The organism is Paenibacillus dauci, from assembly GCF_000971985.1.
Taxonomy (GTDB): Bacteria; Bacillota; Bacilli; order Paenibacillales; family Paenibacillaceae; genus Saccharibacillus; species Saccharibacillus dauci.
Window position 1 is genome coordinate 57,672 of the sequence record NZ_LAQQ01000009.1, and the last position, 112,233, is coordinate 169,904.

Here is a 112,233-nt window from a genome sequence, read left to right on the forward strand (position 1 = left end):
TCCAGCTCCAGACTGCTGCTGCCTTTGATTATAAAGGACTCCAGCTGCGGATAAGCAGCCAGCAGTGGGCCCAGATTGGACTGATTGATCCAGGATACTTCACATTCTTCATTGCTCATATCCCCGATAAACAGTTTGCGCAGATTCGGAAAGCGGCTGCTCGATTCTATCAATACAGGCAGGAAGCTATCCGGCGACTCTTCATAGGCGGCTCCCCAATCACCGATTAACAGACTGGTAAGCGATTGGCTTTTTTCGTCGTCCTGTGCAAGTTCTTCAATCAGGGGAGCCAGAGTTGCTCCATCTTCGTAGGCATCAAAATCCAGACTCAATTTGATTTCCATTATGTATTCCTCCGTTTCATATACTGATAAGCGAGTAACGCGCTGATAACAACCATTTTACATGAGTAAGCAGTTATAAATCAAAGACTTCGAGCGGATTGGAGTTGATTTATTTTTGTTTACGATCAAACTGAACATTTCACTAACCTATCCTGTTTTTAATAGATTCGCTGTCTCTTTTAACCAGCTTACTCTACTACTATCTTCAGCTCGTATATTTTCAGGTTGCCATACCAAAAAAAGCTGTACAACCCTCGAGGGCTGTACAGCTTTTAAATTAGAAACTTACCTGAATCGAACAAGAATAACAAGAGTCTGGTATCTATCGATTAGGCTGCTTCCAGAATCAATCCATTATTGTTCCAACTGGGCAACCAGACTGCGCAGTGCAGCGCCTCGGTGGCTGATACTCTGCTTCTGCTCCATGGTCAGATCAGCCATGGTCTTCTCCTCCGAAGGAACATAGAACAGCGGATCATAGCCAAATCCCTTGCTGCCTGACGGCTCGGACGTAATCCATCCTTCGACGGTTCCTTCGGCAGTCAGTGTCTCGCAAGTCGCCGGATCATACAGTGCCAGGCTGCACACAAAACGTGCCGTACTAAGCAGCGACTGTTCCGTATCCTCGCCCAGCTGCAGCTGCTCCAGCGCATCTAGTAGCTTGGCATTATTATCCGCATCGGTTGCCTGTTCCCCGGCATAACGTGCCGAATATACACCTGGCGCTCCGTCGAGACGGTCTACACAGAGACCCGAGTCGTCTGCTAATACAGGCACACCCAGCGCATCAGCGACTGTTTTGGCTTTTTTGAACGCATTCTCGGCAAAAGTCGTACCATCTTCCACAATCTCCGGCAGATCCGGATAATCAAACATACTGCGCACTTCCAGTCCATATGGAGCCAGAGCGTGCGTAAATTCCAGTACTTTACCTTTATTTCGGGTCGCAACAATAACGGTATTGCCGCTCACCTTTTTCATACCTGTGCGCCTGCCTGTCCGCTCGTGATTTTGAGCGCGATCGGGCCGAGGATTTCTTTTTGCAGCTCAATCATCTGCTGAATGCCCTGTTCTCCAAGCTCCAGCATCTGGTCCAGCTCCTTGCGGGTAAATGGACGATCTTCGCCTGTTCCCTGAAGCTCTACAAATTCACCGGTACCGGTCATAACGACGTTCATATCGACTTTGGCTTTGGAATCTTCTTCATAGTTCAGATCCAGTACAGCGCGGTCGCCTACGATACCTACGCTGACTGAAGCCAGATAATCGGTAATCGGGAAACGTGCCAGCTTGTGCTGTACCGCCAGTTTGTCCATCGCCATCGCAAGTGCAACAAATGATCCGGTAATCGAAGTCGTACGTGTACCGCCATCCGCCTGGATCACGTCACAGTCTACCGTAATCGTACGCTCGCCGAGTGCCTGCAAATCTACGATCGAGCGCAGTGCGCGTCCGATCAGACGCTGGATTTCCATTGTGCGTCCGCCCAGTTTGCCTTTGGCGGCTTCACGCTGGTTACGTGTCTGTGTTGCGCGCGGGAGCATCGAGTACTCGGCGGTTACCCAGCCTCTGCCCTGTCCTTTCATGAAATGAGGAACACGTTCCTCGACCGAAGCCGTGCACAGTACTTTGGTATCGCCTACTTCGATGTACACGGAACCTTCCGCGTATTTATTGACATTGGGTGTTATTTTCAAAGGGCGCAATTCGTTCTGCTGCCGTCCGTTGATTCTCATGGTTGTCTGCCTCCTGCTTCTTATTTCGCATCCTTATTCTAACAAACCTCTCTCCTAAAAGCACCCTTAACCGTGAATTGACCGGAATCCACTATAAATAACCTCTCTCCGGTGCCTTCCAATTCCACTCTATTATCATCTGGTTAGCATAAGGTACACACAGGTTAATATATCCCATATATACGGCTGTACGCGATTTGGACAGAGATTCTGCCGACCTGCGAACAGCCAGCTACAGTTCTATAGAGAGAGGTGTATTCATATGGAAAACAACGAATCCGGCAAAATGCCTTATAGTCTGCATAGTCTGAATGTAGAGCAGGCGACCCGGGAATGGCTGACCAAGCGTGGAGTCAGTATACGCGAAATTGCGGAGCTGGTCCTTTTTCTCCAGCAGAGCTATTATCCGGATCTGACGATGGAGGAATGCGAGCAGAGCGTCAACAAAGTATTGATGAAGCGCGAAGTACAGAATGCACTGCTGACCGGCGTGCAGCTGGATATTCTCGCAGAAAAAGGGCAGCTGATCTCGCCGCTGCAGGAGATGATCGAGAATGATGAAGGATTGTACGGAGTCGATGAGATTCTGGCCTTTGCCATTGTAAATGTATACGGCAGTATCGGGTTCACCAACTATGGCTATATCGACAAACTGAAACCTGGCGTACTCGGACGACTGAACGACAAGAGTCTGGGACCGATCCATACCTTCTTTGACGATATTGTCGGTGCGATTGCAGCCGCAGCCAGCAGCCGGATTGCCCACGGACGGCAGATGGATAATGAGCAGCATGTCGTCGATACCGCCCAGATCGAACTGCCGGAAGATGACGAGGCAAGCGAGCATTAAAGATAACCAGGTAAAGATACACAACCTGGAAAAGCAGCTATCCCTAAGACCCTTTTCGCAGCTGAAGACTGGACTTTTGCCGTATCTTATCTCGTAAGGGTAGCAAAAATAAAGCGAAATTAGCTGCACAGAACAAACCAGCTTGAATCTCAGCAAAATACACCTGCTGCTATAACATCACTATAGCAGCAGGTGTATTTTGTGTTTTTTGATCGATTTATTCCTAATTATAAATAAGTTTTTGTCCTATACTATCGTGGCAACGGTGGTGGATCTTCCTCGTGCTTCGGTTCCTCTGTCACCCGGTGAGTGAGCTTGATATCCGGGCTGCGCCAGCGATAACGCTGCTCCTCACGTTCTTGGCGTTCCTTGCCTTCACTCGATATCCATTTGAGTACGAGCAGCCAGATGAGGCACACAGCCGTAAATACATAGATCAGACGCATTGGCAGAAGTCCTGCATAATTGCGGATCAGCATACCTGATAGCAGCAACAATTCCAGCACCGGAAACAGCAGTACCGAAAGAAAACGAGAAGGCAGCTGCTGTCCATGACGCTTGCGAACAATCAGCGTAGGAATGATATAGGCCAGAGTAATATACAGTGCAATCAGGGCAAATCCATTACTAAGTCGTCCACCATACGTGGTGAACGGGATAAAAGCCGCCGACCATCCCTGGCGTAGACCAATATTAAGCAGACTCATTACGCCCTGCACGACTGTTACGGCAAGACCTGTATAGACGAGTCCGGAGCGCCAGCGATGCCAGATTAAACGTTTGTTATCAGACAGCATCGACATACTGCCAAATATTCCGATCATTGCCGCAATCAGCAATGCTAAATAAGCGAATAAGCGTAATCCCTGTACAATCAGATCTATTGCCATGCTGTCTGCATTGTTCATGGTGTGTGCCCCTTTCGTAGCCTGGGCTATAATAGTGTGTTTATTGTAAAAGAGATAGCTTAAGATACGATGAAAAAGCAATTAATTCCAGTTAAATCCTGTCTGGGTGATAAAACGTTGTATGATATAATCGAACAAAAACAAAAGGAGCCCCTGCGCTTGATTACAAGAGAAACTCTCGAACGTCAACAAATTGGGATTTATCTGCTGCTGCTTGTACTCGGTATCCTGATTGGTACTTTTGCGCCTGCGGGCGGAGCGACACTGGACATACTCCTGTCTCCTTTGCTGGCGATATTGTTGTACAGCATGTTTGTACAGATCCCTTTTATACATATCAGAAAAAGCATGGGCAATGCAATATTCATGACTGCCCTGCTGCTTGTTAATTTTGTAATCGTACCGCTGGTTGTCTGGCTGCTGATCACGCTGTTTCCTCAGCCCACACCGGCTCTGATCGGGATCTGCCTTGTTCTGCTGACCCCCTGTATTGATTATGTGATCGTCTTTACCGGACTGGGACGCGGCAATGAACAGCTGATGCTGGCAGCGACACCACTGCTCCTTATTGTACAGCTGATTCTGCTGCCATTCTACCTTAGCCTTTTTATCGGTACATCGGCGGCGGGAATGATGCAGACTGGGCCTTTTATTTCTACATTTATTATGCTGATCCTGATTCCGCTACTACTGGCGATTGCTACCCAGCTATGGGCCAAACGAAAACAAGCAGGCAGTCAATGGCAGCAGCTGACCGCCTGGCTGCCGGTTCCGTTGATGGGACTGGTATTGTTCGTTATTACGGCTTCGCAGATTCACCGCGTGTACGAAGATATCCAGGTCGTCCTCGGTGTGCTGCCGATCTATGTAATATTCGCAATTGTCATGCCTGCAGCAGCAAGTCTGATTGCGCGGCTCTTCCGGCTGGATATCGGTGCAGGCCGGGCGCTGATCTTCAGCTCAAGCACACGCAATTCACTGGTTGTACTGCCGCTGGCTCTGGCACTGCCTCCGTCATGGGCACTTACTGCAGCAGCCGTGATCGTCACCCAGACGATGGTCGAACTGATAGCGGAGCTGATCTATATCCGGATTGTTCCTTCGCTGCTGCTGCGCTCACGGACTTCTGAGCAGTAGAGGCTCCCAGCGGGTAATGAAAAAGAGAATCCTGTCTAACCATCCCAGCATATCCTGATAGATCCCAATTCACCTTAACGATAGGAGTGGCCTGCATGTCGGACGAAGTTCACCGGATACACAAAGTTCCTTTTAGCAAAATCAGCGGTCTGCTGAATATCAGGCAAAAAATCGTAAATGTCTATCCCGACCACGTTAACAAGATGGTCATTGTCGAGACGGAAAAGCTGTCCCGCAAAGTCGACACCGTCGTTATAGAGGTCAAAAACAACTATCTCGATATCCGTAAAATGACCGCCGCCGAGTACAACCAGCGGCCCTATGAACCCCATGTGGCAGACAAACTCAAAGCACTGCTCGATGATGCCGAACGAGATGCCCTGCTGCACAGTCTCCAGCATACGATACGTCATACGGAGATTCAGCTGGATCACGAATCGTCTCCTCAGCTCCGGGAGCAAAGCGAGCAGTTTCTGAGCCATGCCCGGCGAGCGCTGTCCAAGCTGACCGATGGTGCCTGAGATACCCTGCAACAAATAATGATGACACGAGGTTGCTGATGAATAAATCAATTCGGCAGCTGCTGTATATGCTGCTGCTTGCATTTGCACTGATTTATACGATATATACACTGTACCTGAATCTGTTCCTCGATCCTGGAGCAGCCGATTTTCTGATTCACAAAACAGAGGAAAACCGTCCGCAGAACATACCGCTCTGGCTTAATATTATGTACATTCATGTTATTGCAGCCTGTCTCGCTATGGTAAGCGGCGCACTGAATTTCTCATCCTATTTGCTTCGTCGATACCGCCGCTGGCACCGAGTAAATGGTTATTTGTATATATTCGCTGTGCTGATTGTTGATCTGACGTCCGGGTATCTCGCTCCTTATGCGACAGGCAGCAAGATAACGAGTATTCCATTCAATCTGGTGAACATCGCATGGCTATGGATTACGATTACTGCGTTGGTGCAGATCAAGCGTGGCAATCTATTCCGGCATCGCCGCTGGATGGTGCGCAGTTATGTATTCTGCTTTACGAATATGTTTATTCACGGAATTAGTCTGATCGGCCAGCATCTATTGGGAATGGAATACAGACTGAGTTATATTTGCGGGGTATATGGAGCAATTGTGGTCAATATCGTCATAGCTGAATTCATAAATCGTACTCTTTTCCGCCATCCAGTAGCTATGACCAGGTTAACCACTGAACCAAACAAGTAACGGGATCGTTAATCGACAAAAAGGGCTCCCATAACGGAAGCCCTTTTTGTTGTATTTACTATTGTACAATCCGGTAATTCATATTCTGCCAATACATATAGAACGACCTTATCCGTTCCTGTACGGTACTACTCTATAAGCACACTGTTAATCATAGCGGTGATGATTCTCTGCTTACCCCTGATTTACTTTGCCGAAAACGTAATGATCCCGTTCTGTTCCTGACGCTGTGCACGTCCCAGACGTTCCAGCTCTACCAGATGGGCCAGTGTCTCCGACATAGCGAATCGCAGTTGATGCAGAGTCAGCTCATTATTAAACAGACTGCTGCATACTTCGTAACCGGTGCAGGACTTCTCGCGTATCCGCTCTTCCATCGCCTGCAGCCGTTCTTCATGATGCAGCAATAGCTTCTCTGTACGTTCACGGAAATGGGTGAATGGACGACGGTGTCCCGGATAAGCCAGCTCTACTTCATACTGTCCAAGCTCACGCAGTCCAATCAGATATGATTCCAGCGGCGACGGATCGCTACCGGGTACCAGACTGATATTGGGCGAGATCTGCGGCAGTACCGCATCGCCGCAAAATAGAAGACGCTGATCCGGCTGGTAAAAGGAAATATGACCTGCTGCATGGCCAGATGTCTCGATCGTCTCCCATAGGCGCCCGCCAATCTCCAACGGCTGTCCTGGCTCGATCAGACTCACTTCAGGCTGCGGCATCACCTGCGGCACAAAGCTGTCCAGATGGTCAGGCAGCCGGGAAGTGATCTCCTCCGGCATCCCGTGACTGGCAAACAGCTGTACCAGATCCTGTGCAGCCGTATTACCCGGCGCCCAGGAACGGTTGGCTTCTGCCAGTGCACGTGCAGAGATCCAGACCGGCATATCGCCCTTCTCCTGGAACCAACCGGACAAACCATAATGATCCGGATGATGATGGGTCAGTACAATGGAACGAATCGCGCTAATCGGAATATCCAGTGTCTGGAGTACCTGCTGCCAGGCCTGCTCATTTACTTCCGAGCGCGGACCCGGATCAATAATACTGTAGCCTGTACTGTCGCCGATCACATAGCTGTTGACCCAGCGCAGCGGATAGGACATGGCTATTTTCACCTGGATGATACCCTGTTCATCCCGGGTGATTTCAGGTAATTGCATAATAATGTAAGCCTCCATCCGGATAATATGCAGAAGATTCTGCTACAATATTTTCATCTTAGCATAGTTATACAGAGGGCACTAGAGAAGGCATACAGACCTGTTGATCGCTTTGCAGATGCCCGTTCTGCTGCGTTCGACTGGATAATCCCAATTTATATAGAGCAGGCATCCATGCTTATTTGGATGTAACCGGTACAACAAATGTAGCTTCATGCAGCTTGAGCTCCGAATCGTAATGAGAGACATACACAGTTACCGTATCCGACTTCTCACTGAATGCATAGGTCCATATCCCGTGTTGCAGACGATGATCTTGATTCCCCAGTGCACTGCCGGACGTCTCCATACTGGGGAGATGGACAGGATACGTGGCGTCTCCTGTCTGGCTATGCTGATTGCTCACTTCAAAGTTTGCTTTGGAAAATTCCAATCCGAGACCTGCTCCGTGCTGGCTATCGTCAAAGCCTGTATTCCTGTAGCTATAGTCCATCACCAGCACCTGATTCACCTGACGAACCTTGCTGTCATAATCGTTTTTGGCTGCACGGGCAGTTGTCGGATAGACTGCATTGACCGTAAATTCCCACTCACCATCCACTTTCCATATTTCTCCCGCTCGATAAATATGATTGGCTGCAGCGTTCGCTTGGGTCGAAGTTGGCGAAAAGACATTTGTCTTGGTCGGCATCATCACGAATAGACTAACTATCACTCCTGCGAGCAGTACCGACAGGGCAAATATAGTCCATTTTTTCTTTTTGAAATTCATTGTATTATAGTCCCTTCTTCCATTCTTCCATAAAGAAGTGCAAAAAAATTGTTTGGCAAAAGTACCGGCCCACCAATTCCTGTCTGCACTTTTACCATTCTAGTCTCTGTATTCAAGCAATTCGTTAAAAACTGGTTAAAGCAGCTATGTAAATATAAGCCCAGAACGCACGAAAACCCTTCTGTTTCACCTATGTATGCGACCATCAGGTGAATGTCAAAAGGGTTTTTCTCGTAATCGTACTACCATTGCTCAATAGCTTTCTTCCCAAGGATTGAACATTTCGTGCTTGAAGTAAGTGGTATCTGCTGCTTTTTCTTCCCAGTTCCACATTTTTTGGCTAGCTTTTTCGATTTCTTCATTTTTGATTTCGCGGATTTGATCCAGGATGGTGTAATCTTTGCCCATCTCTTTTTGATGTTCCCAGATAACGAACATGATGCTGTCGAGGCTGTCACCATAACCGACGATGTTTACTTTACCAGCGTGATCGTTCAGTCCTACATTGAAGAAATCATTAGTAACGATATATTTGTCATTTTCCATGTGGTAGATAGCAGCCCATTGTTCTACTTCATTTGTTCCTTTTGTTGTTTCAGTATTTTCTACGAAACGGAACCAACCTCCAGATACCGGTTTTGCTTTCTCCATAATTTTCACGTCAGTCAGTTGATTGTAATTCATAGGTTAATCCCCCTTAGTTTATGTTCATCATTAGTTTTGGTAATTGTTGGTATATCCGATCGTTCATGCGCCTTTGTGCTTGTTAATTAGTTTATCGGAAAATTCTGCATATTATTTATAGCATTTTCCTCACATTCGCGCTTTTCCGACAATTTATTTAATGTTTTGCGTTTTTGTTGGTGTCTTAAGTATGCCTCTGGTACCACTATTTGCACAATAGGAAATGGTTCTTAATACTTAATAGTAATTGGTCATGCATATCCTACTATTTTCCGGTACAGCCGGGATTGCGTAATTACTATATTTTTAACCAGAGAGAATTGAACAAATCCGAAAACACTGATTTAATCAAATTTAATACAAAATTACTAGAAATAAGATACTTTTTGAGTCTATACGTCAGGAACTATATCTATTATTCGCCACCATCCAGAATTTGGTTTACCTTAAATCCCAATTTGCCGGAAAAGGCTGCTGGATCGTCGATATAGTCCTATTCCTAACGTATATGCTCCACTTCCAAATCATGACGTAAAAAAGCTGTATATTTACTGATTGGATCAAGTCATTTTAGGCTGCAATTCCGACTATTTTATTGATTTTGTATCAATCTATGCCGCTTATAGCCGGTTCCGGGTCTATTTATAGAGGGGGATAGGAAGGTTGGGACCACCAGGCCGGTTCCGAATTGGAGGCGGAATCGTTTTTTGATTTGTAATCGCCTGCCCTGGGCACGTACAATGTAGGAAGAGATCTACAGGATTCGGATTTCAATACAGGGTTAAAATACCCTTACCCGAATAATCGATGACTTTTCGTAAAATTGACATTAGGAGAATAAGTACATGATCAAAACGCAGCGGATTAATCAAATTAAAGAATATGTATTCGAACATGACTCCGTATCATTGGAAGAACTGGTCGAGCATTTTGGGGTATCGATGAATACGATTCGCCGGGATGTAAGTGCCCTGGTGAAGACCGGCATTCTCAAAAAAGTATATGGCGGCGTATCGGTGAATCATTCCAAGCTGATTGTATTCGACGAACGCAAGGACCATAACCTGACCAAAAAGCAGGAAATCGGTCAGCTGGCTGCGCAGTTTGTGGAAGATGGCGACGTTATCTTCGTGGACTCCGGTACAACTACGCTGGAGCTATTACCTTATATCAAAGACAAACAACTGACGGTCGTTACGAATAATTTTGACTTCATTCATCAGGCGAGAACTTCGCCTAATCTGACCATTTTCTCAACCGGCGGAATGTTTGAACGGAAAACCGATTCTTTTGTAGGCTTTCAGAGTGTAGAACTGCTCAATAAATACAATATCAATAAAGCATTCATCGCTTCTACCGGTATCTCAATCGCCAACGGTGTCACCAACTCGTCTCCGCTGGAGACCGATATCAAAACTACCGTCGTTAACAAAAGTTCCAATGTGCTGCTCATGATTGATGACAGCAAGTTTGATAAATATGCACTAACTACCTACTGTGCGCTAAGCGATATCGATTATCTGATCACCAACAGCCAGCCTGGCGAGGAGTATCAGCATTATGCCGCCCAGCATCAGATTACGATTGTAACGCCATAATCTCTCACTTATCCCTGTCTTTTCTTCAATAAACGGGTACGTATAGAGACCATTAGTAGGAAGCGGTTACAGATACAAAGTATGCCCAATCCAAAAAGCCTTTCTACACGTTGCGGTACGATTACCGCAGGTCAGAAAGGCTTTTTGAATTGCTATTTAAATGGATATTCATATTTCCTACCCAAGCTCTGCTAGCCTAGCCTATAGAACTCACGGCAACTACTGGCACAAAATAAAAGCTACCTTGTTCAGCTTATCTATCTGCCTATTCTGCAATCTTCTCCTGCAGACGGCTGGCTTTGCCACTGGAGCCAAATTCGCGGATTTTGGCCTGGGCGGCTTCCCGAATGGCTTCACGGGCAGGAGTTAGGATTTTGCGCGGCTCGGTAGTATCCAGATCTTCGGCGAGTGTACGGCGAAGCTGCAGGGACCAGGCAGTAATACATTCCGTATTGATATTTACTTTGGCATGCCCCAGCTCTATCGCCCGGTGCAGCTGGTGAAGAGGGATTCCCGAAGCGCCGTGCAGCACCAGCGGGATGCCCACTGCCCGGGAAATCTCCTCCATCTCTTTGAATCCCAGCTTGGGTTCACCGACATATTTACCATGCACCGATCCAAGGGCAGCTGCCAGCGCATCAATACCGGTCTCTTCGACCAACTGTGTGCATTCCTGCAGGTCGGCATACTGGATACCACCGATCAGGCCGTCTTCCATGCCTCCGACTGTACCCACTTCCGCTTCGACCGATACGCCAGCTGAACGCGCATACTGGACAACCTGCCAGGTATCCCGGATATTGGTTGCGATTGGATCATGGGAGCCGTCATACATTACCGAGGAGAATCCGGCGTCGATCGCCTGGCGGCAGCTGTCTACTGTCTTGCCATGATCCAGATGGAGAGCAACCGGTACGGTGATTCCTTTGTCCTCGATCAGTACATTGACCATGGTCGCTACCATTCGATAGCCGCCCAGGAAATCGATCAGACGGTCCGACGCAGCGACGATAACAGGTGCATTCTCCGCCTGTGCAGCTTCCAGTATCGCATGTGCCCAGGATAATCCGTTTACGTTGAACTGACCGACGGCGCACTGCTCCTGTCTGGCCTGCTGCAGCATTTCCTTCATTGATACCAGAGCCATATGATTACCTCCATTCTGCTGTGCCCGGATCAGGCCAGTCTCAATCCTTCCTTCATCTTCTTCAGCATCAGTGCACTGGATTCTTCCGGACGATCACTATAGGCAAATACGGCATTGGTTGCGATACCGTCAAATTTCATTTCGCGAAGCTTGCGGAACAGGGTATCAAAGTCTACATCGCCTTCCCCGATATTCAGATGCTGATGCACGGTTACCTGGGCATCCGGCGGATTGATAATATAGCGTAGCCCGTAAGCGGCTTTGTGGTTAAAGGTATCCGCGAACAATACATGATCCACCAGATCGCCGGCTTCATCAAGCATCTTGGCAATATCACCTACACCGTCATCATAGAAGAACGTATGGGCAACCGAATATACCAGTTTGATCCATGGCTGATCCAGCGCACGGATCATATCGATCGCACCGGTGTTGGTCTCGATAAAGTCATACGGGTGGGCTTGCAGATTCAGACGCACCCCTTCCTTTTCAAAAACAGGAATCAGCTCATCCATCGACTTGACGAATTTCTCCTCCGAAGCCAGCGCTTCGTATTTGGAACCGCTAAATTCGCTGTTCATCAGATCCACGTCCAGCTCGACAGCTACTTCAATCGCTCGCTTCCAGTTGCGTACAGCTGCCTGGCGACGTTCTTCATCGGGTCCTGCCCAGTGATAAAGCGGCAGCAGCGAGGACAGCTTGACACCGGCTTCACTCATCCATTTTTTGACCTGCTTGATCTTTTGCTTGTCTACCCGCGGATATTTGTAAAATGGACAAAAGTCCTCACGCGGCGACAGCTCGATATATTCGTAGCCCATATCCGCTACTTTGAAGATCATTTCCTCCAGTGATAAGGAATCCCGAAAATGCGTAGGATCGTAAGCCAGCTTCATGATAGTTCCTCCCTGTTCTGCAATTAGTATTGTTTGGATTTCTCCAGCATCTTCTGCTTGTGCTCATAGGCCTGACGGATACTGTCTTTGTCGGAGACTTCGGCTACTCCGACATGCCACCAGCTGTCATAACCATCGGTCATGGTTTTCGGGAGTACTTTCATCTCGATCAGTGTAGAGACATTTTGTTGTTTGGCATCTGCCAGAGCAGCCTGAAGTTCTTCGACCGTGTTGGCACGGTACGTCTTGGCCCCGTAACCTTCGGCGACTTTGGCATAATCGATATTCATAATCTGCTGGTCCGCATTCCGAAATTCACAATAGTAACTGCCACTGCCATGATCCATCTGCAGATTGTTGATACAGCCAAAGCCGGAATTGTCGAACAGCAGGATATTGATTTTGTGCTGATACTGGATCGCCGTGATCAGCTCGGAGTGCAGCATGAGGAAGCTGCCGTCACCGACGATGGAATATACTTCACGATCCGGATTGGCTAGTTTGATCCCGAGTGCACCGGACACCTCGTAACCCATACAGGAATACCCGTATTCCAGATGGTACGTATTTGGTACGGTCGGATTCCAGGCACGCTGCAGATCACCTGGCAGTGAGCCTGCCGAGGACAGGATAATACTGTCGGGAGCAATCGCATCATTGATGGCAATCAGCGCAGTAGTCTGTGTCAGTTCGGTACCGAGCGCATCCGCATATTCATTCAGGATATCCTGGGAGAAGTGATTCTTCACTTCCGGCGTGAATCCCGAGCGCTGGAACTTCACTTTGCCCAGACGGTCACGTTCTGCATCCCACTGCTGCTTGAGTTCGGCAATTGCCGGAGCAAAATCGCTCTTGTAACCATCCAGCCGCTCAAGCAGTCTAGCCAGTGTCGTCTTCGCATCTGCAACTACCTGCACTGCGTCCAGCTTGTATGCCTGCAGCCGGCTGACATTAATATTCAGGAAGCGGGTATTGTCAAAGTCAAAAGCCGTCTTGGATGACGTCGCAAAGTCGGTATACCGCGTACCGATCCCGATTACCAGATCTGCCTGTCTGGCTGCTGTATTGGCTGCCAGTGTACCGGTGATGCCCATGCCGCCCAGATTGTTTTTAAATGTATACTCGACTGCCGATTTGCCGGCCTGGGTCTCAACCAGCGGAATATCATACTTTTCGGAAAAGGCGATCAGCTCTTCTCTCGCTTCCGCATACTTGACTCCTCCACCGACCAGGATCAGCGGTTTGCGGCTGCTGCGGATAATCTCTTCGGCTGCCTGCAGTTCACGCTCGCTCGGTTCGAGACGGTCGATATAATGCACCCTCTTCTGGAAAAAAGACTCTTCATAATCAAAAGCTTCCGATTCTGTATCCTGGCAGATGCAGATCGTAACCGGACCGCTGCGCGCCGGATCGGTCAATACTTCAAAACCGCGGAGCAGACTGCTCATCAGCTGCTCCGGACGAGTAACACGATCCCAGTAACGGGATACCGGCTTGAGCGCATCATTGGTCGTTACAGCAGCGCTGTATTCCTGCTCTACCTGCTGGAGTACAGGGTCCGGCTGACGTGTGGCAAATGTATCTGCCGGCAGCAGCAGCACCGGAATATTGTTGGCCAGTGCTGTACCTGCTGCTGTCACCAGATTGGCTGATCCCGGACCCGATGATGTAGAGACGGCGTAGATTTTCTGGCGCAACTTTTCCTTGCTGTAAGCAAGGGCAGCATGAGCCATCCCCTGCTCATTTTTGCCCTGGAATACTTTGAGGTGACCCGGGTCCTGCTCGAGTGCCTGACCGATGCCAAGCACGTTGCCGTGTCCAAATACAGTGAAGATTCCTTCCACAAATGGAGTTTCCCGTCCATCGATATGAATATACTGCTGATTCAGAAATTTAATCAGCGCTTGTGCAGTCGTTAATCTGATCTTGTTTCCCATATGTGCCTCCACCTTTGATTGAAGTGTGCCTGCTGTGTCAGGACTGGATGAGCGGCTGGCGCTCAATCAGCGCCTCGATTTCCTCTGCGGTAGGCATCGCCTCCGAAGAACTGTGCTTGCTGACCACAATCGATGCGGAAGCGCTACCATATTTGAGCGACGTCTCGATGTCTTTGCCGCGAATCAGCGCGTAGAGCAGTGCCGAAGCATAGGAATCTCCCGCGCCGAATGTTTTGAGAACCTGGGTCTTGTAGGCATGTGCACGGAACGTCTGACCATCACGTGTGTAGGCATACGAACCTTCTACTCCATGCTTGATGACGACCAGCTCTGCACTATGTGCAAATAGATGACGCGTTGTATATTCATTGGAGCCCTGCAGTGTGTTCTCCATCATATCGTACTCATCCCGGGTACCGATGACAATATCGCATTGCTCGGCAACCATTGAATAATAGACCGCCGTCTCTTCACGGGAAGCCCATGTATACGGACGATAATCCAGTTCGAAAGCGATCCGGACATTGTTTTTCTTGGCCAGCTGGATGGCTCGCAGGGCTGCTTCACGGGAAGGGCTCTGGGCAAAGGCTGTACCAGAGATTAGTAATAGACCAGTCTGACGGATATAGTCTTCATCCACTTCCTCCGGACGCAGGTACAGATCGGCGACCTGATCACGGTACATCAGAATGCTGCATTCCTCGGGACTTTTGATTTCGGTAAAGGCAAGCCCGGTCTTATGACCCTCAGTGTCTACAATAAACCGTGAGGTATCTACACCTGCTTTGCCCATATAGGAACGAATAAAACGTCCATGCTGGTCATCGGCAATTTTACCGATAAATCCGGTTTTCAACCCTAGCTTGGCTCCGCCGATAGCAATATTCGCAGGCGAGCCGCCTACATATTTGGAGAAGGTCATCGTCTCTTCCATCGGACGATTATATTCTACTGCGTTCAGGTCGATACAGGCCCGACCCAACGTGATCAGTTCGAATGTCTTGGTATTATCGAATGCAATCTTCATATCGTCACCGCTCTTTCTTCCATAGGTTAAGGGTTCGGGACAGCTGAGTGGCTCAGGTGGAATTCCAGACTATTCGCGCTCCAGAGTCCACTCATGATCCGGATCATTATAAAATTTCCATATGCGCGTTGGACCGGCCATCACATTCAGATAGTAGGACGTATAACCGTCGGGTACTCCGACCGGATGGTATCCTTTGGGAACAAGTACCACATCGCCATGCTCCACAGCCATTGTTTCGTCAAGAAGACGATCATCTGTATATACACGCTGGAAAACAAAGCCCTGCTGCGGATCCAGTTCATGATAATATGTTTCTTCCAGAAACGATTCTTCCGGCAGATTATCCTGATCATGCTTGTGCGGCGGATAACTGGAGAAGTTCCCGGCTTCGGTATAGACTTCCACGACCAACAGGCTGCTGGCAGCAGGATGGTTATCCGGCAGGATATTATGCACCATACGGCGGTTCTGATACTTGCCGCGATGTTCCACACCTACCTCGTTCGCCGGGATCAGTACAGTAGGAAGCGGCTTGAGGGCAGACGCGTAGCAGAGAGCCACCCGCGCCTGACTGACGCCTTCTATACGGAAAGTATGTCCGCCGGAGACAAATACACTGTCTGTCGGCTTCTTCTCAAATACGCTATCACGTGTGCCGATTCCGGTAAATGAATGTTCGCCCTCGGTAATGGTAATACGGCCGGTGACAGCAACAATACAGCATTCCAGATCAGTCAGTTCTTCTTCATGGACAGCACCGGGAGCAAGGTCAATCATGCGGAAGCCTACATACTCCAGTGGTGATTCGGCAATGTTCAGGTCATGGACAACAGTTACTCCGTTGTCCTGAGATTGGGACTGCGGTTTGCGCAGCAGATGACTGGTCAAAGCGGATTCCTCCTCTATTCAAATGTAGGTTCCGCATAACGGGCGGTAACTACCTTTTTGCGAGTATAAAAATCGACACTGTCTTTGCCGTTGGCATGAAGCGTTCCATAGAAGGAAGACTTCCAGCCGGAGAATGGGAAGAATGCCATCGGTGCCGGAACACCCAGGTTAATTCCCAGCATACCTGCATCGATGTTTTCACGGAAGTAGCGAATCGCATTCGCATTGCTGGTGAACAGACAGGCTCCATTGGCAAATTCCGACTGATTGGCAATCTCAACCGCTTCCTTGAGATTTTTCACACGGATCACGGACAGCACTGGAGCGAAGATTTCTTCTTTCCAGATCGTCATGTCTGTCGTTACGCCTTCAAAGATCGTCGGGCCGATAAAGTATCCATCTCCCTCCATCCGCTCACGTCCATCGGTCAGCAGGGTGGCACCTTCTTCCAGGCCTTTCTCGATATAACGGATCGTACGTTCCTTGTTCTCTTCACGAATAACCGGGCCGAGGAATACACCATCATCCAGACCATTACCGATTTTCACGCTCAGTGACTTCTCTTTGAGACGGGCGATAAATTCATCAGCGATGCCTTCCTCTACTGTAACAACCGCACAAGCCATGCAGCGTTCACCGGCAGAACCGAATGCCGCGGAGACTACATTCGTAATCGTATCATCGAGGTTCGCATCATTCAGTACAATCGTATGATTTTTGGCACCGGTTAGTGCCTGTACACGTTTGAGGTTCTCGCTGCCTTTTTTGTATACATACTCGCCCACCGGCTTGGAACCGACAAAGGAAATCGCTTTGATCTCCGGATGCTCCAGAATGCCGTTGACCACATCATGTGCACCATAGACGATATTGAACACGCCGTCCGGCAAGCCCGCTTCCGTAAATAGTTCTGCCAGCTTCTCGGTCAGCAGCGGTGTACGCTCGGAAGGTTTTAAAATAAATGTATTGCCCAGCGAGATGGCCATCGGGAACATCCAGCATGGAACCATCATCGGGAAGTTGAATGGAGCGATACCACCTACCACACCGATTGGATAGCGATAGTTGGTCGCTTCCACATCTGTTGCGATCGAAGCGAGGGAGTCGCCCATCATCAGGGAAGGCGATCCTGCAGCAAATTCTACATTTTCGATGCCGCGCTGCACTTCGCCCAATGCTTCTGTCAGATTCTTGCCGTTCTCGATCGTGATCAGATGTGCCAGATCCTGCTTGTTTTGCTGCAGCAGCTGCTGGTAGTTGAACAAAATGCGTGCACGACGCGGTACGGCAATCTGTTTCCATTTATGAAAAGCAGCCAGCGCAATCTCGGCAGCATATTCTACGTCTTCACGTGTAGAGATCGGTACCTGACAAATCAGTTCGCCGGTAGCTGGATTGTAAACGTCTTCATAATTGGTCGTTTTGCTTTCCAACCATTTGCCACCGATATAGTTTTTCAACTTTCTTGCGGTAGATGTCAACGTGCTCATTGGATTGCTCCTCTCGATATCACATTTATTTTAAAACCTGCCAAACACAATCACAACTTGGTTATATATTGGTTATATTTTTATCATATATAATATAAATATAACCGTCAACCCTTATTAGCACACAAACATGATCATTTACTCAAAACAGGTAAAAAGGCATGGTTATCTGCTGCCTTCTTTCTATAAAAGACCCGATGCAACTTATATAAATCAAGATAGACAAACATCATAAAAACGCTGCTATTAAAGCATTTAAATCCTTTATTCCAAGATATAAACAAATCTTGTATGCACTCTTATTCTCCAATGAACACTTGCTAAAAGAAAAATATACAAATCAAATTATATGTAAATAGATGCTCTTTTTATCTCATTTCATTATTATATCTGTATACAATTTTAATTAACTATTGATAAACTTTTGGTTATAAACTATATTGGGAGTATAACAGATAACAGGAGAATGCCTATGAAAGCCAGACGACTTCAAGATATCGAAGAATACATTCATTCACGTAAAAATGTAACCCTGGATGAATTGTGCCTCAAATTCGACGTATCCAAGAATACGATCCGGCGTGATATCAACCAGATTATGCAGCGCGGCTCGATTGAGAAAGTGTATGGAGGTGTAAGCGCTATCACTGAGCTGGTTCCTTTTGAGAACCGGAATATCAAGCATCAGCCCGAGAAGCATAGTATTGGCCGATTGGCCGCAGACTGTATCGAGGATAATGACCTGATTTTTATTGATTCCGGAACGACGACGCGCAATATTATCGATTATCTGGCACCAGGACGTCCACTCACTATTTTGACCAACAGTCTGGATGTGATCAATGGAGTAGCAGATATGGAATATATCAATCTGCTCGTGATCGGAAATACGTATAAACGCAGTACCCGTTCTTTTGTCGGGATGGATGATATCCGGTCGCTGGAGAAATATAACGTTAACAAAGCCTTTATGGCGGCTACGGGAGTCAGTATTGTCCATGGCCTCACCAACTCGGACCTGCTGGAATACGAGATCAAAAAAGTAATCGCCCAAAAAGCGCAAAATCTGATTCTACTAGCGGATCTCAGCAAGTTTGGCCGTTCTACCCTGCTCACTTATGCACCGCTCGAAAGTGTGCACACCATCATCTCTTCGGAGCCTTTGCCCGAGGAATACCAGCAATTCTGTATGACGCATCAGATTCGCTCGCGTCATCCATAGTAACTATATATGAAGGAGGAACAAATTATGCCATTATTACGATTTGATCTATTTCAGGGACGCAGTCCAGAGCAGCTCAAGCTGCTGCTTGATACTGCTCATGAAGCCATGGTGGAAGCTTTTGACGTTCCCGCTTCGGACCGCTACCAGATTGTGCACCAGCATCCCACCGGAGAGATGGTTATCGAGGATACCGGTCTTGGTTATCCCCGCACCTCGGCTATGGTCGTGATCAGCGTAACGAGCAAGCAGCGTACTACCGAGCAAAAGCAGCGTCTGTATGAGCTGCTGGCCCAGCGGCTGCAGGAACAATGCAGTCTGGCTCCTACCGATCTGATGGTCTCTATTGTTGAGAACGGCAATGCGGACTGGAGCTTTGGCATGGGAGAGGCACAATTTATTACCGGCTCCCTCTAAGACAGATGAATGTTATATAAAGGTAGCTCTACCAGAAAGCGATCCGGCATATCTATTGCTGGATCGCCTTCTTTGCCTGCAGAGGGCTGCAATTGTACACAAAGTGGCATGAACATGCACGTCAAAATCCCCCCTGCTCACCGTAACCGGTATACAAGGAGGATTTGCAAATAATGAATGCTTTTCATCTGTGCTGCATTCTGACTACGATGTGGACGTTCTATTTCTATACCTGTTCCAGCGTATAATGGCGAGCAAGCACCTGCAGGGTTGTTTCTTTGGCGATACGGATCGCTTCTTCCGCATCCAATTCATAATATTCCGGACGGAACAGCTCGACAGAAGCCACATCCGAATATCCCTTCTGCTTGATTGTCGACAGAATATAGTCCAGATCAATAGCGCCCTGACCTGGCCATACCCGATCCTCATCCGTCAGGAAGCCGATCGGATAGTCTTCCGTATCATCCATATGCAGAATAAAGATCTTGCTGGCATCTGCACGTTCCAGGTCTTCACGCTTGGAACCCATCGCATGGAAATGGAAACAGTCCAGCACCAGTCCTACATTGGCACGGTCTACCGCTTCCACAATATCGTAGGCCTGGCCGAATGTATTCACTGTACACTGTGGATGACCTACAAATTCCACTGCCACCCCAATGCCGTAAGGCGCTGCCAGATCGGATAGCTCACGCAGTACACTGACACAGCTCTGATGGATATCAGACTTCAGAATTTTCTGTTCGGCAACCAGTGGTACAGCCACAATATATTCAATGCCCAACTTGGAACCCATCTCCAGCATTCCGCGGAACTCCTTGATGATCTCCTGGTATTCTTCCTCGCTCCGATTGTTAAAAAACACCAGCGCATTAAAGGCAAGCGGCTTGATATGATGCGTCTGGAAATACTGAACCAGGTCATCCAGCGAATGATTTTCCAGATATTCAGGCAGCTTGTCCATGGTACGAATCTCGATATAGTCGTATCCATGCTTTTCACAGTATTCCAGATCCTTGACCAGATTAGAATTGTTGAGGGTTGTCGCTTGATTAAAACACAGTTTCATGGGTTTTCTCTCCTGTCTTTATGCATAATGGATGTATTCCGGCTTATCCTTTGTCGCAAAATACTAATGGACAGCCGGAACCATCAACTTCAAGGAATACATGTAATTACGTATGCATTGCCTGGAATTACCTACTCCTAGACACGATGCAGTGCAGAATCTCCATACAGCTCCGGCTTCTCTCCGAACTCTACCGATTCCTTTTGACCGGAATCCTGCGCTTTGACACAGGCATCCGCTGTGACCGCTGCCACATATCCATCCCAGGCTGTAGGTCCTTGTGGTTCGCCGCCGTTACTGACCGCGTCGATAAAGTCCTGCAGCTCACGGTCATAGGCATCAATGAACCGCTCTTTCCAGTCCATGAGCAGATGATTACCAAGCTTGGCGTCTTTACGGAACGTAATGCTTGGCACTTCCGGCAGTTTGATTACACCTTCTTCTCCCACTACCTCACATTGAATATCGTAACCATATTTGCAGTTAACGAAAATCTCGGCTTTGATCAGTACACCGCCCTTGGTCTCCATAGTGACGATCTGTGGATCGCGCAGATGACTGGAAGCCAGACGGGTCTTTTTGGGGAAACTCACCTGTACAGACTCGTAATCATCATTGATCAGCCAGTGCAGCACATCGATCTCATGGATCAATGTATCCGTGATCGCCATATCGGTGGTATAGCCATCATTAACTTCCGGATTGCGATGGGCACAGTGAATCATCAGCGGCTCTCCGATAAAGCGCTCGTCTATTGCACGCTTCAGCTGCTGGTAACCGGCATCATAACGCCGCATAAAGCCTACTTGAACAAGACGCTTGCCATGTTTGACTTCCGCTTCTACAATTTCGCGGCAGCCGGCTGCTGTTGTAGCCAGCGGCTTTTCACAGAATACATACTTGCCCGCCTGAATGCCGGCCATAACACTCTGCTGATGGGCAGGTCCCCAGCTGGTTACGAGAATCGCATCCACATCCGGCGCCTGAACGAGCGATTGATCATCAGGATAGATTTTGGCATCCAGATTAAAATTCTCTACCACTGCCCGGGCTGCTTCCATATTCACATCGGTTACGGCTACAATCTTGCCGCCCGAGAGTCCGTTCGTAATGCGACGAATATGTTCGCGTCCGATTGCCCCTGTACCAATTACACCGATATTCAACGTCATAATAATATCCTCCTGTAGCTGTATAGTATGTGTATGATGGCTAATACTTTATTCCACCGGCGCAGCTTTGGCTGCATAAGTCTGATCATTTTCAAGGTTTTTTTTACCATGGGAGCGGAATTTCTGTTCCAGTTCTTCGAGGGACAGACCTTTGGTCTCCGGCAGTACAAGTTTGACAAAGGTAATCGCCAGCAGGCCCAGAGCTGCGAAAATATAGAAAGTCGCGGATAATCCGATACCACCAAGCAGAACCGGGAACAGCAGTCCTACCAGGAAATTGATGATCCACAGGCAAAATACAGTCATGCCCATACCAAATCCACGCAAACGCAGCGGGAAAATCTCGGACAGCATCAGCCAGGTGACCGGTGAGATCGCTCCCTGCTGGAAAGCCAGAAACGTAACGGTTAACGCGAGGACAACATAAGGCAGACTTGGCGAGCCCGCCAGCCATGCAGTGGCAACCGCAATCAGCAGCAGACAGGTCGTCGTACCGATCAGTCCGGTGAGCAGCATCGGACGCCGGCCCACACGGCCAAGCAGCCAGATCCCTACGAAGGTAGCCAGCACGGAAATCACCCCATTGGCGATATTACCGATCAGCGCCGCTTTGGTCTCAAAGCCGGCATCTTTTAGAATTTCCGTACCATAGTACATGATCGAATTGACACCGGTAATCTGTTGGACAATCGCGATTCCGATCCCGATCCACATAATTCGGCGAACCCATGGAATCGCCAGATCCTTGAATCCGGCTTTTTGCAATTCTTTCTCCTGCTTGAGATTGTTCTGAATCTGCGCGAGCTCGGAAGCGGCATCCTGTTCGCTGCGAATTCTTTTCAATACACCCAGAGCTTCATCATCTTTTTGTTTGGAGACGAGCCAGCGCGGACTTTCCGGTACACGCAACATACCGAAGAACAGCAGAATGGCCGGCAGTGCTGCAACAATCAGCATATATCTCCATACATGGGAGCTATCGCCCATCATCGTGCCGAGAATAGCATTAATGACAAAAGCCAACAGCTGTCCGCTAACAATCATCAATTCATTGCGCGTGACAATCCCGCCGCGCCGATCGGCCGGAGACATTTCCGCCAGAAAGGAAGGTACCGTGACTGAAGCGCCTCCGACTGCGATTCCGAGCAGAAAGCGGGCAGCTACCATAATGGCTACGTTCGGTGCGAGTGTACATCCTACCGTAGCGATAAAAAAGAGAATAGACAGAAACAGAATGTTTTTGCGGCGGCCATTACGATCGGACATCCGTCCACCAAAAATGGCTCCAAATGCAGCGCCCAGCAGCAGCGAGCTGGCAACCAAACCTTGTGTAAACGTATTCAAATTTAGCTGGTCAGCTGCAGACATATAAGGCAGTGCCCCGTTGATCACACCGGTATCATAACCAAAAAGCAGACCACCCAGTGTAGAGATAATAATAATTTTACCGAGGAACGCTTTTTGAGTCGCTTCATTTTGCATATTGTTCGCCTCTCTTTCCATTCCATTCCCGGGTGAGCAGCATCTCATCAATATATCGGCGTGCGATCAATGCGTATTCCAGAGGATGCGCTACAGCCGGGTCCTGCTCGGCTTCGATTACAATCCACCCACGGTATTCCTGTTCCAGCAACAGATCATATACATCTACAAAATTAATGCAGCCATCTCCAGGTACGGTGAACATTCCGCTCAAAAAAGATTGCATAAATGATTTGCCCGCAGAACGGCAGTCATCCAGTACCAGACGGCGTGCATCCTTGAAGTGCACATGCCGGATGCGCGAAATATGCCGCTGAAGCAGTGTCATATAATCACCGTCCGAGACAAAGATATGTCCCGTATCATACAGCAGATGAACATACGCCGGATTCGTCCCTGCCATGAGCCGGTCGATCTCTGCCAGCGTCTGCACGCCCGTACCCATATGATGATGATAAACAAGCTTCAGTCCGTAGTTGTCGGCAGCTTTGCCAAGCTGATCCAGTCCCTCGCATAGTGTGTCCCACTCGCTGTCTGTAAAATACGGCTTCTCGGCAAATACGTTTTTGTCGAGTCCCTGTACACTGTAGGATTGCTCGGATACGACGATCACGTCTGCTCCTACTGCCTGCAGATAACGGCACTGTGTATGAAAATTTTCCAGTACGTTCTCCAATCCGTCACGGATCAAAAAGCTGCTGAACCACTGCCCGGCAATGCTGAGCTTGCGCAGCTGCAGTTCCTTATTCAGTATGTCCTCAGAAGGGAAAAAACCGCCAACTTCAGTTCCTTCAAAACCGGCTACCACAATATCACTCAGCAAATGTTGTAATGTATTCCCAGCGCCAATCTCCGGAATATCATCATTACGCCAACCTATCGGGGCTATTCCCCAGCGGATGTTCTGTTCGCTCATAACCGTCCTCCTCTTTCGGCAACATACTGATAATAAATTGATTAACTTTTGATCACTATCTGATTACATATTAATATTAAAAGCGCTTTCAGTCAATTGTTTTATTAACGTTTTCTAATTTTCCGCCTTTTGTATTGGTCTCTATGCTTTTTTACCTAAGTTAATAAAGAAAAACCCATTTTAATGAGTAATTTATGGTTAACTCTGTATGTATCTCTATTCTTTCTTCTATATTAAGTAAGTAATCAGCACAACAAAAAAGCTGTGTTCCGCACATTTGGCACGGAACACAGCTTCTTGTTTATAATCTATTCGTTTTACTTTATATGATGTTTTTAGCCGAATGCGTGTCCGGTTACTATAATGTAGGCCAGCAGGAACACATTCAGTACCACAATCAGTCCGGTCGCCAGCCAGGCGATACTTTTGACGATTGCACCATTGGCAAAGGTACCCATCTTCTGACGGTCACTGGTGAATTTGACCAGTGGTATAACAGCAAACGGCAGCTGCAGGCTTAGTACGACCTGACTCCACAGCAGCAAATCTCCGGTACCGCTGGAGCCGTATAACCAGGTTACGACAAATGCAGGGATTACAGCCAGCAGACGTGTAATGATCCGGCGCAGTACCGGGGAGATACGCAGCTGTACGAATCCTTCCATAACGATCTGACCAGCCAGTGTACCGGTAATGGTCGAGTTCTGACCGGAAGCCAGCAGTGCGACAGCGAACAGGGTGCTCGCTATACCTACACCCAGTGTCGGACTGAGCAGCTCATAGGCGCCTTCAATCTCCGATACCTGCAGACCATGTCCATAGAATGCAGCGGCTCCCAGAATCAGGATCGCCGAGTTGATAATAAAAGCAATCGTCAGCGAGAATGCCGAATCCAGACGGGCAAAGCGAACAGCCTCGCGTCGACCTGCTTCATCCCGCTTGTACTGGCGGGACTGAATAATCGAAGAATGCAGATACAGATTATGCGGCATAACCGTTGCACCGAGAATCCCCAGTGCTACGAACAGCATTCCCGAATTGGTGACTACCTCCAGCTTTGGCACATATCCACCGAAGATTGCTGCCACATCCGGACGTGCCGCAATCATTTCAAAAATAAATACAACGAAGATTGTGGCGATCAGTACGATAACGATCGATTCGATAATGCGGAATCCCTTTTTCTGTAGCAGCAAAAGCAGCAGAACATCCAGTGTTGTAATCACGATGCCCCACAGCAGCGGAATGCCAAACAGCAGATTCAGTGCGATCGCCGAACCAATGACCTCAGCCAGATCGGTTGCGATAATGGCTAGCTCTGTCAGAATCCATAGAAACACCGCTGTCTTTTTGCCGGTCGCATCACGTGTTGCCTGCGCCAGGTCCTTGCCCGTGACGATCCCCAGCTTGGCAGCCAGTGTCTGGAGCAGCATTGCGATCAGACTTGATAACAGTACGACCGACAGCAGGGTATATCCGAACCTTGATCCTCCGGCGATCGAGGTCGCCCAGTTCCCCGGGTCCATGTATCCCACTGCTACCAGGGCGCCAGGTCCTGCAAATGCAAAAAACTTGCGCCAGAAACCGGCATTCTGCGGGATGCTGACTGTATTGTTCACTTCTTCCAGACTGATAGAAGAGCTGCTGCGCAGCCAGCTCTTTTTGGCTTCAGGCTGTTTTATTTCAGTATCGGTATTCTCCATATTCTCTCTCCCTCACTTCTCTTACGCCCTCTTTGGCTTGATTTCTGAATAGATTCAGCAAGTTCTCTATGTTGGTCTTGCCAGATGTACGGTTGCAATTTATACATATGCTTCTGAACATATTTTGCACTCGTGCAACTTATTTGTCAATAGCTAACCTTTATGGATGAGAGCAATTTAAAATTAAAATAATACCCCGTTGTTCCTCGTTACAAACTCCACTCTTACCTTTAACCAATTCAGTGTTTATTGGTTCACTTTTTCTGTAGAACTGCTGAGGGGCTCTATATTACTGCCTTGTCATCTGTTCCCGACCGGACACTTCAACTTGGAAAAACGTATAGTTTTTAGACATATTGTTAATAAGTCTAGACTTTATACAATAAAAGTCTTCCAAATTCCTAAAATAGGACTTCCTGTTTGCCGATGAAAAGAGAAGGGGAGCTTGTCTGGTTACTCTTTTAAGGTAAGACTGCTATCCAAGTCATATCGTATATAAGGTTTATTCAGATGATATATGGCACCTACAATAGAAAAAGGGGAATACACACAATGAAGAAATTAGTAACAGGAGTACTTACCGCAGCCTTACTATTTACCGGCAGTTCTGTCTATGCAGCAAGTTCCAACGTATACGAGCTTACCGAAGCGACTTATCCGATCATGGTCAATGGCAAAGAATATAACGATAGCTCCCTGCCTGCCCTAAGCTATAAAGGAAGTACATATATACCGCTTGCCAATATTGCTTCTCTCACCGGAGTAAAATACAAATGGAACAGTTCACTCAAGCAGGTCGAAATTGGTAATTCAGGCAATTCTGCTGCTATCACCGATCCGGATGCGCAGGTACTGAATCAGATTCTCTCCAGATACAACGGTCCCTATTCCTTTGAATACAGTACCGAAGATATTCCGCCTGCAAGTCCTCCGACCACTTACAATGACTGGATCAACCAGAAGTCAGCCAAAGAGTCTGCGCTGGAAAGTGTCCTGCAAGATGTCAACGATCAATATTATCTGGCTTATGAACTAACAGAAGTTACCTATCCTGTACTTGTTAACGGTCAGCCTTATAATGATGCCAAGCATCCTATTCTGAACTTCCAGAACAGCACTTACATTCCTTTGGCCAAAATCGGCGAACTGACCGGTGTGGACTATAAATGGAACAGTACTCTCAAACAAGTCGAAATCCATACTGCCAAATAATACAAACGTCTTTTCACCAGCACCTCATAATAGGTCTATGCAATCCGCAATAAAGCTATAGGCAGCCCAAACAGGACGCTTTTCTCCGCTATTCAAATGCTGGGAAAAGCGTTCTTTGGCCTGTCTATGATTCCAGATAAACTTGCAGTTTTATTGCCGCCTCCAAAAGTAGTACAATAGGAGGCATAACGCGTTTCATTCCATTCCATTATTATGGATGTTCACAAACACGATACCCACATTCGAGGAGGACGATTCATCTATGAGTTATGCTACATATTTCCAGGAAAATCGCGAACAGCATCTGGCTGAACTAAAAGAGTGGTTATCTATTCCAAGTATCTCCGCCCTGTCCGAGCACAAACCGGATATGCTGCGTGCTGCCGAATGGCTGGCTGCTACCTTGACCCGTGCCGGTCTGGAGAATGTTAAAGTCAATGAAACCGCCGGTCATCCGATCGTAACTGCAGATCATCTGCATGCACCGGGCAAGCCGACTGTTCTCGTATATGGACACTATGATGTTCAACCGGTTGATCCGCTGAACCTGTGGGAGACGCCTCCATTTGAACCAACGATTCGCGGAGACAAGTTGTTCGCCCGCGGCGCTACCGATGACAAAGGCCAGGTATTCCTGCATATCAAAGCCGTAGAAGCGATCCTCAAACAGGAAGGTTCTCTGCCGGTTAATATCAAATTCTGTATCGAAGGTGAAGAGGAAATCTCCAGTGCCAATCTGCCGGGCTTCCTGGAAGCCAACAGCGAAGCACTGGCAGCTGATGCCGTTCTGATCTCCGATACTTCCCTGCTCGAGCGCGGCAAGCCGGCGATCAGTACAGGTCTGCGCGGACTGTGCTCGCTGGAAATCACGATTAATACAGCCAACACCGATCTGCATTCCGGTTCCTTTGGCGGCGGTGTTCCCAATGCGCTGCATGCGATGGTGGAACTGCTCGCTACGCTGCATGACCGTGACGGCAAAGTGCTCGTAGACGGATTCTACGACGATGTACTGCCATTATCCGAGGAGATGCGCGCCGAGTTCGTGAAGCAGGACTTCAACGAGCAGCAGCTGCAGAGTGATCTGGGCCTGGAAGCGCTGCATGGCGAAGAAGGTTACTCCTTTGTCGAGCGTGTAGGTGCGCGTCCAACATTGGAGCTGAACGGCGTATACGGTGGCTTCCAGGGTGAAGGCACCAAGACGGTTATTCCCAAAGAAGCCCATGCCAAAATCACCTGTCGCCTGGTCGCTGACCAGAATCCGCAGGATGTACTGGACAAAATTATTACTCACCTGGAAGCTGTGAAGCCAAATGGTGCCAAACTGACGATTACACCAGGCGAGAAAGCACGTGCCTTCAATATCGATCCATCCGGCGAACTGCTGCAAAAAGCGGCTGACGCGTATGCTGCTGTATACGGTACACGTGCCCTGTTCACCAAAGATGGCGGTTCGATCCCGATCGTGGAAGAATTCTCCCGCGTGATCGCGCCAACTGTTGTGCTGATGGGCTTCGGTCTGCCGGATGAGAATCTGCATGCACCGAACGAACATTTCAATCTGGAGAACTTTGATAAAGGCATGCTGACAATTGTCGAGTTCCTGAATCAGGTATAATTCCAACCGGATTGCAGATCTTCTCCCAGCGGTCGGTTACTACCGACCCTGGGCCTTCAACTCGATCGGATAAGAAAACACCTCATAAATACCATTAAAATGCACTTCTTAAAATAGACATTGGAACCCGCTGGGGTAAACTAATGAACTTTAGGAGGTGTATTTTTTTATGATACAAAGCCTATCTGGTTCCCCTGAGGGAAAATAGAAAGCCGTTAAATGTAATTACCGCTGACTCACTGGAGAACTCCAATTATAAATAATTAAGATTCCATTGCTAGCCGAACTTGATTGTTTATAACAGTCCTGTATTATAGGATGAACATTGCTTCGCAAGGAAAGGAGTATGGTCTATGTCTGAAAATGCAGTATCTTCTGACTCTATGTACATTGGAACATCATTTTTAACTTACTTTCCCTTTATTCAGTGGATTGTCTATTTCATTATGCTTGTAGTAGGCTTTATTTTTCTATTGAAGATCAGTCTTCGGTTAATTAAATATCTTGATTTGTTAATTGAAGAAAAGAAAGCTAAGAAAAACGATTCTGCTATATAAAAGATCGATCAGTTGGACATGTTGAATTTAAAAAAGAAGGAGTGTACAGAATTCAATCCTTCTGTATACTCCTTCTTAATTTAATATTCTACTTAATTCTTATTATAAGCCAGATTCAAACCATTTATTGTAGCCTGACCATTAACTAATTTAGTCTAATTACCAGGTAAGACAATTTGATTGGTTTTACAAGTGATATTTTTCTCTGAAAAGTTGAAATCATTTCTGTACCAGCAGGTCACAACCCGAATTCAGGCATTGGCTTCGCTGGATACCTGTTCAGCAACCTTCGGACTGCCTTCTGTACGCCACTGTTCCAACGCGCTACGAAGACGTTCCATAGCTTCTTCCAGTAGACGACGGGAGCAGGCCACATTCAGACGCATATACCCTTCACCGGCTGTCCCAAAGGCGCGTCCGTCATTAAGCGCAATCCGTGCCTTGTGCAGCAGGAAGGATACCAGATCCGCCTGTTCCATGCCCAGCTTGCGGAAATCTATCCACATCAGGTAGGTCGCTTCTGGCATATTCACCGACACTTCCGGCAGATGCTCAGTGATGTACTGCTGTACATATTCCATATTGGCACGCATATACTGCATACACTGTTCCAGCCATTCGTGGCCTTCCGTATAAGCAGCCTCTGTCGCTGCCGCACCGAACTGGCTAATATGTCCCACGCCAAAGTTGTTGATCTTCAGCGCAAACGCATCACGCAGCTCCGGATTCGGAATAATCACATTGGATGTATTCAATCCGGCAATATTAAACGTCTTGCTCGGTGCGGTACAGATAATACTGCGGTTCTTCGCCTGCTCGGAAAGCATCGCATATGGAATATGCTGGTTCGGTTCAAAGACAAGATCGCCATGGATTTCATCCGATACTACAATCACATTGTATTTCTCGCACAGCGCATCCACACGCTCCAGCTCTTCCCGGCTCCATACCCGGCCGATCGGATTATGCGGACTGCAGAGGATCAGCAGTTTTACTTGGTCACTGCTCAGTGCCTGTTCCAGCTGCTCCAGATCCATTACATACTCACCGTTCTCCTGCAGCTGGAGCGGATTCTCGACAACTTCGCGTCCATGACCAGTCACTACGCTGTAAAACGGAGGATATACCGGGGTCTGGATAACCACTTGATCGCCATGCTCGGTAAAAGTCTGCACCGCAAAATTCAGTGCAGTCACTACTCCCGGCGTAAATACGACCCAATCCTTTTCAATCTCCCAGCCGTGTCTGTTTTTCATCCACTCCTGAAGAGCACGGTAATAATTTTCCGATTGGAAAGAGTAACCGACTACGCCGTGTTCTGCACTTTTCTTGAGTGCATTCTGTACCGATTCCGGTGCGGCAAAGTCCATATCCGCTACCCACAGCGGCAGTACATCCTCTGTACCGAATAACTTCTGCAGCTGGTCCCATTTGGCCGAGTTGGTATTGATCCGCTCCGGGGGATGATCAAAACGTTGTGTATAGTCCATCTGTTAACCTCCGTTTCGGCGCGTATGCTGTCTGATGCCTCGCATAGTCACGCTCCATATTTAGCAGGATGCCATCCAGGCACACCCTTTATCCCAAAATGAAATCAAGATTAGCCTTATCATAACATGTTTGCAAGTAAGGGAAAACATGGACTGACGTCACGCAGACACTGTAAAATAGAACCAAATATTGTATCTGCATATATGAACGGATTGCCGATCCTACCCAAAGGAGGCTACCATGTTAAAACGTTTTGTATGGAAAGAAAATGATATCTATTCGATCCAGCTCACCGGAGAACAGTATATTCTGGCACAATTGCTGACCAAACCCTATGCTGCCTTTTTTAATATTCAGAGTGCCTCAGCAGATTTCAGTGATGCTGCTGTAGATATCCGGCAGGCTGCTCCACTGGGTGTCTGCATGGTATTAAAGGACTTTTTCAAAAAATGTGCTATACACAAAATGCCCGCTTCCGTGGGATATAGACAGGAAATCGCTATTCCGGAGCTATTTATAAGCCCGGACAGAGAGCAGTGGTTCCAGCGCTCCGAGGTTAACGAAGCAGAGCGAATATATAATCTGGTCCGTATTGATCCGGTAGCTGGTGATCAGGGGATTATAGGCAATGAGATTGTCATATATGATATTGTCAGGCATCATCCTGAGCTCGTACATACCTATGAGATGGTTGGATATAATACCGGCTATGAACTGATTCGTCGTTTGCTGCTTTCGGTAGAGCATAACCGCTGGATAGACCCTGCCAGAGAAAAATTGCTGGTTGGCCAAGATCTTTATCCTTTGCAGACGCTGGACGAATTATGGCATATCGGCGTCCCCCGCTATGTATAGCTCACCGAAGATAACCGGCTGGAAAAGACAGGCAGATGTGAAGATCATCCATTGCACTATCGAAAAATAATGCCAAAACCATGAAAATAATGATCCGCGATTCTATCACAAAAACCAGACTGCCGTTGATGACAGTCTGGTTTTTATTTCTGTGTGTTGTTTGTGCTTCGTGTTGCCGATCATTATTCACAAATGCTTCTGTCTGTTCGGTCAGATCCGATCTACCTTTTAAATCAAATCCAGAATCTCGTCTACACGTTCCAGACGGTAATCGGCATCCTGGGAATGCAGTCCTGCATCACCGACAGCAGCCACGTTCATGCCGCCGGCAATCGCTGCCTGTACACCAGCTTCCGCATCTTCTACGACAAGGCATTCTTCCGGCGGTACACCAAGACGTTCGGCTGCCAGCAGGAATACTTCCGGATCGGGCTTGCTGCGGGTAATATCATTACCGTCTGCTACTGCATCAAATGCATCGGCCAATCCGATCTGCTTGAGGATCGTAGGTGTATTTTTGCTGGAGGAACCAATCGCGATTTTGACACCGCGTTTTTTCAGTTCATCGATTGTATGTTTGGCTCCCGGCAGCAGATCATCCGGTTTTACTTCAGACAGGGATTCCCTGTAGTATGTGTTTTTACGTTCGGCCAGTGCGATTTTCTCTTCCGGAGTGTAGGTACGCTCTGCCTTTTCCAGAATAATCTCCAGGCTCTCCATCCGGCTCACACCGCGCAGACGGTTGTTGATCGTCTCATTGAACTTGATACCTTCTTCGTCGCTCATCTTTTTCCAAGCCTGATAATGGTACTGATCGGTAGATACGATAACTCCATCCAAATCGAATATTACAGCTTTGATCGTCATAATTGCTTCCTCCTCTGATTCGCTTTCTGTTCGTCAGCTTGCTGGATCATTATGAATGATGAAATCCTACTGATATATGGAATATAAACAGATTCGATGAAAAGCAAGCTGGTTCCTGTTATTAAATATGCAGTATGTATGAAGCAAAAATGCCAAATCCCGCAGTAAACAGGCAAATCCGGCAGGAATAAGAACCTGCCGGATTTTTTGCGGAAATATTCAATGGATGATATACAGGTCTATCTGCAGCAGCATATCTGACTGCTTCATCGTACCTTGCTGCGCACTTACTGTCTGGAGACTGACACATACCCAAAGTCCGGCAGTAGACTGCCCAGTTGGTCCTTGAGCTGCTCGGGAGCACCTCCATTTGTTTTTGCATATTTGATCTGTACATTACTGCCGCCAGCAAGCGCTTGTCTGAGATTCGCGTAGTATGGATCGTTAAGATTGATCCGCAGTATATGACGCTGCGACAGATCACTGCCGGCAGGCTGGACAAAACCACGTAGTGGATAATCGGTACCATCTACTCGTACCGTCACCCCTGCGAGCATGCCTGGCTGATCACTAAAAGCATAATTTTGGGCAAATGTCAGCCGAAGCTGTGCACTAGCAGCCGTGTAAATGACTGATGGGGCACCGGGTTTTGGCATCTCGATAATCGTGGTACGGAGCCGATCCGGCGGATACAGATCGCCAACCCAATCATGAATATTGTCTGTATTGAACCAGAAGACAGGCTTCTCTCCCGATGCCGGAAGCGGCTGGGCAAAATCCATCACAAAATGGAAGCCCGTCTGCAGACGATTAGTTGTATCGACTGAATTGAAATATTCGGTCGGCACGTAGACCGGATGATAATCGGTACCATTGATACGGACATTCAGCCGATTCTTGAATTCATCGATGTCCATCTCGGTGTTGCTGTGGAATCCCCAACCAGGCAGTATATTGATGCTCAGCTTGGTACGGTCCGAACTGAGTACGGCATCTGCCACATCATAATTACCTACAAATCCTACCGGTTCATCCTGGAACATATCTACCGGATGATAGTATTTATCGGTGGTGAGCCGATCTCCATGATAGCTTAACTGCAGCCCGGAGAGGTCGACAGGCGTAATATCCTTGACCTGGAGGATAATCGCATAACGATCCCGATAGATGCCCCATCGACTCTCAATCCGCGTTGGCGGCGCCACGCTTACCTTGGTAATCTGCCCACGACTGAGCTGGTAATCGCTACTCAGTGGCAGCTGATCGGCTGCCCACTCTTCCGGGTATACGTAGAGGGGACGATCATAATAGACGTAGATCGTATCGAGTGCACGGTTAATATAGATATTTTCGAGTTCTGCCGATTGATATACGGCACGATCCCGATAGATCTGGTTGTACTGCACCATCGTAACCGCCGGAGAGACGTACTGCCTGGATTTGTCCACAATCACAAAACCGACGCGTGCATAATGAAAACCGGTGCTGTCAATATCGATACCTGTATTGATATCCTGTACCTTGCCTACCTGTGCAGCTGTAATATTCTGATACGGCCAGGCCACGGCATTGGCAGACGCTCTGTACGTATTGCCTCCATGCCCTTCCATAACCGCCTGAACCGTTAATACCGCTCTATCTTCGTCGTACATGATAACCGGTGTACCTTTGGAGACGACCATATAGACTTCTCCCGGTTGGCTCAATGCATAACGGGCATGAATCTGTCCATTTTTTACATACATCTCCGGGTACCCTTTTTGAAAATAAGGATCTGCTTGTCCAACGATCCCCACAGATGTTGACCCTTCTGCCTGAACAAGCAGCGCATAGCTCTTGGTGGCGACGACCTGATCGCTGAGAATGGCTGTCAGTGTAACTTCCTGGTCATCACGTGCTGCCCGGGAGACTACACCTGCGCTGGTCATAACAGCATCATTATCGCTTTTCCAGCTGATCGTTACGCCTGGATACTCCGGCAGTGAAGCGGGCAGCTTGAGCGACCCTCGCAGGGTACGCTTGTCGGCAGGGAAATACCGTGATTCAATCGCCGTGAAAATCTGCTCTGCTTTGCCGGAGCGGGCAATCTTCTCGGTTGGCGGGCTCAGTGCAGATCCACTGGCTGTCTGTTCATTCGTCTGAATATGGACACGAATGAACTTGCCGGCATCCTCTTCGACCGGACGATACTGGGAAGCTGTCGCTCCCTTGATTACAATATAGGCTCCAGCGGCAGAGTTACTGCGATACCACTGGTAACGTACAGCAGGAGCTTGACCGGATAGTGGACGGCCATAGCCAATTTCTCCGGCACTCAGCAGCGCACCCACTTCGGCAGGTCCCTTAATCGCGCCGATCTTCTCGACCGTTACTGTGCCTGCAGGACGGTACACCATGAATACGTTGACATCTGCATAACCTGGTCTTGCAAACAGCAGCTCAAATGGAGCAATTCGGCTGGCCGATGACAGATCCAGCTTGAATACAAATTGACCGGTTCCGCTACCTGTCACCGAATCGGTAACATACGAGATTGGATAGGGCTGACCATTCACCGTCAGCTTCACCCCGGAAGACGAATCCAGCGGACGGCCAGCACTATCGGTCAGGCTGATCGTGGTATATACAGAATAAGTAACCGACGTAACACTGCGGCGCAGCGCCTGCGAACTGGTCAGTACATACTCATAGCTGTTTTTCTGGATCAACGATCGGTCCCTTGCAGCTATACTGATCGCTTCATTGTTCGCCTGGGTCGCCGGATCGACAGGAAGCTGCGTACCGGTGCCGATATCTTCATATTTGGCTAGTCCGACATGAAATACCGAAGGGCTGACAGCCGGTGCCATATCGCTATTGTCTGCAGATGGGGAAGATAACGTTGCTTCCGGCGCAGCGAGCGAATAACCCGAATTGGAAATGAGCAGCAGGATGGCACAGAGCCATACCAACCATGTATACCGTTTACGCTTGTTCATCCGACACTCTCCTCTGGCATTTTGGATATGTAGTGGAATCTGGATGCAGATACTGCGGTCTTACTGGATATAACAAACCTGAACTCCCTCCTTTTACATTCATTTATAGCGGAAAGTAACAGATCAATCCGCCTGCTTCAGATACACACACTGCACTATGAACAGCGGACATACCTAAGCAAATTAATAATACCATAATGTTATTATTAATACTTTATTATCTTAATATGGTTAAATAAGTAATTAATATCAAAAAAGACGGGTGTTCTGTCGCATTTTACATAAAAAATATTGACGTTGCAGGGTTTCCACACTATGATATATACATTATTGAGAACGATTATCATTATTGAGGAGTGTTTGAATTTATGAAAGCACGTTACACCCTGCCTGCGGTTCTGCTGTTATCATCTGTACTGTTCGCAGCCTGCGGCAACAAGGAAGAAGCACAACCAGCAGCAAACAATACACAGACAAGCCCAACTACAGCGGCGGCTACCGATACCAAGGCTGCGGCACCTGCTGCTTCTGCAGCTGATTTCAAAGATGCTACCGAGCAATATCGTACCTATGCGATCAGTGAGATTGATGCTTTCGTAACGGAGACCGAGAAATTTACGGAAGCGGTCAAAGCCGGCAAGATGGACGAAGCGAAAAAGCTGTACGCACCGGCACGTATGCACTATGAGCGTATCGAACCGATTGCCGAAGCACTGGGCAATCTGGATCCGGATATTGATGCCCGCCAGGGAGACGTGGATGACAAGGACTGGCGTGGATTCCATAAAATCGAACAAGGCCTGTGGGAAAAGAAAACAACAGACGGCATGAGCGAATATGCAGATCGTCTGCTGCAGGATGCCAAGCTGCTTCGTGCCAAAGTCGAGACAGTCGATATTGATGCAGGACTGCTCGTTACCGGAGCGGTAGAACTGCTGAACGAGGTCTCTTCTTCCAAAGTAACCGGTGAAGAAGAACGTTATTCCCACACCGATCTGTATGACTTTGTAGCCAATGTAGAGGGTGCACAGAAAATCTACGAGATCCTGAAGCCAAATCTGGCAGCAAAAGATCCTGCTCTGGAGAAACAGATCGGCGAGAAATTCGAAGCGCTGAACAAGGAACTGGCTCCGTTTGCAACCAAAGACGGTGGCTATGTAACTTACGATAAATTAAGCAAAGAAGACGTACGTACACTGAGCCAGAACCTGGATGCACTGGCTGAACCATTATCCCAAATGGGAACAATCCTGGGAGTGTAAGACATGAGTAAGAAGAAAAACGATGAACAACAACTGAATCCAACCCCTGATGCCGGACAGGAGTCTTCTTCCCTGTTCCGCAAGCCTGTGAGCCGCCGCGATATGCTGCGGCTTGCTGGCGCTTCCGGTGTAGGGCTGCTGCTGGGCGGCTCGGGCGCTTTTGGTATTATGGCAGCGACCGGAGCAACCAAGCAGCCCGCTTCCGACAAACCGGGTAGTCCGGATAATGTGACTACCGGTATACCGGATGCGAACCGGTATGACTTTTATGGACAGCATCAGACCGGGATTACGACACCGAGTCAGAATTTTATGTGCTTTGCTTCCTTTGATCTGACCGTCAGTGATGCAGCCGGACTGAGAAATCTTCTGCAGGCATGGACGCGGGCTTCCGCTTCCCTGATGGCCGGCGAACTGCTGGATGGACAAAATGAAAATCTGAATCTGCCACCTGCCGATACAGGTGAAGCGGCAGGGCTCACGCCTTCGCGGATTACGATTACGTTTGGCGCCGGTCCAAGCCTGTTTGACCATCGCTTTGGTCTGGCGGGCAAAAAGCCTGCCGGCTTCGGCGATCTGCCTCCTTTTAACGGGGATAATCTGATGCCGGAATGGTGTGGTGGTGATCTGGGAGTGCAGATCTGCGCGGATGATATGCAGGTCGCTTTCCACGGGATGCGCAACCTGATCCGGATCGCCAGAGGTTCAGCCGTGCTCCGCTGGAGTCAGGAAGGCTTCCAGCGCTCGACCGAATCCGATCCGAACAAGGCGACACCGCGCAATCTGATGGGCTTCAAGGATGGTACCGCCAATCCAAGTGTGCAGGACGCGGCAATGATGAACGAAGTGGTCTGGGTACAGCCGGAAGACGGAGCAGGCTGGATGACTGGCGGCTCCTATATGGCCGTGCGACGTATCCGGATGCGGATCGAAGTCTGGGATCGCTCCAGCCTGTCCGATCAGGAGAATACATTCGGCCGCTACCGGGTTAGCGGTGCACCGCTCGGCTCGCAGCATGAATTTGACCGCGGCGATATGGAAGCCAAGGACGCTTCCGGCAAACCGGTGATTCCGATGAACTCCCATATGCGTGTAGCACGAGGAGACGGCAAAATGCAGATTCTGCGCCGTCCTTACTCTTATTCGAGCGGTATGGATAATACGACCGGACAGCTGGATGCAGGACTCTTTTTTATCAGTTATCAGCGCAGTCTGGAGAAGCAATTTATTCCCATGCAGCAGCGGCTCGCCCAGATTGATGCGCTGAACGAATATATTCAGCATATCGGCAGTGCTACTTTTGCCTGCTTCCCCGGCGTTCGCCAGGGCGGATATATCGGCGATACCCTGCTGTAAATCAACCATCAGCCCCATGCCAACATACACGACTGTATAACAGGCTATGCTATGGAACCGTGTCTTCGTTCATTCGCTCACAGGAGTGGACGAAGACATTGCTATATCTATACGTCTGCAAATCCGTATCCACCAGACTATATGTACATTCAATAATAATAGAAGAAGTTTTTATTTTTACGAGGAAATGAGGAATTCGGTTATGCGCAATACCGCCTGGTTTATCCGTCTTATCAGCTGTACCTGTCTGCTCGTGCTCGCGATCGGACTCAGCCCGGCAGCTTCACAGCCATTTGTCTATAACTGGCTGACTGCTGCACCGGTTATGCATGTAGCGGCAGCCGAAGAAGCGCCTACTGCAGACAGTCTGCTGCCGGTTGTCGGCAGTGCCCTCGTCGATGCCGGTCAGCAAAAATGGGCCGATGCTTCACAGGAATTGGACACATTCGCTGCCGGTTGGGCATCGCTGGATACATCGGCAGCACCTCAGCAGGCCGCTGAAGTGAACACCGCTCTCCAGGCTGCCCAGCAAGCCCTGCAAAATGCCAAATCCGATCCTGATGCATCCGTATCTGCACTCGGTACACTTGCCCGTGCCGTGAACAGCTATGCAGAAGCGGGGAATGCCGGTGCCGATTCCGCTCAGGGCAAAGGTCCTTCTGCCAAAGGCACACAGGCGGTTCGTATTATCCTGCCGCTCGCCGATCAGACGATCGGACATATCAAGCAGCAGGACTGGACAGCCGCCCAGACCAGCTACAAGCAGATTGTCGATGCATGGCCGGATGTGGAAAGTGCGATTCGTGCGGATAATTTTACGGTCTACAGCCAGCTGGAGACCAAGATGAGTATGATCCGCGTCTCCCTGCAGGCCGATCCGCCGCGTGAGGAACAGGCACAGAAAGAGACCCAGGCGCTAATCGATCTGCTAAATCACTATCTATCCGGTGAAGTAGCCGATACCGCTCCTGCCAGCGGCAGTGTACGCTTGACCGATGCGGTTGCCCTACTCCAGCAGGTGCAGACAGCGGCAGGTCAGCAGGATGCAGCAACCGCCACAGACCGGATGCAGCAATTTATTACGATGTGGCCGCTGGTGGAAGGCGAAGTGCAGATTTCTTCCTCCACCACTTATACATCAATCGAGAATGAAATGTCCGAAGTGCAGGGCTATCTGGTATCCAGTCCTCCTGCCTGGGACAAAGCCAACAACGTATTAACGACGATGCTGGGCGAACTGACACCGATCACCTCCAAAACTTCTTATACCGCATGGGATGCAGCCATCATCCTGCTGCGTGAAGGCATGGAAGCGATCCTCGTACTCGCCGCCCTGCTCGCTTATGCCAAGCGCAGCGGCAGCCGTCAGGCGGGTCGCTGGATCTGGTCGGGCGCGCTGTCCGGTCTGATTCTCAGCGGCGTGATGGCAGCCATCTTCGTGTATGCTTTTGCCCAGATGGCAACGAGCGGCAGTACACGCGAGATGATTGAAGGTATTACCGGACTGATTGCTGTTGTACTGATGCTCAGCGTCGGCAACTGGCTGCACCAGAAGGCTAATCTGCAAAACTGGAATAGCTATATTGCCAGTCAGGTCAGCGGCGCACTTCAGCGTGGCAGCCTGTGGTCACTGGCGGCTGTATCCGGACTTGCTATTCTGCGTGAAGGTGCAGAGACCGCCATTTTCTATATCGGTATGGCTCCGGCAATCGAACTGTCCCAGCTGCTGCTCGGGATCGGGCTGGCACTGGTGATTCTGATTATTGTAGCGGTACTCATTATCCGCTTCAGTGTAAAGCTTCCAGTGCGTCCGTTCTTCCTGACTGCGACTGTGCTGATCTATTATCTGGTCTTCCGTTTCCTCGGGGAAAGTATTCATTCCCTGCAGGTCGCCGGACAATTCCCGGCGCATAATGCCTCTGGATTGCCTTCGGTAGGATGGATCGGCATGTATCCGACCTGGGAGACCTTTATCCCGCAGATGATCGTGCTTCTCTTTATGCTGTGGAAACTGATTCTGCCGGAATATCGCAAATATCGTCAATCCGCTGCCTGATGTCGATAGGCCGATAAGCAAATCGATCAACGGTTAATTGATATCTGAACAGCACAATATAATAAGCAGCTTAAGCACTATTTGAATATCCAAAAGCCATTCTGTTGATCGATACAGCGATCTGCAGAATGGCTTTTTATTTGGGTCGTATCCAGGGATTTTCCGGATATTATTTTACTGAATATAAGCGCTTTTTCATGCCTCATATATTCCTGTATTCTTTTGTCCAAAATGTATTGCATTCCCTATGCTCCTCGGCTATGATGGACTCAAAGAAAATTATTTTCTTAAATAAATCTACATTATAAAAATTATTTTCACAAACTCTTTGATGCGCTTTTACAATGATTTGACCTTTAGGGGTTGAACAGGTACGTTCTTATCTCAGGAAAGGAGGAATCCGTATGTCTCCCATTTTGCATGTACTGGAGCAGGGTCTGGACAAATTGTCTCCACAGGAACGGAGGCTCGCGCATTATATTTTGCAGCAGCCTTCCTCCGTTATCCGGCTGGGTATTACACAGCTGGCGAACCAATGTGGCATCAGCCCGGCGACAGTAACACGCTTTTGCAAAACATTCAATTTCGAAGGCTTTCCCGATTTCAAAATGAAGCTGGCCGGTGAGCTCGCACAGCAGTCGGTACCCAGCTCGTATCAGGATATTATCGCCGGCAATCCGCTGGCCGAGATCGTCAAAGCGATTGAGTCCAATCATGTCACCTCGATCAATGATACGACCCGGCTGCTGAATCTGCCCAAGCTGGAACAGGCCATCGGCTATCTGACCCGGGCGCGGCGAATCGATCTGTACGGCATCGCCACTTCTTCCATTGTGGCGCAAGACTTTTACCAAAAACTGATCCGGATCGGCAAGAATTGTACCGCCTTTGCGGACTCTCATATGCAGATCACTTCCGCCTCCACCCTGTCTTCTGAAGATGTGGCGCTGGCGATCTCATATTCCGGCGAGACGCGGGAGACGATCGATGCACTGACCTGCGCCCGCGAGAACGGCGCTACCGTCCTGTCACTCACCCAGTATAGCTCCAACCCACTGGCTGCGATGGCGGATATCTCCCTGTTCGCTTCTTCTCTGGAAAAAGGTGTTCGGCGTGGCGATATGGCTTCCCGGATTGCCCAACTTCATATTATCGATATTCTGTTTACCGGTATGATTAGTGCCCAGTTCAATGACTCTGTCAACAAGCTGGAGCTGTCTTATAAAAATGTGCGGCGCTACCGCAAAGACTCAGGAGGGTTATGATCCATGGTTAATCTCGTCAAAGCAAGCAAGCAAGAAGATTTTGGTAAAGTTGCAGCGTATATCGTATCCAGTCTCGTGCAGACTTCCCCGCGTGCGGTGCTTGGACTCGCTACTGGCGGTACGCCTGTCGACCTGTACAAAGAACTGATCAATATTTTCAATCAGGGCGTCATCAGCTTCTCCAAAGTAAAAACATTCAACCTTGATGAATATGTAGGACTGCCTGCGGATCATCCGGCTTCCTATCGTGCATTTATGGACAAGCATCTATTCGATCATATTGATATCGATATGGACAATACGCATGTACCGAACGGACAGGCTGCCGATCCGGCTCAGGAATGCAGTCGCTACGATGCCATGCTGTCCGAATCGGTGATTGACCTGCAGGTACTGGGCATCGGACATAACGGCCATATCGGATTCAATGAACCGGCGGACCAGCTGATGCCGGGAACTCACGTAGTCGACCTGCTGCCGGAGACGCGCGAAGCAAACGCACGTTATTTCCAGTCGGTGGATGAAGTGCCTGCACAGGCGATCACAATGGGCGTAGGTACCATTATGAAATCACGCCAGATTCTGCTGATGGTACGCGGCGCAGACAAAGCCGAGATTATCCATCGCGCGCTGACCGGTCCAATTACAACGCTGTGCCCTGCTTCCCTGCTGCAGCTGCATCCGAATGTGACGGTGCTGATGGATGGAGAAGCCGGGAGGTTGTTCGGATAATGTCTACTCCTACATCAAGTTCAACATCAGCGACGTATCAGATTGTTAATGGCCGGATCGTTACACCCACGCAAATTATCGATAATGGCGTTGTGCAGGTAGAAAGCGGCATTATTCGTTATGCAGGAACAGCTGCACAAGCACCTGCATTCCCATCTGCGATTGGTGGAACTGTCCAGCAGATGGATAATATGAAAAGCGATTCGGATGTTTCCAAACCCGATGAGATGACTTACGATGCAGCTGGCGGTCTTGTCGTGCCGGGATTTATCGATATCCATGTGCATGGCGGAATGGGACAGGACTTTATGGATTCGAATCCCGAAGTACTGGATACAATCACAAATTTCCATGCCAGTCAGGGAACGACAGCCATTCTCGCTACGACAATGACTGCTCCGCATGATGATATCGACCGGGTACTGGAGCAGGTGCATGCCTATGTGCAGGCTGACCAAATGCCCGGCGCTCAGGTAGAAGGCGTTCATCTGGAAGGTCCCTTTATCAGTCCGCAGTGGCCGGGTGCACAGAATCCCGGACATATCGTACTGCCCAATGTAGAGTGGCTGGAACAGTGGCATGCCGCTTATCCCGGTCTGATCAAGCAGCTTACCCTGGCACCGGAACGCGAAGGCGCGCTGGAACTGATCCGCTGGCTACGAGAACATCAGATTACCGCAGCAGCCGGCCACACCGATGCAACCTATGAGCAGATTATGGATGCAGTCGATGCCGGTCTGAATCATGCGGTGCATACCTTTAACGCCATGACACCGCTGCATCACCGCAAGCCGGGCGTCGCCGGTGCAGTGCTGGGTACACCTGCCATTCATGCCGAGATTATCGCGGACGGTATTCATGTGCATCCGGCAGCGGTTGCCCTGCTCGCCCAGCTCAAGCAGGATCATAATCTGATTCTGATCACCGATGCCATGTCGGCAGCCGGTCTGGGTGATGGGGACTATATGCTCGGCGATCAGCCGGTCAAAGTCATCAACGGCGTCGCTACCCTGCCGGAAGACAGTGGTACCCTGGCAGGCAGCCGCCTGACCATGATCGAAGGATTCCGCTTCCTGATCGAAAAGGCTGGATTGTCCATCCTGCGCGCTTCCGAAGCTGCCAGTGGCAACCCGGCACGCCAGCTGGGGATCTATGACCAGACAGGCAGCCTTGAAGTAGGCAAGCGCGCCGATATTCTGGTACTGGACGAACAGATGGAACTGCAGCAGATCTTTATCAAAGGTCGTAAATTTAAAGCTCAGTAATTGGCGCTTTTTATACCAAGGATCAAATTTATCCTAACAAAAAGCATCCTCAGGCTGAGAGTAGAAATAAACTGTTCTTCTTATTCAATTCCATATGACCCGCTCCTTGCTATTTACCTATCGCAGGGAGCACCTACATATCTTCCCAATCTGCGCATAGTCTGATATTGTACATTAAAGTCATAATGCCATCAAAAGGATATGCACTGCCAGCGAAGCATTTACCGTAAGTAAAAATCAACTGTAAATGAAGTATTCACTGTGAATCCAGCATCTGCACGTCTACTCTTCACTTCACAAAAATAAGCAATGAGAAAGGAATCTGCACATGAGTAATTATCAACCTCCGGGTCCTTCACAGGAACCGGCACAACCGCCCGTACAACCACCTTATCCACCGATGGGAGGGCCTGCCGGCGGAATGAACGGCGGTTACTATGGCCCCCCGCCGCTGACCGGACTTGGCGGCTGGCTGGTACTTTTCCAGATTTGTATGTATTATTATTTGTTCGCTTCCATTGTTGCTTCAGCAGGCGGGTTTATTCTGCTGGCTATGGCTTATGCCAAAGCGGATGTATATGACCAATTGACCCAGACTATGCAGATCTCTGGCGAACTGTATCAGAGTTTGTTGACATTTACGGTGATCTACACATCTATCGCGGCTATCTATCTGATCGTGATCCTGATATGGTTCTACCGTAAAAAACGCATACTGCCCAAGCTGGTACTGGGATTCTGTGTGCTGGATGCGATTGCGATTCTGGCAACTTATTTTATGTCACCGTCCCAACTCAATACCAGTATAGTAAGTACGATTATTCATCTGCTGGTTCTGGCCGCCTGGGCAGTCTACTTCCTGCGTGCACGCAGAGTGAAAAATACATTTGTTCGCTAAGTGAATGACAGCATCTATGCTGGAGTAAGGAAGAGACTGACGATTAGATAGAATACGACTTCTTTTTCTCTGTTCTTCGCATAAATAACAAAAGCTCCGATGATTCTGTTTAAAACAGAGATCATCGGAGCTTTTGCATATTCCAAGCGATGTTCGTGCTCAATACTATTGACGCGTTCAGTAATGATTATATCCACTCATTTATCGATAACCCTATCAGGTCACTCACGCTAATCGGTTACTTGGTCTGATTCGATCCCTTGGCAGATTGTGCCGCTGTGGACAGTTGATCTGCCGAGATTCGGTATGCCCATTTATTCTGCGGATCAGTGATCCAGACATACTGCTTGTCACTCGGGTCCTGCCAGCCTTGATAGTGCTCGGTCGCTCCTTTGCCGTCTACGGTCAGGGAGACGCTGAGTGTCAGCACATTGCGATATGACTTTACCTGCGCTGCCGGTACAGGCAACTGGTCGGTCGGCGTATTTTTCACCGCGTCGGTGATACTGGTGCCCTGATCATCTGCGATCGACTTGCCATCCAGTGTCCAGGTATCCTGTGCCGGATCCGCTATGTTGGGCTTATGCTTAAGCGTCCAGTTTGTTTGCGGCTGAGTGCTGCTCCATTGCAGCTGTATCAGCTGGTTATCGTCCCATCCGATCGGCGTAGTATCGATAAAATGAAACGCATCTGCCTGCAGATCGGTTACCGCTTGCTGGGACAGCTGAATAATAGAGCCATCCTTTAACTGCGCATAATAATACCCTTTGGTCGGCAGCTCATCACCAATAGCGAGACTCAGCTTGTTGCCACTCCTGCTGTGCACCGTAAATACAGGCGTATTTTTATGAATACCGTATTTGGATGTATCTGACGGCTGCTCCTCGACCGTACCATGGATTGTTGCTGATTGGAGAGCTGTCAGCCAATCCTGAATCGTATAGGGATTGATCGGATAGGCTGCTGGTGAAGTCATGTTCCAGGTCTCTCCTTGTTTATCCAACTGTACCGTTTGCGGCTGAACAGAGGAAGCTGCCTTATTCGTCGCAGCAGCGCCACTGTCGGAAGAATTCGTTTGAATATCGATACGGTCAATCTCCGATATATTCATCGTTAACAATCGGGGATCTGCCGCCGGTGTATCTTCTTTTTGAAAAAAGTTCTGGGAATAAGCGTATCCTGCAGCAGCTGCCAGAATCAGCAGTAGAATAATGGAAGGCATCAATTTTCGGATCATTCTTTTCCCTCCTTTACCCTCTGCGGCGTCTCCACCAGAGGAATACACCAATAGCAACTAACAGTAGCGGCAGTACAATAACAGTCACCGTAAAGATGGTCCGTGCCTGTGACAGCGTCAGCTCCGCCGTCTTGTATTGTTCTTCGACTCTCGGACGGATCGTGACCTGACTATCGTTACCGACCAGATCATTTACACTGTTCAGCACAAAGTCCAGATTGCCCTGCTGACTGATCGACTGGTCCATCATAAAGGTAGAACCGCCAAGAATAATTGCTTTGGTCTCACCTTTGGTGCTGCTGACTGCATAACCCAGATCAAACGGGCCTGCCAGATCATTACTGCCGCGCTCGGTGCGCGATTCCAGCAGCCCGGACAGATCGGTCTCGCCATAACTGTTGGACGATGAGGTCAGCAGCGGCGTCACTGTCCAGCCTTCCTTGCCTTCCTGCTTGAGCGCAATCGACAGGGACATAATTGTGTATAGATCGCTGGCTGCCAGCTTGTTCGTAATCGCATGATTACCGTATTCCGGTACAATCGTCAGCGGATCATACAGGGATGTATCTTTCGGTTCAACCGCAACCGCATGGGTATCGGTGATGCCGTAGGTGCTCATGAGTGAATCCAGATTGGTCCAGCTGGTCTTGGCCTTTTCGTTAAAGCCCAGCGACAGGAACAGCTTGCCTCCGCCATCCAGATATTGACGAATGACCTTGGTCTCTGCGTCACTCAAATCCGTCTGCGGTGCGATAATCATGAGTACACTCGCATCCTTGGGTACAGCGCCTTGCTGCGCGAGTGACAGCTCGGAGATAGTGATATTCTCACTGCCCAGCTCACCGGCCAGTACGCTGATTGTACTTGTATTGAATTCATTATGCCCATTCAGCAGATAAGCTTTGTACGTTTGGGATGATGTTAGTGCCACCAGCCCGGAAGTAAGCTTCTGCTCACCGCTGAATTCGTACGAAGCACTTGCCGCTTCCTGTTCGGTCGATCCATCGGCATTGCCAAAGTTGAACATGCCCTCTACCGGTATCAGCTTGGTCTGTTCCCCATGCTTGAATACCACCGTACTGCCGGTCACTCCATACTGACGGGCCAGTTCGGGATTTTGCAGAAGTCCGTATTCTTTGACTTCCAGCTTGCTGTTTATTTTGTGATACTCATTAAGTAGATCGGTGACCTGGCGTGTATAGACCTGTGCATCACTCGGATCGATAAATACCATGGCCTCTACCGGGTCTTTGATATTTTGCAGCGTAGTAATCGTCTGATCGGACAGCGTATTCTGCCGATCCTTGGTCAGATCCAGCTGGAACGTGCCCAGCGAATTCAGGAACAACGTCAGGACGATAAAAATACCAATCGCCGCAACGGCAATAACAATAGCATTGGTGCGATATATCCAGTTTCTCATTTTCATTACCTCCACCGCTTCCGCTCAACAACCTGGATGCTGAGGATAAGGAATAAGGCTGCCAGAGTGATATAGTATAGAATATCCGGTCCATGCAGCACACCTTTGATCAGATTGGTGATGCGGCCGGACAGGGAGAATGGAGTCAGCCACTGCTGCAGACTGGAAGACGGGGAGTTCGCCAGAAATGAGTCCATTAACCACAATACCAGCAGCAGTACAAAACCGATCACTGCCGATACCATCTGGTGCTGGGACAGGCTGGAAGCAAATAACCCTACCGCCATCATCGCTGCGCCCATCAGAAATACACCCAGTACGGACAGCCACAACAGCGGCAGATTCATCGGGCCGAAAAAGGACATGACAAGTGGATAGATCAGGTTACACAGGACCAGTACAACCAATAATCCCAGCGAAGCCAGATACTTGCCCATGACTATCTCGGTCGCGGTGACCGGAGATGTCAGCAGCAGTTCATCGGTTCCCTGCCGCAGCTCTTCGGACATGAGCCGCATCGTCAGTAGCGGAATCACAACAAGCAGCATAAACAGCGTATCACCGAGAATCAACCGGTAATCCAGAATACTCGGCTGGTACACAACAAAGCTCACGTAAAACATAATACTCGACAGCAGTACATAGACTGCTATCGCAAAATAAGAGGTTGGACTCAAAAAGTATGACTGCAGCTCCTTGGAGCAGATCGCCCACATTCTTCTCACTTGGCGTCATCCCCCTTGTTGTGCGTGATAGCAGAGATTTCGCCGTCTGTAGTCTTGCTACGATCGGTTTTCGCTGGCTCCAACAGTACCGTTTCTACATCAGCATGGTCTTCTTTGGCAGGCTCCGTCCCGGATGAAATCACTGTAGGACCAGCATCTGTAGAACTTATAGATTCAGACGGATCATTATCAGTAGTCAGTTTGACGAACACATCCTCCAGACTGAGACGTTCCTTGCGCAGCTCCAGAATCGGAACACGTGCATCTGCCAGCAGCAGAGACAATCGCTCACGGAAGTCGGTATCATCCGCACCCTGCAGCCGCAGCTGAATCGATTGAACCTGCTGCTCTTCCTCAGTACTGCTCAGATATTCCGTGCTTACATTCTGCCAGTTATCCAGCAATCGGCGCAGCTTGTCCGGACGGGTCTTCACCTCCAGCAGTACCTGGAATTTCTCGTTCAGCGATTGATCCAGCTGATTGGCATTGCCATCCATTACGATCCGTCCGTCATTAATAATGAGCACCCGGTTGCACAGGGTACTCACCTCCGGCAAAATATGCGTGCTGAGCAGTACGGTATGCTGCTCGCCCAACTCACGAATCAGCTGCCGGATCTCCAGAATCTGGTTCGGGTCCAGCCCCGATGTCGGCTCATCAAGGATAAGCAGATCCGGCTGGTGAATAATCGCCTGGGCCAGTCCGAGACGCTGTTTGTATCCTTTGGACAGGGAGCGTATAATTTGCCGCTCTCTTCCCTGCAGACCGAGTCGGTCGATCATCTCACTAATACGAAGTTTTTGCTGTCTGGCTGGTACATCCCGCAGATCAGCGACAAAGCGCAAATAAGAGTTCACCGTCATATCCGGATAAAGGGGCGGTGTCTCCGGTAAATAACCAATTTTGGTTCTGGCTTTGCGGGACGGCTCGTGCATCGGCAGACCGTCAATCCAGATCTGGCCGGATGTAGGCTTCAAATAACCGGTAATCATCCGCATCGTCGTTGTTTTCCCGGCACCATTGGGTCCGAGAAACCCGACAATCTCCCCGCGCTGCATTTCAAAATCAATTCCGTCCACACTGCGCCGCTGATCAAAATACTTGCTGACTTGTTGGACCTGAAGCATGGTATCATTCCCTCCTGCGTGATCATACACAGAGCGATCCGCCGATCGCTCCATCATCGTGCTGCATATGCCTGTCTATGCAAAAATCCTTCTTACTATAAAGGATAAAGTATAAATTCAGCTTAAAAAAGCATAAATGACAGCTTAAAAAGCAGTAATCTATGAAAATGGAATTGTAGCATGAAGTGGCTAGAATCAAAAGATGAATACTGTAAGGATTGAACTTCAGAGCACTTCAGGAGGATAGACATTCACCATTCCAAAAAGGAATAAGGGCACGTCCTCCGGTGGAGCCCAGGAATCTACGAAGTGGGAGAAGATGTAGATTCCTGGGCTCCAATGTCGTCCTTTGCCCTTATTTCCTTTCTTGCATTCCGTGCTTGTGTTTACATTTCCAGTGCTTCTTAATAAAAAAGCTGATTCTGCAAATATGCAAAATCAGCTTTTTATTAGCTTTCTTGATTAGTATTTATGCTCTAACTACTGAATTCACAAACATTCACATAGCCATCCTATGCTATCTGTCGTATCTATAATTGATATAACTTATACTTTCCTCCAAATCAGGAACGGTTATTACAAGTCTGCTTAACCGGTACAACAATGGTTCGTTTGCGATTCACGAGGCCGATTCCGACCGCGATCATGACCAGTCCGATCAGCAGCGGCAGGGTTACCGATTCTCCCAAGAGAATTACGCTGAAAATATTCGCAATCACCGGAATCGCAAACGTATAAGAACCTACCGTACTCGCTTCACCACTGTCCATTAATTTAAAATAAACCAGCCAGCCGGCAGCAATCACAAATACGGAGATAAACAGCAGAATCCCAATAAACGAAGGCGTCCAGTGAATATCGCTCCAGCTTTCGGTTCCCGAACCGATCACACTGAGCACGATTCCGCCAATGAGCAGCTGTACAGTTACCGTCCAGAGCGAGTCCAGCTGGGCGCTTTTCTTTTTCATATAAATGGTACCGATCGCCCAGCAGAGTGCAGAGGCTACAGCCAGTCCTATCCCCAGCGGCGACAGATTGCCTTCCAGTCCTCCGGAGCTGATCACAGCCACACCGGCAAATCCGAACAACAGTCCGACCACTTTGAGCACAGACATGCTCTCTCCCAGCCACAGCCAGGCAAACAGACTCAGCAGCACCGGCTGCAGAAAGACAATCGTCGAGAACAATCCTGCCGGTAGATAACCAATGCCCACTGTCTGCAGTCCGTAGTAACCGATAATATTAAAAATCGCCAGTACGGTATACACCGGCCAGTTCTGCTTCCACTGGAGTTTCTCCCGGTGACGCATAGCGATAAATAGCAGAAGCACTCCTCCGATCAGCGTACGCAGTCCCGAGAACAATATGGGCGGTACTTCCGGCAGCGCCAGCTTGGTCAGCGGCCAGTTGATTCCCCATACCATTACCAGAAACAACAGCAGCAGCAATGTTTTGCGCGGCGCTGTACCTCCCGATTTACCTGTCTTATAGGCACCGACCAATATACTGCTGCCGGATACCATCATTTTGTGCAGTGGCTGCGCATGTCCTGAATCGGACGAGTGACTGCCTGTTCCACCACCTGATGAGTATTCATCCATCTCCGTTCTCCCCTATCCATATGTTAAAATTCATATATCTATATTTTTAGCTTATAACGTTTGGTATGATAAATAAAATGAATCTTTCGAATAAAGGAGATAACTTTATTGTTATGACGATTACACAGATTATGGTTTTTGTTCGTGTTGCCGAGACGCTTAACTTTACACAAGCCGCCCAGGAACTGCATATGACACAGCCCGCAGTCAGCCATGCGATTGCCAGTATTGAGAATGAACTGGATGTACAGCTACTGCTCCGGGATCGTAAAAAAGGAGTTCTGCTCACAGAAGTCGGCCAGCGGGTGCTGCTGGAGTTCCGCTCGATTCTGCAAAGTATGCAAAAAGTACAGCAGCAGGTCGCCGCCGAAAAAGGGCTGGATATCGGGACGATCACGATTGGCGCTTTTCCTTCGGCATCCGCCTATTTCCTGCCCCCGATTATTCATCAGATCCGTCAGAATTATCCCAATCTGGTCTTCGATTTGCAGGAAGGCTCCACCAATGAAGTGAGGGACTGGGTACACAGCCGCCAGATCGAAGCCGGACTGATTCTGCTGCCCGATCCGCTGGTCGATACGATTCCACTCTATTCCGACCAGATGATTGTACTGCTGCCGGATGGTCATCCACTGCATGCCCAGAAGCACATCTCGATTCGTCATCTGGATGGTCAGGATATGATCCTGTGCAAAGGTGGGCATGAAGTCGCTATCATGGAAGCTTTCCAGCGCGAGAAAAGCCAGCTGCACATCAATTTCACTACTCATAATATCAGCACGCTGGTCAATATGGTGCGTCAGGGACTTGGTATCGGCATCGTATCCGAGCTGGCCCTGTCCATGTTCCCTCATGAATTGACCATCCGGGAGGTATCTCCACAGATTACGCGCCAGATTGGTATTGCAGTGCCCTCAGTAAATAATGCGTCGCTGGCAGTGCAGCTATTTATAAGGACAGCCAAAGAGCTGTTTGCTGCGGAGACTGCAGTTGATAAGGACTGATCCAGGAACTGCGGCTGATAAGGTATGATCCCAAAATGACCGTCATGAAGATTCACATTTGATTCTGCAGTTCATGCAGTCTTATAAAATGGATGGAATATTCAACTACTGTTACTGAAATATAAAAGGACCGCTCAAATGAGCAGTCCTTTTGTGTGTTGTATATATATATTACATTAGTTGATATAATAAAAATTTAAGATCTATTTTACAATATTGCTGGATACACCCGTTCTCGATCCCACGATTATCCGCATCTACTCAACTTCCATTTATCTAACGCCAGAAATTCCTAACTACTATGCGATTTTGTTGGTCAGGATAAGCAGCTTGCTTCCTTTGACTTTGCTCATATGTTTAAAAGGTTGCCAGCGGCTCCTCAGGAGCAGTCGCTGGTATTGGCGCGCTGATCACTACAGTCAGTTCGCCATGATCCACATCCACCTGTACCACGCAGCCCGGAGCTGCTTCGCCGGCAATCAGTGCACGGGCAACTCGTGTCTCCAGGGCACGCTGGATAAACCGTTTCAGCGGACGGGCGCCATAAGCCGGATCGTACCCTTCATCTGCAATCAGCTGTGCAGCGGCATCCGTAAGTTCCAGTCCAATCTGCCGATCCGCCAGTCGGGTACGCAGATGATCGGCTAATTTGAACACGATCTGACGAATCTCTGTACGCGTGAGCGGTTTGAAAATAACGATATCATCCACCCGGTTCAGGAATTCCGGACGGAAGTGCAGATTCAGTTCGCGCATTACGGTCGAGCGAACATTTTCACTGATCTGTCCTTCCTGCTCCATCCCATTCAGCAGATGGATCGACCCGATATTCGATGTCATAATGACAATCGTATTTTTAAAATCGACCATCCGGCCCTGCGAATCGGTCAGGCGACCATCGTCCAGCAGCTGGAGCAGCAGATTGAATACATCCGGGTGAGCCTTCTCCACTTCATCCAACAAAATCACCGAATAGGGCTGACGACGTACTGCTTCGGTCAGCTGACCGCCCTCCTCATAGCCTACATATCCCGGAGGAGCACCCACCAGGCGAGAGACACTGTGTTTCTCCATATATTCGGACATATCAATACGGATCATATTCTCTTCCCGGTCAAACAGGGATGAAGCGATCGCTTTGGCCAGCTCGGTCTTGCCGACACCGGTAGGGCCGAGGAACAGGAAAGAACCAATCGGGCGATTGGGGTCCTTGATCCCCGCCCGTGAACGAATCACCGCATCTGCGACCAGCTGCACCGCTTCATCCTGACCGACAACGCGCTCATGCAGTACTTCTTCCAGACGAAGCAGCTTTTCCCGTTCGCCTTCGACCAGACGACTGACCGGCACACCGGTCCAGCGGGAGACAATATCGGCAATCTCTTCATCAGTCACCGCTTCGCGCAGCAGGCGGCCTTCCTGATCCTGATGAGCAGCCTCTTCGGCGGCTTTCAGTTCACGTTCCAATCCGGGGATAATACCGTAGCTCAGTTCGGCAGACTTATTGAGATCATATTCTTCCTGGGCTTGTTCCAAATCGAGACGTGCCTGTTCCAGCCGCTTTTTGAGAATATTTACATTCTCGATCAATTCTTTTTCCTGTTCCCAGCGGGTTCTCATCTCCAGCTGTTTTTCCTTGAGATCGGCCAGTTCGCGCTGCAGAATAGCCAGACGATGCTGGCTCAGTTCGTCGGTCTCTCTTTTGAGCGCAGCTTCTTCGATCTCCATCTTCATGATCCGGCGTGTGACTTCGTCCAGCTCTCCCGGCATAGAATCAATCTCGGTCCGGATCATCGCACAGGCTTCGTCAATCAGATCAATCGCCTTGTCCGGCAAAAAGCGGTCCGATATATACCGATCGGACAGCACTCCCGCAGCTACAATGGCACTGTCGTGAATCCTCACGCCATGATGCACTTCGAACCGTTCCTTGAGTCCGCGCAGAATCGCAATCGTATCTTCCACATTCGGCTCGCTCACCAGTACCTGCTGGAAACGTCGCTCCAATGCAGGGTCTTTCTCGATATAGTTGCGATATTCATCCAGCGTAGTTGCTCCGATACAGTGCAGCTCTCCCCGTGCCAGCATCGGCTTGAGCATATTGCCTGCATCCATCGACCCTTCTGTTTTGCCGGCACCGACGATGGTATGCAGCTCATCGATGAACAGAATAATTTGACCATTACTTTGCCGGACCTCATGCAGTACAGCCTGCAGCCGTTCCTCGAATTCACCTCGATATTTGGCACCGGCGACCAGAGCGCTCATATCGAGGGAGAAAATCATCTTGTCTTTGAGTCCTTCCGGTACATCCTTGCGCACGATCCGGTGAGCCAGCCCTTCGACGATGGCTGTTTTGCCGACACCCGGTTCACCAATAAGCACCGGGTTGTTTTTCGTTTTACGGGACAAAATACGAATCACCCGCCGAATCTCGTCATCCCGCCCGATCACCGGATCGACTTTGCCGGAACGCACTTCGGCGACCAGATCACGGCCATATTTCTCCAATACCTCATAAGTCGCTTCCGGGTCCTGGCTGGTCACCCGCTGATGACCGCGAATCTCGGACAATACCACCAGCACCGCTTCCCGATTTAGCCCATGACGGTGCAGCAGATCACGCACTTCCCGATTACCGGGATCATTAACGGAAATAAGTGCGAGTACCGCGTGCTCGACAGCGACGAATTCATCCTTCATCTCCGCCGCTTCCTGTTCGGCCTGATTTAGCACCTGCAGCAGTCCTGCCGAGGCATACCGGCTGACAGCAGCCACCCCACTGACACTGGATCTGCGGCGCAGCAGTTCATCATTTTGCTGGCTGATTACAGTCGCTGGCAGATTCATTTTGTGCAGCAGTCGTGGCAGCAGACCTTCCTGCTGCTCCAGCAGCGCTTTGAGCAGATGAGCAGGTACAATCTCCTGATGCCCCATGGATGTTGCAAGTGCCTGGGCAGTAGCGACGGCTTCCTGTAATTTATGTGTTAATCGGTTGTAATCCAACGCGGTTCCCTCCTGATTATCTCAATTTGGCTGTTCTCAATCGCCAATATCCATCCAGATAAATATAGTGCATATTTTTGTTGAGCATAGGAATACAGAGCACTCGCTATGCCAAACGACGGCACAATGTCAAATTCAAGCAGAGCCGGACATGGACTGTACCGACCCTCCTGCTGTATTTGACTGTTAGCGAATCTATGATTTGCGCCGTCTCATCTGCGCCTGATAGCGGCTCGACGAAGCCAACTGGCGGTATAACTCCCGTTCCTGCTCGCTGATACCGGATGGCACCACAATCTCTACATCTAGCAGCACATCGCCATAGCTGCCGTCATCACGCTGTAGACCACGGCCCAGAATGCGTAGAATCCGCCCGGACTGAATACCCGATGGCACCTTGACCCGGACTCTGGACTGGTCGGGCAGCAGTACATGGGCATCCGTACCGAGCACCACTTCCCATGGAGCAACTTCCAGTACGCCTTGCAAATTACTGCCATCAAGAGCATATATCGAATGAGGGAGAATACGCAGGGTAATCAGCAGTTCCTCATCGGCATCGATACCATTACTGCCAGTACCGCGAATACGGATCGTGCTGCCCTGCGGAATACGCTCCGGAATCTTGATCTGTACGCGCTTGTCTCCGAGCCGGATCGGTACATGGTCGCCGCGATAAGCCTGTTCCAGTGTGATATCCAGCTTGGCACGGGTCGTTCGCAGCGGAATTCCGCCTGTCCGGCTGTCGTTGCTAAAGCTGGCATTACCCGCCGTATTGGAGAAGAAATCATAATCCTTCATCCGGTCACCGAAAAACATGTCAAAAAAGTCTTCATCCAATCCGCTGCCTGTACGATATTCGTAACTGGTACTGCCGGAGGTTTGGCTGTCTTCCGTTCGGGAAGTATTACCGGACTTAGGTCCAGCATTTCCTGTATTGGATTGATACGCCTGACGCGCCGATTCGTATTTGAGCTGATCATCGTATTTCTGCCGCCGACTCTCATCTCCGAGTACTTCATACGCTTCTGCAATTTCCTTGAATCTGGCTTCTGCCTCGGGGGCTTTGTTGACATCCGGGTGCCACTTTTTGGCGAGCCGCTGGTACGACTTGCGGATATCCTGCCTGGAGGCGCCGGGTTCCACTTCCAGTTTCTGATAATAATCCCGGGGCATCTATTCTCCCTCCTTTCCATATATATGAATATAGAAAAGGTGCATTATAGCGGTCAGGAACTACAATGCACCTTTATGATCTACAAAGGTTGTGAATTATCTATTTTTTGTACGTGGATTGATTAACATATCATTGTTATTCTACCTATTTTTAATCCAATTTACCAGTAGGTTAAACACTGCATATTCCTTTTGTCTATGCAATCCTCAGTGATTACTCTCCCGACTGGATCTCGATCCGGCGGCCTTCCGGGCGCTGGCGTTTGGGGATATCCAGCTTCAGCAGACCATCCTTGAGCGAAGCCTGAATATGATCAGCATCAATATCTTCCACATAAAAGCGTCTTACGTATTCGCCATGACGGCGCTCTTTGCGTACGACCTGACCTTTGCTTTCATCCTCGGCGCTGGTTTCTGCATGATGCACCGCTTTGATAGTCAGATAAGGAGCCGCATAGTCGATATCAATATTTTCCTTGGTGAATCCAGGCAGTTCAGCCTCCACCAGATAGGCATGATCCGTCTCGCGAATATCGGTTTTGAACGACAGGGTCGACGACTTTAATGGTGCAAAAAATTCATCATTAAACACATCATTGAAGGATTTCATCAGCTGACCCCAGGACTCTTCACGACGTTTACCAAAAGGAACCAAATCAAACATAAAGCATCCTCCTCCGTGAGTATTGATTTAAATATACAGTTGGTGAAACATAGCTATGAAGATGAATCATGACGATCAGTGAAAGGTGATGTAACGCGCTTCGTTTGACCTTCACTGACCTTACGACTTTATTATAGCCTCTGCTAAGGCGAGGTTCAAAAGGGTTTAGCGTTTATTTCAGGCTGTTATTGCTGATAAATGCGGATTAGATGTAATTAGTTACGTTTTTCTGATCTTTTGACCTTTTTTGACCTTATTTTGGTATTGGGGTGGATGAAGAGGGTGGCGTGGGAATTGTGCGGGATAAAGGTTGACCACTCCGCAAAGAAATAAGGGCACGTCCTCGGGTAGATCCCAGGAATCTACGAAGTGGGATAGAATGTAGATTCCCGGGCTCCAAAGTCGTCCTTTGCCCTTATTTTCTTTGCTGCGTTCTGTGCTTGTTGCTTCATTTACCCATACATATGGCTAAGCAGTTCATTTTTCGCACGATATAGCATCTGTACGTTCGATATATTATTTGTGTGTAGAATACATCTTTTTTTATGTTTGATATATCTTTTTTGCATGTGATACATCAACTCCACGTGTGATGCATCATTTTAAATAAAGCAGTGTAACAAGGGACTTTGGACTTTATCTGAGCTCCCTGCACAGAGCGGAGCAAAGAGAATTCTGCCAACGACCGACATTTAAGCATGGAGATCGACCGCTGCAAGCGGTTGTTCGGGATCTCCATTCTTAACCGGAGAGAGTGGCAGAATCTCTTTGCGCAGCGGAGCAGCTTCACTCCTCTCCCGCTTCTTCCTGTGCTCCCTCTGCAATAAGCACCACCAATCACTCCACGGCAAAAAAGCAGCAGCATGCGATCACACCGCATACTGCTGCTGCCAAATCGATATATCCTATTGTCGCGTATAACAACTTTCTGTTGATATACAGCAATTTTCACTACAGCAACTGTCAGCCGAAATGCTGCTGAATGAATTCCATTGTACGACGGTTATGATGCGGACTGACATAATGACCGTCGAACGGGTAGACTGCTATATCCTTTTCCGAGCGAATCCGGTTGTAGGCAGCGAAGATGGTCTCCGGCAGACAGACCGCATCCTTTAGTCCACAGGAGACAAGCACCGGAATCTTGATCCGGTCCGCCAGATTGATCATGTCAAAGTAGCTCAGCGTCTCCAGCACCTGATTAAAATGCTGCGGATAACGGCTGACGAACTGGGCAGCTTCCTTGAGCGAACTCTCCGAATTCAGGATGCCAAAATCCATGTGGCACATATTCGGAATATTCGCTACCGCTATCGCCGGAATCTCGCTCAGCGCCGAAGTGATTAACACCAGTCCGCCGCCCTGACTGCCACCATACGTAGCAATCCGGCTTGCATCTACACCCGGCTGGGCGGCCGCCCATTCGATGGCTTGGAGAGCATCCACCGTGATCGCACGATAGTAAAATGTATTCTTGTCCAGAATACCCTGCGACATCCAGCCAGAGCTCATGCCGAACTCGGATGGCATGCGGCTGCCGGTCTCCCCGCCTTGTCCCCGTACATCGATCGCGAATACGGCGTATCCCATGGATACCCACTGGGCATAATCTTCAGGGTAGCCTTTGCTACCGGCATAACCGTGGAAAATAACGATACAAGGCAAAGCTGTATCTCCTGCATCTGCCGGACGAACATACCAGCCCGACAGCGGAGTATCATCGAATCCTTCGTAGGTTACCCGATAAGAACGCACAGCTTTCATCGGGGTTGGGCATTCTTCCATCGAAGCGGAAAGTGGTTTATTGTGGAACTGCTGCAGCGTCTGCTCCCAGAACTCATCCAGATCTACAGGCGAAGTCAGCATTGGCGCATACTGCTCCAATTCGCGGACTCTTCTGGCGATAGCGTGACTAATCATAGGACATAGACTCCTTTATTTATTAAGATTAACAATCCAGCCGGTGATCATACGGAAGCAAAAGCTGAAAATGGCTGCCGGAATGATTAACGTGATCAGCGTAATAATAATACTCAGTGCACTCACCGAACCAGGATGGTTTCGGAATTCCAGAATCACCAGCAGGATAGCCATAATAACGTACCAGGCAATAAAATCAGACTTTCTAAAATTGGATTTGATCCAGTTCATTGTCATACCCTCTTCACATGTAATAAGCCTGCATCATTCCGGCAGGCCCAATACGTAAATGCTATCAATAAAAGCGCTTGATTACAACCTATTCCGCGAGATATACGTCTTTCTTTTGACAGATAAAACTCGTGAAAAAATCCATAATATGCAACATATGGTAGATCACTGCGTATATGTACCTTAAGCCTGTTCCGCATCCCTATATCTTCTAAAAAAATCGTGCTGCATCGGTGTAATTGTAAATGGAACAGACCCAGCAAAAGACAGGCGCTAAAAACCGCCGATCCATCTCATCCTAGCTTAAAAAGGAGGGCTATAGTGTACATAACCAATCGAAGATTGAAAATGATCGACGCCATGCGCGGATTTTCCCTACTCGGTATTATCCTCGCCAATATGCTGATTTTTCAGTATGGTTCCTGGGGAGCGATTGATCTAAAAGAATCCGGCTTCTCCACAGCGGATCAAATTGTGAACAAACTGCTGGAGGTGCTGGTTGTCGGCAGTTTTATGCCGATATTTGCTTTTCTGTTCGGCTTTGGCATTATCAAGATGAAAGACAGTCTGGAAAGCAGGCAGCTTTCTCCGTATCCTTATTTGAGTCGACGCTTTTTGCTGCTCATGCTGATCGGCATGCTGCATGGATTTTTTATCTGGGAAGGCGATATTTTAACGTATTATGGATTATATGGATTTGTACTGCTGCTGTATATCCGCTGTCGTCCACGCACACTGCTGATATGGACGATCACCGGATTCAGCCTGATGCTGCTGTTTGGTGTACTGTCTCTCTGGATATCCACTCCCGAGACTGCGCTTACCGAGATGGAGCGCAGCTATCATCTGGAGACGCTGCATGTATACAGTATGGGCAGCTATGCGGATATTCTCGTACAGCGTAATATGACGACGCCTTTTCTGGATTTCCCGCTGGCTTTTATCTTGATCTTTGTGCTGGTTGGCATGACCTCGCTATTGTATATTCCTTTATTCTGGCTGGGTATGTACATGGCGCAAAAAGGCATATTTAATGATCCACAGAGCAAATCCAGATTATATCGTAATGGCATGCTGATCTTCCTGCCTGTTGGTCTGATCAGTAAATCCATGATGGTCATCATGCCGGTACTGGATTGGGAGACGTTTTCACTCCTGTTTGGCGGACCGATCCTGTCGATCGGATACATTTTTGCTTTTGCCTGGCTGTACCTCAAATGGCAATCAGCCAAGTGGATGAATGGATTCATCGCAATCGGCAAGCTGTCACTCACCAACTATCTACTGCAAAGCATCATTTGTACGACTATTTATTATGGTTATGGATTGGGTCTGTTCGGACAGCTCGGCATTGCATGGGGAGCGTTGGTAGCTGTACTCATTTATGCCCTGCAGTTCGTTCTCAGTCCGCTGTATTTGCGCAAATACAATTACGGACCGGTGGAGAAGCTGCTGCGAATGTGGACGAATTGGTCCCGGAGCGGCAAGCTGCCTACGCAGTCTCCGGTAAGTGATCAGGCACAACCGGCTGTACGACATCTGTAACCTGGATCTATGATACAACCATAACCAACTAGATAATTGCTCACCAAAAAGGAAGCCCGCCTATGGAGCTTCCTTTTTGACTATATCCATCTATTAAGAGTCATCTTCTCCAACGTTGAAAAGGAATTAGAGAATTCGTTTTACAAATCCGGTAGACGTCGCTTCATATCCCAGATGACGATAAAAGTCATGCGCTCCGGTTCGCTCTTCACGGTTGCCGCTATTCAGTGCAAGAGCCCGTGCCCCTACGCTACCTGCCCAGCCTTCCGCTGCCAGAATCAATGCTTTGCCGATCCCGCCGCCGCGCTGCTGTTCACGCACGACCAATGAACCGATCCGTACATGCACTCCATCACGTTCAAAACGCAGTTCCCGGATCAATCCGATCATGCCAATCACCTCACCATCGGCTTCCGCCACATAGCACTGATAATCAGGATGCTCCTGCAAAGCGAGAAACCTTGTATTCATATCTTCCTCGGATACCGGATATCCCAATTCATCCATCAACACCGCCAGTGCCGCTATATCCTCCTGATGCGCTTCCCGAATTACCAATGTCTGTTCCATCATTTTCCTCCTTATTGTTCATTCCTTCCAGCTGTGCCGGTTCCCATGTCAATCTGATATGTATGCTGTCCTGCTATTGAGTATATCCTACTGTTAATCACAGTATAGCCAACTCTGCTGCTGCATCCTATCTACACAAAATGATGATTTTGTCAGATTATCAGACAGGGTTCTCATGGAAGCAACAGACGGACAAGTATCTGCTTTCTTTCCCCATTTCACAAGCAGGCTAATCAGCAGGTTTAATCATGCCGTTCTCCTTCGGCCATTAACCATGCTACCAGGTTTGTTGCTGTCCTGCTCTCTTCTATGAAAATAAGGAAATTCGGTTATATCCGCTGCCAAAAAGGGGAAACAAAAATAGAAGAAAAATTACAAAATTTGTATGTGATTATAGGGTGTTATATAATGGGGACAGTATTCTTTATGTAAATAATTATATATTTACCAAGGAGGAACTTATGAAAAAGATCAGCAATAAATATGCCAACTACATTCCTATGCGTGAATTAAATACGACGGAACAACAATTATTCCCTTTTGATGTGTATAACGATCTGCTGGAGCAGTCTCCTGTCCGTTACGACGAGAATCGCAGTTGCTGGGATGTATTCCGGTATGAAGATGTGCAGTATGTACTGAAAAATCCCAAGCTGTTCTCCTCCCGGCGCAATCGCGCCAACCGTGAGAGTATGCTGACCCAGGACCCGCCCAAGCACAAGCAGCTGCGCGATCTGGTCAATCAGGCATTTACCCCGCGCAAGATCGAAGAGCTGGCACCGCATATCCAGAATATCGCAGACGATCTGCTGACGCCTCATCTGCAGGTGGGACAGATGCAGATGGTGCATGATCTGGCTACCCCACTGCCGGTGATCGTTATTGCCGAGCTGCTGGGTGTGCCTTCCTCCGACCGAGATCGGTTCAAGGAATGGTCCGATATTCTCGTCAAAGGTGCACGCGATGACAGTGATGAAGCTTTTCAGGAATTGATGGAGGAGAAAGATCGTACCAATGCCGAGCTGGGCCAATACTTTGCCCGCATTATCGAGCAGCGTCGCCAGAGTGCACAGGATGATCTCATCTCTCTATTGATCGCAGCCGATATTGAAGGCCAACATCTGACCGAGGATGAGATTATCAGCTTCTGTATCCTGCTGCTGGCAGCCGGTAACGAAACGACTACCAATCTGATCACTAATGCAGTACGTATTCTCGCAGAGCAGCCGGAGCTGCAGCAGCGGCTACGTGAACATCCGGAGATGATACCGACTGCTGTCGAAGAAACACTGCGCTATTATCCACCTATCGTTGCGATTGGACGCGTCGCCAAAGAAGATATCGAGCTGCGTGGTCAGCATATCCGCGAAGGCGAGCAGGTGATTTCCTGGGTAGGCGCAGCCAATCGGGATGAACAGAAGTTTGCAGATGCAGATACATTTATCCCGGATCGCAAGCCGAATCAGCATATGGGCTTTGGGTTTGGTATCCACTTCTGTCTCGGTGCTCCACTGGCACGGCTCGAAGGTCGGGTCGTTCTGAATACACTGCTGCGTCATATGGACCGAATTGCGCTGGCAGAAGGCGCACAGCTGGAGCCAATCCAGAGTGCCTTTGTATTCGGAGTCAAAGAGTACCCGATCACTTTTCAGCCTATTCAGCCGGATTGATCTTCTATTGTTGATTGATCAGGTGTAGATACATTCAAGATTGCTGCTAAGTAGCAAGTAGCAACCTATTATAAAAGACATTTGTATTCCGCAGGCAACTTTCTTTTCTATATAAGAAAGTTGCCTTTTTCATTTTTGTATAAAAAATACAAGATGCAATCAAGATGCAATTAATATGTAACTATATATATAAAAACAAACCTTACCTAGCTTCTTTTGTGAGCGTTAGTTGAAACATGTGCAGTTACAGGTTAAAATCTATTTCATCAGCAGGCTGTACAGCTTGCTTATAACCAAAGGAGTGATGACTAATGAACAAGAAAAGTACACGCTGGATTGGTGCAGCCGTCGCCGCTGCCATCACCGTTACCACAGCCGGACTGCCTGCCACTGCCAATGCTGCTTCCTCCGTTTGTCCGCCTGTGCCTGTATCCCAGACGGGAACGAGTGCCAAAGCTTTCGTATCGCAGCAGACCAAAAACAAACAATTGGTAATGAATATGTACCAAGACGTATTTAATCAGCACAAGCTGAATAAAATCAGCTCTTATATCGCCAAAGACTATATTCAGCATAATCCACTGGCTGGAGACGAACGACAGGCTTTTGCCGACTATTTCGGTGCCTATATCAAACAGAATCCCCATCTGAAAGCAGATGTGAAGCGTATTATTGCCCAGGGTGATCTGGTATTGGTTCACAATCATGTAACAACGAGTAAACAAGATAAAGGAATAGCGGTTGTAGATATTTTCCGGATCAAAAATAACAAAATTGTCGAGCATTGGGATGCAGGACAGACTGTACCGGAAAAATCCGCCAATGATAATACCATGTTCCCTCTTCCCGGTACTCCTGTACAGTTACAACCAGTTTCTTCCCAACAAGTTGCAGCTAACAAGAAGCTGGTAACTACGTTCTATAACCAGTTCTTTAATAAACATGACGGAACCGCTCTGCAAAAATATGTCGCGGAAGATTATATCCAGCATAACCCTACCGTACCTACCGGCCGCAAACCGCTGGAAGCTTTTATTCCCATGCTGCAAAGCAATCCGGACAGCCGCAACAAAATCATCCGTGTCATTGCAGAAGGTGATATTGTCGCCCTGCATGTTCATGCCCAGAGCAGCAAAACGGACCGCGGAAGTGCCGTTGTGGATATTTTCCGTGTAGCGAATGGCAAGATTGTCGAGCACTGGGATGTCGTACAACCAGTACCGGAGAAATCCGTTAATACCAATACGATGTTCTAATCGCCAAAGATATTCAATAACAAATAAATCCCTGGACTCTCTTCTAACATATGGGAACTCTCAGGCCCTATTGAGAACGATGAAGCGCTGGCTGCTGCTGGCGCTTTTTTGCTGTTCATTTTGCTGATCGTCCTATTTATTGTCTTTCCTTTAATTCTTAAGGGCGTCTTCAGAATTTCTTTCGTTTTATCCTCAGTAGGTCCTTATATTTGTTCCTTATAGTTACTGTAACAGAACAACAAAGGAGCTTTCACATGATCAACAGTCTGCTCGTCCACTACATCGAGAGTTATGGTTACCCTGTTTTTTTCCTGGCTTTTTCTTTGGGCCCTTTTGGTATTCCGATTCCTAATGAAGTAACACTTCTGACCGGCGCCATTTTGAGCAGTACAGGTGCGCTGAATCCCTATTTAACCTACAGCATTATTCTGGCTGGTCTATGGACCGCAGTCACACTGGGTTACTGGGGTGGCAGATTATTCGGACAGCAAATAGGTGAACGGTTTCGCCATAATCGTCATTTTCAAAAAGCCGAAGCCATCTTTAACCGTTTTGGTGAAAAAGCTATTTGTCTTGCTTTTTTCCTTCCGGTTATCCGCTATCTTATCCCTCTATTCGCCGGGATCAGCAGTACCACATTCCGCCGATTTGCTCTTTTGTCATACAGTAGTGCCTTGTTTTGGACAGCAGCCTTTTTTATAGTTGGTCATTTTTTGGGAGGGCTCACTTTTTAGTATCTGTATAGATCCCATTCAGGAAGAGATAACAGGAGGAAAAATCATTGCGTATTAAAGAAAGTCTACTTTTTCTACATCGTTTTTTTGGACATCCCAAACGGGTCGGCAGCGTTGCGCCCAGTTCACGGTTTCTAGCTGCCCGAATGATGGAGCCGATTCCCTGGGAACAGGTACAGGCCGTCGCTGAACTGGGTTCGGGTACAGGTGCGATTACCCGCGCTATTCAGGCGAATGCCGACAGTTCTACACGGATATTATTGTTTGAGATGGATAAAAGAATGCGCGAATATCTGAAAATCCAATATCCGTCATTTACCTGCCATACCAATGCACGCCATCTCACGATCAAGATGAAGCAGGATCATATCGATCAACTTGATGTGGTTGTTAGCGGGTTGCCCTTTTTTAACTTTACTCCGGATAATCGGGAATTCCTGATCAATCAAGTACTTGAGGCGCTTAAACCAGGTGGTCTGTTTATCACTTATCAATATTCCCTTCAGATGAAAAGGATTTTGGCCGACAAATTTATTATCGAAGAAATCAAATATGTACCTTTGAATATTCCGCCTGCCTTTGTATATGTATGCCGCAAGAAAGAGTAAAGCAGAAGGATAGAATTTTTATTATTTAAGAAAGAAAAGAGTGTGATACATGTGACAACCATTCTTGTAGTCGACGATGATTCGGATATCCGGGATGTCATTCATATTTATTTGCGTAATGAAGGTTATACGGTTATAGAAGCCGAGGATGGTATAGATGCACTGGAAGCGATGAATCATCATTCATTTGACCTGATCATTCTGGATATTATGATGCCTCGCATGGATGGAATCAAAGCCTGTATGGAAATTCGCAAACAATCCCATGTTCCTATTCTGATGCTATCCGCCAAAGAGACCGATATGGACAAAATTACCGGATTGACTACCGGAGCAGATGATTATATCGTCAAACCCTTCAACCCGCTAGAACTGTTGGCTCGTGTCAAAGCCCAGCTGCGCCGCCAGGCTATGCTGAGTCAGAAAGAACATCCGGCAGTCATTCAGATTCGGGATCTGATTGTGGATAAGCACAAACATGCTGTTATGTTAAAAGGTACTCCCATAGCGCTTACTCCTCTGGAATTCTCGATTCTGGAGCTGCTCGCCAGTCACCCAGGGCAGGTATTCAGCTCTGCACGTATCTACGAAAGTGTATGGAAAGAGCCCTTCGGATACTCTGATAATACAGTGATGGTCCATATCCGAAATCTACGCGAAAAGATCGAAAAATCTCCAAAAGATCCTCACTATATCAAAACCGTCTGGGGAGTAGGCTATAAAATTGAATAAACTCCAATTCCGCCACAAACGCAAAACGAATATTCGCTGGCATCTGCTGTTTAACTGTGTACTAAGCTTTATCATCTCGCTGGTTGTGATTTACCTGTTTTCCTTTTTGACATCCTATATTTTGAATAAAATGCTGCAAACTAGCGCCCATGTATTGATCATTGGCGTGACATGGGCATTTACCCTGTTTGTTGTGTTTTCCTGCTCTTTTACCGTAACATTCTTCCTGCTTACACGCCGTATGGTCAATGATCTAATTACGCTGGAAAAGGGACTGGATATCATTGCGCAGGGAAATATGGATTACCGGGTATCGATTATCCGTGAGGACGAACTCGGCAGAGTCGCTGCCAATATTAACCGGATGGCCGAACGTCTGCAGCAGAAAATCATTCAGGAGCGGGAAAGCGAAAGTGCCAAAATGGAAATGATTACCGGCATTTCGCACGATTTACGGACACCACTCACCAGTATTATTGGCTATATGGAGCTGCTGCGAAGTCATTCTTTTCACAATGAAGAGGAACAACTGCGCTTTGTCGAAAATGCCTACAACAAATCGCTTCATCTCAAAAAAATGCTGGATGATCTGTTTGAGTATACACGCCTGTCCTGGAATGATGTACGGCTTCAGCTGGAACCGATTGATCTGGCAGAGCTGGTGAATCAGCTGTATTTTGAATACGAACCGATCGCACGTGAACATGGAATTACGGTCATAACCAAATTGGTGGATGAGCCTGTCATTGTCATGATGGACAGCGAGAAAATGGCACGGGCGATCGACAATCTGCTCATCAATGCACTGAAGTATTCGCTGACTCCCAGCACTGTTCATATCACAATGAAACGAACAGATACGCAAATCTATATCGAGATTACCAATGAAGGAATTCCCCTTACCAAAGAACAGGAGCGCAGGCTGTTCGAACGCTTCTATAAAGCCGATTATTCGCGGAATCATAACGGTATCCAGACCGGAGCGGGACTCGGTCTGTCTATCGCCAAAAACATTGTTGAATTGCATGGTGGAACACTGAGCTTCAGTCACTTGGGCAAGCTGTTTACTTTTACAATTTATCTGCCACTGACTACAGACAGGACACGTTTATAATCTAATTTTAACACATAATAACCAATAAGTTGATTATAGATAATAGTTTCATCCTATAAGAGAATAGGATTCGGGTATTTGACGATTGCCTGATGCGGGCTTACATTGATAACAGTTCATTACAGGAATGCGGGGTTCAATCAGATAGAACAATTGCCTGTTTGGTTTCCCTGCTCCCTGTCTGTTATCATATCGCCGCAGAAAGGAACATCGTTATGCTGATGCATTTATTGTCTACGTTATACCAGGTTTTTCTTCCGATTTCCCTTCCTGTGGTAGGCGGGATTCTGCTGCGTCGATTCCGCGGACTGGATACCAAACCACTGGCTACTCTGTCTCTGTACATATTAACTCCATCCATTGTATTCAACACGCTGCTGCATGCGGAGATTTCGTTGCAGGATGTGACTTCTACCATCACCTTTTCCCTGCTGACGCTGGTCGCACTATGGCTGATAGCAACGATCGTCAGCCGGATTCTACACTTGAATCCACAGGAACAGGCAGGACTGACCCTGATCTCTACTTTTACCAACAGTGTCAATTATGGTCTGCCGCTTGTACTGCTGGCTTTTGGTCAACTCGGTCTGGACAAGGCTTCCGTCTATGTTATCGGACAAATGGTTATTGTGAATACGGTCGGCGTCTTTTTTGCAGCACGCTCACATTTCTCGGCCAGGCAAGCGTTTGCTTCTATTTTCCGGCTGCCTGCAGTGTATGCCACTGCAATCGCGATGCTGCTGCGGCTGTCTGGATGGGCACTGCCTTCGACACTGGATCAGGGATTTGCCATGCTGGCAGCGGCTTATTCGCCAGTCGCTCTTGTTGTTCTCGGCGCACAAATGATCAATGTCGGCTCCCGGAACGCAGAAGCGGCAGCCGACCGACCGGCACAGCGCGCCTTCTGGGCGGGCATGACGATCCGGCTGGCTGCCGCACCTTTGTTATCCTGGTTGCTGCTCACGCTGATTGGCGTGGAGGGCATTCTGTTTAATGTACTGCTGATTCTCACATCCATGCCGACAGCAGTCAATGCCGTTATTCTGGCAGAGCAGTTTGGTGCTGCTCCCCGGCTCGTATCACGCTGCATTCTGTGGACGACGCTGTCTTCCATGCTGGTGCTGCCGGTACTGATCCTGTGGCTGCAATAGGACAGCTGTATTGCTTTTATACAATAGACAAATAATTCGGTATCAATCGCAGAACACCGGCAGATCCGGATGATGCAGGTATTGAAAAGCCGTCCGGATCTGCTGCTCTGTATTGCGTTCTACCGACAGCGGCGGCAGCTCATTCTCGGCGAAAAAGCCTACTTCCATCGTCTCGGTCGTATCTGTCGCCGCCGTGCCGCCGATCAGCTCGCATTCAATAAAGAATTTGTATACATGCCATGGTGAAGGCGGGTGCGGATGGAATTTCTTGTCCACCACGCCCAGTAGACGACCGGCACGAACATCGTAGCCGGATTCTTCTTTGACCTCTTTGACAGCAATCTCTTTGGGCGACAGTCCGATATCTGCCCATCCTCCCGGTAAAGCCCATGCCCCGTCCAGCTTCTCGCGAACCATCAGAATACGATCATTCTGAAAAACGACCGCACGAATATCCACTTTGGGCGTTGCATAACCGGTTTCTCCTGCAAATAATTCACGAATCAGCTCAATCTCAACTTCCGTGTACTGCTGCATAATTTCTACACTCAGCTCCCGCAGCTGCTCAAATCGCTCCAGATCATAGACATCCCTGGAATATTCGAGCCCTGCCTGACTGATCGCCTGAATCTGCTTAGCCCACTCCAGCCATTTCAATTGCACTGTCTTCATCTCCCCTGCAGCCTGACCACCTTGGAGATGGTTTATTGCTGCTGTTCTGCTTCATATGGTAGCAGATGGCGGACACAATTGTACAATTCGCAGTCCCAGGCATTTTGCTCGTCACAGCGTACAACGGTGATCGACATATTTTCCAATGTATGCCATTTGGGTTCTTCCTTGAGGATGGCGTTCAGCACATGATTGAGCAGCACACCATGGCTGACGATCAATATGCGCTCGCCGGGATGCTTTTGCCCCAGTTCCTGCAGGCAGCTGATGCCACGCGCTGCACCTGATTCGGGCGTTTCCAGCCCCAGATCCTTCTGCTTCCATTGTTCTCCCCAGCGCTCGATCCGTTCTGCCTGCGTGGTACCTTCAATCTGGCCGCCATCAAGCTCCCGCAGACGCGGATCATAACTGACGGGCAGCTGCGAAGCTTCGGCGATGGCCTGAGCTGTCTGACGTGCACGAAGCAGATCACTGGCATAGATGCGGTCCCATGATTCTCCGGCTATGCGTCGTCCGAGCTGACGTGCCTGATTCCAGCCATCTTCATTAAGTGGAATATCCGAACTTCCCTGTGCCCGGCCCTCTTTGTTCCATATGGTGCTGCCATGACGGATTAAACCGAATGTAGTCATCGTTATTCCTCCTTTACGCGTGATATGACACTAACCTGATGAGTGACATTTGCAGCCAAAAAGTATACAATAATCTCTTGTTTATATATTTTATAATGCTTCAAACAGGGGATTCCTGATCAAGGCATAAATGGTCTGCACTCCTACCTGTATCTTACCATGTTTGGGCTTGTAAACATTGATTTTCAATTATATCTGTGTCAATATAACGAAGCAAACAAATGATCGCATTATTTTTCCTTTATCTGGAAAGGGGTATATTATTATCATGGCCAATTCACTGTTCCGCCTGATGACCGAGCTATCCTCACGCAAGTGGGTATCCCGGCTGACAGGCAGCTTTGCTAAATCACGGGCCAGCCGCGCGTTAATCCCGAAATTTATTCAGGCTTACCGCATTCCGGCAGAAGACGCCGAGAAAAGCGTCAACGATTATCATACATTAAATGAATTCTTTACCCGTCGGCTGCGTCCAGGTGCACGTCCGATTGATGCGGACCCGATGTCGCTGACCAGCCCGGTCGATGCGCTGATCACTGCTATGGGCCCACTGCAAGACGGATTGATTCCTCAGGTCAAAGGCCAGGATTACAGCCTGGAAGAGCTGCTGAATCACTCTCCGCGGATGGAGACTTATCGTGATGGATATATGTTCGTGCTGTATTTAAGCCCGACCGATTATCACCGGATTCATGCTCCGGTCACCGGCAAGCAGACCGAACGGGACCATATTCCGGGCAAAGTATATCCGGTTAACGACAAAAGTATGCTGAATATGCGTGCTGTACTAAGTCGTAATGAACGCCAGATTACCTACATGAAGCATCATTATGGAGAAGTGGCAGTCGTCAAGGTAGGCGCGCTCAATGTCAGCAGTATTCGCTATGCTGACGAGACTCGCACATCGTGGAACAAGGGTGACGAATTGGCTTATTTCGAATTCGGTTCGACGATTGTGCTGCTGATCCAACAGGGGACATTTACCCCTGATGAGATGCTGCATATCGGTAGCCGCGTCAAAATGGGCGAGAAACTGGGAACGCTGATGGATATGGAAGCGACCCGTCCCTACCGTCGTCTGATCGATCCATCTTAGGCAGATCATGGCTTTTATGGCCGCCTGACTCCGGTCTGGATTATTCTTAAGTGATATAAAAAGCAGCCCCTCCGATGACAATCTTCGGCGGGGCTGCTTTTCTGTTCGGGTGTCCTATATATAAATACATCCTGCTTAAGTATAAGTTGGATTAGAACCAGGCTTCTGCTGCCCGTTGTGCTGCAGTCTCGAATCGACGCAGACGATTACGGAAGACTTTGCTGCTGATCTTGGATGAACTGTTGTTACGCCCCCGTCTTCTCAAACGCATTCTGAAGGCCCCCTCTCTTATGGCATGGCGGCACTCTACTGTACGGCACAACCGCTTACAGAAGTTTACCTCACGCTTACAATATGCATGAGCAGTATTTACCCCGCGTGTTTTCGGTTGAAACAAACAACGGATCGGGGTGTTTACCGTCATCCTCCATTTATTGTAAAGCAGTTTGCCATCCCGGAGCAACTTTGCCGCTTACCATAGAAAACCGTTCCTGTCAGCGAATCTCGGAAGGATTTTTACCGGTATACTGCTTGAATTGACGACTGAAAAAGAAAATGTCGCGATAACCCAGCGCGTCTGCTACCTCGGTCACATTCATCCCCGTATAGACGAGCAGATGCTCGGCCCGTTCGATTCGCATCCGTATGATATACGATTGCACAGATACGCCCATCAATTCCTTGAACTTGATAGAGAAATAACGTGGCGACAATCCTGCCCGTGAAGCCAGATCTTCCACACGATGCGCAAGACTTGGATGCTGGCGAATATAATTGGCTACTTCCTGGATCGTCTCGTTCAGCTGATTGCTCACTTTGCGAGGGGCCGGCTTGTGCTGCTCATCGCGCAGCAAATGAATCATCAGCTGTTTTAGAATCAGACGCGCTTCCTCTTCAGCAGCAAAAGCCCGCTCCAGCAGCAGCCGGACATACCGGACCAGCATATATTCAAAGTCAATCGTCTCGTCCAGCACCCGGTAGCGTGCAGGCACACGGCTGACCGGCTCGTTTACGTCAAAATGAATATAGGTCAGCACCAGCGGCTTTTGCGGATTATGGGTAGCGGTTGTCTCGTCTCCCGGACGGAATACAAAGCAGCTTCCTTTACTGATCGCATACGGCTCTCCGTTCAGGATCAATTCCCCTTCACCACTCCATACATAGAACAGATCATAATTGGGCATGGGCTTTTCCCGTTTGGGCCAGCGCCACTCCGGTTCACAGAAAATTTTGGCAAAGGCGGGCTTCAATATAAATGAAGCAGGCGATAATTCAAGCATGATATTCCTCCTTCTCCAATTCCTCTATCTAGGTCTCTATCGGCTCTCCACTATACCGCTATATCACATTAAACGGCTATGCGATTATATTGCGCAAAAAGTTCGCATTCGTCAATGGTAGGTTACCTAATTAATGAAATTTTGTGGATTGCTGCGTATTCCAGGCATGCTGCAGGCGCCGGATTCCTTCTATAATCTCTTCTTCCTCCAGATGGGCAAAGCTGAAGCAGCCAGCAGGCGTTCCTTCTGTGAGCCGGTAATCCGCTGCATCCCGCCAGCTAACTCCGCAGGCCGCCGCGATGCGCCGAAATTCTTCATACGAATCCTGGTCGTGCTGCCAGACTCCATATACATGCAGTCCCGATCCGACCGGCATCCAGGAAAATACTCCTTTCAGCCGCAGCTCCATCTGTTCACGAAACGTGGTATGACGTACTTTATATAATCGGGTCATCCGGCGCAGATGACGCATGTAATCTCCCCGCATAATAAAACGTGCCAAAGCACGCTGCTCGAGCCGGGATGAAGGCAGCGGATCATACAGCCGCTTGGCTGCCATCAGCGCCTGTGCCAGCCCCGGCGGCATAATCGCATAACCAAGTCGCAGACTGGAGAACATACTTTTGGAAAAGGAACCGACATAGATGACGCTGTCTGCCCGATCCAGCGCTTTGAGCGGCTCGATCGGACGGCCTTCCCAGCGAAACTCGCTATCATAATCATCTTCGATCACCCAGGCATTGCGGCGATGTGCCCACCGGAGCAGCTGCTGTCGTCTGGACAGTGGCAGCACGACACCTGTTGGGAACTGGCGGCCCGGCGTAACGAACAACAGACGGGACTCCCATTCCTGTGGAATAATCCCCTGCCGATCCAGCGGTGCCGGGCACACCTGTCCGCCACAGGCAGTGATCGCCCGGTAGATTCCGGTGTAACACGGATCTTCCAGAATGACAGGCTCTCCTTCATTAATCAACAACTGACAGAGCAGCACGATCGCTTCCATCGATCCGCTGCATAATACGATCTGCTCCGGCTGGGCAGCGATACCGCGCGTACGTCCCAGATGACTGCAGATCGCTTCCCGTAGCTGCAGATCGCCCCCTGCTTCCTCTTGCTGCTCATGGCTGCCAACAGGCTGCTGCAGGTCTCTCGCAGCACCGGTCATCGCGCTTCTCCAATCGGTCAGTGAGCGACCTTCCAATAGAATCTCACGGGGAGCAAAGGAAATCGTTGGTGCAAGCCGAGTCTCCTCTGTAGCGGGTAGGCTAACCGGATGATCAACAGCTGCTGATTCGGCAGCCTGCCGACGTTCCAGTTCCAATAGACGCTCTCCCCAGCGGGATAATGTACGTGTTTCGGAGATTAGATCAGCGGAAAGTACGTAAGCAGCATGATGCTCATCATGTTTTTTTGTCGTATCGTCCTGTACGGCAGGCAGACTGATGAGCTGCCGGGCCACATACGTTCCTCTGCCTACTGCTGATTCGGTATAGCCTTCTGCCAGCAGCAGATCGTAAGCCCCGGCTGCGCTGCCCCGGGATATACCATAACTCGCTGCCAGTTCACGTGTTGACGGTAATCTCGTTCCCGGCTGCAGCGATCCGTTTAGAATACTCTCGCGCAGGGCATGATACAACGCTATGTATTTGTGTGGATACTGCTGCAGAGCCCGCTGATACGCGATGGTGATATCCATCCTGGAGGGTTCCTTCCTTTCCTGCTGCTCCTGCCTATATGCTGGCAGACAGCATATGTATTTATTCTGTACACGATGACGTATGCAATCTTCCGCAGACATGGATTGTTTTCACATCGTCACTTTCATGCGTTAAATCACTAAAATTGGACCATAGGATTGTGTTTATATTGGCTCTTTTCGCCTGTCAATTTTCAGCATAAGCTGATTACCTTGGGACGTCAATCATCTAACAGAGATAAGGGAGAGAATTTACTTATGAGAAGAAAAGAATTTACAGTGGAAGAACAGCAGGAACTGGAACAATTCCTGGGTGAAGTCAGTTTTGGATTTCTCGGACTGGCTGGCGAGGATGGATGGCCGCGGGTGATTCCACTTAATTTTGCCTACGGTAATGGAGTCTTTTATATGCATGGCAGCCGTGCCGGCGAGAAAATGAAGCTGCTCAGAGAGGATAACAAAGTCACCTTTTCAGCAGCGCGTGAATATGCACTGATCCCTTCCTACTTTACCGATGAAGAGATGGCTTGTCCGGCTACCGCCTTTTTCAAAAGTGTAACGGTAAGGGGACATGCCGAAGTCGTGACCGATCTTGAGGAAAAGGCGATGGCACTCGGTATCTTTATGCAGAAGCTGCAGCCGGAGGGCGGCTATGATCCTATTACTACCGAAGACCCGCGTTACATTCCCCGTCTCAAGGGAGTCGCGCTGATCAAGATTATCCCTGACGAATGGACTGCCAAATTCAAATTCGGTCAGAATGTCCGGGGCCAGGAACGCGAGCAGATTATCAGCGGTCTACAGCAGCGGGGTTCTGCTGATGATCTATCCACTCTGGAGATGATGGAGAAGTACTGCCCGTATCATCAGTCAGCAGGCGGTACGGGCAACGATTCAGAAGATGATCAGGATCTATAGTACCTATTCCGACGGGTTCACCTTTGTTATTCTGCGATAAATGATACTCTCCGGTTGGAATCTGTTATACAAAAAAAGCAGCTTCCTGAACAAGAAAGCTGCTTTTCACTCTATATTATGCTATTTATTGTTATGACTTTGTACCAGGAAGTAAGGCAATAATCAATTCATTCAGAGCGGACAATGTATCCGCATCGCTCAGGCGACCCTCTGCTCCAAACTTTTTGCTGATAAATGGTATGGACAGTGTGGTCTTGTCAGTAATAAGGGCATTCATCATGAGAAGTGTTCCTTTTAGCGATTCCAGCGCAACCGATCCGCCCTGTGGATGCGGAGAAGCACTGATTGCTGCTGTCGGTTTATTGACCAGTTCTCCCGAAGAAACAATCCAGTCCAATGCATTTTTGAGAGAACCGGGAATCCCCCCGGCATATTCAGGAGTACAGATCAATACTGCATCTGCCGATCCCAGTAAATCCCGCCACTGCTGTATAGCCGCATGAGGTGCAATATGATCCTGGTCCAGATCGGGATTGAAATGCGGCAATTCCGAGAGCCCATGGTATTCAATACACTCTGTTCCAGAAGGCATCAGACTCATAATGGAAGATAGCAGCCGGGAATTGGATGACTGTTCGCGCAGGCTACCTGATATACATACTACTTTAATCGACTGGTTGTGCATAAATTCACCCTCTCTCTATAAAATACAAGCTTATTTACCATACTATACACTATCTGTTTATCTGGTCGGCATACGTTAGTATTCCTATCTGATCTATACAAGATATTCTTCATACTATTCTCACATCTAAATTGCCGCCATACCGTGACACATTTGTGAGAACAATGATATACTATGAGGCAGCGAAATCAGACGGAATATGCAGCAGATTCGCCTGGTTGATATCTTCTAAACAGACCCGGAAGGATGAACAAGATGAACCCACTGGCAGGACAATTGAATGAGAACCTGAAAGAGGACAGTCCCTATATTTATGATATGCTGTCCCGGCTCGGCAAAGAAATGTTTTTCCCCAAAGAAGGCATATTGAGCCAATCGGCAGAAGCTTCCAGCCAGGCCAAAAAATATAATGCCACAATCGGTATCGCTACCGAAAATGGTGGACCGATGCATCTGAAGGTCATTCAGGATTCCCTATCCGCTTTTCAGCCGAAAGATCTGTATCCGTATGCCCCACCAGCCGGCAAACCCGAGCTGCGCAGCGCATGGCGCGAGAAAATGATCAAGGACAATCCATCTCTGGCAGACAAAAAATTCGGCAATCCGATCGTAACCAATGCACTGACCCATGGTCTGAGCATCGTGGCGGATCTATTTGCCGATGAGGGTGACGCGATCATCTATCCGGACAAGAACTGGGAAAATTACGAGCTGACCTTCGGTATCCGCCGCGGCGCACAGATCGTCAATTATCCATTGTTCACCGAAGATATGAACTTTAACAGCGATGGTCTGCGCGATGCTTTGCTGGAACAAAAAGACCGTGGTAAAGCCATTGTGGTCCTGAACTTCCCGAACAATCCGACCGGATACACACCAAGCGTCGAGGACGGTCACCGGATCGTAGCAGCTATCAATGAAGCAGCACTGGCGGGCATTAATGTAGTCGTTGTAACGGATGATGCTTACTTTGGATTATTCTTCGAAGATTCCATACAGGAATCCCTGTTCGGCGAATTGAACAATCTGCACCCACGCATTCTGCCGATCAAGATCGACGGCGCTACCAAAGAAGAATATGTATGGGGCTTCCGCGTCGGATTTATTACGTATGGTGCTTCTTCGGATGTGGCATTGACCGCCCTGGAACAAAAGACGCTCGGTATTATCCGTGCAACGATCTCCAGCGGAGCACATCCGTCACAGACCTTTGTCCTGAACGCCCTGCGTTCCCCGGAATTCGAAGCGCAAAAAGCCGAGAAATTCCAGGTGATGAAAGGCCGTGCCAACAAAGTCAAACAGCTGCTCGACAGCGGCAAATACGGCGATGTATGGGAATACTATCCATTTAACTCTGGCTACTTTATGTGCCTGAAGCTCAAAAATATATCAGCGGAAGATGTACGTCAGCGCTTGCTGAGCCAGTACGAAGTCGGCACAATTGCTCTGGGTGAGCATGATCTGCGGGTTGCTTTCTCCTGTATTGAAGAGCAATACCTTGAAGATCTGTACGATCTGATCCATCAGGCTGTACTGGATGTGCAGCAGGCGTAACAAACAAGCTGACAGTTAGTTCTTTATCAACCAGCAATTCTTTTGATCATTATGAGATCCATAAATAATAGCAGGCCCCGGTCATGGATCGGAGCCTGCTTTTTGGCGTTCCTTGGATTAATAACCGCCTTATTTCCTATCCATACAATTCCATTACAGGAAAATTCATTTCCCAAAAGAATAAAGTTATAGTAATATGGATCAATATGCCTATTTTTGTAAAGAAAAGATATAAAATTAGGTTTTTCAGACTATATCGAGATTAGGTACAAAGCTTAAATTTATGGTTTATTGGGGGAACTTAAGGAATGTTAACGACGAAAATTCGGCCGTGGGCCATCCTGCTGCTGAGCACAGCCATTCTGCTGCCGACTGCCGGACTCACAGGAGTTGATCCGGTCAGCGCACAGTCAGTCAATGCGACTGATATCCAGCATCACTGGGCCAAAAATGTTCTTATCGATTGGCAAAACAAAGGCTATATTAGCGGCTTCCAGGATGGCAGTCTACAGCCGGATCAGAGTGTAACCCGTTCGCAGCTGGCTGCACTGATCAACAAATCATTTGGGTTCACTTCATCCGTACCCATTCATTATCGCGATGTACAACCATCCGATTGGTACTATAACGATATCGCTATTGCCAAAGCGCAAGGCTATATGGAAGGATACAAAGATTCCACCTTCCATCCGGAGCAGCAAGTTACCCGTCAGGAGCTGGCGGTTATTCTGACCTCTATCAAAAAATTAAAATCATCCGGCTCGGCCAGTCGAATGAAAGATACAGCCAACAGCCCTTCCTGGAGCAAAGGCTCGATCGGTGCCGTGATTGATAACGGACTGATGAATGGCGATGAAAAAGGATTCCGTCCCAAAGACACAACGACCCGTGCAGAAGCCGTCACCGTACTAAATCGTTCACTTCAGTCTACCGGTGCTGCAGCGACAGTCTATAATACAGCTGGAGTCTACGGACCGGCATCTGGACAACAGCAGATATCCGGCAATGTACAGCTCAATGCCGCTGGCAGCACACTGCGCAATATGGTTATCAACGGTGATCTGCTGCTTGGCCAGGGAATTGGCGAAGGAGATGCGCTGCTCGATCATGTGACGGTCAAAGGAACAACAACCGTCAATGGCGGCGGCAGCCATAGTATCCATGTCAAAGATTCCAATCTGGCTACTATGGTCATTAACAAAAAAGATGGCGATGTTCGCGTAGAAACCAGTGGTTCAACTGTGATTCAGCAGACTGTTCTTCAATCCGGTGCCATTCTGGAAGAGAAAATGAACGCTGGTGCCAGCGGATTTAACAATGTCGTTATGTCTTCACTACTGCCAACCGGTGCCAGAGTGACCATGAATGGACGGTTCGATGCAGTCGATATCGCCGCTTCGTCACTTGACGTGCAACTGGTATCAGGTTCAATCGATAGTCTGGCTGTCGCTTCCGGTACGACAGGCAACCGGGTGGATACGACCAGTAGCTCGTCTATTCAATCCGCTACCTTGAATGCCCCGGCAACAATCGGCGGCAATGGTACGGTCGAGAATGCTTATATTCGCGCTGAAGGAGTCACAATTACGCCGCGAGTGATGCAGACGAGTATAGATAATGGCATTACTGCCCGCGTAGGCGGCAATACGGTAGGACTTCCGTTGACCCCCACCAATACCAAGAAAAAAGAATCCAATCATAATGAGACCACAACGCCTGTAAACGAGACGAAGCCAACTCCGAACACAGATGTCACGGCTCCGCCGCAGATCCAGCATCTGGATGTCAAGAATGGTCAGGCCGTTCTGCCTCCTCAGGCGGGCGATGTGCTGTTCCTCAGTGATATGAATATTACAGCTACACTGGACGGTGTGCCTATCAACTTGCGCTCGATCAGCTATGACAGCGTGACGCGTACTGTGCACTTCGATCCACTTAAGCTACTGCATTATAATGGCAAAGTACTGCAGGTCAAAATAGCCCCTGTAGCAGACTTTTCCCGTCTTACGCGTACGTTCCAGGGCAGTGTACAAATCAGTGGTTTTATCGGCGTAATTACCGACACTCAAGGTGAGCCGGTGAATGGAGTAAAAATAATGTTCCGTCGAGGCGTAGGCGTAATGACCGGACCGGTAGAAGCAACAGTAACCACCGGCATGGATGGCAACTATACCGTTCAGCTTCCACCTGGTATATATACCGGAGAGATGCAAAAGGATGGATTCCTTACATCTTACATGACTGGCGTCTCATTAACAGGCATCCTGAATGATACCGAAAATGGAGTTATCATCCAGCAGGCAGACAAAGATCAGATTCACATTATACTGACCTGGGATGAGTTCCCGCAAGACGAAGATGTGCATCTGCTCGGACCCACTCCGGACGGATTCGGATTTCAAACGGATTCATCTGAACAACAATATATTTACAATGGTGAAGTTTATGCTGAACTGAATTACGATGCTATGCAGGGTTATGGCCCAGAAGCTCTAACGATCCGCAAACGTACACCAGGCACATATACATTTTATGTAGACAATATCAGTCAATTACATTCAGGCAGTACGGCTACTCTGCGTCATTCGTCTGCCCGTGTTGAAGTCTATGATGGTCAGTCTCCGACGCCAATTAAGACGTACCTGATACCTGCAGGTGACGGCAACGAGCCGTACTGGCATGTATTTGACATGAATATAGCTGATGGACAGCTGAGCTTTACGGATCGTAATCTGCTCTTGAATGCAGCACCAGTCTCCAAGTATCTGCCGATTCCAACTGCTGATTCGGATCAAGCTAAGCTGGAACAGGAAGCCGATCTTATTCCCGATGATATCGTGCTGTCATATGATACAAAGCTGAATCAAGAAATTGCCCTGACAGATAAGCAGCCAGCTGATGGTATCACCAGAACCGTCTCCTCTGTAGAACTGCTGTCTGCTATCGATGCAGATACAGATAACGAGTTTTCGGTTACCAATGATGTATATCTCTCCACTGCGGATACGGGCAAAGGTCTGCAACTGCTCCAGTATAACGGTAGTCCGTATACTGCACCGTATAAAGTGACCGTTTCTCTCCGTCTCGGTGATACCACTATCCAAAAAAATGTGTACGTGGATGTACCCAATCTGGATACCTGGTTGAATCAAGCTGCAATTCAGGCTCAGAGTGTGCTGGCACAACCAGCTGCCGGACAGGATACGACCGGTTTGCAGACCGCTCTGGATCACAAAAATGCTCTACCGCAAGCCGCTGCTGTACAGGACAAGATCACTGTTCTACAGGAATTAAATGCAGCGCTGCAGCAACTAAAATAAACAGGCTTCATCCAAAAAACCAGCATGGGCTCATCCCGATGCTGGTTTTTTGATTTCAGTAAGTCTATCGATAAATCTATCGCCTGCTTAGGATAACGAAATACATATCTTCGATATAGACTAGGTGGAACATACTAATGATATTTCAGACTTTGCTATGTCATACTTCTACGCCAGATATGCTTCCTTGACCTGATCATTCTTGAGCAGCTCTGCTGCATTATCCTGCAGAATGATCTCTCCTGTCTGGATCACGTACCCTCGGTGGGCAATCTGCAGTGCCTGATAAGCATTTTGTTCCACCAGCAAAATCGTCATTCCCGATTCATTCAATTCCTGGATAATCTCGAAAATCTGATCCACAATGACCGGAGCCAGCCCCATCGACGGCTCATCCAATAGCAGAATACGCGGACCCATCATCAGACCACGGGCGATTGCCAGCATCTGTTGTTCGCCGCCGCTCATCGTCCCACCTACCTGATGATAACGTTCCTTAAGCCTCGGAAAATAGGCAAACGACTTCTCGATGCGCTCCCGGATCAGACTTTTGCTTTTGACCGAGAATGCGCCCATTTCCAGATTATCCTTGACCGTCATGCGGGGAAAAATGCGCCGCCCCTCCGGTACATGCGCGATACCGCTCTCTGCTATCATATGCGGCATCTGGTCGGAAATATTCTTACCATTAAACCAGACTTCTCCGCGAATCTTTACCTGTCCGCAGATCGACTTGAGCGTAGTTGATTTGCCTGCTCCATTGGAGCCAATCAAAGTAACAATTTCTCCTTCGTTTACATCGATCGTAACCCCGCGCAGCGCCTGAATCGCACCATAATAAGCTTCAACCTGCTTGAGCTGCAGCAGACTCATTCGACCACCACTCCTTCTTCAACGGCACTTTTACCCAAATAGGCTTCGATCACCTTGGGATTGGAGCGAATATTCTGTGGATCGCCTTCAGCAATTTTGACACCATGATCCAGCACCAGAATATGATGCGACAGCTCCATCACGAGCTTCATATCGTGCTCGATCAGAATAATCGAGATGTTCAGTTCCTGCTGGATGCGGCGAATCAGTGCAGTCAGATCGACGGTTTCCCTTGGATTCATACCGGCTGCCGGTTCGTCGAGCAGCAGTACCTTGGGCCGTGCAGCCAGTGCGCGGGCAATTTCCAGACGGCGCTGCGCTCCATACGACAGGCTGCTCGCTTCGGCATTATACCATTCTTCCAGTCCGACATATTCCAGCAGCCGATACGCTTCCTGCTGCGAAGTATGTTCTTCATGACGTACTCTTGGCAGGTTGAGCAGCGTGCCGATCACACCTGTTTTTAGATGAATATGCATGCCGACCTGCACGTTCTCCAGCACCGTCATACTGCCGAACAGACGGATATTCTGAAAAGTACGGGCGATGCCTTTACCGGTAATCCGGTCCGGCTTCACATTGACGATCGATTCCCCATCCAGTTCAATCTGTCCTTCGTCGGGCACATAGATGCCGGTAATCATATTAAAAAAGGTCGTTTTGCCCGCTCCATTCGGACCGATCACAGCAGAGATCTGTCCCTGCGGAAATTCGAAGTCTACCCCACTGACCGCGGTCAATCCGCCAAAGCGTTTGGTGAGCCGATTTACTTTTAGAATACTCATGACTGTATCCTCCTCATAGGCGGGATTGTTTGGAACCGGTGTATATTTCCGATTGCCTGGCATCCCCGGATATCGGAAGAATCTGTACAGGAGTGTACCGGTTCAGCAGGGCAGCTGTCAGATGATGTGTCCATAGTGATTTATTCGGGGCTCGTTTTGGCACTGATCGGAGCCGCAGGTACTTCATGATGTTGATGTGGACCACCTGTCACCACCTCCTTGGGAATTTTGCGATTTTTGGCGGCGATCAATCCATTCGGACGGAAGATGGCGACCAGAATCAGGATCATACCGAAAATAAACCGCTGCATTTTAGAAGGGGACAGCGCGTTGGGCACTTCGATAATCCCCTGCATGGATAACTGATTGAGCCAGTTCGTCAGTTCAGTCAGCACCTGCAGATTGAGAATCGTAACCAGACTCGCTCCGAGAATAACACCCGGCACACTCCCCATCCCGCCCAGTACGACCATCACGAGAATTGTCGTCGATTCGATCAGCGTGAAGCTCGTCGGATCAATAAAAGTCTGCTTGGCCGCAAATACTACACCCATCATTCCTGAAAAGGAAGCTCCGATCGCAAACGCAATCAGCTTGGTACGAATTAGCGGAATACCCATCGACTGGGCAGCAATCTCATTTTCGCGTACTGCTTTCCAGGAACGTCCCAGACGGGAGTGCTCCAGCCGCCGCACAGCGAAGATAACGACCAGCAGAATCGCTATCACGATAAAATAATATTGATGCGGAAAGGTAAAATCAAAGCCGAATAGATCTGGCGGCTGAATCGATGACAGCCCCATCGCTCCATTCGTAATATTGACTGGCTTCTCCAGATTATTGAAAATAATACGGATAATCTCGCCAAACCCCAGCGTCACGATAGCCAGATAATCTCCCTTGACCCGCAGCACGGGCAGACCAAGCAGAATCCCGAAGATCCCCGCCATAAACCCGCCGATCAGGATAAAGATCCAGAACGTGCCGCCGGATAGTGGAAACAGATCGCCCGAGATAAAATTATTCGCCTGGTCCGTAGCAAAGATACCGTACGTATACGCACCGACCGCAAAAAAGGCGACAAATCCCATATCCAGCAGACCGGCAAAGCCGACCACAATATTCAGTCCCAGTGCCATCGCCACATAGATTCCACACTGGGTTGCCACTTCCATATAGGAGTCATACGAAGTCCCGCCGGAGGAAGCGAAAGGAATAACGACCAGCAGCAGGACCAGGGCAATGATCCATTTGATCCCATTGGTAAAAGACGTATAGTAGAGCAGCAACAGCGACGCCAGCAGCAGCAAAAAGGCTGTCACCGAGCGCTCCATCAGATATACCGCTGCCGCTGTTACGAGTGTAAACAGCACCAGCAGAATGATCTGTGCCAGCTTGTTCTCCCGCAGGGTATGACGCATATTATCGAGTTTGCTCATCGGGGTCACCTACACTTTCTCTTTGACGGCTTTACCAAACAAGCCCTCTGGTTTGAAGATCAACACAACAATCAGGATCGCAAAAGCAAATACGTCCTTATATTCTGCTCCAAAATTGCCGCCGGTCATAATACCGAGATTTGCGGAAGCGAACATTTCCAGTACCCCGATTACAATCCCGCCGAACATTGCACCGCGGATATTGCCGATCCCGCCCAGCACTGCTGCTGTAAAAGCTTTGAGTCCCAGAATAAATCCGATATACGGATCAATCGTGCCGTACTGCTGGGCAAACAATACACCGGTTGATCCACCGAGCGCCGAACCGATAAAAAAGGTCAGCAGAATCACTTTGTTCACATTGATCGACATCAGGGAAGCCGTCTCCCGATCCTGTGCCACTGCGCGCATCGCTCCGCCCCATTTGGTGCGGTTAACGAATATATCCAGCCCGATCATCAGTACAATGGCTACGATAAAAATAAAGATCGTATTCGTCTTGACCGTGGCATTGCCAAACATCGCAGTTATGGACGAGAAACCCAGTGTGAAGCGTCCATCGAACAGCTGTGGTACGCTGATGATATAATTACCGGTTTTCAATTCGGCAATAAAGCGAACCAGATCCTGCAAGACAAAGGATACGCCAAAAGCCGAGATCAGCGAGATCAATTTGGGTGCCTTGCGCAGCGGCCGGTAGGCGACGCGCTCTATCCCCACGCCAAGTGCCCCGGTGACCATCATCGCGATAAAAATAATCAGTACATACGAGACCCAGGCGGGCAGATTCCCCAGCCAGCCAAACGACTGGAACAGCAGCAGCACCGATGTACCGGCAAAGGCCCCGGTCATAAAAATCTCTCCATGTGCAAAGTTAATCAGTTCCAGAATGCCGTATACCATCGTATAACCGAGCGCTACGACCGCGTAAATAGCCCCCAGCGCCAGTCCATCGATCAGTACCTGTGGCAGTGTTTGTAAAATACTTGCGAACATGAGCGCACCCCTTTCCATCGCTATAAAACAAGAGCCAACAGGTATGCCGTCAATCTGCACATACCTCTTGGCCGCATGTTCATATGCTGCAATTTGTGCTGCAATTATTGACTGACTTCGGATACCAGTTTGCCCGGATATGTATCACCGGCGAACTCGTAAATATACACTTTGGCAAACGAGTTATCCCCTTTATCATCAAAGCTGACCTCGGTAGCAATCCCTTTGAAATCCTTGGTTGCCCGCACCGCATCGCGAACGGTCTCGCGGGATGGCATCTCACCACCGCTGCTGTCCAGCGTCTTTTTGATCGCATCCAGCATGATGGTCATGGAATCATAAGCGTAGGCGGAATATCCTTCCGGCGCTTTGCTGAATTCCTTTTGGTAACGGGCTGCCCAATCGGAGCCGCCTTCCATTTTGGCAATTTCACCAGCTACCGAGCTGTACAGCGAGCCTTTGACATCGGCACCGGCAATCTCCACCAGTCCCGAAGAATCCAGTGCATCTCCACCCATGATCGGAGCGGTAATTCCTTTATCCCGAGCTTGCTTGATAATCAGGCCGCCTTCTGCGTACAGACCACCGAAGAAAATAAAGTCGGGGTTCTGGGTTGCCGCGATATTCAGTACGCCGTTAAAGTCTTTTTCCCCTACCGTAATTCCTTCATAGCCGGCAATGGTCGCTCCCAGCTCCTCGGCCTTGTCGCGGAATGCCTCTGCCAACCCTTGGCCATATGCCGTTTTATCCTGAATAACAAATATTTTCTTCGCACCAACGGTCTTCACTGCGTACTCTGCTGCCGCCGGCCCCTGGAAGTCATCCCGTGCAACGACACGGTTGGCTACTTTCAGCTTGCGATCCGTAAATTCGGTTGCTGTACTCGCGGGGGAGATCATCGGAATATTGTACTTTTCATATACAACCGAAGATGGAATGGATACACCGGAATTCAGATGGCCGATTACGCCCAGCACTGCCTGATCGGCACCAATCTGCTCAGCATTGGCTACACCTTTCTTGGGATCACCCTGATCGTCGTATGGAACCAGCTCCAGTGAATAACCCAGTTTGCTAAAGTCTTCCTTGTGATCTTCCATCGACATTTGAGCTCCCAATCGGATCGCTTCCCCTTGAATCGAGCTGCCTCCCGATAATGGAGATTGCGTTGCAATCTTGATGACTTTGCCACCAGAGCTACTGCTGTCTCCGGATGATGTACCAGCCGTCGTTGCACTTCCACCATTTCCGCATCCTGCCAGCAAACCTACGACGAGAACTGCAGCTGCTATACCACTCCATCTTCCTTTCATACTGTTAAATCCCCCTTTAATGTTAGTTTATTTAACATAGTATGGTACGATAACTAATTTAAAGTATACATAGATTGTATATATCGAGCAATCAGAAATTATGAAATCATTAATGATATTTTGGAATATATTATGAAATAATGATTTATAAATACGAATTATTTAAGTTTAATATGTAGTATTCATTCGTTTTTTAAGTTTTTTTCTTGATCATTCGAATATTTATGGATATTTTCATTATTAAACGTTCTCAAAAATGTAGGATTATATAGTTTTATATAGGTATGATCTACAATGTATGTATTTATTTTAAGTTATATAAGATAACATTATTTTTTTCGTTAAATGTTTATATTACATGTAATTAACATATAAATTTTTTCTTTTCATTTTGCTTTTTTAAATACCTCTGAAGTACGGATTATCCTTAATCGATTGTATGTTTATTTAAAAAAACAAAATATCACTCCTGGTATTCGGGAAAACACAAAGACAGCTCCGGCTGCTTACTCTCTTATGCCAAATTATGCACGAGAGAATAGATGCTCGGAGCTGTAGGTTTGTACTGCGTATCAATAGGTATATTGTGGGGCCAGGTACAGGGCCAGATGTTGTTCATGATACTGGCTTTGTGCTGTTTAACACGGTTTACTTTTAGACGTTGTCACCATTCTGATGTTTGCTACGATGTCCATATGGATATATCGAATGCTTAGCTTGTTGCAGTAAAGGTCTTTTTCAGTGCTTCATCCACTGCTACATATTCATAACCCAGATCCCGCGCTACAGCATCATAGGTCATAGCTCCGGCAGCCGTATTCACGCCCAGCTTGAGTGCCGGATTATTCAACAACGCTTCACGAAGTCCCCGATTGGCAATCTGCATGACATACGGCATCGTCGCATTGGTCAGTGCCATCGTAGATGTTCTCGGTACAGCACCTGGCATATTGGCGACCGCATAATGCAGTACACCATGCTTTTCATAGGTTGGTTCGTTGTGAGTCGTAATCCGATCTACAGTCTCCACAATGCCACCCTGATCAACCGCTACATCGACAATAACTGAATGCGCTTCCATTTGTTTAACCATTTCTTCGGTTACCAGCTTGGGCGCCTTGGCTCCCGGAATCAGCACCGCCCCAATCACCAGATCCGAACTGGATACCGCTTCGGCAATATTGTAAGGATTAGACATGAGGGTCTGAATCGAATGACCAAAGATTTCCTCCAATTGACGCAGACGGTCTGCACTCAGATCGATCATGGTTACTTCTGCACCCATCCCGATGGCTACCCGGGCTGCATTGGTGCCGACTACACCGCCGCCAATAATTGTAACTTTTCCCCTTTTGACACCGGGAACACCGCTGAGCAGAATCCCTTTGCCCCCATGAGGGCGCTCCAGGAATTGCGCGCCAATTTGCACCGCCATCCGGCCGGCTACTTCGCTCATCGGAGTCAGTAGCGGCAGGGTCCGATTCACCTCTACGGTCTCGTAGGCAATCCCGATCACTTTTTTCTCAATCAATGCTGCTGCCAGTTCGGGCGCGGCTGCCAGGTGCAGATACGTGAACAGGATCAACCCTTCCCGAAAATATCCATATTCCGATGGTAATGGCTCTTTTACTTTGAGAATCATCTCGGCTGTCGACCAGACTTCGGCTGGCTGCTGGATAATCGTTGCTCCTGCCTGCTCATAGACGGAATCGGTAAACCCGCTTCCTTTACCTGCTTGGGTCTCTACATATACTTCGTGTCCTGCTGCAGTCAGTGTCGTCACACCTGCCGGTGTAATGGCTACACGATTCTCATTGTTTTTGATCTCTTTGGGGATTCCAATTCTCATGCTTGTTCCTCCTTCAGATAACGTGCCATTTCGTACACTCATTATAAGATAGAAAAAATAGCATGTAATCGTCCAGTTCCCCAAATTTTAACAATATGAATTGTGTAAAAACACAAAAAGTCTGCTATCATGTAAAAATTTATAACATCATTCTAAATTATATGTGCACTTACCTGATCGGGTCAGAAGCTTTTATGTTCGTTTCAGTTCTCTCCGTCCAACCATAGCAGCTTAAGTTCCAGATATAAAGTCACTTTCTCTGCCATGCTATCCAGATTCACATGTCCCACTTCGGCAATACGCCGTAGCCGATAATTGAGTGTATTGGTATGCACATGCAGCTGGGCAGCCGCCTGTTTGGCATCACTATCATGATCCAGGAATACAGACAGTGTCTGCAGCAGATTGCTGTTATGCTCCCGGTCATACGCTGCGAGCCGCTCGATCGGTCCCCAGCTTACCGGAAACTGTTCGGCTTCGCGCTGCATCGCATTGAGATAGCGGTAGAATCCGGCGTCGGGATAATAGTGGATCGTATGCGTCTCCGGCAAATGCTGATGCAGTGTAATCAATTCCCTTGCCTGCCGATAGCTGCGCTGGATATGCAGAGCAGAACCAAATCCCTCACCGGCAGCATAATAGATCCCTTCGACAGGCAGCAGCAAACGCAAACGGGTGACGATCATATGGATACGAGCAGATAATTCGGCTGAGCTATCGGATTGAAGCATATTGTTCATTCCGCATAGCAGAATCAGCCGATTCGGCTCAAGTAGGTGCAAATGCACTTTTACAGCATATTCACCAGATGCCTGAACAACTTTGTCATACCAGCTGCGGGTATCAGGCTGTCCATCTTGCTCCATAATCAGTACATATCCCGAGACGGGAAGCTCCACTCCTGCTTCCCGTGACTGTTGCGCAGCCTCCTGCTCGGACTGGAAGCGTCCATTGAGCAACCGGCGCAGCAGTTCCATCTTTTGCTGGCGCTGCTGCTGCTGCATCATTTTGGAGGCGGCGATCTGTGCGCCGCGCTTGAACTGCTGCAGCTGGGCTGTCGTATATGAACCGTCATTTTCCAGCAGCCAGATATAGCCAATTACTTCATCATAATGCCGGACTGAAATTGCCATCCGGCTGCGTAGTCCCACCTCACTCAGCTCGCGGATATGCTGCGGCTCTTCACTGTCAAGCAGCCGCTGCATCGCCCCCGATTCATACAAGGCACGCTGCACATGCTCCGGTACTTTGCGTCCGACAATTGTAGCGATACGCGCCGGATCGGTACTGGGATCATGCGTACTGTAAGCAAGCAGCCGATGTCCTTCGTCCTCAATCGTCACCGGACTGCCCATCACTTCACTGATCATCTCGGCCAGCGTCTGCAGGCTGTCTACCTGACTGTCTATGATATGCTCCAATGTCATGCACCGCCTGTCTTTTCTGTTTTGGTCACTGCTGTCCGTAGATCATCCCGGCATTCAGCAGATAAAAAAGACCGGATTGGAAATCTCCAACCCGGTATATCCATCTATACTTGTCTATATAAGCAATGACCAATAATCAAAGATTAATAATTAATTAACTTGTCTTGTTTACAGCTCATCACCTGCGGCCAGATCACGTAGCCATTTGCGATTGAGTGAACTACGATACAACCAGACCATGACCAGACCCGCAGCCAGTGTCCAGACGATCCGTACCGGGTCGCCGGCAGTTGCCAGTGGAATCCAGATCAGGATAGCGATCAGAAGCTGTACCTGTGTGATCAGACCGACGGTCTCCAGCCGCTGCGATGTTGGCGGCAGCGGATAAATGGACAGCCATAATGTATCGGTATGCTGCTTGCGCAGACTGGTCATCTGCATACCTGCCAGCAGAATAAACAGCAGATAGACAGCGACGCCGAACCATGACTCCCGTGTCAGTAGAACCAGCAGCATTCCGAAGAGCACGAACCGGATCAGTGTAGGCAGCAGTTCACTCCGTACCAGTGTTTTGGAGACGAGGAAGCGGAAAGCCCGCTCCTGTTTCCAGGGCACCCGATTACCGGCAAAGGACAGCCAGCGACGGTGGTTGATCTTCCGTTCTCCGGTGGGCACATCCACAAACCAGCCCAGCATGCGCATAACCGCTGTCGCATGATTTTTCTCGGCAGCAATCAGGCGTTCCCAGGGAACCTGTGCCTTGCCCGGCATGCGCAGCAGACCATAATAAATGGCAGCGCCAACGATCAGCACTAGGGTACCTGTCCATAGTGGCAGCCACAGATAGGCAGCCAGCAGTCCAATAACAGCTACGTATCTGAGCAGCCGGTAAATAACACGGACAGCATCACCATTGATACGCAGTTCCTGCCAGCTGCCATAATTACTTACTATTTTGAGCAGTAGCAGCAATACAAGCGTCAGCAGCAGCGGCTTGGGATCAGCAGCAGCCCGGATATAGAACGGCCAGGCAATCAGCGTCACCAGCAGTAGCCAGATGTACTTGCCGATCACTGCGCCACGCCAGCCAGGAGCAAAATATTCACGCATCCGTTTCTCCATCGGCAGCATAAACACGACATCAGCTGGACGCATATACGTTCGAACCGTACCATATACCGTCAGTGGAGTCAGCAGAATCAGCATGATCCAGTAGACCGGCAGACCCGGCGGCAGCTTTTGCAGAAACGTCGTGTACCAGGCGGCAAAAGCAATGAGCAGAAACAGGGTTACAACCGCCAGACCGCTCTGTATCACATACTGTGTATACGGGAGTATTTTGGACCAGAAATCAGCTCTGCGCTTCTGGCGCAATCGCAGCAGATCATTCATCGCTGACCGTCCATTTGGAGTCCTGAACCAGATCGTAGAAAATCTGCTCCAGCGGTACTCCCTGCTGACCCGTCTGCTCACGGATCTGTTCCAGTGTGCCCTGGACGATAACGCGTCCTTTGTGCAGCACGATAAATCGGTCACAATAATTCTCGATTGTCGACAGGATATGCGAGCTCAGTAGAATGGAAGAACCATTTTGCTTCGTTTCCACCATAAAGTCCAGCAGGGAACGAATACCAAGCGGATCCAGTCCCAGAAATGGCTCATCGATAATGTACAAAGGTGGTGCCGCTACAAAAGCGCACATGATCATAACCTTTTGCTTCATCCCTTTGGACAGATGCATCGACAGGCTGTCTTCCTTGTCTCCCATATTGAACAGCTGAATCAGCCGGCGGGAGCGTTGCTCGTAATCTTCGGTACTGACATTATAGGCACGGGCAGTGAACTCCAGATGCTCGCGTACCGTCATCTCTTCATACAGCTGCGGCGATTCCGGTACAAAAGCCAGCGAAGCCCGATACTGCTGGGTATCTGCTGCCAGTGTTGAACCCTGGATTTTCACCTCTCCACCTTGCGGTGTCATTAGTCCGAGGATATGCTTCATTGTTGTACTCTTGCCTGCACCATTCAGGCCGATCAATCCGATCATCTCACCACGGCCAACTTCAAAGCTGATATCGTGCAGGACAGGCTTGCCATGACTGTAACCGCCGGTCAGGCGGTCAACGTTAAGTACAGATACCTGTTCCATCATTTATAACCTCACTTTTCATCCTGGGAAGCTTCACGTTTGGCTTTTAGCCATTTGGGTGCTCCCTTGCTTTTTTGGTCGGCTTTTCTTGTTTTGGTTCTGCCATCTTTTTTGGACGCTGCACCGTTTCGGCCAGCTGTAGGTTTGCTGCCGGAGGCAGGTTTGGCTTTGTTTTCCGATGACGTTGTACGTACTGGCTGTACAGCTGTCGGCTCTACAGCTTCATTCGGCTGTCCAGCCGGAGCCGTTTTCGCCGGGCGGGATGCTGCCGGCTTGCGTGCCGGACGTTTGACTTCATCGGTGCTGAGTACATGACCTGCTTCGAGCACCTGCTCCTGGAGATCAATATTCAGCGTCTCGGCAAATTTGCGCATAATAAAACGTTCGCGATCGGTGACAATCGAAGCGGATACGCCTTTTTTGCCCATGCGGCCTGTACGTCCACTGCGGTGTACATAGAACTCGGCGTCAAATGCCGGGTCCAGGCTCACTACCAGATTCAGATCCTCAATATCCAGTCCACGTGCAGCTACATCAGTTGCCACCAGTACCTGAATCTTGCCGGAGCGGAACTGGGACAGTACGGTGCTGCGGGTAACTTTGTCTGCATCGCCGTAAATCGCGCGTACTTTGAAGCCCAGATAATCCAGCTTGGACTCGATTTCGGCGATCAATTCTGTTGTATTTACGAATACGATCGAACGGGGGGCCTTGTAATGACGCAGTACCCGGCGCAGCGTATCGATCTTGTTGCGCTCTTCGGTTACAAAATACACATGTTCAATCGCAGATGCAGTATGGCGTTCCGGCTCAATACCAACAACAGCCGGGTCCTGCATATCCCGCTGAGCAACACTGCGAATCTGATCATTAACGGTTGCGGACAGGAAGACGAGTTGACGATCACGACGTGCGCTTTTGATAATACGCTGCACATCGGCGCCGCCGCCCAGACCGAGCACCTGGTCGACTTCATCGACGACAATTACGTTCACTTCATGCATTTTCAGCTTGCGCATATTGATCAGTTCGTTGATACGTCCCGGTGTACCTACCGCAATATGCGGATGACGTTTCAGTTTCTCAACCTGACGCTTGATTGCTGCGCCTCCGATCAGTCCCAGCGTCGTAATGCCGCATTCCTCGCCGTAACGTTCGCTTTCGCGGACGATCTGCATCGCCAGCTCCTGCGTAGGCGCCAGAATCATGGCCTGCATCTGTTTGCGCTGTGGATCAATCTTCTGCAGAATCGGCAGCAGATAAGCGAGGGTCTTGCCGCTACCTGTCTGGGACTGGGCGATAATATCCCGGCCTGCCAGCATCAGCGGAATGGTCTCCTCCTGTACCGGAGAAGGCGTTGTAATACCATAACGAGTCAGTGCATCGTTAAATACTTCTTCAATGCCGAGCTCGAGAAAATTCAATTTTGATTCCATGGGTTTCATCCTTTATCGTTCAAGTTAAAGTGTATGCAAATCAACGGACACAGCCAGAATCCTTACAGAGCACCATACCTTATCATTATATCAGCATTTGGTGCAAATCCGCACGGCAATATGCATTTCCTGATCGCGCGTTATTTGCGGTCAAAAAAGCGGTACGTCAGCCGGTCGACAAGACGTGGACCAAGCGCATACAGCCGCAGGCCAAAAGCGGCAATCCCCGGCAAATCCGATTCTTCTTTCTTTTTGCGCATTACGCGCACAATTTCCCGGCATACCCGTCCGGGCGGCAACATAAATCCACTTACATTGCGTACATATTCACCAGAAGGATCTGCCCGGTCAAAAAAGGCCGTACTGATCGGTCCCGGATTAATAGAAGATACGGTAATCCCCGTACCGCGCAGCTCCTGGCGAAGCGAGTTGGTGAAGCCGAGCACGGCATGCTTGGTCGCCGTATAGGCTGTCGATTTGGCAGTCGCAAATTTGCCGGCCAGCGAAGCCACATTGACGATCTGTCCACTGCCTGCCGCCAGCATATGGGGCAGTACCGCCTTGGTGCAGCGGACAATTCCCATATAATTCACATCCATCATCTCGCTGTATTCCTCCAGCTCCATCTCCTGGATACTTTTGAACTGACCATAGCCTGCATTATTGAGCAAAATATCAATCCGGCCATACTTGTCCATGATCTGCCGAACCACCTGCTCGATCTCTTCGGCATTCTGCACATCCATACGCATCACCTCGTGCGGTCCGTTAAGTCCGCGCGACAGCTGAACCAGCTTGTCCTCGGAGCGCGCAGTCAGTATCGGAATAGCTCCCTGCTCCAGCAGCAGTGGCGCTACTCCTGCGCCCAATCCACTGGATGCGCCTGTTATCAATATCACTTTATTTTCCAGATTCATACCGTTCCCTCCAGTCTCTTCTATTCTAAGAGATTCATCATTAGATATCCAGCAGACAGCACCAGGGCTGGGCTGCAGAGAACACTCTTGACTCTTGCACTTTTTATCTACTGGAATATTCATACCCATTAGAGGAATTTTTCACCTGATTATCCAGTAAGCTTATGCTATATTGAAATGGATAGCTTAGCCTCTGTACAAACTATAAAAATAACTGACAGATAGGCAACAATGCACAAGGGGGATATTATGATACACTGCCATGTTTGTGGTGCACCACAGCAGGAAGATGCAGTTTTCTGCAGCCGCTGCGGTGCCCGACTCGCTGCGGAGACAGAAAGAGATCATACCGATGCGGATCAGCCTGCTGCAGCTGCGCCAGACGCACTCGATCTGCTGCTGCAAAAAAACACCATACCGGATTCAAAGGATACCGCGGAACCGGCTGCAGTCGTCGCAGAAGACACACCGACCGCAGCGAATACCGGGAATCTGCTTCCACCCCGGCGTTATTCCCGTCATCCGATGATGTGGATCACGCCCATTCTGCTGCTGATTATTATAAGTGCCATGCTATGGTGGGCCTATCAGCATGAGCTGAAGCAGAATCAGCAGGCGATCCAGCTGCAGCAGCAAGCCCAAAAACTGGCGCTGCAGGGCAAATACAAAGAAGCTGCAAATACGATGACCCAGGCGCATGATCTGCGGCCGGATGAGACTTCATTTGTCACCGATCTGAATCTGATCCAAAAGGCAGACCGGCTCCATACCAAGCTGACTGCTGTCTCCGGACGATTGAAGAACAATCAGCTGGACAGCGCCGACCATTCTCTTGGCATTCTGGAAAAGGAACTATCAGGACGGACAGAGCCTCTATTCCAGGCAGAGCGAAAACTAGCCGAACAGAATCGGAATCAGTTATCGATTCTTACGATCAAAAAAGAACTAAACAACCTCAATGACGTCGAATCGCTTGCCTACAAGCTGGACGAAGTAGACCGGCTGGACAGCAAAGATGCCAAAGAAGTACATGATCTGATCATCAACAAAATCGTGCTGCTTACGCTTAAACAGGCTGAAGAGCTAATCCAAGATAGCAGTTTTGATGAAGCTGCCCAGATCGTACAAACGGCGATCCAGTATACCGGCTCCCAGGAAAAACTCAAAGATATGCAGACCCGGATTCGTTCAGAACAGCAAGCCTTCGAAAAAGCCGAACAGGAGCGTATCCGCGCTGCCCAACAAATGGCCGAAGCCGAAGATCTCAAAAACCGCACTGAAGGCGTACAGGTCAGTCAGGTCACCACCAACGTTACCGAGTATGGCGATCTGGAGACGACCGGCATTGTGGAAAATACAGCGACACAGCCGATCTATGGCATTACAATTCATTATTCCCTGTATGATGCGAGCGGCACGTATCTCTCCTCTTCTACGACATCTACAGATCCTTACTATCTGGAGCCGGGAGAGAGTGCTTCCTTCAGCGCCTATGACTACGGGTACGGCTGGTATGATCAGGTACAGGTACAGCTCGATCAGGTAACCTGGTATCTGGATGAAGGAGGCTCCCATGAATAAAGGATGGATAATCAGTATCGTATCCAGTGTAATCATTATTGGCGCCGGTCTGGGTGGCTATACCTATATCAACCGGACTGTACCGGCACAACTAACAACCAAGCCGCTGCTGGCGGTCACTTCATCATCAGCAGCATCCAAACCGAATTCACTCAAAACAATCATTCATGAAGCACAAAAAAAGGTAGTCATGATCCGGCAGGAAGATGGCATTCTCGGTTCAGGCTTTCTGTATAATACATCCGGTGATGTGATTACCAATGCGCATGTCGTTGCCGGTACCAAAAAGGTAGAGATCAAAACTGCAGATGCCCGGACGCTGGATGGTACCGTTATCGGCATTGGCACGGACACCGATATTGCTGTCGTAAGAGTTCCCGAGCTGGCAGATACCAAGCCGTTATCACTGGCTCCTTCTTCCAAAGCCGATGTAGGCGATGATGTGCTCGCTTTGGGCAGCCCGCTTGGATTTCAAAATACGGTAACAACCGGTATTATTAGCGGCGTCAATCGCGATCTGACTATCGATCCGTACATCTACCGAAATCTGTATCAGATCTCTGCACCGATCGCACCCGGAAACAGCGGCGGACCTCTGATCGATGCTTCCACCGGCGAAGTGATCGGTATTAATTCGGCTGCTGCCACAGAATCGAATTCGATCGGCTTCAGTATTCCGGTCTCCGAAATACGGGATATGGTTACCGAGTGGTCGGCACATCCTGTACAGAATCTGCCGGAGACCGCATCTACGGATACCGGCGCTGGCGAAGAACAGCTGTCACTCACCGATGAAGGGGAATATCTGGTGAGCTACTTTTATGACAGTCTGAATGCCCGTGACTATGTTACAGCCTATTCCCTGCTAGGCAGCCGCTGGCAGGGCAAGCTCGCTTATGCGAAGTTCCGTGAAGGCTATCTCAATACCGGTACAGTCACTGTCGATCGTATTTCTTCCGAGCCTAGTGGTGATCAGGCGATCGTATCGATCCGGATTACTGCTGAAGAACGCAAGGATACAGGCACCGTCTATACCTCCTATCAAATCAATTACACCGCCGGATACGAGAATAATGTACTGAAAATCCTCAGCGGCAAAGCCGAGAAAGTCAAATAACTCCCCTTCTGTATTGGAGAGTTCGACCGTCTATATGAATATCTATCCTGCTCACTTGTACAATCCTCATTAAAGAATATACAAACACAAAAAAACGATGTCATAATGACATCGTTTTTTTTCTTTGCCTTATCGTGGATCAGGATACCATAACCTGAATATCCAGTTCGCCAATACCTTCCATGATCAATGGAATAGTCAATGCTTTGGCTGACGTAAAAGTGATTGCACTGGTTTTCATTACTTTTGGAGGCGTAATATCTACGGTTACACCCTGGTTGGACAAAATAGTACTTGCGTTACCGCTGATCATATTGCCGAGTTCAGAAATAGCACTTTGGCCCATCTCGTCCATCTCTGTCATTACAAATCCGCCCATCATCGCCGAAACCATCCGCAAAGCTACACTTTCATGAATACCAAAGATAATATCGCCGCTCATTTGCCCGGTCATGCCGATCTGGATCCAGATATGATTGTCTGCCATCTCAATATCCTTGATACCCAAACTTCCGGTAGAAGGGGCTACCTGAACCACCTGTCCGATAACCAACCTTGCTGCTTCCAAAAATGGATTAATAACTTCCGCCTTCATACTTTAATACTCCCCTCTACTTATGGGTTACTATTTTAAATGAAACTTATGACCTATGAATTGTAATGTTATTATAACTTATAACCTAGGACAATTCATCCAGAAACATTGAAACATTGCAAATTTAATTAAAATTGTTTTGAAAATAAGGCTTTCATCGATGCTGCAATGTCGAATACTAGGTACAAAGAATTGTGTGTTTGTTATTTTATAGGTCCAATCGACTGCCTTTTTATTATTATCGGATAGTAAGAGGGTTTTATGTAGATTAGAATGAGCTCAATAAATCGGTTTGGGATAATTATTTCGTATATTTTACAAAAGTAATGAACATTCACTCACGCATGGGTGTTCTATCGCATTGCCGCTTTTTCGGGAATCACCTATAATTTAATAATAGGTGTACATAAGGAGGAACTCATGAATATCAGTCAATTGGAGACATTATTGACCATTTCGCGGACGATGAGCTTCCGTAAGGCAGGTGAATTGCTTAATCTGACACAGCCTGCGGTCTCCGCTCAGATCAAAAGCCTCGAAGATGAATTCAAGACCCTGCTCGTCAACCGCAATCAGCCGGTTACGCTTACGGATCAGGGTACCGTATTTCTGGAGCATGCCGAACAGATTCTGGCGATTGTGGAACAGCTCAAGCAGCGGCTGTCCGATCTGGATGAGACTCCTCAGGGACGCATTTTGCTGGGGACCACTACATCGATCGCTATTCAGATTCTGCCGCGGGTATTATCCTATTTTCAGAATCAGTTCCCGCTGATCAAGACCATGATTCATTCGATGTCTTCCTCGCAGGTCTATCATAGTGTAGAAAACGGGATTGTGGATGTCGGCATCGGTTATCTGATCGAGCGCAATCCGAATCTGGAGACGTCCATCCTCTATTATGATATGTTCGAGCTGGTCGTCTCTCCCCAGCATCCCCTGGCACGTACCCGCAAGGCCACGATCCACGACCTGGAGAATCTTCCCCTGATTATGCTGTCTCCGGACACTGTAGGCAGACGCTTTGTCGATGATGTATTCAAAACGCACCAGATTGAGCCACAGGTCATCATGGAGCTGTCCAGCAGTGAGGAAGTGAAGCGAATGGTCGAGATCGATCTTGGCGCAGCGATCATTTCCAGACAGTCCATTACGAGTGAACTGAAGCACGGAACGCTCGTTATGATTCCGATGCCTGAGTTTGAAGTCAGTCATCCGGTCGGCCTGATCTACAAATCCGGTCGTTATCTCAATTCGGCAATGCGCCAGTTCCTCAATGATCTAAAAGGAATGCCGGAGGATCATTTTACGAGTCCGGAATAAATTAGCCAAAGGAGCGGTTGATAGATGAGATTTGACTTGCACACCCACCATTACCGCTGCGGTCACGCAGTCGGTGATATTCGTGATTATATCGAAGCTGCGATTGCCGCAGACCTTCAGGTGATCGGAATTTCCGACCATACACCGTATTTTGGTTCCAAAGAGGAACAGCCCTTCCCCAATACAACAATGGGCAAGAGCGAACTGAAAAATTATGTACAGGAAGTACTGGATCTGCAAAAAGAATACGCTGGTAAAATCGATGTACTGCTTGGCATCGAATCGGATTATTTCCCTGACCATGCCCAGCTGTATCAGCAGACACTGTCCCAGTACCCTTTTGATTATATTATTGGCTCTGTGCATTTCAGCGATGGATACAGCATTTTTGACCGTACCCGCTGGGAAGGCATGGATACGGCAGCCCAGGTAGCTGCCAAAACGGAATATTTCCGTCTGATCGGCGAATCGGCCAAAAGCGGCATGTTCCAGATTCTCGGTCATATTGATGCCATGAAGAGTAATTATCCCGCTTTTACAGAGATTCAGGCTCCACAGGCACTGGACCAGATGCTGCAGACGATCGCTGAATCCGGGGTTGCTATCGAGGTGAATACATCCGGCAAGATCAAAGTATGCGGACTATGGCATCCTGTAGACGATATTCTGGAACGTGCCCATCATTTTGGTGTGGAGGTTTCTTTTGGTTCGGATTCCCATATTGCGCAGCGCGTCGGTGACGATCTGGATCTGGTCGCACAGAAGCTGCGCGATATCGGCTATACCGAATGGGTCTATTACAAACAAAAACAGCGTCAGGCTGTTGCCCTGTAACCAACCGAATAGCCATCATAAGCAAAAAAAGAGGACCTGCGCTAGGCAGGTCCTTTTACATGTATCAAAAAGGGGGTCTTGTCATTCATCATACAGTCAGCTTGTTAGAATCGGATTGCAGCTGTATTGCAGTTAAATGACAAATCGGTAACTCTCCCGTGTCTGTACCGCTTATTTACAATGTGCATATCTGTATTATGTCTGCGATGCTGCCATTTTGCGCTGACGGTTCACCAGCAGGATACTTGCAGCGACAAGGCTCAATGCTACGAGCGCCCACAGGGAAATATGCTCACCCAGCCATACTGACGACAGAACGACGCCAAATAACGGCGTAAGGAACAGATACATGGATACTTTGCCCACTTCATTGTATTTCATGACCATGTTCCAGAGAGCGAACGCTCCAGCGGAGACAATAGCCAGATACAGCAGCATGCCCACCCCTACCAGATCCCATTCAAAAGGAATCGGATTACCCGAGGCACAACCAAGCACCAGCAGCCCCAGACCGCCCCAGAACATCTGACGGCCAGTCAGACTGATTACCGGCTCTACAGCAGCCTCACGGCGTGCCAGCACATTACCTACACCTCCGGACAGCGCAGACAGAAGCATTAGCAGTTCAGCCAGTCCGAAGACCAGCCGAAGTTCATTGCCCTGCGCCATGCCCATCACCGTAATACCGGAGAATCCGAGCAGCAGGCCTATCCATTTGCGAGCAGACAGCTTTTCTGTTCGTTCCATCCAGCGTACGGCCAGCAATTGGAACAGAGAGGTTGAGCCGGCAATAATGGACATCGTAATACCCGATCCCAGCCCCAGTGCAGCATAGACCAGAATATACTGCAGTAGTGTCTGCAGCAGGGCCAGCATACTCAATCGTCCAGCTGGTATCTTCGGTATTTTCTGTCCACGCGGCTTGAGCATATAAGACAGCAGGATCAGCAGCAGCCCAGCCAGCGCAAACCGGTATCCGGCGAACAGCCACTGGGCAAACAGATCATGGGAACCAATGCCCAGATGCTGATAACTAAGCTTGATAAAAGGCAGTGCACTTCCCCACAGAATGACAGCAATCAGCGAACTGACGAGTACACCGACCGGACTGGTAAACCAGCGTTCACCGCTCATGAAGAAACGGAACCGCCAAGATCATCGCGCACCTGCGAATGCATGGCAGCACGTTCCTTGCGCAGCATGAATTCGCTGTTGGCTACCGAATACACGATAATGCCCATCTCCTGCCAGTAGCTTTTGATACCCGGATTGGCGGGTGGCTGCTGACGCATCCCGTTTTTTTCCAGTACCCGTATCGACAGCTGATTTTTCACATGACAGCGGCCTACAATATGAGACAGTCCCATTTCTTCAAATCCGAATGTCACCAGGCGACCTACCGCTTCCGTTGCATAACCTTTGCCCCAGAAGGGCTGGGACAGGGCAAATCCAATCTCGGCCCGGGCTGCATGTTCATCCCATCGCTGAAAAGAACATACGCCATACATCGTACCGTCTTCTTTGGAAGTGACTGCAAAATGAATCGATGTCATGCTGCGAAAAGCTTCCTCTACTCTTCGGCCCAGACGATCCGGCTGCAGTGCCTGATATTCCTTGATCTGGGGCGAACCGTACAGATACGTAATCACTTGCGGATCACTGGCATATTCCCACCAGCGCTCAATATCATCTGCAGTCAGACGACGCAGAATCAGTCGGTCTGTATCCAGCTCGGGGATTCCTTTTTTCAATTCCTCTTTACTAAGCATCGCCATTGCTTGTTTCCTCCCTGAGCTCAGGTCTGCAGTCCCCGGTACACACCGGTGCGCAGCTCCTTGATATAACAATCCAATGCAGGAATCCCTGCTGCCCGCGCATCCGCTACTGCCTGTTCAATATCGTATGGCACACGGGCGAATTGCAGATAATAAGGCGATTTCTCGTCAGACAGATAATCTCCTTCCAGAATAGCATAAGATGCCTCCGGCAGGTCGAGCGGATTACCTACACTCCCTGTATTAAATAACATTCGGCCTTCCAGATACTGCAAATATGCATTATGAATATCTCCATAACCTACGATATCCGGCACTCGTGGCGTTGAGGTCTCTTCACCGGGTACAGGAGCAAACATCGCCAGGCGTTGTTCCAGCAAATCCCACGGCTGCACACGCTGGAATACACTTTCCGGCGATGCATGTACGAGTGAGACCAACCGACCGCTCAGCATAAAATCATGTCGAAGCGGTAGTGAATCCAGATAATCAAGACGCTCCGTACCCAGACGCTGCGCATGCCAGCCAAACAGCTCGTCATCTCCGCTCATCCGTACAATCAGTTCTTCCCAGTTGCCGCGAATTACGACTTCGCAGCGCTCTCGTACACTGTCGGTAATACGGACAGTATCCGGTCCTTTGCCGACAAGATCTCCCAGACAAAAAATACGCCGGATTCCGCGGCGTTCGATATCCTCCAGCACCGCCTGCCAGGCAGGATAGTTGCCATGAATATCAGATACAAGTGCAATGCGTTCCATCGTTTTCCTCCATTTCCGGCGCTGCTTATTCCGGCTTTCTTTTCAGGGTAAAAATGGTCAATTCCGGACGGCACATAAAACGGACCGGCAGCTGGGACATGCCGATCCCCCTGTTTACATACAGCGGCAGCTGCCGTGTCGGTCCGGCCTGATACCAGCCCATAATATATTTGCGTGATCCTCTTGGTGTAATAACCGCTCCGAACATTGGCAGCCGAATCTGGCCGCCATGACTATGCCCGGACAGCTGCAGATGAAAATTCAGCTCTGCCGGTATACGGTCGGCATAGTCGGGTTCATGCATCAGCAGAATCCGGCAGGCTTCTGCGGGTATGCCTGCTGCTCCTTTATGTATATCCGGATTGCCAAGCAGCTGATCATCCAGACCGGCAATCGCCAGTACGCCATCTTCCCGGCGAATCTGATGATGATCATTCATCAGCAATCGGAATCCGCCCTGCTCCATCATACGCGATACAGCGAGTGCATCCTGCAGATAGTCATGATTGCCAAGCACTGCATATTGTCCGAGTGGAGCCTTCATCCGCCGGAGCGCTCCGATACCGGGCTGCAGGACAGATGAATCGTCATCGACCATATCACCGGTAAAACAAATCATATCCGGTTGTTCCGCCATAATGATATCGGCCAGTTTTTCCAGATCCTTGGCATGATTGCCCAGTCCAAGATGCATATCGCTAAATTGTACCAGCTTCATCCCATTCAGACTGGGTGGCAACTGTGGCAGTTCCAGATCGATATATACTTTTTCCAGCCAATTGGGTTCACCAAGCCATGTATAGCCAGCTCCACCTGCGCCCAGTGCTGCCAGCGCAGCGGCACTTCCTTTGAGAAATTGTCTGCGTGTCATTGAATATAGACCAGGCTTGATCAGAGAACGAACTCTCCTACGGCCTGCTGCATTTAGTGTGTATAGATCATTCAGGCGAGGCCCCTCCTTCTCCGCTTGGCTGTCTTCAGCTCTATTCATTACAGACAGACCTGCCAGATGCTCAGGTCTGTCCATCCATAATGATTATTGTGCCGAATCCTGCAGCCTTCGTCAAATTCGGGATTACCAGTCACTGCAATTCATTTGCCTGCGCCGCCTGGAACGTAATCGTGAGCTGCTGCTCTTCCGCTGCTTCATAAGCTTCCGCCAATCCGGACTGCTGAATCTTCTCTTTGGATACTTCACGATAGATCAGCTGCACCTCGAACGGCTCGCGAAAAGGAAACGGACTCAGCTTAATCATACCCGGCTCTGTCCATTCCGGCATAATGGTCTGATGATCCGTAACATCGAGCTTTTTGCCGACCGCAAATCCGTCTTTCCACCAGTCCTGTTCCTCGCTCTTGTTAACTCCAGGTTCATTGAGACAGGCATACAGTGACAGATCATCGCACAGCTCCAGCACGGAGCGGTGATAAGCCAGCTCGTCATCCGCCGGGGACAGCTGCTCACGGATGCGTTCCTGACGTTCTTTTTCCTCCTGCAGGAAAGCCTGGCAAAATGGATCTTCCTCGCCATAGTGGCTCACCAGCGCCGTATAATGCAGGCTTGCCAGTAATGCGCCATACGCGCTCATTTCTTCCAGCTGGCTAATGCCATACCGATAAAAGACCAGCTTGGCCGGTTCCGGGAAATTCATAAATGTAAATGGTTTTTCCTCCGCGTCATTCCATACCGGAATCTGATCCAGCGGAATCCATCCTCGATCATGCTGTTCACAGCCCAAAAGCACCTCATCCCAGCGCTTCGTATCCCGAGTTGGACCCGAATCCATATGTCGTGAGAATTCTCCGGATAATCGTGCATGATCATGTTGCCGGATCATAATAAAAGAGTGTTCGCGTTCTCGGCATATCATAGCCATAACCCCTCTCTACCTGCATTATGTAAAAGATTTATATCTAATATATATCCTTAACGATGCGTTTCCAACCAGCCTGCTGCGTAATCGACCAGTCCGCGCTGGGATAACAGACGTGCATTGGCGCTGCCTATTTTTCCCTGTTTCCATAGATGCGGACAATCCGCTTCAAAGTCACTGCCAATCCGGTCAAAATCATCCGAATCAAAATTGAGATCCTTGAAGCTGATCCACTGTTTGCCCGATTTCGTCATGACCGGTGCATTCATCTCGATCTCCTTTTTACCATGCCAATCGGCCATGAATTCGGCGAGATGGATAGAGGTGTTGGTCAGATAATCGGTACCCAGCATCAGTACATGACCATCTGCATCATACAGCTTCTGCAGCGGCGAAGCACTGCCCAGCCCATAGTCCAGACTATGATCTTTCATCCATTCCTGAGCATGACGTCCATAGGCGGCAAAAGAGACGTGGGGATGATTGCTGCGGATGACGCCTTTTTGCTTGCGAAAAGTTTCTACGATTACGCCCATTCCCGAAGTGACGGTAAAGTCAGGGTCGTAGGCAGGTGTACTCTCGCAAATCAAATCCCACCACTTGGGATCGGCAGGCGGGTATTTCCAGAGCTTCGGATGGGTAAGCTGTGAAGTCTGTGTAGGCACCATCAATGTACCTTCCTCTCCAAGCACTTGCTCCAGCGCCAGAATAACGGTCTCTGCCGCGCCGGGAATCCATCCTCCGATACTTTTCAGGGACGAGTGCAGCAAGATATTCATACCTTGCGTTACGCCCAGTGTCCGGAATTCGGCGACTAACTGATCAAAACTAATCGGTCTTTCACTAATCATATGTATTCCTCCACTAATCATATGTATAAAAAAGCGGGCTTCGCGTTATACGCGTCACCCGCTTGTTCGGAGCAGAAGGCTGCTCCTCCTATAATGCTGCTGGCTGCAGTTTATTATACACTCAACCAGCGCTTGAACATACGTTTGTTGGTTTCTTTGTTCAGATCGGCAATCGAAGTCGTGAGCGGAATTCCTTTTGGACAGGAACGCACACAATTCTGTGAGTTACCGCAGGCTTCGATACCGCCTTCACCCATAATAGCATCCAGACGCTCTTCAGCGTTCATTTCACCTGTTGGATGTGCATTGAACAGACGAACCTGGGACAACGGCGCAGGACCCATAAATTCGGTTTTGTCGTTCACATTCGGGCAAGCTTCCAGGCAGACACCACAGGTCATGCATTTGGACAATTCGTAAGCCCACTGGCGTTTGTTCTCTGCCATGCGTGGACCCGGACCCAGATCATACGTGCCGTCGATCGGAATCCATGCTTTGACCTTTTTCAGAGCACCGAACATACGGCTGCGGTCGATAACCAGGTCACGAACAACCGGGAATGTTTTCATCGGCGCGATCGTGATTGGCTGCTCGAGCTTATCAACCAGTGAGGAGCAGGCCTGGCGCGGCTTGCCATTGATGACCATAGAACATGCGCCACAGACTTCTTCCAGACAGTTGGATTCCCAGCATACTGGTGCGGTATCCTTGCCTCCACTGTTAACCGGATTACGCTGAATCTCCATCAGCGCACTGATTACGTTCATGCCGGGACGGTATGGTAATTCGAACTCTTCCGCATAGGATGGGCCATCCGGCTTGTCCTGACGGGTAATCACGAATTTCACTTTGCGGCCTGTTTGCTGTGTGGTTTGATTCTCAGTTGAAACTGCTTCCGCCATGGGTAATGCCCCCTTCTATCATTCACATTAATCTGAGTGTTCATTCGATATACTCACGACATGTCAATTGCATTCAAGCGACAGTTCCATAAAAACTTAACTTAGCTCTTGGAATAGTCACGTACACGAGGAGGGATCAGGGACACATCGACTTCTTCATACGAAATCTGCGGTCCATCCGGTGTCCAGGTGGCTTTGGTTGTTTTGAGGAAGTCTTCATCGTTACGTACCGGGAAATCAGGCTTGTAGTGGGCTCCACGGCTCTCGTCACGCAGCAGCGCGCCAAGGGTCATCGCTTCGGCCAGCTCCAGCATATTCCACAGCTGACGGGTAAAGGCTACTCCCTGGTTCGTCCAGCGGGAGGAGTCATTCACGTCAATATTGCCGTAACGTTGTTTGAGTTCCTTAATCTTATTTATCGTCGCTTGCAGCTTATCATTGTAGCGTACAACCGTCATATTATCAGTCATCCACTCGCCAAGTTCCTTGTGGATCACATAAGCATTTTCTTTACCATTCATGCCAAGCAGACGCTCGTATTTCTCTTCATGATGCTTGCGTGCCTGATCATACAGACTCGTTGGCAGATCAGTAGAAGATTTTTTGAGGCCTTTTACATATTCGACCGCTTTCGGTCCGGCTACCATACCGCCATAGATGGCAGACAGCAGGGAGTTGGCGCCCAGACGGTTGGCACCATGATACTGGTACTCACACTCGCCGGCAGCGAACAATCCCGGAATATTGGTCATCTGGTTATAATCGACCCACATGCCGCCCATGGAATAATGGACTGCCGGGAAGATCTTCATCGGAATCTTGCGTGGATCATCGCCCATGAATTTCTCATAGATTTCGATGATTCCGCCGAGCTTCACATCCAGTTCTTTTGGATCTTTGTGGGACAGATCCAGGTAGACCATGTTCTCGCCATTGACGCCCAGTTTCTGATTGACACAGACATCGAAGATTTCGCGGGTTGCGATATCACGAGGCACCAGGTTACCGTAGGAAGGATATTTCTCTTCCAGGAAGTACCATGGCTTGCCGTCTTTGTATGTCCAGATCCGTCCGCCTTCACCACGAGCCGATTCGGACATCAGACGCAGCTTGTCATCACCGGGAATAGCTGTCGGGTGAATCTGGATAAACTCACCGTTGGCATAATGTACACCCTGTTGATATACAGCGCTTGCTGCAGTACCCGTGTTAATAACCGAGTTGGTCGTTTTGCCGAAGATAATACCGGGACCACCACTCGCCAGAATAACCGCATCTGCACCAAACGTAACAATTTCCATGGAGCGCAGATTTTGTGCAGCGATACCGCGGCATACGCCTTCGTCATCCAGTACCGCATTCAGGAATTCCCAGTTCTCATACTTGGTTACGAGACCAGCTGTCTCCCAGCGGCGCGCCTGCTCATCCAGTGCGTACAGCAGCTGCTGACCGGTAGTTGCACCGGCAAAGGCGGTACGGTGATGCTTGGTGCCCCCGAAACGGCGGAAATCCAGCAGACCTTCCGGTGTACGGTTGAACATAACGCCCATACGGTCCATGAGGTGAATGATACCAGGTGCAGCATCACACATCGCTTTGACCGGAGGCTGATTGGCGAGGAAGTCACCACCATATACGCTGTCATCAAAATGCAGCCATGGTGAGTCGCCTTCCCCTTTGGTATTAACCGCACCGTTGATACCGCCCTGCGCACATACGGAGTGCGAGCGCTTTACCGGTACGAGTGAAAATAAATGAACGTGAACGCCGGCTTCTGCCGCTTTGACGGTGGCCATCAGACCGGCCAGACCGCCGCCCACGATGATGATATTGGATGTTGCCATAAGAAATTACCCTCCCCTTTAACCTGCTTGCCCCTGAACGACTGTGAATACGGTTTGCTATCTAACCTGACAGTCCTGTTGAATACTGTTTAGGATAAGACGAACCTATGACACAGCGGTAGGGTCATTTATGCGATAAAATGACGAATGCTTTGAAATGCAACGGTTGGGTCTTGGAAATCCATATTACGGAATGCTACCAGAGACAGAACGAACATAATCGATACGATCACAAACAGCGCCATACAGATGTATGAAGATACGCGCTGCGATCTTGGGCCTACTGTGATTCCCCATGTAACGAGGAATGACCAGAGACCATTGGCAAAGTGGAACGAAGCCGCTATCACACCAATCGTATACAGTACGAATGTAGCCGGGTTGGTGACGATATTATGCATGATGCCGCCCAGCTGCTCATGCGTCACATTGCCAAGTGCAACCTGGAAGCGAGTGTCATATACGTGCCATGCGATGTAGATAAAAGTAATTACACCGGTTACACGCTGGAGCGTATAGCGCCAGTTGCGCTCATTTCCAAAATGAGCATTGTTCGGCTTGGCCTGGTATGCGATATACAGACCGTAGATGCCATGATAGAGCAGTGGAAGAAAAATAAAGAAGGTCTCCAGAACAAGTACAAGTGGAAGACCGTTCAGAAATTTCACTCCGGCATCAAAAGATTCCTTTCCTCCTTCGTAGGCGGAAAAGTTGGTGATCAAATGCTCCAGAAAAAATAAACCGAGCGGAATGACCCCGAGCAGTGAATGCAGCCTTCTGGCGTAAAAGCCTTTCATGAATGACGTTCCCCTTTCCTAATAAGAGCGTTTTCATATCGACAGGCATATTAAAATGCCGCCTAGACCCGGATGGACAGGCAAGTATCGGACCTCTATCCATCCTTGCTAGGAAGTTCCCCATCTTCCGTAGCTTTACAGCTTGTTCACGACTGTAAATAAGGAGTCGTATCATGCAATATCTTTCTTCCGTAAAAAGATATTCACATAACGTTCGTATGTGAACAAGTTGTGTCGCTTTTTATGTTACTCTAATTTGGCTTATAATGGAATTGCAATATAATTATTAAATGTTATAACTTTTTTGCATAAGAGAGGAGATTATTTCCCAGATGATAGAAGATTTAGATGTTTTTGCTGTCGTTGTCGAGCAATCCAGTCTGAATCAGGCCTCGAGGCTACTGAATTTGTCACAGCCTGCACTCTCCCGCAAAATAGCCAAACTGGAAGAACAGCTGGGTGTCGCTCTGTTTAACCGCAACGGCAAACGGCTGGAGTTGACCGCTATCGGCCGGCTCACCTACACATACGCTCTGGAACAGCGCCAGCAGCAGCTGCGTTTCCTCCAGAGCCTGAACCGCTACAAGTCTGAAGATCAGACAACTGTTACGTTTGGAGCCAGCTTGACTACACTACAGACCACCATGCCGCCGCTGGTGCGCAGCTTTACAGAGAAGCATCCATACGCGGAGGTCAAGCTGATTACAGGCAAGACGCATGAGATTGTCAATGACATTCGTGACAAACGGGCTGATATTGGTATTGTCGCTTCGTCTATCCATGAGTCGGGCTTGGTCTGCGCACCGCTTTTTGACGACCATCTGGAATTGGTATTACCCAAAAACCATGCCCTTGCTGACAAAAAGCAGCCCGATATGCAGGATCTGCAGGGGCTGCCGATGATTATGTTCTCCAAGGGTACGTGGTACCGCAAATTGATTGATGATGTCTTTCACCGCTATATGGTGATGCCTGATCTGCGTATGGAGATCGATTCTTTTGAAGCGATTGTACGGCTGCTGCCGATCTGCATGGCAGCGGCGCTGCTGCCTCGCTCCTATATTGGTGAACAGCTGCTATCCAGCAATGAACTGGTCTCACTGCATATTCCTGAGCTGGAGCAGACTCGCCGGACAACCTGCCTTATTTATAATGAAGCGGCCGAGCTGGGATCTGCTGCCCGCCAGTGGATTGCCGATACTACTGCCCGGTTTGATGATTCCTCGCGTATGATCAAGGACGCGAATATCCGTGTAGCTGATACGGCCCCCCGGTTGGAAAATGAAGAATGGTCGCCTTAAGATGACTTTCCTTTATAAAAGATCTATCGTTCATCAAAAAATCCCGGCAGATCAGGAGCATTACTGCTGCTCCGATCCTGCCGGGTACTCGCTATAGAACCTATGTCCAGTCTGCTATGCAGTCTGTCATCAACCAATCATAATCTTGCCTTCGGCATACCGGAAAGGCTCTTTCTCCTGCTTCGGTGCCAGTGCATACGCCAGGGTAATCAGTCCCACACGTCCGGCGAACATTAATAGACAGATCAGCAACTTGCCTACTACCGTCAGATGCGGTGTCAGCCCGAGTGACAGACCTACCGTACCAAACGCAGAAGTGGCTTCGAATAATACGGTAAGAAAATCTGCTCTCTCTGTCATGCTGAGAATCATGGTTGCTGTAATAACCAGTACAAGCGCAAGAATGATAATCGTAAGTGCTTTGAAAATGCGTTCTTGACCCAGACGGAATCGGAATAGAACCACATCCTTACGTCCACGCAGCATAGCGAATACCGCACCAAACATTAACAGAAACGTTGTTGTCTTGACACCGCCTGCTGTAGATCCCGGTGAACCACCGATAAACATAAATATAATCGTAAGCATCAGAGTAGCTTGCCGCAGCTGGGCTAGATCGAGCGTATTGGCCCCGGCTGTACGAGTTGTGGCGGAATGGAATAAGGATGCCCAGAACTTGCCTCCCCAGCTTAATTTGCCGAGTGTACCCGGATTGGTAAATTCAAACAGGAAAACAAGCACAAATCCGGTTGCCAGCAGAATGCCCGTCATTAGCAGAACCGATTTGGTATGCAGGGACAGTCTGCGATTTTTGCGGAATTCAATCAGATCGGATAATACAACGAAACCAAGACCACCCAGTACAATAAGCAGAATCGCTACTAGATTCATCATTGGATCGGTCACATAACCTGTTAGGCTTCTGTATTCGCCAAATAGATCGAATCCTGCATTATTAAACAGGGATACAGCATGGAAAATTCCGAAAAACACAGCCTGACCCGGAGGATAATCCATCATTAATCGCAGACTGAACAGCAGCGCACCTACGAGCTCAATAGCAAAAGAATAATATAATACTTTTTTGATCAAACGTACGATGCCTTCCATGTCCCCTTGATTCATTGATTCCTGCAGGATCAAGCGCTCGCGCAGTGAAATTCTGCGACGGAATACCAGGGCGATCAGTGTCGCCATTGTCATGAATCCAAGACCGCCGATCTGGATCAGACACATAATGACCGTCTGACCAAATGTTGTAAAAAATGTCCCAGTATCCACAACTACCAGTCCTGTTACACAGGTTGCCGAAGTCGCGGTAAAAAATGCATTAAAGAAATTCATTCCTATCCCGTTTTGATGCGATTCCGGCAGCATCAGCAACGCGGTTCCCAGTAAAATAATGATTGCATAACCCAGCGCCAGAATACGCGGCGGCGTCCATGCTTTTGTATTTCCTTTTAATTTCAAATTCATCTTCACTTATGTACACCTCTGTTTATCATCTTAATTAATAGCAGATACAGGTAGCTGCAATCGGAATTTATTCCTATCAAATTTCATTCTCCTATATTTGTACTTCTGTATATTTAACCAGACGTCTATTGATTATACGCTCTGACTCCTTAGACCACAAAGCTATTTTGCAATAGTTTACAGATTACGCTAAACTTGCATTATCTGCGCCTTTTGTCACGTAACACCCGAATCCTTTCTTTGATCCAATACGTATGGGCTGGTAGTTGAACGGACAAATTACATGATCGCACCAAGGAGGACATTATGAACCCAACAGGCAAGCCTGTGCAGCTCAAACCCAATTACAAGATACTGAGTATTCTGGCAGTCATCGCTCTGGTTATCTTTTTATTTACCCAGGTGATTCCGCTGACTGCTTCGGAGACGCTCGAAGTGGACCAGACCAATGTAATCAGTCAGGACAAGGCAATAGCCAGTGCCGATGCATTCAAAAATAATCTGCCACTAACGCCCGAAATGATCAGCAAGCTGCACTCCCCCAAAGCCAGCTATCATACCGACTCTGAGCTGAGCGGCTATGTAGCCAAGGAAAAATTAAGCCAGCAGTACAGCAAACAACTGGAAAAGCTCGCTCCCTATGATATATTCCGTGTACATTACAAAGCAGGCGGCTACCTCTCTTCCGTAGACATCGATGTACATATGAATACCGGAAAAGTAGTCGCTTTTATGATCAAGACCGATTCGAATACACCGATGGATAACAGCAATCCATTGTCACCCAAACCGTCTTCTATTAATGAAGGCAATATGACACTGACACAAAAGGTCGAACAGGCCCGCCCTCTGTTGAAAACAATGGGCTATGATCCTGCTTCACTAGAGCTTCAGACCGATGGAGAATTTGGACTTGATTATACACTGCGTGATGGCGGCAAGCTCGGTGAAGCCCAGCTGCATCTCAAATTTACTTTTGAAGAAGGCGAACTGCGTTCGTTCCAGCCGGTACTGACACCGCCTGCTTCCTACACCCAGTATATTGAAAAGCAGACTTCACTCGCCTACTGGCTGACCTTTGCCGGTTATGGACTATTCACACTGGTGCTTGGTGTGCTGGCGATTGTGTTCGCTTCATTGAAACGCAAGCATACTTCCTTTAAAAGGGGAATTGTGCTGTCCCTGATCTACTGTGCGGTATCGGTGATCAGCGTTGTGAATATGTGGCCTTATTTTGAAGCCAGCTTTGGTAGTCAAGATTATGGTGTATTCATGACACTGTTCCTCGTAGGCCTACAGCTGATGCTGAACGTATTGATGGCTGTGCTGCTCTACTTCTCCCTGGTCGGCGGCGATGGCCTCTGGCGGGAACGCGGCATGAATATGTGGCCGCGCTCCAAAGAGGTAGGCTATGGCAAGTACGTACTGCATAGTGCAGCACTCGGTTATCTATTCGCTATTATTTTGCTGGGCGTGCAATCGATCATCTATCTGGTACTGGAAAATGCACTTGGTGTATTCTCGTCCAGTGATGATTCCAGCTCTCCTTATAATATGGCGATACCTGCGCTGCTGCCACTGCTCGCCTGGATGGCCGGCATTGGCGAAGAGGGCGTATACCGACTATTCGGGATCGGTATGCTGAAAAAACTGCTGCGTAATACCTTTGCCGCTTCGGTGATTACATCGATCATCTGGGCGCTTGGTCATACGCTGTATCCGATCTATCCGGTCTATTCCCGTCCGGTGGAACTATTGATTATCGGACTGCTGTTCAGTCTGGTCTTCCTGCGCTACGGCTTTATCGCTGTCGTATTCGCTCACGTGATGTTCGATACGATCCTGATGTCATTCAGTCTGATGACTGTCGGCGGAGCAGGCAATATTGCGCTAGGTATTTTCTATATTATTATGCCGGGTATTATTGCGTACATTATCTACCTGTTCACTCGCAACAAAGGCGTAGACAACGCGTATCCACCGTATACGCCACCGCAGCCGGGAATGCCGGTCTATACACCAACAGGGCAGCCGGATCTCGGACAGCCGCCGCATTCCTATTACAATCCTGGTGCGCCAACGCATCATGGACAGGGACTGCCGACTGATCCGAGCCGATTCCATCAATATCAGGAACCACAGGCTCCTGCTGCACCGGTACAGCCACCTGTCCATAACGGTGAAGTTGAACATCCACAACATCCAGATCATTCGCAAACTGTTAATCTTACCAAGCAGGAAGACACTTCTTCTGCATCATCAACCGAGCCGGTGAAGCCAGACACGGAACACCAGCAAGGATCTGTAGACCCACTGACACCACCTGACGATGATACAGACAAATCATCGAAATCATAAACACAAAAAAGAAGAGTAGCCGCTATAAACTGTACCCTTTGTAAAGGACATTTCAAAAAAAGGTTAGGACACGTGAAGAAGCTGTTGCCTGTATGTTGCA

At 48.8% G+C, this 112,233-nt stretch carries 97 protein-coding genes (1 of these 97 cut by a window edge); 37 read left to right on the forward strand and 60 right to left on the reverse strand.

Annotated features, from left to right (window positions below):
• The 3 genes from WH46_RS21760 to rph all read right to left on the reverse strand — a co-directional run.
• Positions 1-344, reverse strand: the 5' portion of a protein-coding gene (locus WH46_RS21760; protein ID WP_017814109.1) for an STM4015 family protein. It extends 499 nt beyond the left edge of the window; 344 of the gene's 843 nt are visible here — the first part of the coding sequence; the start codon lies at positions 342-344; its stop codon lies off the left edge, out of view.
• A gap of 354 nt (positions 345-698) precedes the next feature.
• Complete coding sequence (locus WH46_RS21765) at positions 699-1,325, reverse strand: XTP/dITP diphosphatase (RefSeq protein ID WP_017814110.1); 627 nt, start codon at positions 1,323-1,325, stop codon at positions 699-701.
• Positions 1,322-2,080: a ribonuclease PH gene (gene rph / locus WH46_RS21770; RefSeq protein WP_017814111.1), complete on the reverse strand. Its 759-nt coding sequence runs from the start codon at positions 2,078-2,080 to the stop codon at positions 1,322-1,324. The genes WH46_RS21765 and rph overlap by 4 nt, the downstream gene beginning before the upstream one ends.
• Positions 2,081-2,342: 262 nt before the next feature.
• Between rph and WH46_RS21775 the strand changes: the two genes are divergently transcribed.
• On the forward strand, positions 2,343-2,930 hold the full coding sequence (locus tag WH46_RS21775) for a phosphatidylglycerophosphatase A family protein (RefSeq protein WP_017814112.1): 588 nt from the start codon (positions 2,343-2,345) through the stop codon (positions 2,928-2,930).
• Between the two features lie 251 nt (positions 2,931-3,181).
• Here WH46_RS21775 and WH46_RS21780 read toward each other — a convergent pair whose 3' ends face one another.
• A complete protein-coding gene (locus tag WH46_RS21780; protein WP_017814113.1) occupies positions 3,182-3,838 on the reverse strand; it encodes a hypothetical protein in 657 nt (218 codons plus the stop codon).
• Positions 3,839-3,997: 159 nt separating this feature from the next.
• On the opposite strand from WH46_RS21780, the gene WH46_RS21785 reads away from it, so the two are divergent.
• The 3 genes from WH46_RS21785 (at position 3,998) to WH46_RS21795 (ending at position 6,206) form a co-directional block, all read left to right on the forward strand.
• On the forward strand, positions 3,998-4,975 hold the full coding sequence (locus tag WH46_RS21785; protein WP_017814114.1) for an arsenic resistance protein: 978 nt from the start codon (positions 3,998-4,000) through the stop codon (positions 4,973-4,975).
• Positions 4,976-5,070: 95 nt separating this feature from the next.
• Entirely contained in the window at positions 5,071-5,496 is a 426-nt protein-coding gene (locus tag WH46_RS21790; RefSeq protein ID WP_017814115.1) for a hypothetical protein, read from the forward strand.
• A gap of 38 nt (positions 5,497-5,534) precedes the next feature.
• Positions 5,535-6,206 (forward strand): DUF2306 domain-containing protein, encoded by a 672-nt coding sequence (locus tag WH46_RS21795; protein ID WP_017814116.1) that lies wholly within the window; start codon positions 5,535-5,537, stop codon positions 6,204-6,206.
• 185 nt (positions 6,207-6,391) lie between these two features.
• Here the strand turns inward: WH46_RS21795 and WH46_RS21800 are convergent, their stop codons facing one another.
• The 3 genes from WH46_RS21800 to WH46_RS21815 form a co-directional block, all read right to left on the reverse strand.
• Positions 6,392-7,372 (reverse strand): MBL fold metallo-hydrolase, encoded by a 981-nt coding sequence (locus WH46_RS21800; protein ID WP_017814117.1) that lies wholly within the window; start codon positions 7,370-7,372, stop codon positions 6,392-6,394.
• 178 nt (positions 7,373-7,550) lie between these two features.
• Positions 7,551-8,144 carry a hypothetical protein gene (locus WH46_RS23950; protein WP_017814119.1) on the reverse strand — a complete coding sequence of 198 codons (594 nt, stop codon included), beginning with the start codon at positions 8,142-8,144 and terminating at the stop codon, positions 7,551-7,553.
• Positions 8,145-8,396: 252 nt separating this feature from the next.
• Complete coding sequence (locus WH46_RS21815; protein WP_017814120.1) at positions 8,397-8,828, reverse strand: hypothetical protein; 432 nt, start codon at positions 8,826-8,828, stop codon at positions 8,397-8,399.
• Positions 8,829-9,673: 845 nt separating this feature from the next.
• Between WH46_RS21815 and WH46_RS21820 the strand changes: the two genes are divergently transcribed.
• Positions 9,674-10,426 carry a DeoR/GlpR family DNA-binding transcription regulator gene (locus WH46_RS21820; RefSeq protein WP_017814121.1) on the forward strand — a complete coding sequence of 251 codons (753 nt, stop codon included), beginning with the start codon at positions 9,674-9,676 and terminating at the stop codon, positions 10,424-10,426.
• A 265-nt stretch (positions 10,427-10,691) separates the two neighbouring features.
• On the opposite strand, the gene fba is transcribed toward WH46_RS21820, so the two are convergent.
• The 6 genes from fba to iolA form a co-directional block, all read right to left on the reverse strand.
• Positions 10,692-11,573: a class II fructose-1,6-bisphosphate aldolase gene (gene fba / locus WH46_RS21825; RefSeq protein ID WP_017814122.1), complete on the reverse strand. Its 882-nt coding sequence runs from the start codon at positions 11,571-11,573 to the stop codon at positions 10,692-10,694.
• 29 nt (positions 11,574-11,602) lie between these two features.
• The gene (locus WH46_RS21830; protein WP_017814123.1) at positions 11,603-12,469 is read right to left on the reverse strand and encodes a sugar phosphate isomerase/epimerase family protein; all 867 of its coding nucleotides are present in this window, start codon (positions 12,467-12,469) and stop codon (positions 11,603-11,605) included.
• A gap of 23 nt (positions 12,470-12,492) precedes the next feature.
• Positions 12,493-14,406 (reverse strand): 3D-(3,5/4)-trihydroxycyclohexane-1,2-dione acylhydrolase (decyclizing), encoded by a 1,914-nt coding sequence (iolD, locus tag WH46_RS21835; RefSeq protein ID WP_017814124.1) that lies wholly within the window; start codon positions 14,404-14,406, stop codon positions 12,493-12,495.
• Positions 14,407-14,443: 37 nt separating this feature from the next.
• Entirely contained in the window at positions 14,444-15,433 is a 990-nt protein-coding gene (iolC, locus tag WH46_RS21840) for a 5-dehydro-2-deoxygluconokinase (RefSeq protein ID WP_017814125.1), read from the reverse strand.
• A gap of 69 nt (positions 15,434-15,502) precedes the next feature.
• The gene (iolB, locus tag WH46_RS21845; protein WP_017814126.1) at positions 15,503-16,324 is read right to left on the reverse strand and encodes a 5-deoxy-glucuronate isomerase; all 822 of its coding nucleotides are present in this window, start codon (positions 16,322-16,324) and stop codon (positions 15,503-15,505) included.
• A 14-nt stretch (positions 16,325-16,338) separates the two neighbouring features.
• The gene (iolA, locus tag WH46_RS21850; RefSeq protein ID WP_017814127.1) at positions 16,339-17,814 is read right to left on the reverse strand and encodes a methylmalonate-semialdehyde dehydrogenase; all 1,476 of its coding nucleotides are present in this window, start codon (positions 17,812-17,814) and stop codon (positions 16,339-16,341) included.
• Between the two features lie 472 nt (positions 17,815-18,286).
• Between iolA and WH46_RS21855 the strand changes: the two genes are divergently transcribed.
• Positions 18,287-19,036, forward strand: coding sequence for a DeoR/GlpR family DNA-binding transcription regulator (locus WH46_RS21855; protein WP_017814128.1), 750 nt, complete (start codon positions 18,287-18,289; stop codon positions 19,034-19,036).
• 27 nt (positions 19,037-19,063) lie between these two features.
• Positions 19,064-19,453 carry a tautomerase family protein gene (locus WH46_RS21860; RefSeq protein ID WP_017814129.1) on the forward strand — a complete coding sequence of 130 codons (390 nt, stop codon included), beginning with the start codon at positions 19,064-19,066 and terminating at the stop codon, positions 19,451-19,453.
• Between the two features lie 226 nt (positions 19,454-19,679).
• On the opposite strand, the gene iolI is transcribed toward WH46_RS21860, so the two are convergent.
• The 5 genes from iolI to WH46_RS21885 all read right to left on the reverse strand — a co-directional run bounded on the left by iolI (position 19,680) and on the right by WH46_RS21885 (position 25,798).
• A complete protein-coding gene (iolI, locus tag WH46_RS21865; RefSeq protein ID WP_017814131.1) occupies positions 19,680-20,525 on the reverse strand; it encodes a 2-keto-myo-inositol isomerase in 846 nt (281 codons plus the stop codon).
• Positions 20,526-20,662: 137 nt separating this feature from the next.
• Positions 20,663-21,697, reverse strand: a complete 1,035-nt coding sequence (locus WH46_RS21870) for a bifunctional inositol 2-dehydrogenase/D-chiro-inositol 1-dehydrogenase (RefSeq protein ID WP_017814132.1) — start codon at positions 21,695-21,697, stop codon at positions 20,663-20,665.
• Positions 21,698-21,745: 48 nt separating this feature from the next.
• Entirely contained in the window at positions 21,746-23,179 is a 1,434-nt protein-coding gene (locus tag WH46_RS21875) for a sugar porter family MFS transporter (protein WP_046228350.1), read from the reverse strand.
• Entirely contained in the window at positions 23,169-24,095 is a 927-nt protein-coding gene (iolE, locus tag WH46_RS21880; RefSeq protein WP_017814134.1) for a myo-inosose-2 dehydratase, read from the reverse strand. Before iolE ends, WH46_RS21875 begins: the two co-directional genes overlap by 11 nt.
• 335 nt (positions 24,096-24,430) lie before the next feature.
• A complete protein-coding gene (locus tag WH46_RS21885) occupies positions 24,431-25,798 on the reverse strand; it encodes an Nramp family divalent metal transporter (RefSeq protein WP_017814135.1) in 1,368 nt (455 codons plus the stop codon).
• Between the two features lie 552 nt (positions 25,799-26,350).
• Here WH46_RS21885 and WH46_RS23605 point away from each other — a divergent pair.
• The 3 genes from WH46_RS23605 (at position 26,351) to WH46_RS21900 (ending at position 29,185) form a co-directional block, all read left to right on the forward strand.
• Positions 26,351-27,010, forward strand: a complete 660-nt coding sequence (locus WH46_RS23605; protein WP_017814136.1) for a stalk domain-containing protein — start codon at positions 26,351-26,353, stop codon at positions 27,008-27,010.
• Positions 27,011-27,272: 262 nt separating this feature from the next.
• The gene (locus WH46_RS21895; RefSeq protein WP_017814137.1) at positions 27,273-28,628 is read left to right on the forward strand and encodes a dipeptidase; all 1,356 of its coding nucleotides are present in this window, start codon (positions 27,273-27,275) and stop codon (positions 28,626-28,628) included.
• A 353-nt stretch (positions 28,629-28,981) separates the two neighbouring features.
• Complete coding sequence (locus tag WH46_RS21900) at positions 28,982-29,185, forward strand: hypothetical protein (RefSeq protein WP_017814138.1); 204 nt, start codon at positions 28,982-28,984, stop codon at positions 29,183-29,185.
• A 251-nt stretch (positions 29,186-29,436) separates the two neighbouring features.
• Here WH46_RS21900 and WH46_RS21905 read toward each other — a convergent pair whose 3' ends face one another.
• Positions 29,437-30,675: a MalY/PatB family protein gene (locus tag WH46_RS21905; protein WP_017814139.1), complete on the reverse strand. Its 1,239-nt coding sequence runs from the start codon at positions 30,673-30,675 to the stop codon at positions 29,437-29,439.
• 241 nt (positions 30,676-30,916) lie between these two features.
• Between WH46_RS21905 and WH46_RS21910 the strand changes: the two genes are divergently transcribed.
• Positions 30,917-31,531, forward strand: coding sequence for a hypothetical protein (locus WH46_RS21910; protein ID WP_046228351.1), 615 nt, complete (start codon positions 30,917-30,919; stop codon positions 31,529-31,531).
• Positions 31,532-31,759: 228 nt separating this feature from the next.
• On the opposite strand, the gene pgmB is transcribed toward WH46_RS21910, so the two are convergent.
• Positions 31,760-32,398, reverse strand: coding sequence for a beta-phosphoglucomutase (gene pgmB, locus WH46_RS21915; protein ID WP_017814140.1), 639 nt, complete (start codon positions 32,396-32,398; stop codon positions 31,760-31,762).
• A gap of 287 nt (positions 32,399-32,685) precedes the next feature.
• Positions 32,686-35,376, reverse strand: a complete 2,691-nt coding sequence (locus WH46_RS21920; RefSeq protein ID WP_046228352.1) for an immunoglobulin-like domain-containing protein — start codon at positions 35,374-35,376, stop codon at positions 32,686-32,688.
• A 368-nt stretch (positions 35,377-35,744) separates the two neighbouring features.
• On the opposite strand from WH46_RS21920, the gene efeO reads away from it, so the two are divergent.
• The 7 genes from efeO (at position 35,745) to WH46_RS21955 (ending at position 44,210) form a co-directional block, all read left to right on the forward strand.
• Positions 35,745-36,638, forward strand: a complete 894-nt coding sequence (efeO, locus tag WH46_RS21925) for an iron uptake system protein EfeO (protein WP_046228353.1) — start codon at positions 35,745-35,747, stop codon at positions 36,636-36,638.
• 3 nt (positions 36,639-36,641) lie between these two features.
• Positions 36,642-37,994, forward strand: coding sequence for an iron uptake transporter deferrochelatase/peroxidase subunit (efeB, locus tag WH46_RS21930; protein ID WP_197088309.1), 1,353 nt, complete (start codon positions 36,642-36,644; stop codon positions 37,992-37,994).
• Positions 37,995-38,196: 202 nt separating this feature from the next.
• Positions 38,197-40,050: an FTR1 family iron permease gene (locus WH46_RS21935; RefSeq protein WP_046228354.1), complete on the forward strand. Its 1,854-nt coding sequence runs from the start codon at positions 38,197-38,199 to the stop codon at positions 40,048-40,050.
• A gap of 404 nt (positions 40,051-40,454) precedes the next feature.
• Positions 40,455-41,315: a MurR/RpiR family transcriptional regulator gene (locus WH46_RS21940; protein ID WP_017814146.1), complete on the forward strand. Its 861-nt coding sequence runs from the start codon at positions 40,455-40,457 to the stop codon at positions 41,313-41,315.
• A 3-nt stretch (positions 41,316-41,318) separates the two neighbouring features.
• On the forward strand, positions 41,319-42,047 hold the full coding sequence (nagB, locus tag WH46_RS21945; protein ID WP_046228355.1) for a glucosamine-6-phosphate deaminase: 729 nt from the start codon (positions 41,319-41,321) through the stop codon (positions 42,045-42,047).
• Complete coding sequence (nagA, locus tag WH46_RS21950) at positions 42,047-43,312, forward strand: N-acetylglucosamine-6-phosphate deacetylase (protein ID WP_046228356.1); 1,266 nt, start codon at positions 42,047-42,049, stop codon at positions 43,310-43,312. The genes nagB and nagA overlap by 1 nt, the downstream gene beginning before the upstream one ends.
• Positions 43,313-43,640: 328 nt before the next feature.
• A complete protein-coding gene (locus tag WH46_RS21955) occupies positions 43,641-44,210 on the forward strand; it encodes a DUF2569 family protein (RefSeq protein ID WP_046228357.1) in 570 nt (189 codons plus the stop codon).
• 238 nt (positions 44,211-44,448) lie between these two features.
• Here WH46_RS21955 and WH46_RS21960 read toward each other — a convergent pair whose 3' ends face one another.
• From WH46_RS21960 to WH46_RS21980, 5 genes are all read right to left on the reverse strand, one after another.
• On the reverse strand, positions 44,449-45,447 hold the full coding sequence (locus WH46_RS21960; RefSeq protein WP_046228358.1) for a DUF4340 domain-containing protein: 999 nt from the start codon (positions 45,445-45,447) through the stop codon (positions 44,449-44,451).
• Positions 45,448-45,460: 13 nt separating this feature from the next.
• Positions 45,461-46,870, reverse strand: coding sequence for a GldG family protein (locus tag WH46_RS21965; protein ID WP_046228359.1), 1,410 nt, complete (start codon positions 46,868-46,870; stop codon positions 45,461-45,463).
• Between the two features lie 5 nt (positions 46,871-46,875).
• Positions 46,876-47,595, reverse strand: a complete 720-nt coding sequence (locus tag WH46_RS21970; protein WP_046228360.1) for an ABC transporter permease — start codon at positions 47,593-47,595, stop codon at positions 46,876-46,878.
• Entirely contained in the window at positions 47,592-48,722 is a 1,131-nt protein-coding gene (locus WH46_RS21975; RefSeq protein ID WP_046228361.1) for an ABC transporter ATP-binding protein, read from the reverse strand. The genes WH46_RS21970 and WH46_RS21975 overlap by 4 nt, the downstream gene beginning before the upstream one ends.
• Positions 48,723-49,285: 563 nt before the next feature.
• Positions 49,286-50,323 (reverse strand): DMT family transporter, encoded by a 1,038-nt coding sequence (locus tag WH46_RS21980; RefSeq protein WP_082208493.1) that lies wholly within the window; start codon positions 50,321-50,323, stop codon positions 49,286-49,288.
• A gap of 113 nt (positions 50,324-50,436) precedes the next feature.
• Between WH46_RS21980 and WH46_RS21985 the strand changes: the two genes are divergently transcribed.
• On the forward strand, positions 50,437-51,327 hold the full coding sequence (locus WH46_RS21985; protein ID WP_046228362.1) for a LysR family transcriptional regulator: 891 nt from the start codon (positions 50,437-50,439) through the stop codon (positions 51,325-51,327).
• A 357-nt stretch (positions 51,328-51,684) separates the two neighbouring features.
• Here the strand turns inward: WH46_RS21985 and clpB are convergent, their stop codons facing one another.
• The 6 genes from clpB to WH46_RS22010 form a co-directional block, all read right to left on the reverse strand.
• Entirely contained in the window at positions 51,685-54,333 is a 2,649-nt protein-coding gene (gene clpB / locus WH46_RS21990) for an ATP-dependent chaperone ClpB (RefSeq protein ID WP_046228363.1), read from the reverse strand.
• Between the two features lie 195 nt (positions 54,334-54,528).
• Positions 54,529-55,509, reverse strand: coding sequence for a DnaJ C-terminal domain-containing protein (locus WH46_RS21995; RefSeq protein WP_046228364.1), 981 nt, complete (start codon positions 55,507-55,509; stop codon positions 54,529-54,531).
• A 214-nt stretch (positions 55,510-55,723) separates the two neighbouring features.
• Entirely contained in the window at positions 55,724-56,173 is a 450-nt protein-coding gene (locus WH46_RS22000; protein ID WP_046228365.1) for an Hsp20/alpha crystallin family protein, read from the reverse strand.
• A 692-nt stretch (positions 56,174-56,865) separates the two neighbouring features.
• Positions 56,866-56,997, reverse strand: a complete 132-nt coding sequence (locus WH46_RS24535; RefSeq protein ID WP_269430657.1) for a hypothetical protein — start codon at positions 56,995-56,997, stop codon at positions 56,866-56,868.
• 139 nt (positions 56,998-57,136) lie between these two features.
• Positions 57,137-58,093 carry an acetylxylan esterase gene (locus tag WH46_RS22005; RefSeq protein ID WP_046228366.1) on the reverse strand — a complete coding sequence of 319 codons (957 nt, stop codon included), beginning with the start codon at positions 58,091-58,093 and terminating at the stop codon, positions 57,137-57,139.
• 15 nt (positions 58,094-58,108) lie between these two features.
• Positions 58,109-58,324: a hypothetical protein gene (locus WH46_RS22010; RefSeq protein ID WP_017814161.1), complete on the reverse strand. Its 216-nt coding sequence runs from the start codon at positions 58,322-58,324 to the stop codon at positions 58,109-58,111.
• Positions 58,325-58,645: 321 nt separating this feature from the next.
• On the opposite strand from WH46_RS22010, the gene WH46_RS22015 reads away from it, so the two are divergent.
• A complete protein-coding gene (locus WH46_RS22015) occupies positions 58,646-59,869 on the forward strand; it encodes a DUF418 domain-containing protein (RefSeq protein WP_156172331.1) in 1,224 nt (407 codons plus the stop codon).
• Between the two features lie 126 nt (positions 59,870-59,995).
• On the opposite strand, the gene WH46_RS22020 is transcribed toward WH46_RS22015, so the two are convergent.
• Positions 59,996-60,439 (reverse strand): GNAT family N-acetyltransferase, encoded by a 444-nt coding sequence (locus WH46_RS22020; RefSeq protein ID WP_046228368.1) that lies wholly within the window; start codon positions 60,437-60,439, stop codon positions 59,996-59,998.
• 461 nt (positions 60,440-60,900) lie between these two features.
• On the opposite strand from WH46_RS22020, the gene WH46_RS22025 reads away from it, so the two are divergent.
• From WH46_RS22025 to WH46_RS22055, 7 genes are all read left to right on the forward strand, one after another.
• Positions 60,901-62,109 (forward strand): cytochrome P450, encoded by a 1,209-nt coding sequence (locus WH46_RS22025; RefSeq protein WP_046228369.1) that lies wholly within the window; start codon positions 60,901-60,903, stop codon positions 62,107-62,109.
• Between the two features lie 311 nt (positions 62,110-62,420).
• Positions 62,421-63,365 (forward strand): nuclear transport factor 2 family protein, encoded by a 945-nt coding sequence (locus WH46_RS22030; protein ID WP_052714335.1) that lies wholly within the window; start codon positions 62,421-62,423, stop codon positions 63,363-63,365.
• A gap of 254 nt (positions 63,366-63,619) precedes the next feature.
• The gene (locus WH46_RS22035; RefSeq protein ID WP_046228370.1) at positions 63,620-64,099 is read left to right on the forward strand and encodes a DedA family protein; all 480 of its coding nucleotides are present in this window, start codon (positions 63,620-63,622) and stop codon (positions 64,097-64,099) included.
• 47 nt (positions 64,100-64,146) lie between these two features.
• On the forward strand, positions 64,147-64,707 hold the full coding sequence (locus WH46_RS22040; protein WP_046228371.1) for a class I SAM-dependent methyltransferase: 561 nt from the start codon (positions 64,147-64,149) through the stop codon (positions 64,705-64,707).
• A gap of 51 nt (positions 64,708-64,758) precedes the next feature.
• Positions 64,759-65,439, forward strand: a complete 681-nt coding sequence (locus tag WH46_RS22045; RefSeq protein WP_069202851.1) for a response regulator transcription factor — start codon at positions 64,759-64,761, stop codon at positions 65,437-65,439.
• Complete coding sequence (locus WH46_RS22050; protein ID WP_046228372.1) at positions 65,432-66,553, forward strand: sensor histidine kinase; 1,122 nt, start codon at positions 65,432-65,434, stop codon at positions 66,551-66,553. The genes WH46_RS22045 and WH46_RS22050 overlap by 8 nt, the downstream gene beginning before the upstream one ends.
• A 215-nt stretch (positions 66,554-66,768) precedes the next feature.
• Entirely contained in the window at positions 66,769-67,704 is a 936-nt protein-coding gene (locus WH46_RS22055) for an AEC family transporter (protein WP_046228373.1), read from the forward strand.
• Between the two features lie 42 nt (positions 67,705-67,746).
• Here the strand turns inward: WH46_RS22055 and WH46_RS22060 are convergent, their stop codons facing one another.
• Positions 67,747-68,367 carry an NUDIX hydrolase gene (locus WH46_RS22060; RefSeq protein WP_017814167.1) on the reverse strand — a complete coding sequence of 207 codons (621 nt, stop codon included), beginning with the start codon at positions 68,365-68,367 and terminating at the stop codon, positions 67,747-67,749.
• 41 nt (positions 68,368-68,408) lie between these two features.
• A complete protein-coding gene (locus tag WH46_RS22065; protein WP_046228374.1) occupies positions 68,409-69,008 on the reverse strand; it encodes a histidine phosphatase family protein in 600 nt (199 codons plus the stop codon).
• 268 nt (positions 69,009-69,276) lie between these two features.
• Between WH46_RS22065 and asd the strand changes: the two genes are divergently transcribed.
• Positions 69,277-70,104, forward strand: a complete 828-nt coding sequence (gene asd / locus WH46_RS22070; RefSeq protein ID WP_017814169.1) for an archaetidylserine decarboxylase — start codon at positions 69,277-69,279, stop codon at positions 70,102-70,104.
• A gap of 494 nt (positions 70,105-70,598) precedes the next feature.
• Here asd and WH46_RS22075 read toward each other — a convergent pair whose 3' ends face one another.
• Together WH46_RS22075 and pdxR are read right to left on the reverse strand one after the other, a co-directional pair.
• Positions 70,599-71,384 carry a helix-turn-helix domain-containing protein gene (locus WH46_RS22075; protein WP_046228375.1) on the reverse strand — a complete coding sequence of 262 codons (786 nt, stop codon included), beginning with the start codon at positions 71,382-71,384 and terminating at the stop codon, positions 70,599-70,601.
• 130 nt (positions 71,385-71,514) lie between these two features.
• The gene (gene pdxR / locus WH46_RS22080) at positions 71,515-73,083 is read right to left on the reverse strand and encodes a MocR-like pyridoxine biosynthesis transcription factor PdxR (protein WP_046228376.1); all 1,569 of its coding nucleotides are present in this window, start codon (positions 73,081-73,083) and stop codon (positions 71,515-71,517) included.
• 258 nt (positions 73,084-73,341) lie between these two features.
• Between pdxR and WH46_RS22085 the strand changes: the two genes are divergently transcribed.
• Positions 73,342-74,001, forward strand: a complete 660-nt coding sequence (locus WH46_RS22085; protein WP_017814173.1) for a pyridoxamine 5'-phosphate oxidase family protein — start codon at positions 73,342-73,344, stop codon at positions 73,999-74,001.
• A 130-nt stretch (positions 74,002-74,131) separates the two neighbouring features.
• Here WH46_RS22085 and WH46_RS22090 read toward each other — a convergent pair whose 3' ends face one another.
• Positions 74,132-74,686, reverse strand: a complete 555-nt coding sequence (locus WH46_RS22090) for an NADPH-dependent FMN reductase (RefSeq protein ID WP_046228377.1) — start codon at positions 74,684-74,686, stop codon at positions 74,132-74,134.
• Positions 74,687-74,941: 255 nt separating this feature from the next.
• Between WH46_RS22090 and WH46_RS22095 the strand changes: the two genes are divergently transcribed.
• Together WH46_RS22095 and WH46_RS22105 are read left to right on the forward strand one after the other, a co-directional pair.
• Positions 74,942-76,240 carry an aminotransferase class I/II-fold pyridoxal phosphate-dependent enzyme gene (locus WH46_RS22095; RefSeq protein WP_046228378.1) on the forward strand — a complete coding sequence of 433 codons (1,299 nt, stop codon included), beginning with the start codon at positions 74,942-74,944 and terminating at the stop codon, positions 76,238-76,240.
• 308 nt (positions 76,241-76,548) lie between these two features.
• Positions 76,549-79,560 (forward strand): S-layer homology domain-containing protein, encoded by a 3,012-nt coding sequence (locus WH46_RS22105; protein WP_052714336.1) that lies wholly within the window; start codon positions 76,549-76,551, stop codon positions 79,558-79,560.
• A gap of 168 nt (positions 79,561-79,728) precedes the next feature.
• Here the strand turns inward: WH46_RS22105 and WH46_RS22110 are convergent, their stop codons facing one another.
• From WH46_RS22110 to WH46_RS22160, 11 genes are all read right to left on the reverse strand, one after another.
• On the reverse strand, positions 79,729-80,433 hold the full coding sequence (locus tag WH46_RS22110; RefSeq protein WP_046228380.1) for an ABC transporter ATP-binding protein: 705 nt from the start codon (positions 80,431-80,433) through the stop codon (positions 79,729-79,731).
• Entirely contained in the window at positions 80,430-81,218 is a 789-nt protein-coding gene (locus tag WH46_RS22115) for an ABC transporter ATP-binding protein (protein ID WP_046228381.1), read from the reverse strand. The genes WH46_RS22110 and WH46_RS22115 overlap by 4 nt, the downstream gene beginning before the upstream one ends.
• A gap of 140 nt (positions 81,219-81,358) precedes the next feature.
• Entirely contained in the window at positions 81,359-82,657 is a 1,299-nt protein-coding gene (locus WH46_RS22120; RefSeq protein ID WP_046228382.1) for a branched-chain amino acid ABC transporter permease, read from the reverse strand.
• A 9-nt stretch (positions 82,658-82,666) separates the two neighbouring features.
• Complete coding sequence (locus tag WH46_RS22125; RefSeq protein WP_046228383.1) at positions 82,667-83,653, reverse strand: branched-chain amino acid ABC transporter permease; 987 nt, start codon at positions 83,651-83,653, stop codon at positions 82,667-82,669.
• A 104-nt stretch (positions 83,654-83,757) separates the two neighbouring features.
• Positions 83,758-84,966 carry a branched-chain amino acid ABC transporter substrate-binding protein gene (locus tag WH46_RS22130; RefSeq protein ID WP_046228384.1) on the reverse strand — a complete coding sequence of 403 codons (1,209 nt, stop codon included), beginning with the start codon at positions 84,964-84,966 and terminating at the stop codon, positions 83,758-83,760.
• Between the two features lie 712 nt (positions 84,967-85,678).
• Positions 85,679-86,815 (reverse strand): alanine dehydrogenase, encoded by a 1,137-nt coding sequence (gene ald / locus WH46_RS22135; protein ID WP_046228385.1) that lies wholly within the window; start codon positions 86,813-86,815, stop codon positions 85,679-85,681.
• A gap of 203 nt (positions 86,816-87,018) precedes the next feature.
• The gene (locus WH46_RS22140; RefSeq protein WP_052714337.1) at positions 87,019-88,236 is read right to left on the reverse strand and encodes a PucR family transcriptional regulator; all 1,218 of its coding nucleotides are present in this window, start codon (positions 88,234-88,236) and stop codon (positions 87,019-87,021) included.
• Positions 88,237-88,410: 174 nt separating this feature from the next.
• Positions 88,411-89,634: an ABC transporter permease gene (locus WH46_RS22145; RefSeq protein ID WP_046228387.1), complete on the reverse strand. Its 1,224-nt coding sequence runs from the start codon at positions 89,632-89,634 to the stop codon at positions 88,411-88,413.
• Positions 89,627-90,391, reverse strand: a complete 765-nt coding sequence (locus tag WH46_RS22150) for an ABC transporter ATP-binding protein (RefSeq protein WP_026136293.1) — start codon at positions 90,389-90,391, stop codon at positions 89,627-89,629. Before WH46_RS22150 ends, WH46_RS22145 begins: the two co-directional genes overlap by 8 nt.
• 11 nt (positions 90,392-90,402) lie before the next feature.
• On the reverse strand, positions 90,403-91,827 hold the full coding sequence (locus WH46_RS22155) for a DEAD/DEAH box helicase (protein ID WP_046228388.1): 1,425 nt from the start codon (positions 91,825-91,827) through the stop codon (positions 90,403-90,405).
• Between the two features lie 140 nt (positions 91,828-91,967).
• Positions 91,968-92,744 (reverse strand): SDR family NAD(P)-dependent oxidoreductase, encoded by a 777-nt coding sequence (locus tag WH46_RS22160; RefSeq protein WP_046228389.1) that lies wholly within the window; start codon positions 92,742-92,744, stop codon positions 91,968-91,970.
• A gap of 249 nt (positions 92,745-92,993) precedes the next feature.
• Between WH46_RS22160 and WH46_RS22165 the strand changes: the two genes are divergently transcribed.
• Together WH46_RS22165 and WH46_RS22170 are read left to right on the forward strand one after the other, a co-directional pair.
• Complete coding sequence (locus WH46_RS22165) at positions 92,994-94,325, forward strand: FxLYD domain-containing protein (RefSeq protein ID WP_046228390.1); 1,332 nt, start codon at positions 92,994-92,996, stop codon at positions 94,323-94,325.
• The gene (locus tag WH46_RS22170; RefSeq protein ID WP_052714338.1) at positions 94,318-95,442 is read left to right on the forward strand and encodes a S1C family serine protease; all 1,125 of its coding nucleotides are present in this window, start codon (positions 94,318-94,320) and stop codon (positions 95,440-95,442) included. Before WH46_RS22165 ends, WH46_RS22170 begins: the two co-directional genes overlap by 8 nt.
• Before the next feature lie 139 nt (positions 95,443-95,581).
• Here the strand turns inward: WH46_RS22170 and WH46_RS22175 are convergent, their stop codons facing one another.
• Entirely contained in the window at positions 95,582-96,037 is a 456-nt protein-coding gene (locus tag WH46_RS22175) for a chemotaxis protein CheX (RefSeq protein WP_017814190.1), read from the reverse strand.
• Positions 96,038-96,457: 420 nt separating this feature from the next.
• Here WH46_RS22175 and WH46_RS22180 point away from each other — a divergent pair, with 420 nt between their 5' ends.
• Complete coding sequence (locus WH46_RS22180) at positions 96,458-97,360, forward strand: LysR family transcriptional regulator (protein WP_046228392.1); 903 nt, start codon at positions 96,458-96,460, stop codon at positions 97,358-97,360.
• A 24-nt stretch (positions 97,361-97,384) separates the two neighbouring features.
• Positions 97,385-98,194 carry a histidinol-phosphatase gene (locus tag WH46_RS22185; protein ID WP_017814192.1) on the forward strand — a complete coding sequence of 270 codons (810 nt, stop codon included), beginning with the start codon at positions 97,385-97,387 and terminating at the stop codon, positions 98,192-98,194.
• Between the two features lie 195 nt (positions 98,195-98,389).
• Here the strand turns inward: WH46_RS22185 and WH46_RS22190 are convergent, their stop codons facing one another.
• From WH46_RS22190 to WH46_RS22230, 9 genes are all read right to left on the reverse strand, one after another.
• Entirely contained in the window at positions 98,390-99,328 is a 939-nt protein-coding gene (locus tag WH46_RS22190; protein WP_046228393.1) for a DMT family transporter, read from the reverse strand.
• Complete coding sequence (locus WH46_RS22195) at positions 99,325-99,969, reverse strand: GNAT family N-acetyltransferase (RefSeq protein ID WP_046228394.1); 645 nt, start codon at positions 99,967-99,969, stop codon at positions 99,325-99,327. Before WH46_RS22195 ends, WH46_RS22190 begins: the two co-directional genes overlap by 4 nt.
• Positions 99,970-99,989: 20 nt before the next feature.
• A complete protein-coding gene (locus WH46_RS22200) occupies positions 99,990-100,730 on the reverse strand; it encodes a metallophosphoesterase family protein (RefSeq protein ID WP_046228395.1) in 741 nt (246 codons plus the stop codon).
• Between the two features lie 25 nt (positions 100,731-100,755).
• The gene (locus WH46_RS22205; RefSeq protein WP_231584398.1) at positions 100,756-101,721 is read right to left on the reverse strand and encodes a metallophosphoesterase; all 966 of its coding nucleotides are present in this window, start codon (positions 101,719-101,721) and stop codon (positions 100,756-100,758) included.
• A gap of 91 nt (positions 101,722-101,812) precedes the next feature.
• Positions 101,813-102,601 carry a DUF3891 family protein gene (locus WH46_RS22210; RefSeq protein ID WP_046228396.1) on the reverse strand — a complete coding sequence of 263 codons (789 nt, stop codon included), beginning with the start codon at positions 102,599-102,601 and terminating at the stop codon, positions 101,813-101,815.
• A gap of 56 nt (positions 102,602-102,657) precedes the next feature.
• Positions 102,658-103,455 carry an AAC(3) family N-acetyltransferase gene (locus WH46_RS22215; RefSeq protein WP_017814198.1) on the reverse strand — a complete coding sequence of 266 codons (798 nt, stop codon included), beginning with the start codon at positions 103,453-103,455 and terminating at the stop codon, positions 102,658-102,660.
• A 113-nt stretch (positions 103,456-103,568) separates the two neighbouring features.
• Entirely contained in the window at positions 103,569-104,357 is a 789-nt protein-coding gene (sdhB, locus tag WH46_RS22220) for a succinate dehydrogenase iron-sulfur subunit (protein ID WP_017814199.1), read from the reverse strand.
• A gap of 101 nt (positions 104,358-104,458) precedes the next feature.
• A complete protein-coding gene (gene sdhA / locus WH46_RS22225) occupies positions 104,459-106,201 on the reverse strand; it encodes a succinate dehydrogenase flavoprotein subunit (RefSeq protein ID WP_046228397.1) in 1,743 nt (580 codons plus the stop codon).
• A gap of 128 nt (positions 106,202-106,329) precedes the next feature.
• A complete protein-coding gene (locus WH46_RS22230; RefSeq protein WP_046228398.1) occupies positions 106,330-106,998 on the reverse strand; it encodes a succinate dehydrogenase cytochrome b558 subunit in 669 nt (222 codons plus the stop codon).
• Between the two features lie 332 nt (positions 106,999-107,330).
• Between WH46_RS22230 and WH46_RS22235 the strand changes: the two genes are divergently transcribed.
• Positions 107,331-108,299 (forward strand): LysR family transcriptional regulator, encoded by a 969-nt coding sequence (locus tag WH46_RS22235; protein ID WP_017814202.1) that lies wholly within the window; start codon positions 107,331-107,333, stop codon positions 108,297-108,299.
• Positions 108,300-108,428: 129 nt separating this feature from the next.
• Here the strand turns inward: WH46_RS22235 and WH46_RS22240 are convergent, their stop codons facing one another.
• Complete coding sequence (locus WH46_RS22240; protein WP_046228399.1) at positions 108,429-109,775, reverse strand: TrkH family potassium uptake protein; 1,347 nt, start codon at positions 109,773-109,775, stop codon at positions 108,429-108,431.
• A 306-nt stretch (positions 109,776-110,081) separates the two neighbouring features.
• On the opposite strand from WH46_RS22240, the gene WH46_RS22245 reads away from it, so the two are divergent.
• Positions 110,082-112,133, forward strand: coding sequence for a CPBP family intramembrane glutamic endopeptidase (locus WH46_RS22245; protein ID WP_052714339.1), 2,052 nt, complete (start codon positions 110,082-110,084; stop codon positions 112,131-112,133).
• Positions 112,134-112,233: the final 100 nt, after the last annotated feature.

What these genes read in the sequence shown, in the direction of transcription:
- WH46_RS21765 (WP_017814110.1), bottom strand. Translation starts at nt 1,325, where the DNA reads ATGAAAAAGGTGAGCGGCAATACCGTTATTGTTGCGACCCGAAATAAA.
- rph (WP_017814111.1), bottom strand. Translation starts at nt 2,080, where the DNA reads ATGAGAATCAACGGACGGCAGCAGAACGAATTGCGCCCTTTGAAAATA.
- WH46_RS21775 (WP_017814112.1), top strand. Translation starts at nt 2,343, where the DNA reads ATGGAAAACAACGAATCCGGCAAAATGCCTTATAGTCTGCATAGTCTG.
- WH46_RS21780 (WP_017814113.1), bottom strand. Translation starts at nt 3,838, where the DNA reads ATGAACAATGCAGACAGCATGGCAATAGATCTGATTGTACAGGGATTA.
- WH46_RS21790 (WP_017814115.1), top strand. Translation starts at nt 5,071, where the DNA reads ATGTCGGACGAAGTTCACCGGATACACAAAGTTCCTTTTAGCAAAATC.
- WH46_RS21795 (WP_017814116.1), top strand. Translation starts at nt 5,535, where the DNA reads ATGAATAAATCAATTCGGCAGCTGCTGTATATGCTGCTGCTTGCATTT.
- WH46_RS21800 (WP_017814117.1), bottom strand. Translation starts at nt 7,372, where the DNA reads ATGCAATTACCTGAAATCACCCGGGATGAACAGGGTATCATCCAGGTG.
- WH46_RS23950 (WP_017814119.1), bottom strand. Translation starts at nt 8,144, where the DNA reads ATGAATTTCAAAAAGAAAAAATGGACTATATTTGCCCTGTCGGTACTG.
- WH46_RS21815 (WP_017814120.1), bottom strand. Translation starts at nt 8,828, where the DNA reads ATGAATTACAATCAACTGACTGACGTGAAAATTATGGAGAAAGCAAAA.
- WH46_RS21820 (WP_017814121.1), top strand. Translation starts at nt 9,674, where the DNA reads ATGATCAAAACGCAGCGGATTAATCAAATTAAAGAATATGTATTCGAA.
- fba (WP_017814122.1), bottom strand. Translation starts at nt 11,573, where the DNA reads ATGGCTCTGGTATCAATGAAGGAAATGCTGCAGCAGGCCAGACAGGAG.
- WH46_RS21830 (WP_017814123.1), bottom strand. Translation starts at nt 12,469, where the DNA reads ATGAAGCTGGCTTACGATCCTACGCATTTTCGGGATTCCTTATCACTG.
- iolD (WP_017814124.1), bottom strand. Translation starts at nt 14,406, where the DNA reads ATGGGAAACAAGATCAGATTAACGACTGCACAAGCGCTGATTAAATTT.
- iolC (WP_017814125.1), bottom strand. Translation starts at nt 15,433, where the DNA reads ATGAAGATTGCATTCGATAATACCAAGACATTCGAACTGATCACGTTG.
- iolA (WP_017814127.1), bottom strand. Translation starts at nt 17,814, where the DNA reads ATGAGCACGTTGACATCTACCGCAAGAAAGTTGAAAAACTATATCGGT.
- WH46_RS21855 (WP_017814128.1), top strand. Translation starts at nt 18,287, where the DNA reads ATGAAAGCCAGACGACTTCAAGATATCGAAGAATACATTCATTCACGT.
- WH46_RS21860 (WP_017814129.1), top strand. Translation starts at nt 19,064, where the DNA reads ATGCCATTATTACGATTTGATCTATTTCAGGGACGCAGTCCAGAGCAG.
- iolI (WP_017814131.1), bottom strand. Translation starts at nt 20,525, where the DNA reads ATGAAACTGTGTTTTAATCAAGCGACAACCCTCAACAATTCTAATCTG.
- WH46_RS21870 (WP_017814132.1), bottom strand. Translation starts at nt 21,697, where the DNA reads ATGACGTTGAATATCGGTGTAATTGGTACAGGGGCAATCGGACGCGAA.
- WH46_RS21875 (WP_046228350.1), bottom strand. Translation starts at nt 23,179, where the DNA reads ATGCAAAATGAAGCGACTCAAAAAGCGTTCCTCGGTAAAATTATTATT.
- iolE (WP_017814134.1), bottom strand. Translation starts at nt 24,095, where the DNA reads ATGAGCGAACAGAACATCCGCTGGGGAATAGCCCCGATAGGTTGGCGT.
- WH46_RS21885 (WP_017814135.1), bottom strand. Translation starts at nt 25,798, where the DNA reads ATGGAGAATACCGATACTGAAATAAAACAGCCTGAAGCCAAAAAGAGC.
- WH46_RS23605 (WP_017814136.1), top strand. Translation starts at nt 26,351, where the DNA reads ATGAAGAAATTAGTAACAGGAGTACTTACCGCAGCCTTACTATTTACC.
- WH46_RS21895 (WP_017814137.1), top strand. Translation starts at nt 27,273, where the DNA reads ATGAGTTATGCTACATATTTCCAGGAAAATCGCGAACAGCATCTGGCT.
- WH46_RS21900 (WP_017814138.1), top strand. Translation starts at nt 28,982, where the DNA reads ATGTCTGAAAATGCAGTATCTTCTGACTCTATGTACATTGGAACATCA.
- WH46_RS21905 (WP_017814139.1), bottom strand. Translation starts at nt 30,675, where the DNA reads ATGGACTATACACAACGTTTTGATCATCCCCCGGAGCGGATCAATACC.
- WH46_RS21910 (WP_046228351.1), top strand. Translation starts at nt 30,917, where the DNA reads ATGTTAAAACGTTTTGTATGGAAAGAAAATGATATCTATTCGATCCAG.
- pgmB (WP_017814140.1), bottom strand. Translation starts at nt 32,398, where the DNA reads ATGACGATCAAAGCTGTAATATTCGATTTGGATGGAGTTATCGTATCT.
- WH46_RS21920 (WP_046228352.1), bottom strand. Translation starts at nt 35,376, where the DNA reads ATGAACAAGCGTAAACGGTATACATGGTTGGTATGGCTCTGTGCCATC.
- efeO (WP_046228353.1), top strand. Translation starts at nt 35,745, where the DNA reads ATGAAAGCACGTTACACCCTGCCTGCGGTTCTGCTGTTATCATCTGTA.
- efeB (WP_197088309.1), top strand. Translation starts at nt 36,642, where the DNA reads ATGAGTAAGAAGAAAAACGATGAACAACAACTGAATCCAACCCCTGAT.
- WH46_RS21935 (WP_046228354.1), top strand. Translation starts at nt 38,197, where the DNA reads ATGCGCAATACCGCCTGGTTTATCCGTCTTATCAGCTGTACCTGTCTG.
- WH46_RS21940 (WP_017814146.1), top strand. Translation starts at nt 40,455, where the DNA reads ATGTCTCCCATTTTGCATGTACTGGAGCAGGGTCTGGACAAATTGTCT.
- nagB (WP_046228355.1), top strand. Translation starts at nt 41,319, where the DNA reads ATGGTTAATCTCGTCAAAGCAAGCAAGCAAGAAGATTTTGGTAAAGTT.
- nagA (WP_046228356.1), top strand. Translation starts at nt 42,047, where the DNA reads ATGTCTACTCCTACATCAAGTTCAACATCAGCGACGTATCAGATTGTT.
- WH46_RS21955 (WP_046228357.1), top strand. Translation starts at nt 43,641, where the DNA reads ATGAGTAATTATCAACCTCCGGGTCCTTCACAGGAACCGGCACAACCG.
- WH46_RS21960 (WP_046228358.1), bottom strand. Translation starts at nt 45,447, where the DNA reads ATGATCCGAAAATTGATGCCTTCCATTATTCTACTGCTGATTCTGGCA.
- WH46_RS21965 (WP_046228359.1), bottom strand. Translation starts at nt 46,870, where the DNA reads ATGAGAAACTGGATATATCGCACCAATGCTATTGTTATTGCCGTTGCG.
- WH46_RS21975 (WP_046228361.1), bottom strand. Translation starts at nt 48,722, where the DNA reads ATGCTTCAGGTCCAACAAGTCAGCAAGTATTTTGATCAGCGGCGCAGT.
- WH46_RS21980 (WP_082208493.1), bottom strand. Translation starts at nt 50,323, where the DNA reads ATGGATGAATACTCATCAGGTGGTGGAACAGGCAGTCACTCGTCCGAT.
- WH46_RS21985 (WP_046228362.1), top strand. Translation starts at nt 50,437, where the DNA reads ATGACGATTACACAGATTATGGTTTTTGTTCGTGTTGCCGAGACGCTT.
- WH46_RS21995 (WP_046228364.1), bottom strand. Translation starts at nt 55,509, where the DNA reads ATGCCCCGGGATTATTATCAGAAACTGGAAGTGGAACCCGGCGCCTCC.
- WH46_RS22000 (WP_046228365.1), bottom strand. Translation starts at nt 56,173, where the DNA reads ATGTTTGATTTGGTTCCTTTTGGTAAACGTCGTGAAGAGTCCTGGGGT.
- WH46_RS22005 (WP_046228366.1), bottom strand. Translation starts at nt 58,093, where the DNA reads ATGATTAGTCACGCTATCGCCAGAAGAGTCCGCGAATTGGAGCAGTAT.
- WH46_RS22010 (WP_017814161.1), bottom strand. Translation starts at nt 58,324, where the DNA reads ATGAACTGGATCAAATCCAATTTTAGAAAGTCTGATTTTATTGCCTGG.
- WH46_RS22020 (WP_046228368.1), bottom strand. Translation starts at nt 60,439, where the DNA reads ATGGAACAGACATTGGTAATTCGGGAAGCGCATCAGGAGGATATAGCG.
- WH46_RS22025 (WP_046228369.1), top strand. Translation starts at nt 60,901, where the DNA reads ATGAAAAAGATCAGCAATAAATATGCCAACTACATTCCTATGCGTGAA.
- WH46_RS22030 (WP_052714335.1), top strand. Translation starts at nt 62,421, where the DNA reads ATGAACAAGAAAAGTACACGCTGGATTGGTGCAGCCGTCGCCGCTGCC.
- WH46_RS22035 (WP_046228370.1), top strand. Translation starts at nt 63,620, where the DNA reads ATGATCAACAGTCTGCTCGTCCACTACATCGAGAGTTATGGTTACCCT.
- WH46_RS22055 (WP_046228373.1), top strand. Translation starts at nt 66,769, where the DNA reads ATGCTGATGCATTTATTGTCTACGTTATACCAGGTTTTTCTTCCGATT.
- WH46_RS22065 (WP_046228374.1), bottom strand. Translation starts at nt 69,008, where the DNA reads ATGACTACATTCGGTTTAATCCGTCATGGCAGCACCATATGGAACAAA.
- asd (WP_017814169.1), top strand. Translation starts at nt 69,277, where the DNA reads ATGGCCAATTCACTGTTCCGCCTGATGACCGAGCTATCCTCACGCAAG.
- WH46_RS22075 (WP_046228375.1), bottom strand. Translation starts at nt 71,384, where the DNA reads ATGCTTGAATTATCGCCTGCTTCATTTATATTGAAGCCCGCCTTTGCC.
- pdxR (WP_046228376.1), bottom strand. Translation starts at nt 73,083, where the DNA reads ATGGATATCACCATCGCGTATCAGCGGGCTCTGCAGCAGTATCCACAC.
- WH46_RS22085 (WP_017814173.1), top strand. Translation starts at nt 73,342, where the DNA reads ATGAGAAGAAAAGAATTTACAGTGGAAGAACAGCAGGAACTGGAACAA.
- WH46_RS22090 (WP_046228377.1), bottom strand. Translation starts at nt 74,686, where the DNA reads ATGCACAACCAGTCGATTAAAGTAGTATGTATATCAGGTAGCCTGCGC.
- WH46_RS22095 (WP_046228378.1), top strand. Translation starts at nt 74,942, where the DNA reads ATGAACCCACTGGCAGGACAATTGAATGAGAACCTGAAAGAGGACAGT.
- WH46_RS22105 (WP_052714336.1), top strand. Translation starts at nt 76,549, where the DNA reads ATGTTAACGACGAAAATTCGGCCGTGGGCCATCCTGCTGCTGAGCACA.
- WH46_RS22110 (WP_046228380.1), bottom strand. Translation starts at nt 80,433, where the DNA reads ATGAGTCTGCTGCAGCTCAAGCAGGTTGAAGCTTATTATGGTGCGATT.
- WH46_RS22115 (WP_046228381.1), bottom strand. Translation starts at nt 81,218, where the DNA reads ATGAGTATTCTAAAAGTAAATCGGCTCACCAAACGCTTTGGCGGATTG.
- WH46_RS22120 (WP_046228382.1), bottom strand. Translation starts at nt 82,657, where the DNA reads ATGAGCAAACTCGATAATATGCGTCATACCCTGCGGGAGAACAAGCTG.
- WH46_RS22125 (WP_046228383.1), bottom strand. Translation starts at nt 83,653, where the DNA reads ATGTTCGCAAGTATTTTACAAACACTGCCACAGGTACTGATCGATGGA.
- WH46_RS22130 (WP_046228384.1), bottom strand. Translation starts at nt 84,966, where the DNA reads ATGAAAGGAAGATGGAGTGGTATAGCAGCTGCAGTTCTCGTCGTAGGT.
- ald (WP_046228385.1), bottom strand. Translation starts at nt 86,815, where the DNA reads ATGAGAATTGGAATCCCCAAAGAGATCAAAAACAATGAGAATCGTGTA.
- WH46_RS22145 (WP_046228387.1), bottom strand. Translation starts at nt 89,634, where the DNA reads ATGAATGATCTGCTGCGATTGCGCCAGAAGCGCAGAGCTGATTTCTGG.
- WH46_RS22150 (WP_026136293.1), bottom strand. Translation starts at nt 90,391, where the DNA reads ATGGAACAGGTATCTGTACTTAACGTTGACCGCCTGACCGGCGGTTAC.
- WH46_RS22155 (WP_046228388.1), bottom strand. Translation starts at nt 91,827, where the DNA reads ATGGAATCAAAATTGAATTTTCTCGAGCTCGGCATTGAAGAAGTATTT.
- WH46_RS22160 (WP_046228389.1), bottom strand. Translation starts at nt 92,744, where the DNA reads ATGAATCTGGAAAATAAAGTGATATTGATAACAGGCGCATCCAGTGGA.
- WH46_RS22165 (WP_046228390.1), top strand. Translation starts at nt 92,994, where the DNA reads ATGATACACTGCCATGTTTGTGGTGCACCACAGCAGGAAGATGCAGTT.
- WH46_RS22170 (WP_052714338.1), top strand. Translation starts at nt 94,318, where the DNA reads ATGAATAAAGGATGGATAATCAGTATCGTATCCAGTGTAATCATTATT.
- WH46_RS22175 (WP_017814190.1), bottom strand. Translation starts at nt 96,037, where the DNA reads ATGAAGGCGGAAGTTATTAATCCATTTTTGGAAGCAGCAAGGTTGGTT.
- WH46_RS22180 (WP_046228392.1), top strand. Translation starts at nt 96,458, where the DNA reads ATGAATATCAGTCAATTGGAGACATTATTGACCATTTCGCGGACGATG.
- WH46_RS22185 (WP_017814192.1), top strand. Translation starts at nt 97,385, where the DNA reads ATGAGATTTGACTTGCACACCCACCATTACCGCTGCGGTCACGCAGTC.
- WH46_RS22190 (WP_046228393.1), bottom strand. Translation starts at nt 99,328, where the DNA reads ATGAGCGGTGAACGCTGGTTTACCAGTCCGGTCGGTGTACTCGTCAGT.
- WH46_RS22195 (WP_046228394.1), bottom strand. Translation starts at nt 99,969, where the DNA reads ATGGCGATGCTTAGTAAAGAGGAATTGAAAAAAGGAATCCCCGAGCTG.
- WH46_RS22200 (WP_046228395.1), bottom strand. Translation starts at nt 100,730, where the DNA reads ATGGAACGCATTGCACTTGTATCTGATATTCATGGCAACTATCCTGCC.
- WH46_RS22205 (WP_231584398.1), bottom strand. Translation starts at nt 101,721, where the DNA reads ATGAATAGAGCTGAAGACAGCCAAGCGGAGAAGGAGGGGCCTCGCCTG.
- WH46_RS22210 (WP_046228396.1), bottom strand. Translation starts at nt 102,601, where the DNA reads ATGATATGCCGAGAACGCGAACACTCTTTTATTATGATCCGGCAACAT.
- WH46_RS22215 (WP_017814198.1), bottom strand. Translation starts at nt 103,455, where the DNA reads ATGATTAGTGAAAGACCGATTAGTTTTGATCAGTTAGTCGCCGAATTC.
- sdhB (WP_017814199.1), bottom strand. Translation starts at nt 104,357, where the DNA reads ATGGCGGAAGCAGTTTCAACTGAGAATCAAACCACACAGCAAACAGGC.
- sdhA (WP_046228397.1), bottom strand. Translation starts at nt 106,201, where the DNA reads ATGGCAACATCCAATATCATCATCGTGGGCGGCGGTCTGGCCGGTCTG.
- WH46_RS22230 (WP_046228398.1), bottom strand. Translation starts at nt 106,998, where the DNA reads ATGAAAGGCTTTTACGCCAGAAGGCTGCATTCACTGCTCGGGGTCATT.
- WH46_RS22235 (WP_017814202.1), top strand. Translation starts at nt 107,331, where the DNA reads ATGATAGAAGATTTAGATGTTTTTGCTGTCGTTGTCGAGCAATCCAGT.
- WH46_RS22240 (WP_046228399.1), bottom strand. Translation starts at nt 109,775, where the DNA reads ATGAATTTGAAATTAAAAGGAAATACAAAAGCATGGACGCCGCCGCGT.
- WH46_RS22245 (WP_052714339.1), top strand. Translation starts at nt 110,082, where the DNA reads ATGAACCCAACAGGCAAGCCTGTGCAGCTCAAACCCAATTACAAGATA.